Below are 102,202 nucleotides of genomic sequence, written 5' to 3'. Positions count from 1 at the left end.
GGTCGCCCTCGCCCCTCGAGCACGACCCCATCACGCTGGCCAAGACCGTCGCGACCCTCGATCACCTCTCCGGCGGGCGGGTCGTCCTCGGCGCCGGATTCGGCTGGAACGCCGAGGAACTCGCCGACCACGGCGTACCGCCCGGAAAACGGCGCACCGCGCTGCGCGAGTACCTCGAGGCGATGCAGGCCCTGTGGAACGAGGACGAGGCGGCCTACGCCGGGCAGTTCGTCTCGTTCGGCCCGAGCTGGGCCTGGCCCAAACCGATCCAGCAGCCCCGCCCACCGGTGCTGATCGGCGCGGGCGGCACCGACCGCACCTTCGCGTGGATCGCCCGCTCCGCCGACGGCTGGATCACCACCCCGATCGAACGCGACATCGACGACCGCGTCGAACGGCTGCGGACCACCTGGACCGAAGCCGGCCGCGACGGCGCCCCGGAGATCGTGGTCCTCGCCGGCCGCCCGACCCCGCCCGGCTCCAGCGGTGGCGCGACCTCGGCGTGACCGAAGTGATGTTCGGCCTGCCCGACCGCCCCGAGGACGAGATCCTCGCCTACCTCGACAAGCTCGCCGCCACGCTGGACTCGACCTGCTGACGGTCCACGACAGAGAAGGAACACCTCCATGACCACTGCCGCCTTCCGCCCACTGCGCGCCGCCGAGATCACCGCCTGGGACCACGAGGCCGACGTCGTCGTCGCCGGCTACGGCATCGCCGGGGTCCGGCCGCCATCGAGGCCGCGCCGGCGCCGACGTGCTGATCCTCGAACGCACCGGCGGCTGGGCGGTGCCGCGGCCCTGTCCGGCGGCATCGTCTACCTGGGCGGCGGCACACCGCTCCAGCGCGCGCCACGCCCTGCGCGGCCACGTGCCGCAGATGAGCAACCGCGCACCGGCGAGCAGGGCGGCGGGCATGCTGATGAAGCCGCTGGCCGAGACGGCCGAATCCCTCGGGGTGACACCGGTGTTCGACATCCGGGTGCAGCAGTTGATCGTCGACGACGCGGATCGGGTCGTCGGGATCGCCGCGAAGAAGTTCGGCGACGAGGTCTTCGTGCGGGCACGTCGCGGCGTCGTGCTCACCACCGGTAGCTTCGCGTACAACGACGCCATGGTCACCGCGTTCGCCCCGCAGCTCATCGGCCGGCCGGCCGCCGCGATCGAGGAGCACGACGGCTGCTCCATCCGGATGGCTCAGGCCCTCGGCGCCGACCTCGCGCACATGGGCGCCACCGAGGTGGCGTTCTTCGCCGATCCGCAACTGATGGCACGCGGCATTCTCGTCAACGCCCGCGGCCAGCGGTACGTCCCCGAGGACACCTACCCCGGACGCGTCGGACAGCTCACCCTTCTGCGCAACGACAACCAGGCGTACCTCGTCATCGACGAGGCTTCCTACGAAGAAGGCTGTGCCACCACCAGTTCCACTCCGTACTTCCGGTTCCCGCCGAAATGGGCGGCGGAGACGGTCGCCGAACTCGAATCCGACATGGGCCTGCCGGAGGGCACTCTGCAGGCCACCGTCGAGGTGTACAACCGGCACGCCGCGGCCGGCACCGACCCCGTCCTCGGGAAGAAGCCCGAGTGGGTCAGACCGATCGGGACCCCCGTCGCAGCGCTCGACCTGCGCAACTGCACCGCGGGCTTCACCCTCGGCGGCCTGCACACCACCGTGAACTCGGAGGTCCTGCACGTCTCCGGCGAGCCGATCCCGGGCCTGTACGCCGCGGGCCGCTGCACCTCCGGTGTGTGCGCAGGCGGCTACGCGAGCGGCACGTCGCTCGGGGACAGCAGCTTCTTCGGCCGCCGCGCCGGCATCGCCGCCGCCGCGACCTGAACGTTCCCCCACCCCGTCGGTGTGGCCGAATGTCACATCGGTTCGATCGAATCGAACCGATGTGACATTCGGCCGGTACGGGCCGGACGGATGGGGGCGGGGCGTTCAGACGACGGTGAGCGGCAGGGGGATTCCCCGGTCGGCGAACGCGAAGGTCGCGCCGGTGCTGAAGCGGGTGATCGCGACCTCGCCGCACTCGCTCGCGGGTTCGGCCTCGCGGATCACCTCGACGGTGAGCGCGTGGGCGTCCTCGGACACCACGCGCGCGGTGAAGTGCGGGTCGACGCCGCGCACCAGCGCCTGCAACGGCCCGAGGTGGTCCCCGTCGATCAGGGTGGGCCACGATCCGTCCGCGTCGGCACCCCCGGACCGCCCGAGGCGCAGGTGCAGCCTGCCGGGCTCCCAACTGATCTCGCAATCGACGTACTGCCTCGGCGCGAACACAGGGTGGACCGAGAGCACCGTCGCCAGTCCTTCGACGTCGCGCGGCAGGCCGAGGGCGTCGCGTAGCCGCTCGGACGCCAGCCCCGCAATGCCGGTCAGCTGCTTGCGGGCGAGGGACAGCGCGGTGTCCTCGTCGGTGCGTTTGCGCACGCCGAGAAGGAAGCCGTACGAGGGCCGAGTGCGGAAGTCCGCGAACCGCAGGTCGGAGAGCAAGGGGCCGGAGGAGTCGCCGCGTCCTCGTCCGCCGGGTCGATCGGACCGAGTTCCACCGCGACGGCCGCGGTAAGGCCGATCGCCTCGGTGTGCGGGGCGGTCTCCGGCGGCACGTGCGACGGGTCGATCGTCACCGTCCACGCGCAGTGCGGGTGGCGGTCGGCCGGCCGGCGCGGGGGCCGGTGGATCGGCCGCACCTGCGCGTGCGGGTTGGTGGCGAGGGCGGTCGCGTCGAAGGTGGGGTCCTCGATGTCGTGGCACATGGCCGTCACATACGCCTCGCCCAGCGGCTCGACGTCCATGAGCGCACCGTAGTGGTCGAGCCGGAACTCGCCGTGGTCGTGGTCGTCGACGCGGAACCGGAAGTCCATGAACTGTGGCGGCGCACCGATGTCGAGCTGCAGCCCCTTGAAGATCGTCTCGACGCCGTCGCCCTCGTACCGCAGGGCGCGCTGCATGCGCCGGGTGTACCACGGGCTCGACGCCTGCCACTCCTCGACGGCCACCTCGGCCATCCCCTGCCGTCCGAACGCCGAGATCAGGTGGGCCATCCCGGACCGGTCGACGAGCTGGCCGCACAGAAGCAGTTCGGGGACGAGGACGGCGAGGTCCGACCGGGTGAGCGCGGCGAACGAGTCGCGGACGTTCACCGGGCTCACCACAGCGGCACCGGTGCCTGTCCGGCCGGGTACCAGCCGGGCAGGCGTTTCGTCGACGTCGACCGTTCGATCCGCCTGTTCATGCCGTCGGACAGGGTGCCGGCCGTGATCATCTCCAGGAACAGGTGGGAGACGTTGCCGAAGTCGAAGAAGTCGCGCTGCCAGGACCACTGGAAGTCCCCGCCGTAGCGGAACCAGCTGCCGCCGAAGCCGTACACCTCGTAGTGTGATCCGTCGTCGCGGGTCGCGTCGGCGACCTGCTTCCAGAAGCCGATGACGTCGCCGGTCCGCTCGTCCACGACGAACCGCTGGTAGGGGTACTGCCATCCCTCGAGACCGGCCATCTCCTGGCCGAGGGCGAGTTCGCGGATCTCCGCCCTTCCGACGGCCATGAAGTCGTCCTTCGGGCCGTAGTTCCAACCGTAGGTCGCGTCCTCGGTGTACATCTCGGCCAAGGGCTTCCAGTCGCCGGCTGCCTCGGCCTTCATGTTCGCTCCGATCCAGCGTTCGATCATCTCGTCGAGTTCGGCTCGGTCGAACGGTGCCATGACGTGTCTCCTCGGGATCAGTCCTCGACGATGCGGAGGGCTCGGGTGGGGCAGTACCGGACGGCGGATTCGACGTCGCCGCGCAGGTTTTCGGGTATGTCGTCCATCAGGATCCGGACCGTGCCGTGCTTTGGAACGTCGAAGACGTCCGGTGCTTCCAGCGCGCACATCGCATGCCCCTGACACAGGTCGAGGTCTGCTTCCACTTTCACGGGGGTGTCCTCACATCCGACGGCGGTAGCGCACTGCACACGGCTGCGCGAGCTGAACCACCATCTTGGAATGGTCGTTGCGGTAGGTTCCGGACGGCTGGGACATCTCGAATTCGTAGTCCCGCAGCAGGACCGAGAAGATCGCCTTGAGCTGCATGAGGGCGAACGCCGCGCCCACGCACCGGTGCCGGCCCGCCCCGAACGGAATCCAGGTCCAGCGATTGACGATGTCCTCCTGCCGCGGATCGATGTAGCGGCCCGGATCGAAGGAATCGGGCTCCGGGAAGTCCTCCGGGATGCGGTTGGAGATCGCCGGGGTGGCGCCGACGAGATCGCCCTCCCGATCCGGTAACCCTCGACCTCGAACTCGCCGCGCGCGACGCGCAGCAGCAGGATCAGCGGCGGGTGCAGCCGCAGCGTCTCCTTCAGTACCGCCTCGAGCAGCGGGATCTGCCGCAGCGCATGGTAACTCACGCCCTCACCGTCGGCGTAGAGGACGTCGAGCTCGTCGGTGACCCCGCGCAGGTACTCCGGATTGCGCAGCAGCTCGATCAGCGCCCAGGCCGCCGTTCCCGACGTGGTGTGGTGGCCGGCGAACATCATCGAGATGAAGATGCCGGTGATCTCGTCCGCGCTGAACCGCTTGGCGCCGTCCTCGTCCTCGATCGAGACGAGGACGTCGAGCATGTCGCGGTCCTCCCTGCCTCGGGGCGGGTTCGCGATGCGATCGACCATGATCTCCTCGACGAGGGCGACCAGCCCGCGACGAGCCTCGTCGCGGCGACGGAAGCTCTCGATGGGCGCGTAGGGGTCGACGAAGGCGAGCGCGTCGGTGCCCTTTTCCAGGTCGTGGTACAGGCGCGCGAACCGGCTGTCGAGCTGGCCGCGGAACTTCTTGCCGATCAGGCAGGCCGAGGACGTGTAGATCGTCAGCTCCGCGAAGAACTCCAGCAGGTCGATCTCGCCCTCGTCGCCCCAGCCCGCGACGATGTCCCGGACCTCGCGCTCGATCGTGGCCGCGTGACCCTTCATCTGCTCGCCGCGCAACGCCGAGTTGTGCAGCATCTCCTTGCGGCGCTCGGGGCTGGCGTCGAAGACCACACCCTCCCCGAAGACCGGCTTCATGAACGGGTACGCGGCCTGCTGGTCGAGGTCCTCGTCGGCGGAGCGGAAGAAGAACTCGTTGGCCCGCGCGCCGGAGAGCAGCACGACGTTGCGGTCGGCGAGCTGGAAGACCCCACGTCGCCGCACTCGTCGCGGACGCGCTGCATCAGTCCGATGGGGTCGGTGCGCAGCTCCTCGAGGTGGCCGTGTTCGTGCTCGCCCCCCGAGACACGCGTGGGAGTGACGATCGTGGTCATTCAGGGTCCTTTCCCCGAGAGTCCTTCAGCAGCGGCGCTTCCGGTTGCACTTCGGTCAGTACCAGGTGGGTTCCGCGCGGGGCCGACACGACGGCGACGACGGCGTTCGCGATCTCGGAGGCGCGGAGGAAGTAGGAGTGCCGGGCGAAGCCCCATCTGGTCCAGTCGGCGAGCAGCGGCTCGATGACCTCCGCGGGGGCGTCGAGCCCCATCCCGGTCTGTGTCGGGCCGGGACGCACCACCGACGCGCGAACCCCCGTGCCCTCGAGTTCCATCCGCATCTGGCGCACGAGCGCCTCGAGACCGGTCTTGGCGGCGACGTAGGCGCCCATGCGGGGCCGCGCGACGTCGGCGCAGTCCGAACCGATGACGACGAAGTCGCCGCGGCGCCGTTCGATCATCCCGGGGAGCACGCGATGGGCGAGACGCTGCGTGCCGACGAGGTGGACGTTCACCTGGAACTCGAACCGGTCCGGATCCATCTCGTGCACGAGCCGGAAATCCATGTCGCCGGCGCCGGACAGGACGATCTCGGTGGGGCCCAGGGCGTTCTCGGCGGCGGTGACGAACTCGTCGACCGAGTCGGTGGACGACACGTCGAGGAAGTGCGCGACGGCCTCGCCGCCTTCGCCGCGGATCTTCTCCGCGAGGGCCTCGCACTGTTCGACGCGCCGGGCGCCGAGGGCGACCGGGTGACCGAGGGCGGCGAGTGCGAACGCGGTGGCCGTACCGATGCCGGAGGAGGCGCCGCCGACGATCGCGGGCCGGCGCGGCGGATTGGGCTCGAATCTAGGCATGGCGCCGGGTCACCTCTACGGGCAGGGCCGCGAGGCCTCGGACATTGGTCGAGTGCACGCGCTCGCAACGGTCGAAGTCGACGTCGTAGTCGGCGACGCGCGCGGCGAACTGTTCGAGCGCGATGTTCGCCTCGAGGCGCGCGAGGTGGGCACCGAGGCAGAAGTGCACGCCGCCACCGAAGCTGGCGATCCTGGACGCGCTGTCGCGGCCGATGCGGAAGGTGTCGGGATCGGCGAACACCTCGGCGTCGCGGTTTGCCGAACCGATGAGCAGCAGTACCTTGTCGCCCGCGCGGATGGTGCCGTCGTGCCGTTCGATGTCGGTGGCGGCGGTGCGCGCGACGATCTGGCTGGAGGTGTCGTAGCGCAGTGTCTCCTCCACCCAACCGGAGACGGCGTCCGGGTTGCCGAGGACGCCGGCCAGCTCGGTCTTGTTCTTCGCACCCCAGTACAGCGCGTTGCCGAGAAGTTTGGTGGTGGTCTCGTTGCCCGCGACGACCATCAGGAACATGAAGCCGATGATCTCGTCGTCGTCGAGGCGGTCTCCGTCGACCTCGGCGTCGAGCAGGGCCGAGGTGAGGTCCTCGGTCCGGTGTGTGCGGCGCTGCGCCAGCATGTCCGCGTAGTAGCCGACGAGGTTCAGCGACGCCTCCATCGCCGCGACGGGCACGTCGAGCACGCCCTGCTCCCGGTGGACCACGAGATCCGCCAGCCGGCGCAGTTCGGCGCGGTCGGCCTCGGGCACACCCAGCAGTTCGGAGACGACGTCCATCGGGAGCTTGCCCGCGAACTCCGCGATCCAGTCGAATTCGCCCGTGCCCAAGGCGGTGTCGAGGTATCGGAGGGTCAGCTCGAGGATGCGGCCGCGCAGGTCGGCGACCCGGCGCGGGGTGAAGCCCTTCGAGACGAGCCGGCGCATGCGCATGTGGCGGGGGTCGTCCATCGCGAGAAACGACATGACCTTGTGGGCGTGGGGTCCGTAGGCCGACGGGTCGAGGGAGACCCCGTTGGCGCTGGAGAGCCGGGTGTGGTCGCGGAAGCCCGCGACGACGTCGGCGTGCCGGGACAGGGCCCAGAAGCCGAGGTCGTCGTTGCGATAGAGCGGCGCCTCCTCGCGCAGACGCCGGTAGACCGGGTACGGATCCTCGTGGAAGCCGTAGTCGTAGGGATCGAACAGGAGCGGTTCGAGCGAAGCCTGGGTCATGCGCTACTCCAATAGAAGTGCGGCGGAGGTCTCCAGCCGATCGGCGATCTTCTCGTAGGTCTCGTATCCCATGCCCGCGCGGACGAGGGCGCCGGCGTAGAGCATTTCCAGCGCCTCGATCTCGTCGGGATCGGCGTCGGGGCCGAGCGCGGTGGCGAGCCGCGCCCGGATGTCGAGGCCGATGCGGGCGCGCAGGTGTTCGACGTCGGGGTCGCGGCCGAGCAGTGCGCTGGTGACCGCGCCGGCGAGTTCGGGCTCGTCGGCCATCATCAGCGCGACGTTGCGCAACACCGCGACCACCCGGCCGACGCGGTCGGTCGTGGCCGCCTCGGGTTCGGGCGAGGCGGCAAGCCGGCGCCAGAACACTTCGGCGACAAGGTGTTCCTTGGACGAGAAGTAGGTGTAGGCGGTCGCCGGTGCGACACCGGCCCGGGCGGCGACGTTGCGTACGGTCAGTCCTGCGAACCCCTCTTCCCGCAGGACCTCCACGGCAGCGCGCGTCAGGCGATCCACGGTGTCGGCCTGCTTCTCGGTGAGACGGCGGCGGGTGGATTCGAGATTCACATTTCTGGACACGTGTCTGGACATTACTACGGTCGCCTGTCCGGGGCAACGGCCTCCGTACACCGGTCACCCCTTCGGGTACACGCGTACGGGCATGGATTTGATGCCGTTGACGAAGTTCGAGCGCAACCGCCGGACCGGGCCCGCGGGCTCGACGCGCTCGATCCGGCGTGCGAGCGTCTCGAACAGGATCCGCAACTCCAGCCGCGCCAGGTGCGCACCCAGGCAGAAGTGCACCCCGGTGCCGCCGAACGCCACATGCGGATTGTGGGTGCGCCCGATGTCGAAGACGTGCGGATCCTCGAAAACGTCCTCGTCCCGGTTCGCGCTCGGGTAGTAGACCACCACCTTGTCCCCCGCCTCGACGGGCTGGCCCCCTATCGTCGCCGGGCACGTCGGAGTGCGGCGGAACCCGATCACCGGGGTGACCCACCGGAGGATCTCCTCGACCGCACCGGCGGCGAGTTCCGGCTCGGCCTGCAGGCGACGCCACTGCTCCGGATGGTCGACGAAGGCCTGCATGCCGCCGGCGGCGGCGTTGCGCGTCGTCTCGTTCCCGGCCACCACCAGCAGCACGAAGAACATGTCGAACTCCATCTCGGTCAGCGTGTCACCGTTCTCGTCCGGCCGGACGAGCCGGGAGACGATGTCGTCGCGCGGCTCCGCCCTGCGCGCCGCGGCGATCTCGTTGGCGTACAAGAAGATCTCCGCGGCGGCGAGTTCTCCGTCGGCGCGGGTGTTGCCGTATTCCGGGTCGTCGAACCCGATCATCCGGTCGGACCAGTCGCAGAGCCTGTCGACGTCCTCCCCGGGTGCGCCGAGCAGGGCGGCGATCACCTCGAGCGGAAGCGGAGCGGCGGCCACCGGTACGAAGTCGACGACCGCGCCGTCGCGGCCCCGCTCGACGAGATCGTCGACGACGCGGTTGCAGATGCCGCGGATGTGTCCCTCGAGCGTCCGGACCGCCCGGGGCGTGAATCCGCGGCTGACGAGCTGGCGCAACCGGGTGTGCTCGGGCGGATCGAGGTTGACGAGCATCGCCGCCTGTTTGCGGCGGGTCTCCTCGTCGAACTCGTCGATCTGCGTCGTGCCGAGCGCCGACGAGAACGTGGTGCTGTCGCGCGAGACCGCGGTGACGTCCGCATGCCGCGTCACCGCCCAGTAGCCGGGTCCGTCCTCCTCGTCCTGCCGGTAGACCGGGCAATTGCGCCGCAGCTCGGCGAAGACGTCGTGAGGGACGCCCTCGGTGTAGAGGTCGGGGTTCTTCAGGTCGATACGGGATGCCGTCACGGGACCACCTCGCACATGTCTACGAATGACCGTCGTTTACAAGCTACACACATTCGTTTGAAATGGAAGATCCGTAGGATGGCTGCATGGGGACCGGAGAGCACAGGCCGATACGCCGTCGGAATCTCAGCCGCGAGAAGGTGATCGACGCGGCCTCGGCGGTGGTGGACGAGTCCGGCTGGGAGCAGCTGACGATGAGCACCCTCGCCGCCGTCTCGGCATCGTCACCGCCTCGCTCTACAACCACGTCCGCGGACTCGACGACGTCCGCGGTGAGATCCAGGTGCGGACGATGACCGAGCTCGGCGCCCGGCTCCGCGAGGTGGCAATGGGCCGCAGCGGGCCCGAAGGCCTGCGCGCTCTCATCGATGCGCACCGGGCGTGGGCCTCCGAGCATCCGCACCGCTACCAGGCGCTGACGGTGGCGCCGGGCGACCGCAGCGCCCTGCTCGCGGCGGCCCTCGACGCGAATTCGGCCCTCCGCTCGATGCTCGCCTCGTGCGGGGTGCCGGAGGAGGACACGCTCGAGGCCGCGGTGAGCCTGTTCACCGCGATGCACGGGTTCGCCGTGATCGTGCGCAGCGGCTTCCTCGGCGACGAGCTCGACCTCGACCGCATCTACGAGAACGTGGTCGCGGGCGCCCTGGCCGCCGCTCGCGCGGCCTCCGCGCGATCCTGAGTCCGTCCCACGCCGTCGCCGGAGGAAAAACTGCCGGCCGTCCCGAGTGCCCGCCGGCGCGTCCCTGCCGCCGCGCGGACCGGTCCGGCGGCATTGCGCCACCCCCCTAGCCGAACTATAGTCCAGACAGCTGTCCAGAAAATGAGGGGCTCACATCGTGCCGCCCGGCACTCGACGCCCCGCCGGACCCGTTCCGATACCGCCCGCCACGCCGCCCCGACGAACGGAAGCACCGATGTCCCTGATTCCGACCGGCAGCTCGGCACTGCTCATCGACGGCAAACTCGTTCCCGGTTCGGGAGGCACGTTCGAGGTCGTGAACCCGGCGACGGAGGAAGTCCTCGGCACCGCCGCCGACGGCACCGCCGCCGACGCGGACGCCGCGATCGAGGCGGCCCGTCGCGCCTTCGACACCACCGGCTGGTCCCGCAACCATTCCTTCCGGGCCCGCTGCCTGCGTCAGCTCCGCGATGCGCTGCGCGGTCACCTCGAGGAACTGCGGGCGATCACCATCGCCGAGGCCGGCGCCCCCCGATTCCTCACCACCGGAGCCCATCTCGAGGGCCCCGTCGGCGACCTCGGGTACTTCGCCGATCTGGCCGAGAACTACGCGTGGCGCCAGGATCTCGGCAACGCCGCGCCGATGGGCATCCCCACCCACCGCTACGTGCTCCGCGAGGGGGTCGGTGTCGTCGGGGCGATCACCCCGTGGAACTTCCCGCACCAGATCAACTTCGCCAAGCTGGGCCCCGCGCTCGCCGCCGGCAATGCGATGGTGCTCAAGCCCGCGCCCGACACGCCGTGGTGCGCCGCGGTCGTGGGCCGGATCCTCGCCGAGGAGACCGACATCCCGCCGGGCGTGGTGAACATCGTGACCTCGAGCGACCATGCCCTCGGCGCCCTGCTCGCGACCGACCCGCGGGTGGATCTCGTGTCGTTCACCGGATCCACCCCCACCGGCCGGTCGGTGATGCGCGCCGCCTCGGACACCGTGAAGAAGGTGTTCCTCGAACTCGGCGGCAAGTCGGCGTTCATCGTGCTCGACGACGCCGATCTCGGCGCCGCCTGCTCGATGGCCGCCTTCACCGTGTGCACCCACGCCGGGCAGGGGTGCGCCATCACGACCCGCCTGCTCGTCCCCCGCGGCCGCTACGAGGAGGCGGTCCGCGTCACCGCCGACGCGCTGCGCGGCATCCGGCCCGGCGACCCGGACGACCCCGGCACGGTGTGCGGTCCGCTGATCTCCGAGCGCCAGCGCGCCCGGGTCGAGGGCTATCTGCGGCTCGCCGTCGAGGAGGGCGGGACGATCGTCGTCGGCGGTGGCCGCCCCGCCGAGCACGAGCGCGGCTTCTTCGTCGAACCGACACTGATCGCCGGGGTCGGCAACGACGCGCGGGTCGCCCGGGAGGAGATCTTCGGGCCGGTCCTCGTGATCCTCCCCTACGACGGCGACGACGAGGCGATCCGCATTGCGATCGACTCCCCCTACGGCCTGTCCGGAGCCGTCTGGGGTACCGACGAGGACCGGATCCGCCGGGTCGTCGAGGGGGTCCGCACCGGCACCCTGAGCGTCAACGGCGGGATCTGGTACGCCGCCGACGCTCCGTTCGGCGGCTACAAGCAGTCCGGGATCGGCCGCGAGATGGGTGTGGCCGGCTTCGAGGAGTACCTGGAGACCAAACTCGTCGCCGAACCCGCGGCGAAGCAGAGAGGCTGACGAACATGATCCGCAGCACAACGCGTTTCGCCGACCGTACCGCCATCGTCACCGGGTCGGCCCAGGGCATCGGCGAGGCGTACGCCAAGGCCCTTGCCGCCGAGGGCGCCTCGGTCGTCGTGGCGGACATCGACACCGAGCGCGGCGAGCACGTGGCCGAGCAGATCGTCGCCGACGGCGGGACCGCCGTCTTCAAGACCGTCGACGTGTCCGATCCCGGTTCGGCCGGCGAACTCGCGGCATTCACGGTCGAGACGTTCGGCGGCATCGACCACGTGGTCAACAACGCCGCGATCTACGGTGGCATGAAACTCGATCTGCTGCTGACGGTTCCGTGGGACTACTACAGGAAATTCATGAGCGTGAACATGGACGGCGCGCTGAACGTCACCCGCGCGGTGTGGCCGCACATGACGGCGAACGGCGGCTCGCTCGTCAACCAGTCGTCGACCGCCGCATGGGTGTACTCCGGCTTCTACGGCCTGGCCAAGGTCGGCGTCAACGGACTCACCCAGCAGCTGGCCACCGAACTCGGCGGCTCGAACATCCGCATCAACGCGATCGCCCCGGGCCCGATCGACACCGAGGCCACCCGCACCGTCACACCGGGAAACATGGTGGCGGACATGGTTTCCAGACTGCCACTGAAACGGATGGGCACCCCCGGGGATCTGGTGGGCATGTGCCTGTTCCTGCTCTCCGACGAGGCGGACTGGATCACCGGGCAGATCTTCAACGTCGACGGCGGCCAGGTGATCCGCTCGTGACCCGGCTCGGCTGCATCGGCCTCGGCAACATGGGGGCCCCGATGGCGAAGCGACTGCTGGACCGGCCGGGTGGGCTCACCGTGCTCGACACCCGGCCCGAGGCCGTCGCGCCGTTCACCGCGGCCGGCGCGCGAGCCGCCGACGACCCCGCAGACCTCGCGCGCGAATGCGACGTCGTCTGCGTCACCGTCGTCGACGATGCCCAGGTCCGCACAGTCGTCGCGGGACTGCTCGGCGGCGCGCGGCCCGGCACGGTCATCGCGGTCCACTCGACCGTCGCCGACACCACCGCCGTGGAACTCGCCGCCGCATGCGCCGAGCGCGGGCTCGAGCTCGTCGACGCTCCCGTCAGCGGCGGGGCCCCCGGCGCCGAGCAGGGCCGGCTCGCGGTGATGGTCGGCGCCTCCGACGCGGCGTTCGACATGGTGCGCGAACCGTTCTCGTGGTTCTCCGACCTCGTCGTGCACGCCGGTCCGGTCGGCGCGGGCACCCGGATGAAGCTGGCCCGGAATCTGCTGCACTTCGTGTCGTTCACCGCTGCCGCGGAGGCGCAGCGGCTCGCCGAGGCGGCCGGGCTGGACATCACCGCGCTCGGGAAGGTGGTCCGCCACACCGACGCGATCAGCGGGGGCGCCGGGGCGATCATGCTCCGGGACACCACCGCACCGATCCCACCGGACGACTTCTGGTTCCCGATCCTCGACCACGTACGTGCGCTGGGCGAGAAGGACCTGTCGCTGGCCCTCGGTCTCGGCGCTCGGCTCGGCGTCGACCTGCCCCTCGCAGCGCGCGCGCTCGGCGACCTCGGTCCGGGTCTCGGGGTGGGCCGGGGAGAGAACGCACGACAGGAGGAGCCCGCATGACCGACGACCGTCGCCGCCGCGGCCTGGACATGATGTCGCAGGTGTACGGCTGGGAGATGCAGGACGGGCCCGGCGACCATTTCGCCGTCACCGCAGACCACCTCTTCGCCGACATCTGGTCCCGGCCCGGGCTGAGCATCCGCGACCGGCGGCTGCTGCTGCTCGGCGCGCTCACCGCACAGGGGCTGATCGACGTGGCCGAGATCCAGGTCGGGGCCGCACTCCACAACGAGGAACTCGACGAACCGCAACTGAAGGAGATCGCCCTGTTCCTGTGCCACTATGTCGGATGGCCGCTCGGCACCGAACTCGACTCGATGATCGGCGGCGTGCTCGCCCGGCGCCGCAAGGCGTGAGCCCACCGAGGGAGTTCCCCGAGCCCGCTCTAGGCGGCCACGTGGCGCGAGAACCGAAGGAGTGAGCAGTGCAGGACTTCGCGGACCGCCCGGGCGCGGCCCTCGTGGCCGGCGGCACCGGCGGGATCGGCCGGGTGGTGTGCCGGATACTGGCCGAGCGCGGCAGCGACGTCGCCTTCACGTTCCACCGCAACGACGGGGCCGCCGCCGCACTGGCGGCGGACCTGCGCACCCTCGGGGCGAAGGTGCTGCCGCTGCAGGCGGAGCTGAGCGACAGCGCCGCGGCCGCCAGGGTCGTGGACGCAGCCGTCGCGACCTTCGGTGCACTGCACACCCTCGTCCACGCGGCGGGACCGCACGTGCCGATGGTGCACCTGAGCCGGGTGACGCCCGCGCAGTTCCGCAACCAGCTCGTGGGCGACGCGGGGGCGTTCTTCAATCTCGTCCACCCGGTACTGCCCCGGCTGCGGGAGTCGCGGGGCAACATCGTCGCGGTGACGACGGCGGCGACCCGCCGGTTCCCGGTCCGGGACGGCCTGTCGGCCGGACCGAAGGGTGCGATCGAAGCCCTCGTGCGGGCGCTGGCGGCCGAGGAAGGGCGATTCGGGGTGCGGGTCAACGCGGTGGGGCCGGGCATGCTCACCGACGGCACCGCCGCCCGGCTGATCGGGTCCGGCGAACTCGACGAGCGCGCACTGTCCGTCGCGCGCAACAACATTCCCCTGCGACGCTTCGGCGACGCCCACGACGTCGCCGAGGCCGTCGCCTTCCTCGCCTCGGACCGGGCGGACTTCGTGTCCGGGCAGATCCTCGACGTCGACGGCGGCTACGGCGCCTGACCTGCATCCGGCGGCTTGCCGGGTGGCCCGCCGGAACCGGTGGGTACTGTGGTTCCGATACGTACCGCTTCCGAGCACACCGTGGACCGCAACGAACGGAGACCGATCATCATGACCCGCACCACCCTGCCCCGGGAGACGATCGAGCTGGCCGAGGCGACACCGGGTTTCATGCCGATCGACGAGGGCACGGCCCTGCACGACGCCGCGGTCCGGTATCTCGGCGACGGGGTCGGCGTCGAGATCGGCACCTACTGCGGGCGCTCGACCGTCTATCTCGGAGCCGCCGCGAAGGCCACCGGGGGAACCATCGTCACGATCGACCATCATCACGGGTCCGAGGAGCACCAACCCGGATGGGAGTACCACGATCCGGCCCTCGTCGACCCGCACACCGGGCATCTGGACACGGTGGGACGGTTCCGCCACACCCTGGCCGACGCGGATCTCGAATCTCATGTCGTGGCGGTGCTGGGACGATCCGGCCAGGTCGCGGAGTTCTGGCGGACCCCGGTGTCGTTCGTGTTCGTCGACGGTGGTCACAGCAGTGAGGCGGCGCAGGCGGACTACGCGGGCTGGGCGCCGTGGGTGCGTGTCGGCGGCGCCCTGATCATCCACGACGTGTTCCCCGATCCGAAGGACGGCGGCCGTCCCCCGTACGAGGTCTACCTGCGCGCGCTCGGGAGCGGCGAGTTCACCGAGGTGTCGGTGACCGGTTCGCTGCGCGTGCTCGAACGCACTTCCGGCACCGCCGGAATGCTGCCGGGCTGACGGCTCAGACCGTCACCCGGCAGTCCTCGTGACAGCTCTCGGCGGCGACCCATCCGGCGGGTGCGGTGGCGTCGCGGAACACTCCGTTGCCGGCGGTGCTGCGCGAGAGCGCGTCGGCGGCGAGGATGACCGCAGCGCTGGTCCAGGAGCTCTTCTCCACGGGCCAGCGCTTTCCGTCCGTGAACACCATTCCGGTCCAGTAGGACCCGTCCGGGTCGCGAAGATGCTGCATGGCGGCCAGCAGGATCCGGGCCGTCGTGGCCTCACCGATCGCGTCCAGGGCGAGGACGAGCTCGCACGTCTCGGCACCCGTCACCCACGGCCGGTGGTCGACGCAGCGGATGCCGATGTCGCCGACCACGAAATCGTCCCAGCGCTCCCGGATCCGTTGCCGGGCCGGCGCACCGCGCACCGCCCCGCCGAGGATCGGGTAGTACCAGTCCATCGAGTACTCCGGCTTGGGGGTGAATGCCTCCGGATGCCGTCGCAGCACGTGGCCGAGCCGGTACCACGCGACCTCCCAGTCCGGATGGGGGTCGCCGACCACCTCCGACAGGCGCAGCCCGCACTGCAGACTGTGGTGGATGCTCGAACACCCCGTCAGCAGAGCCTCGTCGGCCGTGCCGTGTTCGCCTCGAGCCCAGTAGATCTCGCCTCCGGGTGCCTGCAGCTCGAGCACATGGTCGAGGGCCGCCCGCACCGTCGGCCACAAGCGCACCACATGGTCGGTGTCGCCCGTGACGAGGTAGTGGTGCCACACCCCCACCGCGATGTACGCGGTGAAGTTCGAGTCGGCGTCGTGGTTCTCGACGGCGTCCCCGCGGAACTGCATGGGCCACGAGCCGTCCGGCCGCTGGGTCCGACGGGACCAGTCGAAGGCCGCCTCGGCCTCCTCGAACAACCCCGCGGCGGTGAGCGCCATCGCGGACTCGATGTGGTCCCACGGGTCGGTGTGACCACCGGGGAACCACGGGATCGCTCCGGAGGACTCCTGCATGTCGGCGATCGCGCGGGCGGTTCGCAGGCACTGATCCTCGGACAGCACTCCCGGCACGGCCGGAACCGCGTGCCGTGCCCCGCCGGGGCGGAAGTCAGCGGCCGACAACGGGAACCGTCGGCTTCTCGAGGTAGAACACGACGCTCTTGCCGAGCACCGGATTCAGCAACGATTCCGCCGTGCGCGTCAGCCACGGCCCCTGCATCAGGTCCCATACGAGGAGACGGTGATACGCCTTCGTCAGGGGGTTGTCGTCGTTGTCGACGCCCACGGCGCATTTGAGCCACCAGTACGGCGAATGCAGGGCATGGGCGTGGTCCCGGCCGCGCACCGTCAGGCCTGCGGCCGTCAGCTTCGCTGCCAGTTCGTCGGCCTTGTAGATCCGCACGTGGCCGCCCTCGACCTCGTGATACGCGTCGGACAGCGCCCAGCAGATCTGCTCCGGCAGCCACCGCGGGACGGTGACGGCCGCGACGCCGCCGGGTTTGAGCACCCGCACGAATTCGGCGATGGCGCGGTCGTCTTCGGGCACGTGCTCGAGCACCTCGGAGATCAGCACCACGTCGAAGGTCTCGTCGTCGTAGGGCAGGGCGAGGGCGTCGCCCACCTCGGCCCGGGCCAGTGCTCCCTCGGGTACCTGGCCCTCGAGTTCCATCGCCGCGAACATGTCGCCGACGGCCTTCATGTCCTCCGCGCTGCGGTCGAACGCCACCACGTCGGCGCCCCGGCGGTAGAGCTCGAACGAGTGCCGTCCGGCGCCCGCGCCGATGTCGATGGCACGGTCACCGGGTTCGACCCCCAGCCGGTCGAAATCGACTGTCAGCATCAGACTTCGGTCCTTCCTGCCTGGGCCGCAACGGTATCCCGGTAGGCCTGGGCGGTCCGGGCGGCCACGGCCGCCCAGCTGAATCGCTCGAGCACCCGGGCCCGCGCCACCGACCCCAGCCGGGCCTGTTCGGCGGGATCGTCGAGAACCCGTGCCAGCGCCGCGGCCAGCTGTTCGCTGTCACCCGGGGGCACGAGGATGCCCGCATCGCCGACCACCTCGGGAATCGCACCGGCGCGACTTGCCACCAGCGGCGTGGCGCAGGCCATGGCCTCGACCGCGGGCAGCGAGAACCCCTCGTAGAGTGACGGGACCGCGGCCACCTGCGCCGAACCGAGCAGTCCGGCCAGCTCGCCGTCGTCGATCCCGGAGACGGTGCGTACCGAGTCCCCGATGGCGAGCTGCTCGATCAGCTTCTCGGTGACGCCGCCCGCGGCCAGCTTGGTGACGAGCACCAGCTCGACCTGCCGCTCGGTGCGGAGCTTCGCCACCGCCTCGAGCAGATTGGCGACGCCCTTGAGCGGTGCGTCCGCGCTGGCCACGCACACGATGCGGCCGGACACGCGTTCGGTCGACGGCGGGGCGAAGATCTCGGTGTCCACTCCCAGCGGGATCGTGCGCAAGCGCCCGTCGGGGATGTCGAACGCGGTACGGATGTCGTCCTCGGAGGATTTCGAGACGGTGAGCAGGGTCGGGATGCGCCGCGCCACCCGGGCCTGCATGCGCAGGAATCCGTACCATCGGCGCAACGTGATCCTGCGGCGCAGCGTCGGGGCGCTCGCGAGGTCCAGCTCCCGGTCGCGGGTGATCGGATGGTGGATGGTCGCGACGAGCGGCAGGCCCGCATCCGCGATCCGGAGCAAGCCGTAGCCGAGGCACTGGTTGTCGTGCACGACGTCGAACTCCCCGGCCCGGTCGCGCAGCAGCCGGGCCACGCGCAGACTGAAGGTCAACGGCTCCGGGAACCCCGCCGTCCACATCGTGCCCAGCTCGAGCAGGTCGATCGCGTCGCGGATCTCCCGCGGGTGCGGAAAGCGGAACGGGTCGTCGTCGCGATAGAGGTCGAGGCTCGGGACCTTCACCAGGGTGACCCCGTCGTCGAGCTCGGGATACGGCTGCCCGGAGAACACCTCGACGTCGTGGCCGAGTGCCGCGAGTTCGCGGCTGAGATGTCGAACGTACACGCCCTGACCACCGCAGTGCGGCTTGCTGCGGTACGACAGCAGAGCTACTCGCACAGATCACCTCGTTCGTCGTGTCACCGGAGTGCGTCCGTCCGGAAGATCGAACTCACTCTAGAACATGTTCTCATCCGACGCTCGACCCGGCTCCGCCCTGCGGATCAGCGCCGGAACCGCACCGGGTCCGGTGCAAACTGAACGTACAGGGTGGCGACCCGTTCCGCCGTCGAAGACCCGCCGAGACGACACCGGCCCAGGCTCTGCGGTGCGCATCACGAGCGGGCGGCGCGCCCTCGTCCTCCGCGGGTTGACACCTCGAGATGTGACCTACACCATAAGCGAACGCTTACCGTACGAACGCTCGGTGAGCGGCAACTGCACCTCGACCCCCGAAACAGGAGACGGTATGTCCGACGCCCCGTCCATGCGCGAACTGCTCGGCGACGACGCCCCCAGCAACTGGGGACGCTGGGGCGCCGGCGACGAGATCGGAGCTCTGAACTTCCTCGGCACCAAGGAGGTTCTCGGCGGAATAGCCGAGGTCGAGTCCGGCGACGTGTTCACCCTGCAGATCCACATGGGCCGCAAGGAGGCCCCGGCGATCCCCTGTGGCCCAGCCGCAGCGGCATCGATCGCCGCAACACCCTCGACGAATCGTCGTGGGACGGCGAGGACGCCCCGCAGTTCCCCGGCGGACTGCACTACGCCGACGACACCGCCACCCTCTTCCTGCAGGGCTCCACCCAGTACGACGCCCTCGGCCACGTCTGGTACGACGGCAAACTCTGGAACGGATACGACGCGCGCAGCACCGTCGGCAGCATGGACAAGGCCTCGGTGCTGCCGATCGCCGAGAAGGGCGTCGTGGGCAGGGGGATCCTGATCGATATGGCCCGCCACCGGGGCAAGGAGTGGCTCGACGCCGGCGAGACCTTCGACCACAACGACCTCGAGGCGGCCGCCGCCGCCCAGGGCGTGACCATCGAGCCGCGCGACATCCTCGTGATCCGTACCGGCTGGCTGAAGTACTGGTACAGCCTCGAAGACACCACCGAGTTCTACGCCGATTTCTGCGAACCCGGCCTGACGTACAGCCGCGGACTCGTCGAATGGTTCCGGAACCGGGAGATCCCCAACCTGGTCACGGACACCATCGCCAACGAGGTGACCACCGACCCGGCCAGTGGCGTGGCGCTGCCCCTGCACTGCGCGCTCATGCGCAATCTCGGCGTCGCCCTCACCGAGATCGCCTGGCTCGAGGACCTCGCCGACGCGTGCGCCGCCGACAACCGCTGGACCTTCCTGTACACCGCGGCCCCGCTGAAGGTCGTGGGCGGCACGGGCGCCCCGGTCAATCCGGTCGTCATCCGATGAGCGCAGCCGGACCCCGCGACGCGCACACGGGCGTCTACGACAGCAAGCCGTGGCTCGCGCGCTACGCGCCGGGCCTGCCGACCCACATCGAGCCGGAGTACACCGACGCGCTGGAGATGTTCCGCGCCACCGTCGCTCGCGACCCGGACGCGGACATCATCCGCTACTTCGACGGGCGTCTGACCCGCCGTGAACTCGACGAGCAGTCCGACGCGTTCGCGGCCGCACTGACGGCCCACGGCTTCTGCCCGGGTGAGCGGGCGGCGCTGTTCCTGCAGAACGTCCCGCAGTTCGTCGTGGCGCAGCTCGGTGTCTGGAAGGCCGGCGGTATCCCGGTCTCCGTCAACCCCATGAACAAGGAACGCGAGCTCGGCGAAATCCTCCTGGACTCAGGGGCTACCGTGCTCGTTGCACTCCAGGGGCTGTACCGGGACGTCGCACAGCACGTCGTCGCCGGCACCGCCGTCCGGATCGTGATCACCACGTCCGAACTGGAATACCAGACGCGTGGAGACGAGCGGATCTTCTCCGGCATCGAACGCCTCGATCTGCCCGGCACTCTCGACCTGCAGGCGCTCCTGGCCGAGTTCTGGGGACGGCCCGTCCCGGTGCACGCCCTCGGCCCGGACGACATCGCGTTCCTCACCTACACATCCGGTACGACCGGACCACCGAAGGGTGCGATGACCACTCACCGCAACGTGGTGTTCAATGCCCGCACCTACCGGGAATGGGTGGGACTCGGCGCGGACGACGTCGTGCTGGGCATCGCCCCGCTGTTCCACATCACCGGGCTCGTCGGGCACATCGCTGTCGCCCTGCTGACAGGCGCGCCCCTGGTGTTGATGTACCGGCTCGACCCAGGCGTGACCCTCGAAACGGTGGCGGTGGAACAGGCGACGTTCACGGTCGGCTCGATCACCGTGTTCATCGCGCTGATGAACGTTCCCGGCGCCCGCGGTGAGTCGCTGAAGACGCTGACCAAGATCTTCTCCGGCGGAGCGCCGATACCGCCGAGCACCGTCGCGGCGTTCGAGACGTTCTCGGGGACGTACATCCACAACATCTACGGCCTCACCGAGACCACCTCTCCCTCGCATGCAGTTCCGTTCGGCACCCGGGCTCCGGTGGACGAGGCCTCCGGCGCCCTGTCGGTCGGAGTCCCGACCTTCGACACCGTCGTGCGGGTCGTCGACGAGGACGGCAACGACCTTCCCGTCGGGGAGGTGGGCGAGCTCGTCACGTCGGGGCCGCAGGTGGTCGCCGGCTACTGGAACAAGCCCGAGGAGACCGCGACCGCGCTGCCCGGGGGTGCCCTCCACACCGGGGACGTCGGGTACATGGACGCCGACGGCTGGTTCTACATCGTCGACCGCAAGAAGGACCAGATCAACGCCGGTGGGTACAAGGTCTGGCCGAGAGAGGTCGAGGACGTGCTCTACGAGCACGATGCGGTGCGCGAGGCCGCGGTCGTGGGGGTGGTGGACAGCTACCGCGGCGAGACGGTCAAGGCGTTCGTCAGCCTCCGTCCGGGGCACTCGGTCACCGAGGAGGAACTGATCGCCTTCGCCAGGGAGAGGATGGCGGCGTACAAGTACCCGCGGCTGGTGGAGATCATCGACGAGATCCCGAAGACCGTGTCCGGCAAGCTTCTTCGCAGGGAACTCCGGGCCCGCGGCTGAACCGGGCAGGACGGCGAAGGCCCGGTCCGTGTCGGGACCGGGCCTTCGCCGTGAAGCGACCCTGACGGGACTCGAACCCGCGACCTCCGCCGTGACAGGGCGGCGCGCTAACCAACTGCGCCACAGGGCCGTGTGCATCCCCGAAGGGGATTTCCACAGAAAACCCACCGCCGGGCGGTGGGCCTACCGTATGAAGTTGTGTGGTGGCCAGGGCCGGGATCGAACCGGCGACCTTCCGCTTTTCAGGCGGACGCTCGTACCAACTGAGCTACCTGGCCGGACGGCACCCGAACCGAATGCCAATTGCCAACTCTGCGACCCTGACGGGACTCGAACCCGCGACCTCCGCCGTGACAGGGCGGCGCGCTAACCAACTGCGCCACAGGGCCATGCTCTTCACTTGTGGTCAAACCGTACTGCATGCGGCGATACTGCTTCCGCAAGCGTACCCCTACGGGATTCGAACCCGCGCTACCGCCTTGAAAGGGCGGCGTCCTAGGCCGCTAGACGAAGGGGGCCCGCCGGATTACTCCGACCCGCACCCTCAACGGGTTCGCGTTCCGTTGGGAGCTTGGATAGCTTAGGACACCGGTTTCCGGATTCACAAATCAGCAGGTCACGCCGATTGTTCGCCCTCCATGGGCGACTCCGGCGCCCCGCGCCGCCGCTCGAGCCACTCCGGCGCGGCCGTCGCCTCGAGGCACACGTCCAGGCATTCCGCGAAGCGGGCCCGCACGTCGACGTCGGTCGCGGTGAGATCGTGGAAGTAGCGCTGGCCGGCCAGGCACGCCCCGAGCACACCCAGGAACCGTTCGAGGTCGACGCCGGCACGGAACAGCCCCGCGTCCCGCGCCTCGACGGCCAGCCGGCGGCCGGCGGCTCCCCACACCGAGCTGCCGCGCAGCTTCGCCTCGGCGTCGAACTCGGGTTCGGTCACGAGCTTGAACTCGGCCCGGATGATGACGTCGCCCTGCAGGGCGTCGGCGAGATCTCCGACGAGGCCGTGCAACCGCTCGAAGGGATCCAGCCCCGGCGCGTGCAGCCACCGCTCGGTGATCACCCGATAACGGTCGAGGCCCTCCGCGAGCACCGCCCGGGCGAGCTCCTCCTTCGAATCGAAGTGGAAGTACATCGCGCCCTTGGTCGCCCCGGAGTGCTCGAGAATCGCGTTGACCGAGGCTGCGCCGTATCCGCGCCGGGCGAATTCGATCGCCGCGGATTCGACGATGGACGCGCGGGTGCGCCGCGCCCGCTCTTGCTGACGTGACATGGGGGTTCGTGCCTCCGAACGTGACCTGCGGTCCCCCGATCGCCACTGTAGCCGCCGGGCGACCGGCACGCGCACAGCCAGGCATTTCCCGTCTTCGCACAGAACACACCAAGTGGTATGCTTTTATCCGGCTCGGGTGCGCCGCAGGGGGTGCGCACCCGAGCCTTCGAGCGGCACGGCCGTCCGATACTGTTGACCGGCGCGATGCAGTTAGACTGTGCGCCCACGCCCCTATAGCTCAGTTGGTAGAGCTACGGACTTTTAATCCGCAGGTCCCAGGTTCGAGCCCTGGTGGGGGCACCACGCTTCACCAGCCGGAACACGACGACAGGAGCAGAGCCCCACCCGAACGTGCAGCAGAAATGCAGCAGAACGGTCAGGCCCCGGTCGCCTGCTCCCACGGCGGCGGCGTCACCCCGTGCGCAAGCAGCTCCTGCTCGAGGCGCCGCACCGCGCGCCTCGAGCAGAGCCTCACGCCGCTCCCACGTCTGACGGTTGTCCACCAATCCCCGGATCTCCGCACGCGCCGCATCCAGATCCCGCCGCGCCGTCTCCAGATCCGCAGACAACCGCTGCACGTCCTTCGTCAACTGAGCCACGCTCGTCTCCCAGATCGTCAACGCCTTCGTGTAGGCGTCCGCCTGCACGGTGTGCTGCGCCGCCTTCTCCGACGAACGGGACGAGAACCGCACCCCCAGGTAGGTCAGCAACGCTGCGACGATGACACCGACGCTCCCCCACATCGTCGAGGCCGCGGTCACCGTTCACCACCCGAGGGCGGAGGAGGCGGTGGCGTCGGGATCACCTCGACGTCGATCGGGTTCGGCCACGACGCCACCACCATCACGATCAGCGCATACCCGATGTAGGTCACCGCGCTGATCCACGCCGTCGGCGAGAACCCGGCCACCCACGCGAACCCGAACAGCATCCCCCACAGCAGCGGCACCGAGGTGATCGCGACGAACCCGGCCCGGTCCGAGCGGGGCGGATCGTACGACGCCGCCGACACCACCGCGACCACCGCAGCGATCAGCCACGGCCAGCCCAGCACCTGCAGCGGCAGCGCGTCGAGCAGCCACGCGAAGGCGCCCTTCCTCGTCGAGGTCGCCGGGGCGATCAGGTAGCTGTACCCGATCGCCGCGAACACCACCGCATGCACGAGCAGGAACCGGCCCCGCCGCCCGTTGAGCCGCCGCGCGACGACGCGCACGATCCGATACGGCATCGCCGGGGCTACCCGCGCCCCGAAATGCGGCGCTCCAACTCCGCGCGCAACTGCCCGACACTGGGGGCGAGCTGCTGTGCCCGCTCCGTGGCGACACGGAGCGTCTCGGTGACGACGGCACCAGGCCCCGGGTGTGCCACTGACGCGGTCCGGTAGTCGACCGGCGTGTCGGTGCCGTCACGGATCGTCGGGGGCTGTGCGCCCTTCGGGTTCGGGGTGTAGAGACCGGCGAGGATGTATACCAGGGTGCCGATGCCGGTGAGCACGGTGGCGGTGTGCCCGAGGTAGGTCGTCACGTCGGCGTCGGTGAACACCCCGAGCAGCGTCAGCCCGCCGAAGATCGCGGCGGCGACGGAGTAGATGACCTGCCGGATCGTCGGCCAGGACGTGTGGATCTTCTGCAGCATCACTTGCCTCCGTTCGCCAGGCGCTGCTCGAGCTGGGCGATCCGCTCGGTCAGCTTCTCGACCAGGCCCGCGGCCCGTTCGGCCTGCCGGGCGGCGTGGAACGCCTGGTAGTCCGCGGTGCGCGCGAAGGTGGCGGAGTCGAGTTCGGCCGGCGGCTGGCCGCCGAGGAACTCCGGCTCGACCAGCGACGGCCGCGGCTTACACACAGCCTCGAACAGCTGCCGCTGCTCGGCATCGGACAGTGCCATGAGGAAACCCCCTGTGTCGCCCGCGAACAGTGCGCGGAGTTCGGTGATCGTGCCGCGGAACGCGTTCACGTCGATCAGCTGCCCGGTTACCCGGGCGGTCTCGGAGAACTGCAGGATCTGCACCGGCGGACCGCCGGGATGGAAGCCGGCCCACCCGGCGGTGATGGTGCCGGGCGCGGTCTCGTACAGCGTCGAGGCGTAGCCCTTGCCGCTCACGTAGTGCGAGTTCCACAGCGCCGGGATCCCGGCCAGGTTCGGTGAGCCCATGCGGTCGCGCCAGAACCAGCGCGGCAGGTACACCGAGAACACCCGCATACCGCGGACCTGGATCGCGTGGATCCGCGCCCACATGTCCTCGAGCGAGCCGCCGCCGATCGTGTCCTCGTAGTCCAGCTGGATCGGGATCGACGAATCGCCGAGATGCTGCAGCAGCGTGTCGGCCTCCCGTTCGGGGTGGCTGCCGCGCCGACAGAACACGTACCCGCCGAACAGACCCGCGAAGTGCTCGCGCATCTGCTCGCGGGCACGCGGCCAGAACGGGTCGCGATAGCCGCCACCCTCGGTGACCTTGTGGGTGGCGAACACGAACCCTTCCCGCTTGGCCGCAGCGAAGTCGAACTCACGCTGGTGGTTCGACACGTCGATGCCATACAGCACGCGGGACACAGGAACCTCCGGTGTGGGTGCGGACGCCTCGGCCGGGTAGGCCGCGCCCTGCAGGAACGGCATCGGGTCCATTCGACCGGGGCCGAACGGCTGGCGGACGCGGTTGTGGACCTCGACGTGGCAGTGCGGGTCGACACCTCCGTTCGTGGACCGGTCACCGTTGACGTGGGCGATGCGCTGCCCCGCCGTAACCTGCTGCCCGCGCTGCACCTCGGGAACGATGTGGCCGTATACCCACAGGTTCGCGCCTTGCGAGTCGTCGGAGTCGATGTCGAGGTAGTGGCCGAACCCGCCCGGCGACGGGTCCCATCCGACCGAGACGACGGTGCCGGCCTGCACTGCGTACACCGGCTGGCCGGCCGATCCGCCGGGCCAACCGAAGTCCACACCGCGGTGCCAGGTGCCCCAGCGCGGTCCATAGCCCGACGTGATGATGTGGCCCCGGGCCAGTGGCCAGTACCGTGGCGCCATCGGTGTTCCCTCCCCTGATGTCCCGAGTCATTCGCGACCGTACGAGGCCGGGGTGCCGGAGATGGCCGTACGATCCAGCCGTGATCAGACGCGCGCTGGGAACCGTCGCGCTCGCCGCCATGCTCGCAGCCTGCAGCGGCACCGCGGGGACACCCACTTCGGAACCCGACCCGTCCCTGCACTCGTGGGTGGACGAACTCGCCGACGAGATGTGCTTCGACCGCGACGCCCTTCGTGAACTCAGGAACATGATGATCGACGATCCGGAGTGGTCATCGTTGTCTCCGCAGGAGCAGTGGGCGTTCATCGCGTCGATCGACGAGTACCCCGAGGACTGCTGAATCGGACCGAACTTCGTGTGCACTCAGCTGTCTGTGAACAAGGGTCACGCTGTAACAATCCGGGCAGTCCGTTCGACCCTCTCCCAAACAGATGCGTGAGAACGGACAGGAATGAACCCACCGGCCGGCTGGTACTCGGACCCCCAGAATCCCCACATGGAGAGGTGGTGGGATGGCACCCAGTGGGGACCACAGTCCCGACCGAGAGGCGTCTTGGCGCCTCCGCCTCCACCTCCGCCTTCCCGCCCGTCGAAGAAGTCCTATATCCCACTGTGGATCGTCCTCGGGCTCGCCGGCCTCGGCATCCTCGTCACCCTCATCCAGAACGCCGGCGACGACGAGTCATCCTCGTCATCACGAACGACCACGAGAACGGCAGCCGCCCCCAGGACCACGACCGCGGCCCCCGCCCCGCTCCAGGCGACCCCGCCGGCATCTGCCCCCAGCCCGACTGCCGCTGCAACTGCACGGACTCCGGCAGCACCGGCAGGGATCGGGCGGCCGTACCGCGACGGAAAGTTCGAGTTCGTCGTGAACTCCTGGGACGGAACCACGGCGCACATCACGGTCCGGAACATCGGTGACGAACCGCAGTTCATGAATACTTCGGCGCAGTACCTATACGACACTCAGGGCCGAAAATTCGAGCCGGAGGGCAACCTCGGGTCGGAGCTCTTCCTGGCGACATTGAACCCCGGGCAGTCCGCTTCCGGGACATTCACCTACGTCCTCAGCGGCGCCGTTCCCTCCCACCTGGAACTGCACGACTCGATGTTCTCCGGTGGGGTCGAAGTGCCGCTTCGGTGACCGCTTACGGATGAGCCTTCGGCTAGGGCGGCAGAGTCGCCCACTGCACGCCGGGCCGCGGAGGACCGACGTGCGGTGGGCGTCCGATGGTGACGTCGCACGAGCGGCAGGTGTAGACCCGGTGGCCGCCCGCGCCGGGGGTGCAGTCGCACGGCACCCATCCCACGAGGACGGTGCGAGGGCCGAGCCAGTGCCCGTTCGGGCAGCGCGTCGGGGCACGCTCGATTGACGGTCCCATGCTCAATACTCTCGCACATGTGTTCGATTGGAGGTAGGGTTCGCGGCGGCGCGGGCGGTGGAGCCACGCGGCCCGGGAAGCACCGCCCGCGCGTCCCTCTCAGTTGAGCAGAAATACGCTGGTCCGAAAGGTCCGATTCGGAGGACACTGAGCGCATGTCGCGATGGAAGTGGAGTGAGCACGAGCCGCTGTTCGGGGATACCGGATCGACCCGCAGTGCGGCCGTTCTACTGACGGTGACCACGATCGTGCTCCTGCTCGGCACTCTGTTGCTCTACACCGGCCGCTGACCTCAGACGAGCGTCGCGGTCAGCACGGTACTCGTGATGTCCCGCGTGAAGCTGTTGGCGTGCATCGCCTCCACGCGCACCAGATCCCCACGTTCGACCGGCACGGTGATCGACCCGGACACACCGGTGTGGAACGTCCCGGATATCGACCACGTCTGCAGCACCGAATAGCTGCCGCCGACAGGCTTGCGCAGCAACCGCACCCCGGTCCCGGAGGAAGTGGTGCTGTGGGTGATCGCCACGTCCAGCTGCCACGAGCCGCTGCCATTGGCCTCGAACTCGTCGTCGACGAGCACCGTCTCCGGATGCGTACCGGTGACCGCGGCCAGACCGACGATCTTCTCGTACACGCTCGCGGCGGCGAGGTTCTGTGTGGTGATGCGCTGCGCCTTCATCGCCGACAGTGCGGAGCCGCCGCGGACGAACAGGTGCGGCATCAGGCCAGTCCTTCGAAGTCCGCGACCAGGCCCTTGCCCGGTGTGGTGCCGACACCGGTGACGTGCACGGTCAGGACGTCACCGTCGGCGAAGGACCACGGCCCGGTGACGGTGACGCCGGCGACCTGGCTGGCCGCGGCGATCGTCGCGGCGGGCATGCCGGTGGCGGAGCCGTTCTTGCGGACCTCGACCACGAGGTTGCCGGAAGCATCCGCGGTCTCGCAGCGGAACGTCACCTCCGAGAACACCACCCCGGTCGGCCGTTTGATCTTGAGCCCGAGTGGGACGTCGCCGGCGCCGGTCTTGCGGGTGCCGGACTGCGCCACGAATGTCACGTCGTACGGCTGGCTGCCGGGCTGGATCGCGGTGTCGGCCTTGCCGAGGGAGGTCTGCACCGCCGCCGCCAAGTCAGCAGCCGGGATGCCGCCGGCGGGTTTGGTGTACTTCGCGGCGATCGCCGCCGCGGTCGCCGCCTGGGCGCGCGCATCGGTGAAGTACAGGTTGGCCGAGCCCTCGGGCACCGCATCGGTCGAGCCCGGGGAGGCACTGATCTCGACGTACGCGGAGCCGGACCACCGGTAGATGCGGCCGGTGTCCAACGCGACGTAGATCTTTCCCACACTGCCCGTCGCCGGAAACCCGGCGAGGTTGGCGTGCTCGAGCACATCGTCGACGTACGACGGCAGCAGCACCGCCGGCACCAGGCCGGATCCGTCGAGGCCGGCGTATCCGTTCGGCTGATTGCGTTCGGACGTGGACTGCTTCCCGGTCAGACCGGGGACGGTGGGGGCATCCCACGTGCCGCCGAGGTCCCCGGTCAGGCGGAGACCGCCCTTCGTCGACGCCGAGGCGTTGGGGATCTGGTCGATGACGACGGCTTCGGCTGCCGCCGCCCACGTTTGCGCCTCACCCGCCGCGGTCTGCGCGGTCCCGGCGTGCCCGAGTGCCGCGTCGCGCGCGTCCTCCGCATCGGCGACGGCATCGGCGAGAGCTGTCTGGTCGACGACGACTTGATCCCGAGCCGCTACCGCCTCGTCGCGGGCCTGCTCGGCCGCGACGACGGCAGCCTGCAACTGTGCGACCGTCGGGGCCGGCTCCCCGGATCGACGGGAAGGACTTCGAGGATCTCCAGGTAGCCGGCGTTGACCAGCTCGACAGCCGTGGCGTCCCACACGATGGTGGTCGTGTCGCCACGCTGCAACCATGCCAGCGAGATCAGACCCCGCACCTTCACCGGGGTGCCACCGATAGGTGCACTCACGTCGTCTCCTCCGGGGCGGGGAACGCCAGGAGGGACAGGGTGTTGCCGCGCACCCACACCTCGTTGATGTCGGCTTCGGCGTTGTCTGCAACGTAGTGTCGGAACCATGCTGCGATGCGGAGCCGCAGAGAGATCGACCGATCCTGCGGCACCGTGACAAACGGCAGCAGATGCACCGTCTCCGGGTCGAGCAGCCACGAATACGTCCGCGGCACCGCCGAGCCGGTCGCCGCCGACCCGACGGTGTCACCGCCACCCCACTCCGAGTCGAACACCGCCGTCGGATCCGGATCAGCAGCCTGCACCCGTTGCTCTCGGTCCTGGCCGACGAACCATGTCACACGCTCACGGACCACAAGCAGCACCGATCCTGTGGTGTGCAGCAACCTGGACCGTCGCTTGATGACCGGCAGCACCCGCACCGGGCACGGATAGGTGTTGGCCCAGTGCAGCTCCTGGTCTACCAGGACCCGGCCCTGATCGTCGGGGTACTTCAGCTCACCGTCGCCACCGGAATCGGACTGAACCACCGCCACCTGCCGCGGCAACGCATGCATCGACAGACCCATCACCCCCGCCGCACTGTGAGTGAACTGACGGCTACTGCAGATCATCGCCACGACTGCCTCCCATTCTCACTACAGGGCAGTGGGGTATGCCACGAACTCGATGCTCGTCCCGAGCACCGCGATGCTGTTGACGTCGTTCGCGTCGGTCGACGGATGGAAGGTGCCGGCAGCCCCGGCACCATAGGGCATGTACATCCGGGCCTTGAAGCGAACCGAGATCGACTCGCCCGCCCCGACAGACACCATCTGCAGCAACACGGTTTGCTGCGGCGCGAACCTGTTGACTTCCACCCGTGGTGTCGCATCACCGGTCGCGGCTGCGCCGACGATGTTGCCGCCACCCCACTCCGAGTCGAACACCGCCGTCGGATCCGGGTCCACCGCGGTGATCGGGACTCCGGGCGCGTCGGTCCCGACCAGCGTGGTCGCCCGGTCCCGCACCACGAGAATATTCGAGGCTGTCGCCGACAGTGCCCGCCGCTGCTTCCGGAGGATCGGCTGCACCCGCACGGGGCACGGATAGGTGTTGGCCCAGTGCAGCGACGCGTCGATCAGGGCGCGGCCGCCGGCGCCGGGGTGGGCGGTGATCGTGCCGTCTCCGGTCGACGTCGCGGTCGTCTGCGCGACCGGCGCTGCGAACGCGAACGGTGACAGCCCGAGGATGCCGCCGTCCTCGGTGAACTGTTCTGAGGTACACACATTCACCATGGCTGCGCACCGTACGCACCCCCGGTGCCGCACCGCCTACGAGCAGCAACTCCGTACGTCCCGCTCGACGCCGCGGACATCCGACTCCACATCGTTGATGTCCGACTCGGCCGTCGACATCCTCGATTCGAGGGACGACACGCGTGACGCCAACGACGACAGCGACGACGACAATGCGGCGTACTTCTGTTCGATCAGCGCCTCGATATAGGCGATCCACTCCTGGGTGGCCGCCGGGGGCACCAGGATCTCCCCTTCCCCGGTGGTCACGTTGGTGGCTTTGAGTACGACCTGCGGCTGCGGATCAGATCCTGCGGTGAGCCCGTTGAGCGGAACCGTCTCGTACTCCTGGGTCAGCGCCCACTCGTTGATTCGCACCACGGTGGACCGCTCCAGCTTGCCGAGGCGGTTCGCCATGTCCTCGAGGGTCTTCGCGTCCTGATCGGTCACACCCGAGCCCGCGGCGGGTGCCGGGGCGGTCAGTGCCGCATCGATCGGCGCCGCATCGATCGGTTCGGTCACGATTCCACCTTCCGCAGTTCCCAGTTGATGTAGAAGTCGGGTCTGGTTCCGACCGAGACGTACAGGGTGTACGAATAGCGTTTCGTTGCCGGCAGCGTATCGACCTCCTCCTTGCCGCTTCGGGTGACGGGTTTGCCGTCCTTCGTGCACTTTTCGACCCACTTTCCCCACCCGAGCAGCGCACCGATGAACCCACCGGTCGGCTCCCACACCTGCTGGCACACGATGGGGCCGCCGGAGGTGACGATGGTGTAGGGCGACGACGAGGTCGGCGCGATCTCGGCGATCTCCGTCTCGCTGCGCGGCGGCGGCGCGTCCTCGACGGTGATCATGATCGACTCGGTACCGGACTGGGCGATCGACCGCACCGTCTGCAGCCGCATCACACTCCCCAGGTCGATGCCGGTGGATGTGGTCGCGATCGGGATCCGCACTCCCGGCATCAGGTCACCGAGCTGCACCGGCGCGCTCGACGACAACCTCGCTGCGTCCGACACAGTGACCGACCGCGGGGTGACCTTCGACCGGTTCAACTCGTCCAACGCCGCAACCGTGCACGCCTGCACCGAATCGGCGGTGTCCGCCTTGACGATCCGCTCAATCCGACCGAACCCCGGATCCTCCGAGGGGTCTACCCCCACCGTCGCCGACGACGAGGTGCCGAGCACGGTCACCGACGTCGCCGTCTTGGACCCATCCTTGATCACCGTGACCGGCTCGGAGAAGTGCTCATCCCCCAACGGGGACGCGAGCTCGATCTGCTCGACAGCCGGACCCACGATGAGCACCCCGGCCACGAACTGCCACACCAACCCGAGGTCGGCGAGGTCAGCGAGCTGCTCGGAGACATATCGGGTATTCGGGGTGATGGTCACCGAGCTGAAGACACCGGTCGGGGCGACGATCATACGGTCGACGATGCGGTCCGGGTCGTCGCCTTCGAAAGCGTCCTCGATGATCTGCGCCGCGATGATCGACAGATCGGTATTCGAGAACAGTCGGCCCCGCTTGATCTTGCGGCGCTCGAACCACACCCCCGGGTCGGCTGCCGCCACAGTCAACTTCGTACCGACTGCCGCGGTGCGGATCACCGGACCTGTCCACGCGAGCTGCTCACCGCGCCAGACGTTGAGCCGATGCACCCACGGCTCTACATCCCGCGCCACCTGGTCGGTGGCGACGACCGCAGTCGACGCCACCGACACCGACCGCGATTCGCGAGTCCACTCCACCCGGGCGGTGTCCGATGCCGGGATCTCGGCGAGCAACACCCCCGCGTAGTCGGTCAACGTGACGCGCTGCGACACAGCCCCGAGCAACCCCGACATCGTCTACGACTCCCTCGCGATCGTCCACACATCCACCGTCAACTCGGTCAGCGACGCCGGTGTATCGAGCAACACCCCGTAGCTGCCGATGTCGTCGAGCAGCGGGAAGCGCCACGGCGCGCCACCACTTCCCCGCACCACCGCGGCCGCGTCCATACGGCCATCGGCGGTGTCGCACCATGCGGTGCCGGTCGCACCGTCGAGGGTCAGGGTCGACCCTGCGGGGATGTAGGAGATGCCGATCTCGGTGAGCGCGCCGCATCGCTCCGCCAGTTCCCACGCCTCGATGCCTGTGCCCGGGACGATCTGCAGCCGCAGTCCCCGCGCCACCTGCGCACCAGTCGTCACCGCCACCCGCACCACATCCGGACGCGCCGCGCGGCCCGTGTCCGCCGGCAACGCCTGCGCGATCCGTTTCGATTCGAGCGGGACGCACACCCCCGCCGAACCGACGGTCGTCAGCTCCCGCACCACCCTCGCCGCCGGTGCAGCGTCCGGATCGAACAGCACTGCTGCACCGGTATCCGTGCAGTCGCCGTCGCATTCTCCGTCCACCGCGACCGTCCAGGTCGGAGTCGACGTCAAGATCCCGGTCAACGACGAGCCGGCGATCGCGACGACGGGGTCGTGGAAGACGTACGGGATCAGCGCAGTCATCGTCCACGACACCGCGAACACCGATGCCTGGGTGTCCTGCCCCCGGGTGAATCCGAACCGGCCTGTCACCGTCGGCGGCGCCGTGGTCACCACCTGGTACAGCGTCCGCCACCGCCCGGCCATCGCTGCCCGTGTCGCCACACCTGTCAGATTCGGATCGAGTTCGGGGGCGGCGGACAGAAACCGCAACGACGTCCCGGTCCCGACTTCCGAGGCGTCGGCGAGCCGTTCTGTCAGCCACCGCAACCCGAACTCCGCACCGGCCGCGGACGACGCCACCAGCAGCGCGGTGATCGTGATCTGTTTCGACCCGAAACGGGTCACACCCGTGGTGGCTCCGTCGCCGAGCCCTTCGACGATCTCCCGCGACAAGGTGGAGGTGTCGAGGCCGTCGACGGACATCGGCCACACCCCGGCGAACTCGAGCGAGTCGGGATTGCCAGGGGTGCCATGGTGCTTCGTCGGGCATCACGTACGGCGCGTGCGAAAGCAGCCGCGCCGTGTGGGGCCACGAGTCGTCGTGCCGCACCTCCAACGACAGCGGTCTCACGCCGTTGAGGATGTGCGCGACGGTGCGGCGGGAGTTGATCAGCTCCGTGTCGCCGTAGAACAACAGGCCTCGGTACGCCATCTCCCTCTACCCTCTCAGCCGGGAGGTCAGCGCGGACTGCACCGCCCACCCCGTGGTCGCCGGCTGCGCCGCCGCCTGGATCGTGATCGGCGCGTGCACCTCGGTCCGGTTCGTTCCGACTCCTCCTGCGTTGCCCAGACCGGCCGCCGCCATCGCGTAGGGTGCCAGCGACGGCGCCCCCGCCGCGCGCGCCGCCATCGACGCATACACCTGATCCCACGCCCCGAGCATCTGACCGGTCTGCTCCCAGATGTCGAGCGACCTGGCGCGCTTGGACCGGGCCAGCGGGATGAACGCCTCCCCCTTCGTCGAGGGTTCGGCCCACTGGATCAGCCGACGCCGTGGCCGCATGATCGTCGCCGCCGACGGCAGCTTGCCGTTCGCGTACTTCTCCAGCGCCGTGATTCCCCCGGCCGCGTAGGAGCGGAAGTTGAACCCGCCGTCCTCCATCCGCTTACCACTGCCGGTCTCGACGACCCGGATGGTGTGCGTCGAGCTCGTGTTGCGGCCGTTGAGCGAGGAGATCTGCGCCGCCACCGCCCCCACGTTCGACGACACCGAATGGAACGAGCTGGTGCCGGACTGCATCGACGCGATCTGCCCGATCACCGCGCCGACGTTCGACGTCACCGTGTGCGCGGTGACCTTCGACCCTGGGATGCTGTTGATCTTCCCGGTGACCTCGTCCGCGTTAGTGTGGACCTGGACCTGCACCGGCGGTGGCGAGGGGATCGCCGGCATCGGCGGCACCTGGAACTGCAGCGGAACCGGCACCGTCGGCGGAGTCGGAATCTGCGGCGCGGCGGGCAGCGGACCGTAGGCGATCGGGATCGTCACGGTCTTCATGACCTTGGTCTTCGAATCGATATCCGCGGAGAACCCGGCCGTGTCGGCGAGGACCTTGACCTTCACCGGCGGCGGCTGCGGCGGCGCGAAGTTGAAGAACCCCGAGCCGTCCGGCTCGACCATCACCTTCACCTTCGGCGGCACGTCGAGCTTGAACCCGGCGGTCTGCTCGACGTCGACCATGACCTTCGTCTTCGGCGGGATGTCGAGTTTGAAGGGGGTGGACTCGACGTCGACCATCACCTTGGCCTTGGGCGGGATATCCAGTTTGAACGGCTTGACGTCGACCTCGACCGGGATCTTGTGACTGTCGGTCTCGATGTCCACCTTGACCTTCGGCGGCTTGTTCGTCGTCAGACCATGCCACTGCGGCTCGACGTCCACCTTGATCTTCGGACCCGGCATGGATTCGAGCTTCTCGACGCCGACCTTGTCGATCTCCGGGGTGGCCTTGAACTTCACCGGCCCGAGCTTCTGCAGCGCCCCGTCGATGGCCTTGGAGATGTCGTCCCCGATGAACGGCAGATTCCCGAAAGTGTCCTTGAGCATGCCCAGGATGGCGTGCGCCATCTCACGCATCTCGCCCATGACGTTTTTCGGGGAGATGACGTCCCAGATCCCGTCCAGGGTGTTCTTCACGGCCATGCCCGCGTTGAGGACAGCGTCGAACGCGGTCGCGACCGCGGTGATGCCGTCGGCGACCGACTGCCCGTCGATGCTGGACATGAACTCGCCCCACGTGTTGGCGAGGTTGGCAATCGAATCGATGGTGCCGGACCAGTCCGCCGAGGACAGCTCCGCCCACAGGTCCTTGAACCCTTGGATGAACGGGTCGAGGTTGCCGGCGTCGATCCAGCCCATCAGGTCCGAGAAGCCCTGCGCGACGGCGGGGATGGCGTCGCCGACGCTCTCGAGGATGCCGGGCAGCTTCTGCCAGACCCGGTTCGCAGCCTCGACCACGGCCGGGTCGCCGAACTTCGACATGAAGTTGCCGAACGCCTCGGTCAGCCGCGGCAGGTTGTCGATCAGGTTCTTGATGTGCGGCACACCGGCCTGGAAGGCCTTCTCCAGCGCGGGGCCGAGCTGATCCGCGATCTCCGGGAGCTTGCCGGTCAAGTGGTCGATCAGGCCGGAGACACCGTCGGTGATCCGCTCCAACGAGGGGGCGATTCGGTCGAACACTCCCGGCAGCGAATCGAACATCCTGGTCAGGGCTGGTCCGAGCCGCTCAGCGATCTCGGAGAATCGCTGCTTGACCTTGTCGAGGTTGGCGATCATGTTGTCGTACACGCGGTCGTCGGCGAGTACGCCTTGCCACGCCATGAACCCCGCGATGCCGCCGGTGATCGCTGCAGACATCGCACCGGCGGCGGCAGTGACCGCACCCATGGCTCCGGCCAGGGCGATGGGGATCGCGCCGGCGGCGACCGCCGCCGCCGAGGCCGCGGTCGTGACCATCGCGATCGCCCCGACTGCCGAGGTCGCAGCCGAAGCGATGCCACCGAGCATCGACCCGACCGACGACAGCGCGCCGCCGCCGAGAGACCCGCCGAGGTTGGTCAGCGACTGCAGCATCTGGGTGAGCATCTGCAGCTGAGAGTGGTTGACGTCGATACCGATGTTCACCGACCGCGGCCGAGTCAGGTACGCGAGTTGGGCCTCGACCTGCCCGGCGTTGGTCAGGTTGGCGCGGATGTCGACCGTGCGATTCTGCACCGCGGCCAACGCCCCGAGCTGCGACTGGTCGACGTTCATGCTGACGTCGACCTGCCGTGGCCGGGTGAGGGTGGCCATCTGCGCGTTGAACGCCCCCGCGTTCTGGATGTCGAGCCGCACCCCGATGCTCTGATCGGAGAACCGGTCCCCGACGTCGGTGTCGCCGAGCAACGCGACGCGCACGACGAATTCCTTGTCGGCGCGGTCCATGTCGCGCAGGAACCGGTCGAACGCGGTGCGGTCGACATCGACATCGACGTCGACCTCGCGGGGCCGCAGCACCGTCGCCATCTTCGACTCGAAGCGGGAAACGTCCGCGTCGACCTCGACCTTGAGGGTCTCGTTGATGTTGCGCAGCGCGGCGGCGACCGCGGCCCGCACCTCGGCGGGCAGGGACGAACCGTCAGCAGAGAGTTTGAGTTTCGCTTCGCCGACGGTCGTCATGGCCGCGGACGGTACGAGGTGAGGGTGCCGCGTTCACCCGTCGGTGAACGCGGCCATCTCGTCCTCCCGGCTCCACCCCGGCGGCGGAGTATCGGTGTCCGGATCCGGCATCGGTGGCGGCGGATACATCTGCCGCATGTACTTCTGCCGCTCCTCCGGCGCCATCGTCTCGAGGATGAGTTGTTCGACGACGTCGAGGAGCTGGTGGAAGCCGAGCATGCGCAGCGGGTCGTGGATCCCGGCGAGCACCATGCGGGCACGCAGCGGGGGCCACTGCTCCGTCGTGGCCTGGGCGAGGGCTACGACGGCTGGGTAGGGCGCGAGGTCTCCCCGGTGAACAGCGTGGTGAGCAGCTGGTCGAGCTTGTCGAATCCGAAGTCCGCATCGTCCGGGTCGGCGAGCCGCTCGAGCATCCGGGCCAGGGACTTCTCGGACATGTGCTTGGACAGGAACACCATCGGTGCGTCGTTGCGGACCGAGGCCGGGGCGTGCTTGGACACCTGCATGTTCCACACCAGGGCGGCGTCGGTGGTCGGGTAGCGCACTTCCCAGGTCTCGCCGGCGAACTCGACAGTGTCGTGCGGCCACGGCGGCGCCTCCTCGTCGTCGCCGTCGTCCGCGCTGTCGGTGTCCGGATGGGTGTCGGCCGACGGGGTGTCGCCGCCGGTGCGGGCCGCGAGCTCGGCCTCGCGCTTCTCCAGGGCCTCACGCTCGGCCGAGATCTTCGCGAGCTCACGTTCCAGTTCGATGCCGTTCTCAGGGGTGGTGGTCATGGCGCGCATCATGCGACCCCGAGGTGACGACCCCGCGTCAGGATTCGGTGACCGAGAACCCCTCGGCTCCAGCCGCAACCCGCGCCGCGTTGAGCAGCCACGGCCGCGCCGTCGTGCCGGGGTGCATCACCGAGCGGGCGAACACCCGACCACCGGGGCCCTTCCACGACAGCACCTTCTTGGTGCGCGGCCGGATCGGGTGCGGGCCGGTGCCCTCGTGCACCCACAGCGCGTGCCGCGCCGTCGCCGCCACCGCGGAGTCGATGATCCAGCCCGCGATCCGCACCGGGTCCTGCCGGTGCGAGTTGCGCAGGGTGCCGACGTCGACGGGGGCGTTGGTCTTGGCCTGGTTCATGGTGTTGCGGGTGGCGCGCGCTGGGTCTTGGCCCCGACCTCCCGCACGAACCACTGGCGCAGCGCGGCGTCGTCCTGGTTGTAGTCGCCGTCGTAGTCGAGATGGATCCTCATGCCGGTACCGCCTGTTCGATCGGTGTGCGGGGGACGCGGGAGAGCAGGGTGTCGAGACGGTCGTCGAGGAGCTTCACGGCGTCGGCGACCTCCGTGATCCGATTCTTGCCGGCGCCCCGGGCGAGCATGCGGGCGTGTTCGGTGCGGGCGCGGCGGAGCCGGAGCAGGCAGTCGGTGATCTGCTCCTCGAGCGTCACGACTGATCCTGCAGGTGGGTGCCCCACAGGTCGACGAGGTCGTCGCGGGTCGCGTCGGCCGGGTAGGTGATGTCCCGATGGTCGAGGAATCGCTGCCAGGCGGTCAGGCGGGAGCCGCGGCCCGACCGCGGAGGCACCTCGCCGTCCGCCGCGAGACTCTCGGTGGCGGATGCTTCGACCTCGGGGTCGACCGGGTCCTTGTCGTCGGCCGCCGCCTGCACTGCGGGGGCCAGGGACGCCGGTGGTGGTGTGTGGGTGCCGGCGATGGACCCGACGATGCGGATGTAGCCGAGTTCGGCAAGCTGCTCGATGCGGGCGGTGTGCTCGACCACCGTCTCCTCCCCCACACCGAGCTCGACGGTGGCGATCCTTCCCTTGATCAACACCTGCGCCATGGGTATGCCTCCTATGCGAGTTGGAACCGGGCGGGTTGCCGGCCACCGACCAGTCCGCCGTCCGGCCCCTCCGGTTCGAATGCGTCCACCAGCGCGGCGGAGGAGATGTCCTCGTCGTCGGCGCGGGCGATCACGTTGCACCACACCGCCCGCAGCCGGGCCGCGTCGTCGAGCAGGACCAGTGCTTCGTTCTGGATGTCTGCGGGGTCGCCGACGTTGCCGCGTTCGTCCATGACGGAGGTGCAGCGGACGATGCCGATCTGCAGGATCGCCGCCCACACCGTGCCGCACGGCACGCTGGTGGCGGTTTCGTCGAGCGGTCCGCCGCCGCGGCCGGCGGTCGGGTAGATCCGCACCACGTTCACCACCGGTTGTCCCGCGCAGCCGTCGTAGTCGTAGGTGTCGGCCGCGTAGAACGCACCCGGGGCGAACATCGGCTCGTTCGTCTTTCCGCCGAGCGGGGTCGCGTCGACGAACTGGGCGCGCAGCTCCTCGAGGGTGATCGCGACCAGCCGCAGCAGCCGCTGGTGGGAGTTCATCGCGGCCTCGCATCCGGAGAGATGACCCGCGGCGGGGCGGCGAGCTTGTTCGGGTTCAGGGCGTACACCCACAGGTCGACCTCGGGGATGCCGGTCTGTCCGGCGGAGATCAGGTCGGTGGGGTCGACCTTCTGCACGGTCACGCCTTGCCGGCTGATGGAGGTGACGCGCCGCGGCAGCTGGCACTTACCGCCGGAGCAGGCGTTCCAGAACTCGACCGCGAGCTGCCCGACGGCGTGCGCAGCCCCGGCAGGGGGCAGGGTGCCGCGCAGGTACTCCACCGACCACGTCCCCGCGGCGCCGGGTGGCAGCGACAGATCCTGTCCCGGCCACGACTGACCGCCGGCGCGGTACAACCGGTCACCGTGCAGCTCGTACGAGTCCGGGGCGAGGACGACACCGTCGACGGTGACGGTGGTGATCTCCTGGACGGGGCCGGGGAGGTCGATGACGTTCGGCCCGTACGGGTCGCAGGTGCCGGCGGCGAGGGCGACGTTGCGCCATACCCCGGCGTCGAGGATGGGCATGAACCCGATGCCGGGCGTCCAGCACCCGGTGATCGGATCCGGGCGGCGTGGACAGGGGCGGGCGACGACGGGGCAGGCGCCGAATCGGCGGCCGGTGAGCGCCCACAGCACGGTGACGGCGGAGTCGACCGCGGCCTGCATCCGAAGGTGGTCGGCTTCGAATTGGGCGACCTGCTCCGGGGTCGGCGTGTCGGGTAGTGCCGCGATGGTCGGGAGGCAGGTGCGATCGACGGGCCAGTCACACGTCATGGGCACCCCCAGGCATCCCGACCTCAAGCATCATGCGCGCGACGGTAGGTGCCCGGGGTGACCCCCACTACGCCTCTACGCGGCGCCGCCGAGGTATGCGGCGAGCACGTAGTTCCCGTGTCGGGCGAGGTTGTGTCGGGCCCGGTCATAGCGGCTGGTCATGCGAGGGTCGGAGTGCCGGGCCATGATCTGCACGTCCCGCAACGGATCCCCGCGTCGGGGGGCGGTAAGGCCCTGGCCTGGTATTCCAGCACCGCCCGGTCCCGCACTCGTTTTCGAGGCGCCGACCGCGATGGTACCGACGGCCGAGAACACCGCGCCACCAGCATGGTTCGCAACACACACCGGCCTCTGGAAACGCCCCGGAGCGGACTCCTTCTGACTATCTGCTGGGCTTGCCGCGGCCGTTCGGTATCGGGTGACCCGACCAACTCGCGAGTCCGAACGATGCAGCGAGCGCGCGATCGACCTCGCGCATCTGCTCGGGGGTCAGTTCCCCTCCGTAGTCCTCGAGGCGTTCGCGCGCGAGGGTGGTGATCTGGAATGCGAGCACCGCGCCTTCCTTCTCCATCGGCTGCCCCGTCGGCAGGTACACCGACACCGGGCTGCGCCCTTCCCGTACGGAGTCCTTCACCTTCGACGTCATCGCGGCGGTGACAACTGTGCGCATGTGTTTGTTGAACGCGTCCGAGCTGATCACCAGCACAGGCCGATGGCCCGCCTGTTCAGACCCGCGAGCTGGATCGAGGTCGGCCCAGTAGATCTCGCCCCGGCGCGGCGGGTTCGTGTCGAAGTCCTCCAAGGATGCCAGTCACCAATCCCAGGATCGGTCAGCCGCCGGCAGGAATACCTCCGCGAGGTCGTGGGACTCGTCCACCCACTCGGCAAACGCGTCGTCGATCGACAGGCTCGGAGCCATGTGCTGTTCCGTGAAGAACTCCCGGATCGATTCCCGCGAGATCACGACATGCCTCTTTCCAGGAACGTACGCATCCTTCCAGGGCGCCTCGGCATGGGTCTTTTCCCGAAGCACCCACGCTGCCTTACTGCCTTCCTCCGACCAGACCGTCTCCAACAGACGGCGGGCCTCCCGGTCGATGCGGTCCTGCGAGAAGGACGCCGCCACCGATGCGGGAATGTTCTCGGAGCCGAACTCGCGAAACGCCCGATACACCTCGACGACAACCGGGCCGTGGTACCAGGCCTCGATCTCCGCGTCGAAGACCGGCACCCCCAGGGTCGCCAAGGCGTGCCCCTGGGCGTAGTAGAGGAGCTTCTGCAACTTCAGGTGAGACAGCTCCGCCTTCCGCTTCTCCGCCTCAAGCACGAACCACTTCGCGATATCCAGCGCGCGATGTGTCTCTGTCACTGCACTCACCTCCGTTCCCCACCGGATCTACCCCATTATGCCCACGGCCCACCGGACCGTAGCGGCAATCTACGACACATCCTGAATCGCCGGTCCGACCGGGTCTGTTACTCCGCGCGCGGACCCCGCGGGCAGTAGTCGCCCCCGCACGGAGCGACGGAAACATCGCCCCCACGACAAACGCGCCCCGCCCTCCGAAGAGGACGGGGCGCGCTCCCGATTTTAGGGATTTGCGGCTGGCGCGTACATACAAGCGGACAGGGGTCCGTGGTAGGACCGGCAGATAGTGTTTTCGATTGCCCTCGTCGGGTACGCATTCAATGTCCGGGGGTATCGAGGGTGTCCCCGGACAGTGGCGTTGTGGTTCAGGAAGCGGCTCGCGGCGCTTCGGTAGACGTCGCGGATGAGTGATCCCGATGCGCTGCGGGCCCGCGACCCGCATGCATAGAGTTGACCTCGGCCGCCTCTCCCTTCGTTCGGCGGCTGGGCCTCGCCGCGACGCGCAGTACGGCGAGGCTCTCCCGTGTCGAGGCCTGCCGCCGAGCGTGCGTGGACTCGTCCTCCCTGAAGGGCTGCACCCCCCACATTTCGCGGTTGCGGCATGTCCGGGATCAGCCCGCTCATGCACGCCATGCCGTTCACCATGATCAGCATGAACTCGTACAGCCAGCCCATCGTGAGCCGGTGCTGACGGGAGGTCTGCACGCCGGCTGCCGCCCGCCTAGAGTTGATCTTGGTCGCCGTTCTCCCCCGTCCGGCGGCCAGGCCCCGCCGGACGGCTCCTCACAGAGATCACCGGCGGGGCTTCACCTATTCGAGCGGGGTTCGTGAGCCGATTTCCCACGAGGTCGCCCGGCCTTCGATACCGTTGGTCTTGTCACCGTCACTCCCCCTGCACGGTGACCGAGGCCCCGCCGGAGTTGCCCCCACTCTCTCTCCGGCGGGGTTTTCTGTCCGATACCGTCCCCATCCCGGGTGGGCGTGGAAGGCTGGAGACCGGCCGGTTCGGACTGTGCCTCGCAGGGGGCTGCGCAGTGCGAGCCGGCCGCCAATTGCGAGCCGTTACGGGAGGACCCCGAAGGCGCACGCAGCGCGCGTCGTGTGATCCGAGCGGTCAGCTACCTGTTGGCGTTACGCCCGGTTTGTCGATATCTTCCCCTCGTCGAGGCGTGGTGGACTGCCGGGGAGGGCTGGACATCGCGTTCGGCTCCTCGCGTCTCCACCTTCGGCAGTGCGTAACCCCGACGTTGTGCGCCTGCCCGGCTGTGGAGTTTGGACGGCGGGGATCCGTGTGACGCCGCGGGCGTCACCGGCGGTGCGGTCGGCGCCTCCACCGGCCGCACCGACGGAGGGACACTGTGGGCGGGCTTCAGCCTGGTTCAAAGATGAAGTAAAGTTCCGGGTTGCCGCCCGTACATCCCCCTGTATTCGGGCGGTATCGGCCGCCGCATCCCCCTGCCGGCGGCCGGGAGCCCCGCCGGCGTGGACTCGGTCCCCGGCGGGGCTCTGCTTTCTCCGCGAACTCCACTTCGCGGGACTGCGTGGGATCCTTGGTTCGGCCGGATCGGTCTGTGCGCCGCAGGGGGCCGCACAGTCGGTCCGGCCACCCGATACGGACGGCTACGTCCGGACTCCTACAGCCCACCTCGCTGAACGCGCAAGACCCCCGCCATTCCCGTGCGCGGAGCCCCTGCGAGCCTCCCGTCGGCAGAGGATGAAAGCGCGGGTGAGAACTCTACTCACTGGTAACATTACCCCGGTACGTTCCGTTGTACCGGGCATGACCTGGATCGTTTGGCTGCCGCTCGGGTGGCTCGCGCTGTCCGTCGCCGCGGCCGTGGTGTTCGGACGTGTCATCCGAGCGCGCGACGAACGCGAGAAGTCCCGCCAGCTCGAGCACCGCGACGACGATCCGTCGCGGTCGGCCAGCTGAGCGTTCGCCGAAAGATACCGCCCAACCGGTTGCCTAGGCGAGTAGGTTCGTCTCTATGGGGGAGACACTATGGCCGGTTGAGGCGAAGTCCATGCCCGCGATCGGGTACAGCTGCCCCGCATGTGGGGCCGAAGCTGCCGCCACTCGGGAGGTGATGTCGTTCGCGGACGGCTCCTGCCGCGACATCGGCGTGGTGGGGTTCTGCGCGCGCGGATGCGGCTGGGCTGGAGGGTTCGGATAGCGACGAGGTCCGGATGCGTTGCGAGCGCATGCATAACGGGCTCAGGACAGCGGCTTCGATTCATCCTCAAGGTAGCCCAACAACTCCCGCCCAAACGGTGTCGTCCCCCTGATAGCAACACCTCCACTTACAACTGTCGCGGGATCCACAACTCCGGTCCTAACGAGAGTCGACAGAACTGGCGTGGGTTCCTTATGGCCAGCGTGGAAAGCAGCGTTCTCCGAAGGGTCCGAGAAGCCTCGTTCTCCTGCCGGCACCTCAGTGCCCTCCGCCGCGACTTCCGCTGCACGGATCCGTGCCAATGCGCGGATGTGCGGGCCATCGAGTTCGGTGAGCGCCGCAACTACGAGTTGGGCGGTATCGATCGGTTCGTCACTGGTTGCTGCGTTGGCAACGACCTTGGCGAGGACGCGCCTCTTGTTGTCGAGGCCAGTACGGACTGCCGCGAACATCATGTCCGCGAGTAACGCGTCGAACTCGGAATCGCTCTCAGCCAGCTGCCTCAGCCTTGACTCGCCGACAGCATCGACTGTCCATGCCAGGGTTTCCTGTGCCTTGTAGGCGCGACGATCGGATATGTCCTGGATGATCACTGCGAGCGCTCCGCCAACGGTGGGAATGAGTGACACCCCAGCCTTGAGGAGGGTCTCGGGCACGGACGGTGGTTCGTTGATCATCCGGCAAATCTATCGGTGGCCCGGCTGTCAGCCATGTCCGCACAGGGTCCGCGCGGCGCGGTTCCACGCCGTTGTCTCTGCATCGTGGGGCCGTCCGAAAGGATTCGTTACGAGTGGATCAAGGAACCTCATGTGGGTGGAACTTCCGGCCGCAGTCGCCTGTGCAGTTGTAGCCGATAGGCGTCCGGTCGACAGAGCCGCCCAGCAACGGTTCGACATCAACCTCGAACTCCATCTCGCCTCCACAGTTCGGGCACCGCTTTTCTGTGGCCTCGAATTTTCTCGTTCCCATGTCGCGATGTTCGCACGCAACGAGCTGTTACGGGCGGGGTCAGCCGGCGCGGGCGATCCGGGCACGGGACACACGGTAGGTGCCGGTGCCGCGCATCCGAATCGAGAACTGGAGGTGGGTCGCTCCGGTACTGACTGGGAATGTCGGAGTGCGCAGCACACCGCTCGCGATGCGCGGCTGCGCAAGCGGCTGCGAGGCAGCGCGATACATGTCGGCTACCACCTTGGCGTTGGAAGTCGACCCGCCCGGCCCGCCGATGGTCTGCAGCTGGAGGGCAAGTTCGGTCGCGTCCCACCCTGCTTCATCGGTCTCGAACTCGATCTCCCCGAACACCGGGACCCCTTCGACCAGATCGGTCGTAGACAGTGTGACCTGCTGCATCAACGAGGTCACTGTCTCGGCCGTACACGCGACCTGCTGCCACTCGCCAACCACACCGTCAGTGCGGGCGACCTTCGCGTACGTCGCCGTGGATGATCCTTTCGACCAGTTCGGTGCAAGACCCGAACCCGCATTCCCCGTGAACATCCCGTTGGTCAGGTAGTTCGTCGGATCGGCGTTGTAGGTCAGCAGCCGGTCCGATCGCGGCACCAGCGGGTCGAGCACGCGGACCAACTCCTGTGCCATCTTGTGAGCGCCGGGTGCGTCCTGGTGTAGCAAGTCCTGCCCGAGTGAGGCGGGGATGATGCCGGTTTCGGTGTCACCCATGACGGCGGCGTACTCGGCAAGGTAGAAGTTCGGCCGGCGGGTAGCTTCCTGGCGCAGCCAGTTGTTGACCTCGGCGGCGGCCTTCTTCTTGTCGGTCGTGTTGGTGCCTCCGCTGATCCAATCGGTGCCCCACACGACCCGCACGCCCTTGGCGGCGCACTTGTCGAAGATCTGCTCGAGCTGTCCGATGATCGTCGCCGAGGTGGCGCCCTCGGTGTTGATCGAGTTGATCACCCCCATCCCGATCAGCCAGCCGGGGTCGAGTGCGAGCAGGTCGTCGGTCCGGGCGAGCATCATGCCGACCGTGTCGCCGCCGACACCGCCGTTGGCGAGCCACTGCATCCGCTGGCGCAGCATCACCATCGCCTGCGTGATGTAGCCCCGGTTTTCCTTGGCGATGTAGCCGGAGGAGTTCGACGGACCAGCGGGCTGCCCGTTCAGCAGGGTGCGCGAGTCCCCGAGGGTGACGAACGACGCCAGGTCTCGCGGGGCATATGTGGCATCTCCGACCGCACGCACCCGGGCGTCCACCGCGGTGCGCGTCGCCGACGCGGCCGCCACCGTCGCCGCCAGATCCGCATCCGACACCTCGACGTCGGCGAGCTGCGACTGCACCCACTCACGCGTCGCGTACGGATCCGACACCGGCGGCGGTGCACCCGTGCCGGTGTAGATCTCCGCGTAGCCCAGCGCAACCAGCTGCTCGTTCTGCTTGTTCCACACCACCGTCTTCAACTGCCCACGCTGCAAACCCGCGAGCGAGATCAGACCGCGGAGCGTGACGAACTCCCCGTACACCGGATCCGCCATGATCGTGTCCTCCCCTGGTGGGCGGCCCGCCCCCGGCGTCTGGGGGCGGGCCGCCGTCCGGTGTTGTGGGCTATCCGCCCTGCGTGCTGGTCGTGACAGTGACCGTCGGGCTGGTGCCCGTCAGGGACGCACCGTCCGCGGTCATCGCCGGCACGTTCATGTCCGCCAGCGCCCCGGCGAAGGTGACCGTGTACGGACCACCCGCCGTGCCGGTGACCGTGACGTCGCCGGCCCCGATGTTCGACAGCGCCTCGAGCGCCGACTGCACCGCCGACGCGGCCGCGTTGTACGCGATCCCCGCGGTGGTCTCACCGTCGAACGTCAGCGTGAACGTGCCACCGGTCGCACCGGTCACCGTCACCGTCTGCACCTCGTCCACGGGAGCCGTGAAGTACGGCGACGGCAACGTCAGCGTCACCGCACCATCGGTCACCGCCGGGGGTGCGACAGTGGTGAGCTGCTTGTGCAGGAACTGCTTCGCACCCAACGGCACCAGCAACCTACCCGGCGTGTTCGAGGCGTCGACCGGGACGACGTTGTACGGGCCCTTGCCCCACCGCGGCGCGGACACCGCGATGCCTTCGAGGGTGAAGGTGGCGACGTTCGCGCCGATCTCGATCCCGGACAGGGTGGCTTCCTTCACCGCGCCGAGCAGGAAGTACCCATAGCTGGTGAGGTTGCCGGCGTTGTCGAAGATGTCGTCGGAGGTGGGGACCTCGCAGTCGGATCCGGCGGTGCCGGCCCACAGTTCGAGCGCGACCGCGCCGTCGACCTTCACCTTGTCGGTGATGCGGTAGCCGACGGGCAGGTTCGCCCAGTCGAGAACGAGGGGGTAGTCGGTGAGCATGTTGATCAGCTCGGGATCGACGTTGCAGAACTCGACGGAAGTGTTGAGCCACTTCATCTCCGGCGGGGTGCGGTCGGAAACCACGATCTCCCCGTCGGCGTTCTTCTGGATCAGATCCTCGGCGTCTTCCCATTCGGGTTCGAGGTTGACGGTGACGAAGCCCTTGGTCACGAGCTGGGCTTTGGGGCCGGCGAGTGGGAGCCCGCACGCGTCGACGCGCGTGGCCCGCAGCCGCTTTCCCTTGACGACGTTCCATGCGGTCATCGGTGGGTCTCCTCACTGGTGGTAACGGTCGTGGTGACGGTAGAAGCGGCGGGTGCCGCCTTGCGGGTGCTGCGCTTGCGCGGCTTCTCCGGCTCGTCGGTGTCGAGGCCGGCAGCGCGGACCACCTCCAGTGGGGCGCGGAACCCGATCGCGGCACCGGTGATGGTGGTGACCCCGCCGTTCTCGTCGGAGGCGGCGAGCAGGCGGGCGGCGACGTCGGGCAGATCGGCGGGGTGGTGGACGGTGACGGTGGCCCAGTCCCCCTCCACCACCACGTCGGTGTGGATGCTGGTGTCGGACATGGTTGCTCCTACGGTGTGGGCGCGGTGATGGTGCGGGCGACGGGCGTGAACTCGTAGGCGACGACGACCTCGCGTTCGGCGATGACGAGGCGTTCGTTCGTTTCGAGGTCGCGGGCCTCGGTCTGGGTCACCGGGCCGAGGTGGACGGTGACCGGGCCGGTGCCGACCACGCTGTTGCCGAGCGGGTCGTAGCCGCCGCCGAACGCCCACACGTTGCCGAGCGGGGTGAGCAACCGGCCCATCGGTCCGGCGACGACCAGGCCGAGGTGCGCGGCGAGGGCGGCGTGACGTCGGGATGCGTGGATCACCCCGGCCACTCCGGTCTTGCCGAGCTCGTGCTCGATCTCGCCGAGCACGTCGACGAACGGACCGCCGGTGCCGTCGGTCGGTGCGGGGGCCGCGAGTGCGGCGAGGTCGGTGGCGAGGTGGGTTTCGACGTCGAGGGATTCGGTGATGCGCAGCAGCTGCGCGGCCCGGTCCCATGCCTGCTGCAGCGACGAGCCGACCATGACGGCTTGGTCGCCGGCCCACACCACGATCGACGCGAAGGTGTCTTCGGCGGGGCGGGTGCCGCCCTTGGTGTCGGAGCTGCCGGTGAACACGCCGTGCGGTCCGGAGTTGACCCAGTCGACGGTGACGCCGGTGGTCAGCCGGGCGGGGTCGTTGTGCTCGACGAGGGCGGCGGCGGAGTAGAGGCCGCCGGTGTGCGGGTTCGCCGGTGTGCCGGCGACGTTCAGTTCGGGAAAGCTCACGGGGTTCCTCCCATCTCAGGTGCGGTGGCCCGTCCCTGGGGCGGCAACCAGGTCGGTGGTTGCCGCCCCAGAGGGGCTGGGAGGGATCAGACGCGCGGCAGGACGGTGCGGGCGCCGACCTCACCGGAGACCGGGGTGGCCACCGTGTAGAGGCGGGACTCGACACCGCGCTTGGCGACACCGATACCGTCCTCGGTGAACAGGGCGGTCTGCAGGTTCTTCTCCAGCGACGCCTTGTCGTGGACGGTGCCGAGCTCGATGACGTCCTCGACGGCCCGGACCCAGGTGCCGGCCGGGTAGGCCACGAACTGGATGGTGGACGGGAACGCCAGGATGCCGCCGGCCACGCCGGGCAGTCCGGTGGCGGAGGTCTGCCAGTCCGAGACCCACTGGACGCGGGCCTTGCGGATCGCGAAGCAGCGGTCGATGTACGCGTCGTCGACCTGGTCGTGGTGCACACCGTCCCGGTTGGCGAGGTCCGCGCGGACGAGCGGCTTGCCCCACGTCGGCAGGACGAGCTCGACTGTGGTCGAGGACGGGATGCGGTGCTTGCTGCGCACGTCCTCGATGGCGAGCTCCGCCGAGTTCAGCAGGGCGGGTGCGGCGCCGAGGGTGCCGGTGGTGGCGATGACCCGCGCGGCACCGGATCCGGCGACGACCTTGTTGATCGAGTACTTCGACACGCGGTGGGCGTGTGCCTTGAGGGCGAGCTTGATGTACTTCTCGACCTCCTCGGGGTGGCCCTTGGCCTGGAGGATGCCGGTGCGGATCGCCAGGCCGATCGCGTCGAGTCGCAGCTCGGCGAAGGTGGAGGCGGGGACGGTGTAGAAGGGCTTGGTGGCGTCGGCGATGTTCTGCGCCTCGGTCTGGTCGAAGCCGACGGTGGAGGCGCCGATGGCTTCGGCGTACACCGCGGAGAAGTCCGGTTCGACGGGGAACTTCACGCCGCCGCGGGCGACACCGATCTCCGGCAGGTCGAGCAGGTCGGCGGCGTCGTCGACGTCGAGGTAGTCGTAGATGACCTCGCTGATGGCGGACCAGCCGGCGCCGGCGAGGAGGGAGCCGCCGTCGAGGCGGGTTTCGTCGGCGGCGTGGGAGAGGACGTCCTCGATGTTCTGTTCGGTGGCGCGCAGTTCGTCGGGGATCTCGCGGGAGATGGAGGCGAAGGTCATGCCGATGGCGCCGTCGAGGTGGGCCTTGGCGATGCCGCCGCCGGAGCGGAAGCTGCCGGACATCTGGTCGATGGAGCGGGCGACGGTGGCGATGTCGACGAGGCCGTCCTGGTGGAGCGGGGCGTTGGGGTTCATGCGGAACCCGAGTTCGCGGCTCGGCTGGGGGGCGACGTCGGCGGGGTTGTGGCCGGCGGCGGCTCCGGCTCCGGCGAAGGAGCGACGCTGCGGGGTGTTGGCGGCAGCCACGAGGGCCTCCTCGGCGGGAGCAGGGGTGGTGGATTCGGCGGGGGCCGGGTCTGCGGGTGCGGGCTCGGCGGCCGGCTGGGTCTGCTCGGCGGCGGGCTCGACCGGTGCAGCCTCCGGCTCGGGGGCGGCCTCCGGTTCGGGGGCGGGTGCGAGGCGGGCGGCGAGATCTGCGGCGGCGGCGACACGTTCGGCTTCGTCCTGCTGCACCTGCGCGGCGGCGGTCTCAACCTGCTCGACGGCCTCGGCGAGGGTGGTCAGGTCGGTGAGCTGCTCGGCGGTGGGGTTCGCGCCGTGGGCGTCGTAGAGCGCGGAGAAGGCGCTGCGGGCCTGGGCGGCGAGGTCGGTGAGCTCGGCGTGGCTGGTGGGCAGCGTGTCGGGCAGGGTGAAGTCCATGATCGCGGTCCCCTCTCAGGACTCGACAGGTGTTCGTGTGGTCGTGAGAGATCCCGGCCCGCAGCCAGACGGCGTCTCTATGGGCGCGGACGGTAGGACATGGGGGTGCACATGGTGGAGCCCCGAACCGGATGGGGTTGGTTCGGGGCTCCAGGGGGCGACGCTACTCGGGTCGGGCAGGGCGCGCTGCTGCAGCCGGGAAGGCACGGGCGTGAACCGGCCAAGCGGCCTTTGCGCAGATTCTTGTCGGGTCGCCCGCTGCGCTTTGACCCACCCGGGCGGCGCCGCTGGTCATTCGGTGAGGAGGCGGATGGTGCCGCCACCGAAGCCGGTGCGGGCGGCGCGGGCTTCGGTCTCGGACAGGTAGATCCGCTTCTCTCCGGTGGGGGTGGTGAGTTCGTACTTGACGTTGGCGTTCTTGCGGCAGCCGCATCCCATGACGAGTGCTCCTATCGGGTGAGGTGGGCGATGTGGACGAGGAGGAAGCGGATCCACCAGCGCAGTGCCATGTCGTTCCTCCCTGGGGTGGTTATTCGGCGGCGGCGATCTTGAGCAGGTCGAGGACCAGCTGGGCGGTGTCGATGCCGAACCACACGAGTCCGCGAATCATGCGTCTTCCTTGATGAGGCCGAGCAGCTTCCCGATGAAGACCTTCTCCGACGCCATCTCACGGAAGCAGGACTGGTAGTACTCGGGCGTCAGGCCGTTGCCGACAGGGCCGTCCCACGGGAAGGCACCCGACCTGTTCGCGATCTGTCGGGCGACGGACTCGGTGTCGTACGGGCCGGACAACTGGAGGATGATCGCCACCTCCGCTGTGAGCGCAAGGTCGAGTTGTGTCGCGCTGATCTGTGGGTGCATCGACTGGTATGCGCTGTGTGCCACCGTCAGATCGATGCCGCGCGCGGTGATGACCTGCCGAGCTTCGGCGATGGCGGTCAGCACCGGGGAGGTCACGACACGACTCCTTCGGCGGCGAGGTACGCGAGGGCGTTGCACCGCTCGTCCTTGTACCCGGACCAGTGATCGAGCCCGTCCGGCAGCTGCACCGTCACCACAGGTGTCGCCGAATACCCCATGCCGCGCAGCGTCTGTGCGGCAGCGGGGTCGGTGGTGACGTCGACCTCGGTGTAGGGGACGCCGAGGCGGTCGAGGTGGCGTTTGGTTGCGCGGCACGGCATGCATGCCGGCGACGAGTAGACGGTGACCGCAGACTCGGGCATCAGGCGCCGGCCTGGGTCTGGCGGGCGACGGCGGCGTTGGCCCACATCATCGTCTGCTCGAGATTGGTCAGCGCCAGCGACTTCTCCCGCCCGCCCGGCAGCAGCTCGTCGAGGAAGTGGGCCAGGGCCTTGCAGCCCTCGCGGACCTTCTCGTGCTCGGCGGCACGGTCGGGGGTGCTGGCGGGGTGGAAGCTGAAGCGGTGGTCGATGTCCGCGGTGCTGCGCTGGTCGGCGTGGCTCACGGCTACTCCTTCGTCGGGGTGAGGCGAGCGGCCAATGCTGCTGCGCGCGAGGCACGATCGGCTCCAAGGCGCTGGGCCAATCCTGCTGCCGTGCTGCTGCGTTGCTCGCTGGCGCGATACTCACGCACCGCGGTGACAGCGGCCTGCTCGGCGATCTGCTCGACCGACAACTCCCCCACCCGCGCCTCCGGTTCGGGGACGGGGAGGGCGCCGGCGGCGACGAGCGCCACCTCCCGGCCGGCCTCGTCCCGCACCCCACGCACGATCGGGAACCCCGGTGTATTCACCGACAGGGCGGCGACGAGCTCGAGGTTGCCGCCGACCTTGCGCCAATCCCCCGACAGCGGAGACGAGGCGCCTTCGCGGATCTGCGCTTCGGTGGCGTCGGGGTGCACGACCCCGGCGACCCAGATGCCGAACTCGTCCTCGCCGGCGCGGACGTACGCCCAGGCGGCGCCGCAGTTGTCGTAGTGCGCGAGCGCGGCCTGCACGCCGGCGCGGGTGTGGGCGTGGCCGCCGCCGACGGTGAGCTTGCCGACCGGCAACGCTCCGGCGGTGGTGTCGACCTCGGAGACGTGGAAGAACGCGTACTCGGTCCGGGAGCGGGGCGGGAGGATGCAGGCGTCGCGGACGGCGAGGTGGCAGGTGTTGAACCCGGCGAGGTGCCCGAACACCCGTCCGTCCGGGGTGACGGTGAGCGGGGTCAGCTCGGTCAGTGCCGGGTCGTCGAAGGCGGCGGCGTCGGGCAGCCACTGCGGGCCGGCGGCGGAGGCGAGCAGTTCCGCCGGTCCACCGTCGACGATCAGGTCCCCATCGGTGAGGTCGGTGAGCCAGATCTTCGATTCGGCAAATGCAGGTTTTCCGACGAGGGTGGCGCCGTGGAAGGTGGTGGCGCGGATGGTGAACAAGGTGGGGATCTCGAGTCCTTGTTCGGCGGCGGAGCGCAGCACCTGGTCGGGAATGGGCTGGCCGTCGCGGTCGGTGATGGACCATTCCATCTCGGCCATGTCCAGGCTGGGGGCGATGACCCCGTCGGCCACGAGCTGCATGGCGGTGCGCACGGCGTCCTGGTTCTCGTCGGTGTCGGCGTTGAAGAACTCGCCGTGTCCGACGATCACCCCGTCGGCGACCGAGGCGGAGAGGATGCGGCCGACGATGACGGCGGTCATGTGGCCGTTGTCGAGGGCGTGCTGGAACCACAGCGGCCGCGGGAAGGGCCGCCAGGTGTAGTCGCCGTCGGGGGCGAAGATCCGGTCGTCGGCGGTGGGTGTGCCGATGGGGGCGAGGATCGCGGACCACTGCTGTCGCATGCTGTTTCCCTCCCGTGCTGCGGATGCCGACAACCCGTTGTCGCGGTCGCGGTCTCGGACGATGCCTTCTTGTTCGCGGCGCCGGCGGATGACTTCGTGGGGGTCGCGGCGGGTGCCGTCGGAGCGTTCGCGTTCGGTCTGCCGATCGGATTCGTCCGGCAGGGGGTCGGTGGCGGGGACGATCATCATCGAGCAGCGGCAGTTGACGCGGTTGCGGGCGGAGCCGCGGCCCGGGTGTGCCAGGTCTTCGCCGCCGACGCGGAAGTCTTGGTGCAGGGGGCGGCGTTGGCCGTCGGCGGCGAGGTGCCAGGGGCGGGTGCGGTCGTCGGCGGTGGCCAGCCACACCTTCTCGAGCGGTTCGCCGAAGATCTGTTCTTCGTCGTAGGCGGCGTCGAGGGCGGCGGCGTTGTACGCGTCCGTCGATTCGGTGCGGGCGATGCGCAGGGCGCGGCGGTTCCACCGTTCGAAGCCGCCCTCGGATTCGATGTCGAGGAACGCGCCGATGCGGTCGCGCATGTCGGCGGGGGATTCTCCGTTGGCGATGCCGCGGTCGATTTCGAGGGTGATGGCGCGGAACACGTCGTCGGGCAGATTGGAGGTGCGGTTGGCGACGGTGTCGAGGTGTGCGCGTTGTCGGGCGCGGTTGTCCGGGTCGAACAGGATGATCGGCTCGTCCCCGCCGTGGTCGCCGTCGTCGCCGGGGTCGGTGGTGGGCGGGTCCTGGTCGATGCTGCCGGGCGCTGTCGGCGGGGTGCGGTCGACGCGGACGGTGCCGCCACCGCGCGGGGTGGACGGTGCTGGTCTGGTTTCGGCGGGGCGCGGCTGTGCCGGTTCGGGGACGCGGATGGGTCCGCCGGTGCGGGAACCACCGGTGGGCGCAGGCTGCGGCGCGGGTCCGGCCGGCACGAGGGCCGGCGCGGCGGCGGGGGCGGGGATGTTCGGGGGGAGTTCGACGCGGCGACCGCCGGGCAGCAGCACCACCGTGCGGGTGCGGGGCCGGGTCGAGTGGGTGCGGCGGAAGCGGCGGCCGCGGCGACGCCAGATCCGCGGCAGCCGCGCGTTCCACAGTTCGGCGATCTGCACGAGCAGATAGGCGGCGAGGATGTTGCCCCAGATCGGTTCGGTCTCGACGACCGCGGCCGGGTCCGGTGGCGGGACCTGCCCCACCGGCTGCTCAGCCGGGGGTGGGGGCTGGGTGGGGTCCTGCTCCCCCGCCGCCACCAGTCCGGTGGGTTCGTGCAGGACGGCGGCGCGGACGACGGGCAGCCACAGGCGCAGCGCCTCGAGCACCGCGGCGTGCAGCTGCTCCTCCCACGCTCTGATCTCCGCCTCCATCGCCTGCTGTTCAGACACCGGTGGCCTCCCGGTACTCGCCGGTGGACAGGGCGTGGATGGCGGCGGACTCGACCGCGGCCCGGAACCGGGCGGGCTCGACTCGGGCGGTGGCGTAGTCCGAGGGGTAGACGGCGGCATCCCAGCCGTCGATCAGGGTCGCGGCCCGCGCCCGATCTACGGGGTCGACGTGCCGGAAGGTCTCGGCGATGGGGATGTCGGCGAGCTGGGTGTGCAGGGCCCGGGTTCGCAGGCGTTTGCCGGCGAGTTCGAGGGCGCGGCGCACGCACAGGTCCGCCATGAGCCGCGCCGCGGCACCGGTGTCCGATGCGGTCGGCGTGGTGTCGCGTTCGGTGCCGCGGCTGCCGGGGATGGCGCGCACCGGCGGTGCCGCTTCGACCCCGGGCGTCGGGCCGCCGCCCGCGGGCGCCCCCGGGGCGGGGGGTGGGGTGAGGCCGACGAGGTGGCCGATCTTGTCGATCAGCTCCGGGTGGCGGCCGAGCAGATCCCACGCCCACCGCTGCCGACCCTCGTCGGTGGTCATGTCGTAGGCGTCGTCCTCGTCGAACCCGATCTCGCGCCGGTAGGCCTCGCTGCTGATCGCGCCGGCACCGTGGGCGTCCTTGGCGTCGCCACTGCGATCCGGCCGGGCGGTCAGCGCGCTGGTGTCGAACCACAGCGTCACCCGCTCCGGATCCGGATGCCCGGAGGCTTTGAGCAGCGGCCGGAAGATGCCGTCGGTGAGGGCGTCGCAGATGACGGTGAGCAGCGGCGCGATGTGGTTGCGCACCGACGACTCCTCCGAGGCCCAGGCGGACCAGTGGTTGGAGTCGGCGTAGCCGAGCAGCACCTCTTGGGGGATGTCGAGTTCGAGGGACAGGCGGCGGATGCCGGCCTCCTCGACCTTGAGTTGGGTTTCGGCGAGGTCGTGACCGAACTCGAGGTGCTTGATGTCCTTGATGTGTTCGCCCTTGGCCTGCATCACCAGCGGGACGAGGGCGGCGGCGGAGCCGGGGTCGGAGATCGCGGTGCCGGCGACCTCGACGAGCTGCTCGACGACGTCGTTCGCGTCGACGGTCTGGGTGACCGGCGTGGGTGGGGTGGGGAGGTTGGGGGCGTCGGGGTCGGGGGTGCCGGTCGGGGGTTGCGCGACCGGCATGGAGATCTCCTGCGGCAGCACGAGGATGCCGCTGCCGGCGAGGCGGGACTTGGCGGTGGCGGAGATCGACTGGGAGATCAGCACGATGCGCCGCAGGATCGGCAACGCACCGCGGACGAGGGAGTCGGCTTCGTGGGCCTTGCGGGGGTGCGGGACGTGGATCCGGGTGAGGGTGTCCATATCCGGGTTCATGAGGTACTTGGTGTTGTCCTCGAGGATGAGCTCGACGACCTTGCCCTTGGTGGTGATCTCGTCGGCGGACAGCACGTGCCATTCCTCGAGGACGGTGCCGTCGGGGTGGGTGCGGTGGATGATCGCGATCCACCCTTCGCCGGGGACGGTGAGGAAGGTGGCGAGGCGGCCGAGGAGGGCGGCTTGTCCGGCGGGGCCGCCGGCGATGTCGCGGGCGAGTTCGATCGCGGCCTGGTCTTCGGTCTGTCCGATGGGTTTGCCGGTGACGGGATCGACGTCGGACGCGACGATCGAGCAGCGGGAGAGGCTGTTGCCGAGCCAGCGGGTGACGAACTTCAGTTCGCCGACCTGGTCGAACATGTCCCAGGCTTCGGATTGCCAGCCGCCGCTGCTCTTGGTCCCGAACTTAGGTTTCTTCGAGAGGTTGACGGGGGTGGCGGCAGCGACCAGCGACGCCGGCACCGGTGTGGTGTCGGCGGTCTGGGTGGTGGGGGTGATGCGGCGTCGGGTGATGCGGGCCACCGGCTACTCCGAATCTGCTCGTGCGAGAACACCGATGAGGTACGAGACGGTGAGAGTGAGGGCGGGGATGGCCCACCCCCCGTTGAGGGGGAGGTGGTGGCGTAGGCCGGCGGCCCACCAGGTGAGTGGTGTGGCGAGGGCGGCGATCCACATGCCGGTGCACCAGGCGCAGTGCGCGAAGTATGCGGCGAGGGATTCCGGGCCGAAGCGTCGGACGATGAAGGCTCGGTAGGGTTCGCCGATCTTGTCGGTGGTCAGGACGCGGGTGAGGCGTGCTGCGGCGAGGGTGAGGAGCGCGACGATCCAGACGGCGGCCATGGCGGGCACCATAGGAATCGGGGGTGCCCGAGCGGGTCAGTCTTCGGGTGGGAGGCTGACGGCGTAGAGGCAGATGCCGAGCAGGATCAGGACCGTCACGCCGAGGATGAGGGTGCCCATGAGTTCCGGGACGGTAGGGGCGGGGTGTGCCGGTCAGGCGCGTCCGCTGGTCGGTAGGGTCCGGCCGAGGAGTGCGGCTGCTCCCCCACGCCGCGCCCGACCCGCTCCGCTGGTGGCCGCGGCGCGTTGCGCCACCGATGTCGGGGAGGCGATCACGGTTTCGGCGCCGATCAGCTCGCACAGTCGGTTGTAGGCGTTGACCGCGGCGTCCATGCGGTCCGGGGAGTGTTGGCCTTGCTGCCAGTGCACGGCCTGCTTCTCGAGGACGGGCAGGGTGCCGGCGATGCGGAGTCGTCCGGTGGAGGCGGCTTGGCGGGCGCCGGTGGCGCGGGCGATCTTGTCGCCTTTCCAGCGTCCGGGGTGGATGCGCAGCGGCAGGTCGGTCTGGTCGGGGACGGTGATGCCGTCCAGCTCGTGCAGGAGCTGCGCGGCGTCGGTGGGGGTGGCGGGTCCGTCCTCCGCGGACGCCAGCACCGCGGCCGCACTCTCGGCGCCGTGGTTGCGGAGCAGGCGGGCCTGGTCGCGGATGTCGCGCCATGCCTGCTTGAGGACCCGCTCGTAGGTTTGCTCGGTGGTGTACGCCTCGAACAGCAGCTCCGTCGCCCCCGTCGACAGGGCGAGGAGGATGGCGCGGCGGGCCCACTGGTCGGACTGCATGCGGCCGGACCAGTCGTCGGTCCACACGACCCGCCCGTCGGCGGTTGCGGCCGCGGCGATCAGGCCGGCTTCGTCGCGGCGGCCGGTTTCGGCCGGGTCGATCGACACGATCCGCACCACCGCGGCGTCGACGGTGGGGATGCGGTAGCGGTCGAACCACTCCTGCGAGAACAAACCACCCCCGGATGGAGTGGGGGCGCCTTGGTACAGCGCGGACCAGACGCGGGGGCCGACGGCGTCCTTGGTGCGTTCGAAGTCGGCCTGGGTGCGGCCGCGGGCGGACACCATCGCCACCCCCGGCGGCCGGCCCAACGCGTCCGGCACCCCGGCCTCGGAGATGGCGGGGATGTTCACCAGCCGCCACCTGCGCTCCCCCTCCGGGAGCGGTTCGTCCTGGGCGAGGACGTGACCGGCGAGGTCCTCCTCGTGCCAGCGGGTCTGCACAATGATCACCGGGGCGCCAGGGGCGAGGCGCGTTTGGACGACAGCTTCCCACCAGTCGATGACCTTCTGCCGCTCCAGCGCCGAGTCGGCGGCCTGCATGTCTTTGAGGGGGTCGTCGATGATGACCATGTCGGCGGGTTGGCCGGTCATGGAGCCGCCGACGCCGCAGGAGTAGAGGCCGCCGCGGTGGCCGCGGAGTTTCCAGTTGCCGGCCGCACTCTTGTCTTCGGCGAGAGCGATGCCGAGTTTGTCGGGGAGGGGTAGGCCGGTGAGGGGGTCGTGGGCGTCGGAGCCGTGGTCACGGACCATGTTCCGGGCCGTGCGGGCGTGGGTGCGCGCGAGCGCATCCGAGTAGGAGGCGAGGACGATGCGCCGGTCCGGGTCCTGGACGAGGGCGCGGATGGTGCCCCACACCGAGACCCGGGTGGATTTGCCTTCCTGCGGTGGCACGGAGATCACCACGCGCGCATTCGGGGTCGACAGGGCCTGCTCGAGGGCAGCGTCGATGACGTCGAGCGCGGGGGTCTGGACGGTTTGGGGGTCGCAGTGGCGGGCGAGGGCGCCGGCGGTGTGGTGGGTGCGGGCGATGTCGCGGCGGGTGGCTTCTTGGCGGAGGCGGGTGAGGAGGGCGGCGCGTTGTTCATCGTTCCAGCCGTGGGTGTGCGCGTCGATCAGGGCGCGGGCGCGGGCTGGGTCGACAGGCACTTCGGTCTCCTCGGCGTGTGGTTGCACGCGACGATGACGGACCGCGGTGCATTCAAGTTCGCGTTGCAATCTGTGCGTGCTTCGGATTGTCTAGCCCCGTGAAACGGATCAGAGAACTGGCCGGTAAGGGCAGCGCAAAGCAATGGGCCTGGATTGCCTCAGCTTGTTTCGCGGTAGCCGCGGCTCTATTCCTCACCTATTTCTCTCTCAATGGCACCGCGGTAGGGGACTGGATCACTCGCGCAATCGCCGGAGCATCGGTCGTGGTGGCGCTGTTGTCTCGTCGACAATCAAAGAGGTCCGCCGATGCGGCAGAAAGGAACGCCGCTCTTGCGCATAACGAGGACATCCGCCGGCGCCACAAGTGGGCGTTGGAACCACATCCCGTCCCGTACCGCCACGTCCTACGAAACGTCGGAACCGTGACCGCTACCCACGTACGAATCCTGGACAACAATGGCGACTTCGCCCGTGCTGGGTTCACTCAGGCACAGGATCCGGTCACCATCGAGCCGGGACAATCTCGCGCAATCGACCTGCTTACCAAGTGGAGTACAGCCGGCACTCAGGTCACCATCGAGTGGATCCCAGAAGGTGAATCCGAGAAGCGAACGTGGACTGAAGTAATCCAACCTTCGGCGTCTGAGGCTGCTGATCGAGGGAAGGACCAGAAAGACAAGGACGCTCGCCGAAACCGCCAGGATGACATAGACCGAGAGCACCGTCGAGAGATGCGCTCATTGCTCCTCCAGCTTGGTGATGCCTACGCGTCCTATCGCGCGGATCCAAATGCCCCAGGTAACCGTCTACGCGTCCAGTTGCTGACTGCGGCCCTGCCCCCATATTTCGCTCGCGAAATCGGTATGGAGGTGGACGTGGCACGAAACGTGTGGGGTCCGGATGAATACCCGTTTGACGGTCACCTTCATCCTGACGATCGACACCTTATCCAGGAGGTCATGCCCGAGTTGGAGCTGATCTGGAACATGCGCCAACTGGAGGGCACTCCCGTGTACGGTCCGACCGAGGCGCCGGGACCGAACGAGGAACCTCGGATCTGGTGGGCAATTCAGGGGTATGTGGATCGGGTGAAGGATCGAAAGTCTGGAACTCGTCACTTGCGGAGATCTCCGTATGACCAGAAGGCGCATGACGAGGCCATGGCGCACATCAAGAACGCTCAGGCGGCGTTCAAGCAAAGCGACGGGGCGTCGGTGGTTGATGAATCCACTTCGAACGACGGGCCTGGCGTGTAGCCCGCGGTCTTATCACAGCAGTCCGCGGCAGTCTCGGCACCAGTACGCCCCGGGCGCTGCCGGTTCTCCGCAGATCTTGCAGACGCGTGCCGGCGGTGTGGGTGGCTGCTCGACGCGGGCGGCCGGGACGAGGTCGGTGACGTGGTAGTTCGGGTTCACCACAGCGCCAGCTCCTCCGGTTGGGCCGGTGCCGGCGCGAGGAGCAGTTCGACGACGCGCTGCTTCTCGTCGCCGTCGGCGATGCGGGCGCGGCGGGCGTCGGCGCGGAGATCGTCGGGAAGCTGGCTGACCCAGTCGAGGATCTGTCGCCAGGTGAGGGTGACGGCGTGCTCCGGGTCGCGGAGGCTGCGCTGTTTCGTGTAGTCGCCGTGGGTGGTCATGGCGATGCCCCACCGGTAGGTGGAGCGCCACAATCCGGCGGCCCGCCACTGCTCGTCGATGGGTGTTCCGCCGCCGTGCATGTCGCGGATGTGCCCGCACCAGTAGCCGGGGTTGTCGGCGAGTCCGAGGATCTGCCAGTCTGCGAGTTCGGCGAGCAGTCGGAGCTGGTCGGCGTTCATGATGCGTCCTCCCATGATCCACTCGGCCCGTAGTCGCTCTCGTCGAGGCACCACCCCTGCTCTGTCTGTGGATTCCACACGCGGTCGTGACCACATCGGGTGCAGCGGCGCAGGACCAACCGGTACGGCCAGTTCGGGATGGCGACGCGACCTTCGGCGGTGACGCGTTCGGTGCGGACGCCGCAGTGCCAGCACATGTCCAAGGGAAGAGGCTCCGAGGTGCCGTCCATGTTGACTTGGCACATGAACGGGTCTGCCGTGAACTCGCCCCACTCGACGGGGTGACCGTCCCACGCAACAGGGAGACGGCGGGCGGTGGCGTTCACTGGTCACCATCCAGGGCGGCGCGCAGCTGGTCCGTGCCGACGGACGCGGGGAATGGGGTGCCGCCGAACTGGACACCACGCGATGGCGACTGTTCAGCATCGTCGATGAGCTTCTGGACGCGGGTGAGGGTCGCCTGTGCTCGCTCGAGGTCTTCGAGGTAGAGCAGGGCGCCGTAGTTGGCGAGTGATCGACCGAAGGACATACCGGCTCGTTGGCAGGCTTCGATGTTCTCGCGTGCGGCCTTCTCTGCCTGTTGGCATCGTCGGTTGAGTCGAGCGTTTGTCGCGCGCGCTTGGGCGAGCGCAGCCTCGACAGCCTTACGCTGCCGATTTTCGATGATCCAATCACCGCGGAAACGCTCGGATTCACATTCGGCATCGTCGAGGGCGGCGAGCAGTGCGGGCAGGTTGTTCCGCGCCCACACGATCAGCTCAGCGTCGGGACGTACCCGCCCAACCTGGGCGACAACCTCACTCATCCCGACCATGCGGCGATGAGACACCTCGTCACGCCCGTGCCGATCCGTGTCGAGGTTCCACGGTCCGGGTGTGGCGGACTCAAGCAGGCGCCGTCCTTCCGCGATCTGCTCGGGTGTCATCGGGACTCCTCCCCTGGTGCGACAGTCAGTGCGCGGCGCAGGCTCGCGCCGCGGTCGTCGGTCCACTGCTCGGCCAGCGCCAGGCCCTGCTCGACGAGAGCGGTCAGGCGGAGCACCTGGGTGCGCGCGGCAGCGAGGTCGGCGCGGACGTCGAGCAATGTGGCTTCGTCGGTGAGGGCGCGGGATTGCCAGCCGTGGCAGCGGAATTCTTCGGCGGCGAGTTTGCCGGCGAGGCGTTCGATGGTGGCCTCGGTGTGTTCGAGTTGCGCGGCGAGGCGGGTGGCGGTGGCGTGCGGGTCGGTGTGGAGGTTGCTCATCGGGTGACCGCCCATTGGAAGCCGCACACGCAGCGGTGTGCGGTGTGGTCGATCTGGTGGCCGGCGGGGCGTTGGCAGAGGCAGCGGTGGCCGGGGGTGGTGGGGTGTTGGCGGCTGCCTGGGCAATACGTGTAGGTGGTCATGGGTGGGTTCCTTCGATCGGGCAGCGGAGTTGGTGCTGGGCGAGGTCGTGCTGTGCGCGGAGGGCGGCGCAGCGCCAGTGCTGGAGGTCGCGTTCGAGGACTTCGACTCGGTCGGTGAGGCGGTGGTTGTCGGCGAGGACGCCGTCGAGTTGGTGGACGGTGGCGGCGATGCCGGTTTCGAGGCGCTCGACGAGTGGGGGTTCAGGGGCTGGCGACACGGAGGGCCTCCTCGACGCGGGTGGGATGGGCCACCCACCGGGCGAGGGTGCGAAGTGTCCGGTGGGTGGCTCGTGCGAGGGACCGTAATGGGTTGGGGTGCACTAGTGTCCGCAGCGTTCTGCGTGGCGTTCGAGGTCTTCGATGGCGTCGGTGCACCAGCTTGCGAGGAGGAGGATGGCGGTGGTGATGCCGGCGATGCTGGTGAGGGTGGCGGCGGTGTAGGTGGCGAGATGCTTCACGGCACTGAGGCCTTTCAGTTGGTGGGGATCTCAGGGAACAGCGGGTCCATCACGGCCTCGGCCTGCCGCGGACCCAACGACTTCTTGCGGTAGAACCGCACGATCAGCGGCCGCTGCGCCTGCGCATCCCGCAGGTGTGCCCGCAGCCGGCCGACCGTGGTGACGAGCTGGTCGACCTGCTTACGCAGCCGAGCGTTCTCGGCGGCGAGTTCGGAGTCACGCACCGCAGTCAGGTGCCCGACCCGGGCGCGGGTGGACTCCAGTGCGCGCACCCGGGTCTCGGCCTTCTCGGCGCGCACGATCATCACCGTCAGCGCCTCCGCCCGGATCCGCTTCACCAACCGACTCGAGCAGTGGAGGCGGTCGGCGATGACGTCGGCGGTCTCCCCCAGCATCGTCAGTCGCGCGACGACGAAGCAGCGGTCCTCGTGGCTCATCGTTTTCGCGTCGAGGCGGCCGCACCGGGCGGCGTCGATCATCTGCTCGTCCGGCTCCCACTCGAGCTCGGCGGCGTCGAGGAGGCTCACGCGCCCTCCCCGGTACCGTCGTCGGCATCCGCGCCGGCGTCGGCCTGCAGCGCGGACATGATCGCCGCGACCGTGCCGTCCAGATCGATGCTCGTCGAGCCGACGTCGACCTTCGTCGGCGCATCCAAACCGAGCAGCTTCGACCGCCGCTCGGAGATCCGCACGATCGCACCCACCGCCGACGCCACCGCGGACAGTCCGACGCCGGACTGCGACGGACGGAACTGCGCCAGATGCTGCAGTTGGATGCGGTGCGCTTCGTCCAGGCGATCGGACTCGACTGCTCGGTACTCCTCGACCGACTCGAACTCCGTCCGATCCAGCAGCCGCTTCGCCGCCCGGTACGCCCCCGACGCATCCGCATACCCGAGCTCCGCCGCGATCTCCGACCAGTACTTCCCGTCGCGCCGCAACGCCAACGCCCGACGCGCCTTCTCCGACGCGTCGAGGTTTTCCGGGTCCATCGGGCTGGTGCTACCCATGGTGGCCTCCTTGATTGACGAGCGGTGGATTGACAGCGGCGGCGAGACGTTTGGCCCTCGCGATGTCGTCGGCGAGCCCGTTGAACTTCGGGCGTAGCGCGTGCTCGATGTTCTCGATCTCCCGGCGTTGGGTCTGCGCTGCCTCACGGGTGGCGAGCACATCGACGACGGCGTCGGCGACCAGGCCCGGCTCGTGCCGGAACCAGATGCTCTCGTCGTTGCACCGCTGCGTGACCTCGTCGACGATCTCCTGCGCTCGGCGCAAGGCAGGCGACAGGCCACCGGCACCAGACGCCCGGAGCTCGCGGACGTTCTGCTTGAGGCTTTCGATCTTCCGCTGGTCGTACTGCGCTTCGGATTGCAGCTTGGTGACCCGCTCCTCGGCACGGAAGGCGGTCCAGCGGGCGAGCTTCGCCCACGCCGCCTCGGTACTGTGCGGGTTCAGCTCGGGCGCTGGCTTCAGGATCGTCATCGAGCGTGTGCGTCGGCCGGACGGTGGTGCCATGACGCCCCAGTGCGCGGGGATGTCGAGGCCGTCGATCAGTGCGGGGTCCGCGATGACGAGCCACCATTGCGTGCAGTACTTGGCCCAGTCGTCGTGCTTGATCGGCGTCGCCAGTTCGGCGAGGACGTCGGCGCGGGAGACCTTGATCTCGTGGCCGATGATCTTCTCCCCTGCTGTGCTCGACAGTGGGGCGACGATCAGGTCTGCCCGCCGGTCGGAGTGCGGTGCCTGGATCTCGGGAGCGAACAGCCAGCTCTTCGGTCGGTTGGGTGCGTTGTAGTGCTTGTCGAGCATGGCCAGCACGCTGCGGGCGTTGAGGGCAGTGGGCTGGCTCATGCTTGTGCTCCTTCGGTGGTGGTGATTTCGAGCCAGAGTTCGCCGGCGGCACCGCGGACGGCGGGATGGATGACGGGCATGGCTTTGGTCATCAGGTCGGGGGTGTCGTCGGTGACGAGGCCGTGATCGATGAGTCCGTCGAAGCAGGCCTTGGCGGTGGCGAGGAGGTTGTCGGCGTCGCGGCGGCGGTTGTCGCGGGGCCGGTAGTGCAGGGTGACGGTGGCGTGCGCGGCGCCGGTGGGCACGCGGGAGTGTTTGGCGAGGACCGCGGTGGTGTGGCGGATGTCGGCGGTGATGCGTGCCTTGGCGCGCCAGTGGTGCCGGTCGTTGAGGCTCAGCGGCGGCTTGGTCCAGGGGGTGGTGACGATGTGGCTGGTCACAGGGCGTATCCCATCTGTCGGGCGCGGTGCTCGTAGAACTCGTCGCCGTTCATCCACGGCAGGTGTGTGTCGGCGGAGCCGTGGTGGAGGTAGCGGGGGAACATGCGTTCTTCGCGGCCGCCGCGCCACGTCGTCAGGTCCACCTGGGAGGGGTGCTGTTCCTGTTCGGTGCCGGTGGAGGGGCGGAGGCCGAGGCCGAATTCGGGCCAGCGTAGGAACAGGGAGGATCCGGTGGGTCGGAGCAGGCGTTGGGTGCCGGCTTGGCCGTGGGCGACGTGGGCTTCGCAGACGATGGCGAAGCCGTACTTCACGCGGAGCCGGTCGATGGTGTCGGTCAGTTCCTTCGCTGCCTGTTCGTCGCGGGTGTCGAGTTTGTGGAGGCGGTAGAGCGGGCCCATGGCGACGAACACGGGTTGGGTTGCGGCGATGGCGCGTTCGATGCGTTTGACGATGCGGGGGTCGTTGAGGGCGATGCCTTCGGGTCGGATGACGAAGCGGACCATGGTGGACCAGTCGGGGACGTCGACGTGGTGTTTGCGGCACAGGTTGGTGATGCGGTCGCGGATCATGCGGTAGCGGCGGCCGGTTTGGCGTTCGCTGTTCTCGGCGTCGATGACGAGGACCTGGTTGTGGTCGGTCATCGGTGAGCCGAGGAACGGGTGCAGGCCGGCGGCGATGGTCATGACCATCTGCGCGACGAGGATGGATTTTCCGGTGCCTTCGAAGCCGGTGAGGATGAGCCGGTCGGTGCGTTCGAACAGGTCGGGGATGAGCCAGTTGTGTTCGAACTTCTTGCCGAGCAGCTCGTCAAGGCTCATGGGGAGGTCGGCGGTGGTGGCGTCGGTGGTGGTATGGACGGCGGCGAGGTCGTCGTGGGCGCGGCCGATGGAGGCTTCGAGAAGTTCGGTGTCTTCGAGGTGGGCGGCTTCGGTGGCGGCTTCGATGAGGCGTTGGCCGGCGTCGGCGACCTGCCGGGCGGTGTGCAGGTTGCGGATGCGGTCGAGGTAGAAGCCGACGGCGTAGTCCTGGCCGCGGCCCATCATGTCGACGATCGCCTTGGAGACGGCGCGGGCCTGGAGGTCGTTGACAGCTTCCTGTGCGGCGCGGCGGGCGACGGTGGCGTGGTCGCGGGGCTCGCCGGCCTGGTGGCAGGCCAGGAGGGCGCTGTGGATCATCTGGTGCATCGGGATGGAGAACACCCCGGGGTCGAGGGCGGTGATGTGGCCGATGAGGTCGGGTTGGGCGAGGGCGGCGGCGAGGACGGTGGCCTCGGCGGAGGTGTCGGTCAGGGTCATGCGGTTCTCCACTTCGCGCGCAGGCGCCAGACGCGGCGCATGATCGAGAAGTTCGCTTCGATGCGGGCATCGAGGTAGGTCTGGCATTGGACGAGGCCGGTGTTCGGGTCGACCCACCACTGCTGCCCGCACGCGGTGCACACCATGTGCTCGTCGGGGCGGTGGGTGGCGTGCACCCAGTCGACGACGTCGGCGACGTCCTGCTCGTGCTCGGTGAGGGTGTGGGTCATCGCTCCACCAGCAGCCCGGTCTTGACGTCGCGGGGCGCGTCGGGGCGGGTGGTGAGCGCGGCCGGGCCGTGGCGGCGGAGGTAGCCGTCGAGGTACTGGCCGACGGTCTGCTTGGTGATGGGCTTGCCCATCTCGTACAGCGCGACGACGGTGTCCTCGACGGAGTCCGGATCGGCGACACGTTCGTTAATGGCCCACTTGACGATCTGCCTGACCGCGATGAAGTTGAACGCCTTGCCGCAGCGGACGTAGGCGGCGTCGGTGGTGACCTGCTCGAGCGCCTGCGGCTTGCTCGGGGCGGGCGGTTCGATCGCGGTATCGGGTTCGAACAGTGCGGCCGCGTCCGGCGAAGCCGGCGCACGGCTTTTCTCTGTTCCCCTGTTCCCCTGTTCCCCTGTTCCAGGCGCTGGGGTCTCGCGAGACTGTCGCGAGGGTTTCGCGACAGTCTCGCCAATCTCAGCGTTGTCGCTGGTCGGGAGGGGGTAGCGGGCCTTGTTGGGTTTGTCGATGCGCTGGTGCTTCTCCCAGTTGGTGATGTGGAGGTAGGCCTTGCCGTCGACGGTGTAGCGGGTGATTCGGCCGGCTTCGGAAAGGGTCTGCAACCCTCGCGAGACTCTCGCGAATGTCTCCTGAGGGTCTCGCTCGAGGTCTCCGGCGAACAGGTCGGCGGCGATGCTGGCGAGCTTGTCGAGTCCGACGCCGTTGTCGTCGACGTACGACCACAGGGCGATGAACAGGAACCGGGATTCCCAGTCGAGGGCGTCGATGTCGTCGGAGCGGTAGAACTCCGGCTTGATGCTGCGGATTCTCACTTGCACCCCTTCGACCGGTTGCACGACCTGCAGGCGAGGACGAGATTGCTGGCGGTGGACGTGCCGCCCTTGTACTCGGCTGTGACGTGGTCGAATTCAAGTCCGTCGACCACGGGCCACGACGGGCTGTTCAGGTGCCAGGCGATGGCGCCCGAGGCGCTGCAGTACGCGCACTGTGCGGGGACTGTGGTTCCCGGTGCTGCGCCGTAGCGGCGGCACACCTCGCGGCGCACTGCGCTGGGGATCCGGCCCTTCTTGTACTTCGTTGTGGTCATGATTACGCGTCACCGCCGGCGCGCTTGAGCATGGCGCGGACCGCGGCTTCGGACACGCCGAGGGCATCGCCGATCTGCTGGTTGGTGCAGCCGTACTGCCGGGCGAGCTGCATGTAGTGCACGCGGTGCAGCCGGTTCGTTTCCTGGCGCTGGCGCAGGACGTCGAGGATCTCCAGGGCCCGGTCCCGAAGCTCGCTGTTCGTGGTGGTGGTGTCGAGGTCGGTCACGCCGCACCTGCCGCAGTGCGGGTGGCGTCGGCCTGCTCGGCCTTCGCGAGGGCCATGCGCACACCGGATTCGGACAGGCCCAGGGCGGCGCCGACTTCGGTGCGGGTGGCTCCGGCTTCGAGGGCGGCGCGCATGACGTGGATGCGGTTGCGGCGGATGGTCTGCTCTTGGCGGCGCTGTGCGGCGACGGCGTCGAGGGCGCGGGTCTTGTGGTCGATCATCGGGACCCCCTTCATCGGTGAAGTGTGTTGCGGCGCGCAGTCTCTGCTGCGCAATGTCTTGCGGAAGTTGTACGCGAGTGGGGTGCATGCATGCACGCGCCCGACCTGCATGCCACAGGTCGGGCGCGCAGCAGTGCGGGATCAGGTCGTGCTGGTCGATCGCATCGATCGATATCGCCTGGTCATGCGGCCGTGCTCCGATCGGTCTTGTCGCGTTCGCGGCGGGCCTTGTTGTCGTCGGACTTCCACTTCGAGCACGACGTACAGCGGCACCCGAACTTGCCGTAGGTGTGGCCGGTGCCGTGGGTCAGGTCCGGGTCCGGGTGGAAGGCGCGGCCGTCGACGAGGATCCGCTGCAGCAGGTACCGGGCCCTGGTCGCCGACGACGACTTCTTCCGGCGCGTCTCCTGATCCCACCGGCGGTACTCGGCGAGGTACTTCTGCAGCCGTGGCCGGTCGTAGCAGACTTCGCACAGTCCGTCGGCGCCGGACAGCACCCATCCGGAGTAGCCGAAGATGCGGGGTCCGATCATGCCGCCGCATCCGCGGCACGGCACCGGGTCCGGCGGGATGAGCGAGGCGGGGTTCGCTTTGCGCTGGGCGCGTTTGCGGTCCCGCAGGCATGCCCGGCACTCGCGGGCTGTGCCACCGTTGGATCGGCGGGTGATGCGGATGTTGTCGCCTTCGAGCTTGTGCAGGCCGGCGCGGCAGTAGTCCCGCGGCCGCGATGCCGCGCGCGGGCGGGGCCTGCTTCGCTGCGGCCGGGTCGCGCCGTCAGCGGGCGTGGGGGCGTCGAGCCGGGCGAGGATCGCTCGGGTGGATTCGGACAACTCCACAGGTCGCTGCACAGGCTGGGGAGTGAATCCCATGGCGCGCAGGCATGCCCGGCAGTCCCCGCAGTCACAGCTGCTCACTGGTCACCGTCCAACTCGATCCGGGCAGGGAAGCCATGCAGCGTGAGCGGCCGACCGTCGGCAAGTTCCTGCCGCCACTGGTAAACCCACTCGCCGAAGGAGTCGCCGGCGTCGCAGTCGCGCACGAGGTTCCCGGCGGCGCGGTCGGCGGCGGCCGGGTCGATGCGCTGCAGCACCGCGAGCAGGTAGATCGCGCTGTAGCCGTCGACGTTCATCCCGCAGTCGCGCCACAGCAGTTCGGTGTCGAGTCTCCTGCCGAGGTCCTTGTCGAGCTTGCTGACCTCGTCGACGAGAGATTTGCTGCTGTCGCGGATCTCGCTGTGACTGAGGGCGGCGTCGAGCCGCTGAGCGAGGGTGGAGGTCGCGGGGGTGGATTCGTCGCCGGCCCACTTCGGCCACGGCCAGCCGGTATCCGAAGTGTCGGTGAGGAGGCGCATGTAGGTTTCCCGGACCAGCTTGGCCTGTTCCGGTGTGGGCTTGGTGAGGGCGGCCCAGTCGATGGGCAGTTCCTCGAGCTCGGCGGCAGCCTTGCGCATGTCGATCCAGCTGTCGTTGCAGACGGTCAGGCCGGTGTGGATGTGAGTGAGATTGAGTCCGCCGCGCAGAGCCGGAGTTCCGTCGTCGTGGACCGAGGCGATGGGTGTGAGCGCGAAGTTCGGCGTGACCTGTTCACCAGTGACAGTGAACTTGCCGTGCCGGATAGTGCGGATCGTGACGGGGATGAGCGTCATCGGGTCTCCCTCAGGTATGCCTCGGCGAGGTGCGTGGAGCAGTAGCCACGACCGGCGTGGACCAACGTGCCGGGATGCTCGGCGATCGTGGTGCCTTTCGGACGGAACGGTGTGTGGCACCGCCGGCACCGGCCCGGTGCCTTTTGGTAGCGGCGCGGCCCGCCGGTGATTCGGCGTCGCTCGCGCAGGATCTCCGCGTCGAGCAGATCGGAGAAGTCAGCCACGGTTGGCCTCCTCCATCTGCCGGTGCTCCTCGCAGGCCGCCGCCCACCGGCTGCCCTCCGCGTCGTCCTCCTCGATGTGCCAACCCTCAGCCGACGCCCGGTGCCGATCGCGCTTCTTCGGGAAGAACTCCTCGAATGCCTGCGCAGCCGACCCGCAGAACCGTTTCGTCATCACGCCGTCGATCTCCCCGTTCGGACCGACCAACAGCCAGTGATCCTTACGTCGACGCGCCTTCTGCTCACGCGCGTACTGCTCCTGGTGCTTTCGGACGGCCGCGTACTTGGCGTCGACCCGGGCCTTGTACTCGGCGAGAGTCATCTCGTGGGTCATCGGGTTCTCCAGATGTGGTCGATGGTCGGATCGGTTCGGTAGTCCTCGGGCTCGTCACCCGGCCCCGGCGGGAACACGTGGCCGGCGTCCCACAGCTGCACGCACACCGACTGGAATCTCGGCGCGCAGCTCGTCGGGGCAGTCCGGCCGGTTGATACGGGGGAACAGTTCGCGGTGCCGAGCCAGCAACGCTCCGATGCCGGCCATCACCACACCCCCATAGCCCGGTCGATCGCGGCCTCGTGCAGACGATCGGCCAGCGCTCCCCCGTCGAACTCCCGGTCCAGGTCGTCGTCCAGGTCGTCGAGCTCGTCGTCGACATCGAGGTCGGTGTACGTTGTGTCGGTCATGCTGCACTCCCCTCTCTGAGGCGGCGCTGGTTCTTCCGTCGGGTCTGCTGGTAGCAGGACATGCACTTGCCGGCGGCGCCGCGCTGCACGGTGTGCGGGTAGTCCGCGAGCCTCGTGTGGTGCGGACGCATCTCCTTGCCGCACACCGCACACCCGTCGTCGACGATCGCTACGTCCTTCCGGTGCGGCCGCCCCAGCGCGACACTGTGATGCGGGGCCTCGGCCCGGTCCCGAGCCAACAGCTGCCACAGCCTCGGGTCACGCTGAAGCGGCGGCTTCGCCGGGATCGACGCAGCGAACTGGTCCAGCGCCTCCGACCACGACATGTCCGACACAGGCGCGGTCATCGTCCGCTCCGGATCCGCCGCGCCACGTAGTACGTGGTGGTCTCCTCACCGCCGGAGCCGTGGGTGATCAGCAGCCACTCGGTGTCGTCACGCCACGCCCGGTGGAATGCCCGCTCGTCGACGGGCTCCCACGGACCGAACCCCGGGGCCGGGGCCGGCACCACCGCCGGGGTGGGTCGTGTCCGGCTGACCGGATCCCACGCCTCGCACGGGTCACGCATCGGATCGATCGGTTCCGGGGCGCTCATGACGTGCTCACCACCAGGGCCCACAGGATCAGGCCGAGCACGAGCGAGAACGGCAGCCCGATCAGCAGCAGGGCGTACCAGTCGCCGTCGTCGGTGCACTGCGGTTCGTCTGCGGACTCCTCCGCGAGACGCACCAACTCGGCGGTGGTCGGCAGGTGGTCGAGCTCGACCGTCGTCTCCAGGTGTTCGGCCTGGTCGGCCGGGGTGAGGGTGTCGTCGAAGATCAGCGCGGCCGGTACGCGGCGGCGGGTCTCCTCGAAAATGGGCAGCTTCATGGAAGGGTCCTTGTCTGGACGGAGGAATGAAGGTGGGGATTCGGTGGCGGCGCGGCAACCCCACACACGCCGCCACCGAAGTCAGAGAGCGATCCGGATCTCGTGTCCGAACGCGACCTGGGTGTAGCCGTTGGCGAGTTGAATGAGCCACATGTGCCCGCAGGTCGGGTGGGTGGCGATCGGTTCCATACCGACGATCACGCAGCACGCGAACGTCGGCTCACTGTCGTTCACGACGCTGCCTGCGCAGGCCCGGCCGCGGCCGCCGAGCCGAGGGTCCTGATGAGGTCGCCCAGCACCGTGGGCCGGCCGTCGGCGTCGGTCGTCGGAGCGCCGAGCATCTTGTGCCCGTCGACCTCCTTGAACAGGACGAGCAGACCGTCACGGTCACCCGAAAGCCCCAGCGCGCGGGCGCGGTACTCGGTAGCGGTCGGAACCTGCACACCGTCCGACAACCACTCGTCGATCTGCCGAGCGAGATCCTCGCCCGGGAGGGGAATCACCGCGTTGGTCAGCGTGTGGATGCGGGACTTGGTGATGTGCAGGGTGTTCTGCACGTCCAGCTCACCGATCACGTCGAACTCGTACTCCACGCCGTCACGCTGATCGGGCTTCAATCCGATCTTCCGGGGCTCCTTCTTGCCCTTCTCGTTCTCGACGACCACGTACTCGGTCTTCGACCGCATGGTGACGATCACGTGCCCGGGGTACGCCAGCAGCGCGTCGATCATCTTGCGCTCGTCCGGGCGGGCTTCCTTCCATCCGGAGAACGAGTTGCCGCCGCGGGCGCGTCGGTCGACCTGTTCGAGCATGCCTTCGGCGCCCATCCAGTAGTGCGACAGCGAGTCCACCACCACGACGCCGTAGCCTCCGCCGGCCGCGAGGCCGAGCAGTTCGACGAGCGAGAGCGGGCTGAACCGGTCGGGCTTGACGGTGTCGAACGCCCAGCCGTTGAGCCCCACGTACTTCGAGGCCGAGCCGCGTTCGGTGTCGATCACCGCCACCCGATCCGATAGTGCGGTCGCCAGGGCCAGCGCGGTGTACGTCTTGCCGGACCCGGACGGACCACACAGCGCGATGCGGGCCTTGGATGCTTCCTTCGTCGCCGGAGCGAACTGCAGCGCGCTCATCGCGGCTCACCCGCTTCGAGCTCGAGCAGCTGCGACGAGGCCAGCACACGGCGGGCCACGATCGTCGCATCGGCGTTCGGCCGCACCGACAGCACCGGGAGCTTCGCGCGCAACTCCACACCGGGCGGAACCTCACCGTCGGTGACGGCGTCGCGCACGGCCTGGGACCGCGCCCACTCCGGGATCCCCGTCTCCGTCGCGGGCAGCAGCAGGTACGGCGCGTACCGGGAGAGGATCTCGACCACCTCGGCGATGCGGCTCGGGTCCACCAGCGGCAGCCCATCCCCGGCGGGGCCCAGGTCGGGGCGGCGCTGTTCGATCCACTCGTCGAGCTCTCGGATGTTCACGATGACCGGTTCGGGGTCCGGGTCGGAGAGGGAGACGGTGCCAATCTTGGCGCCTCCGAGTCGTGGTGCCTTCTTGTCGCCGGGCTCGAGTTCGTCGGCGGCGGCGGCGCGGGTCTCGTCGACGGCCGCGCGGAGTTCCTTCATCACCGCGGCCTGGACGAGCAGCCGCGTCATGACGTCGTACTCGGTCATGGTGTTGTCACCGGCCTTTCGATCGGAGTTGTCGCCCACAGCACCCATGGACGCTTCAAGCTCGTCGAGATCGATACGCACGACCCGCGGCCCCAGTCGGTATTCCGTGAGGGTTCCGTCGGAAACTCGGCGGTGGATGGTGCACGGATGGACAGCAAGAAGGTCGGCTGCCTCCTGAATCGTCGCCAGGCGACGCCCGTTCATTGCGGTGTTCACATCACTCACCCCACTTCGTCTTTCGTCGTCCGTTGGTGTTGTTGCCGGCCTTGACCACCGCGGGCGGGCCGAGCTTCTTGCGCTGATCGCGGCCCTTCGCCTTCCGCGCGTGGGTCGGCCAGTGCCCGTTGTTCTTGCTCACCTCTGCATCTCCTGCGGGTTGTCGAGGGCTGCCCACGCGGCGAGGAACCGGTCGGCGGCGATCCGCACCCGACCGGCGCGGTCGGTGGTGTCGAGCTCCTCGAACGACTCGAGCTTGACCAGCACGGTGTAGAACTCGAATCCCTTGCCTGTGACGGTGTTCTCGGCGTTCGGGTGGTGGCCGTCGACGTGGGCGGAGATGCGGACGGTGCCGTCTGCGTGGACGGTGACGTCGAACCGCACCATGCCCTCCGTCGCGTCGAGAACCGGCGCGGCGGCGGTGTCGAGTCCGATCGGCGCGCTCATGCTGCGGCCTCGGTGGCGGCCGGGACGGTGACGCCGGCGGCGACCAGTTGGGCGAGCAGGGTTTCCGCGTCGGCGGGTGTGAGGTGCACGCTCGCGTACGCACCGAGATGGACGGCGTAGACGCCGAGCTCGGCGACGCAGTCGGTGACCGCGATACGCCCGACATCGACACTGCTGTTGACGTACGAGCTGCTGGGGCGTGTGGTCATCGGGTGCTCCTGAGGTTGCGGGTGTGGGGGCGGCGTCGGCGCGGCGGCGGGGTGCGGATGAACTCGTCGACGTCGCTGCGGTGGATTCGCCACACCCCGTCCTTGCCGCTGGGCTGGTAGCCGCGCAGCTGCTTGGTGTCCTTGAGGTGGTGCAGCACGGTGTTCGGGTGCATGCCCAGGTAGGCGGCAGCCTGCTTGACGGTCATCCACGGTGAGGTCATCTCGGTGGTGGTCATCGCGGGTACTCGCATGTCCACGTGCGGACCAGGCCGAGGTCGATCGTGTCGACGAGGGTGTACGGCGACGACGTCGGCAGCCGGCGGACGGTGCGCACGACGGTCTCGCCGCGGCGCGTGACGCGGATGACGTACAGGTGTCCGCGGTCGTGGGTGTAGGCGAGGATGCAGCGGCCGCGGTCGGCGCTGCCGGCGTAGTGGTCGACGACGGGCCGGGCCTCGGCGGTGGAGGGGAGCATCGCGGCGGCGACGACGGCGAGCAGTGCGGCCCGGGCGATGCGACGGGTGCGGCGGAAACGCGGGACGTGCATGGTCAGGACTCGCTTTCCGGGTAGGTGACGTCGGTGATACCGATGTCGGTGACGGGGAAGGCGTCGGCGACGACGCCGTCGATGATGTCGTCGAGATCGCTGCCGGCTTCGAGGAATTCGCAGGCGGCGGCGGGGGTGTCGTCGTCACCGTCGAGCCAGGTGCGGTACTCGGTGTCGTCGATGTCGACCGGGGCGATGCGCTCGCGGGTCTCGGTGACCGTGACGAGTACGCGGCGGGTGCGCCGGTCGGTAGGGTCTGTGGTGGTCACTGCTTCTCCAGATCGGTGGTGGCTTGCCCGTCGCGAGGTCCAGTCGCGGCGGGCACTTGTCGTTTCCGGTGCCGGATGGGGTCAGGCAGCCGGGTGGGGGTGGTCGTCGGGGGCGACTTCGAAGAGGTCTTGGAAGGCGTCAGTGCCGAATTCGGCGAGCAGGCCGGCGATGAACTTGGGGCCGGGCGCGGACTTGCCGGTGAGGACGCGGTGGACGGTGGCGGGGTCGACACCGATGCGGGCGGCGAGCTCGCTGTCGGTGGCGATGCCGGACCAGCGCCGGATTTTCGCGAGGCCCTCGGCCTTCAGGGTGAGGGTCGCGTTCATCGCTCCCTCCCTTCGTCTGTGTGGTCTTACCTGCGTGATTGCGGGCATGTCCGGAACTGTACGCACGCAATGGCGTGCATGCAATCAGGGAAGGTCACGATTTCATAACGCACATAGCAGGGTGCCTGTTTGTCCGGTTCGACCTGCGAAAACACACCGGCAGGATTCGTAGCTGCGTTCGATTGCGCGCACGCAACCCGACTGTCGACCGTCTAGCCATTGCGTAGACGCCTATAGAGTGCTGCCCATGTCCGAGAGCTGGTGGGAGTACGTCAACCGGGTGAGCAAACGCGCCTCCCAGGTGGAGATCGCCAAGGCCGCGCGCGTCGACCCGGCCACCGTCTCCCGCTGGAAGCTCGGCAAGACCATCCCCTCCGCCGACAGCGTCATCGCCGTCGCGCGCCACTTCCGCCGCAACCCCGTCGAAGCCCTCATCGCCGCCGGCTACCTCGACAAGACGGAGGCCGGCACCCCCATCGAGCTCCGCCAGAGCGCCGCCGAGATCAGCAACGACCAGCTGATCGAGCTGGTCACCACCCGACTACGCGCCGCCCCCGACCCCAAGAATGTCGACAAGGTCCGGGCCTTGAAACCTGCGAATCAAGGTAATGATCTTGATCATCCGCCCATCACCGGTCTGCCTGCCGCGGCACGCACGCTCCCCACCGAGCACCAGAACCCGCGCCCCGCCGACGGAGACCACAACCAGGATGCGTAGCTCCGCGCTGCCTGCCGTCTGCGGCACCGTCCTCGCCCTGGCGCTCGCCACCGGATGCGGCTCCGAGATCACCGGCCGCGCCTACCCCGTCGGCACCGCCCCCGACGCCCCGGCAACCTCGCCCGCCCGCGGCGGCATGACCGCGCGCGGCAACCACCAGGCCATCGTCGGCCAACGCTATGAGACGCTGTGCACCGGATCGCGCTGCGCCCTCGCCTTCACCGTCACCGACATCGAGACGAACCCCGGCTGCGAGATCCTGCCGTTCGGCTCCGGCGACGGCGACTCGGTACTCGTGCACCTCGAAATCGAAACCACCGCCGACTTCGACCGGTCCTCGCTGACGCTGCCGTTCACCGGTGACGAGTGGCAGGCCGTCACCCGCGACGGCGTCACCGACACCGACGTGCAGGGCATCAGCCTCGACTGCGGCGACGACCCGCCGAACGAGCTGTCCCCGTCCTCGCGCTACCGGTCCGTCGTCGGGCTCGTCGTCCAGGACGCCGGCGGTGTCCTCATCTTCCGGCCCGACACCGTCAACGCCGACCTCGCCGCCGACGGTGGCTGGGAGTTCTCCTACTGACCTCGAGGGGGTGATGCGTGTGGACGCATTGGGATGGGATCGACGACAGGGCCCGCGCAGCTGACGCTGCCCTGCACTTCGGCGGCCGCCACTACACACACCTGCGGCCGCACATCGAACACCTGATTCGAACGCACCGACTCGGCGAGGCACTCGACCTCCTCGAGACGGTGATCGCCGGACTCGTCTCCTCGTCCGGGCTGTCGGGCGCCTCGATGCCGACGTGGCACATGTCCACCGCGACCTGGCTGTGCCGCCGCCGCCGCGAATGGGCGCGTGAGGTCGCGCTCTACGAGGCGTGGGAGGCGGCCGAGCACGGGCCGCGCCGGTTCATGTGGGCGCCGCGGCACGCCGAAGCGCGGCGACACGCCGAAGGACAGTGTGATGGATAATCTTTCCCTCTGTTCGAATATGTGTTCGAATGCCCGCTATGACCAAATACCACCCCTGGCGACGCCTGCGATCCTTGCCACACATCAAGGTCACCTGCCGCCACGAACTCCCACCCGGCACAGCAGGACTCACCCGCGGGAACCACATCTGGCTCCACCGCGGACTCGACCAAAAAGGCCGGCGCTCCACCCTCGCCCACGAACTCGAACACCTCGACCGTGGCATCCACCCCGGCCAGGAAGAACACCCCTGGTTCGGCCCCCGCGAAGAACGCACCGTCGAACAACTCGCGGCCCGCCGCCTGATCACCCTCGACGCCCTCATCGCCGCCATGCGCTGGACCACCGACCTGTGGGAGCTGTCCGAAGAACTCTGGGTCGACATGCCCATGGTCCAAGCCCGCCTGCGCGGCCTCACCCCCGACGAACGCACACGACTGAACAAGGCACTCGAGAACTAGGACCCCACCCGATGGCATGGACCAGGCAACTGCCCTCCGGCCGCTACCAAGGCATGTACCGCGACGCCGCCGGCCGCATCCGCTCCGCCGGCACGTTCGATCGCAAGAAGGACGCGATGAACGCCGCGGCCACCAAGGAGCAGTCCGAACAACTGTCCCCCACCTCCGCCGAAGCCGCCCGACTCACCTGGGGCGACTGGGAACCACGCTGGCTCACCGCCCGCCGCGTCGCCCCCGGCACCCTCGCCCGCGACCAACTCCGCCTCGCCAAGCACGTCCGACCCCGATGGGAGAACACCCGACTCCGCGACATCACCGCCCACCAGATCCAGACCTGGCTCCGCGAACTCGAGGACACCGGCCTGTCCCCCTCGACCGTGACCAAGTGCTTCCACCTGCTGTCCTCGTCACTGCGCGCCGCCGTGCACGCCCGACTGCTCACCACCTCCCCCGCCACCGGAGTGAAGCTGCCGAAACAGGGCCAACACCTCGACCGGTTCCTCACCGACGCCGAGCTCGCCGAGCTGCTCTACGAGCTCGACCCGCCCGACGTCCTCGTCGTCGAACTGCTCGTCGGCACGGGCCTACGCCTCGGCGAAGCCCTCGGACTGCACTGGGAATCGGTCGACCTGCTCGCCCGCACCGTCCGCGTCGCCCGCTCCTGGGACTCGGTCGGCCGGACCATGAAGCCACCCAAGTCGTGGCAGCAACGCACCGTCCCCATCTCCCAGCGGCTGGCGAAGATGCTGCAGGACGAGCTCACCGCGCGCGGGCCCGGCACCCCCGCCGACGTGCCCTACGACCCGAAGGTCACCGCCCGCACCGGGCTCGTGCTCCGCGGCCGCCGCGGCAACAACCCCCTCGACGGCGCCAAGCTCCGCGCCCGGTGGGAACGAGCCTTCACCCACGCCAACGCCCGGCTCGCCGCCGACGGCCGGGAAGAGATCACCGCCGCCCGACTGCATGATCTTCGCCACACCTACGCGTCGCGGCTCGTCCAGGCCGGCGTCCCGATCCTCGCAGTCAAAGACCTGCTCGGCCACCAGTCGGTGCTCACCACCCAGCGGTACTCGCACCTGGCGAACTCACAGTGGGATGCCGTACGTGCGGTGCTCGGCGACGGCCCGGCGCGTGCAGCACGACGTGCAGCACAGTGACTGTCACAGGCTGTGACAGCCGCTCACAGCGCCCCTCCCACACCCGGGGTCGGTCGGCTGGTCAGGTGCCCGATCGGGGCAGCCGCTCACACACTGTGACAGCGGCCGATCGCCCTTTTAATCCGCAGGTCCCAGGTTCGAGCCCTGGTGGGGGCACTGTGACTTCGAACCCTGGTGGGGGCACTGGACACTGCCGGCCGGAGTGCGCCCGCAGTGTTCGACACACCTCGTCGTCGCCTGCTAGTCCGGCGCGCCGGCCACCCTGCCCGGACGGTCGCTTCGCAGCTCCGACTCCTGCTGGGCCCGCTCCCGCTCGAGGTCGCGACCGCGTTTGCGGTACATGAAGCTCAGAGCGGCGAACACGAGGAACATGACCGCTCCGAGGACGGCGCCGACGAGCGTCGCGCCCCGGAATCCTGGGGCGTCGACGTCGAGGATCCGCTCCCCCGCGTGCGCCGCGTTCCCGCTGCCCAGCACGATGCTCGAGGTCATCAGGTTGGGAATCGCCACGATGACGGCGGCGACGACGAACACCACCTGCAGGACGCGATGCCGCCGCCACGTCCTGATCCGCCACACCGCAGCGAAGAGGGCCAACGGCACGAAGGTGCACACGAATCCGAACAGCAGTCCCCAGGCCGTTCCACGAGCGAAACCGGCGTCGGCCAGCCCGGCGACACGCTGCGCCCACCATCGGGGGACGAACGCCGCCAGCGCGAAGTACGCGGCCACCAGCGTGAGCACGGCAGCGACGCTCCACAGGGCCTTCTTCGCCCACGGGGGAAGCCCCGACCGCTGCGCCGTCTCGTTGCCCGCCATCACGTAGTTCCCCTTCCGGGTCCGGGTGTGCCGTCTCTTCAGACTACGGATCCGCACACCCGACACGGCGTCCGAATCGCCGGTTCTGCGCTGCTGCCGCACCCGAAGTGTGGTTAGGGTGGCATCGCTCACGAAACCGATCCGGCGATCGATGGGAGTGGCGTGCGCAGCTTCGTGGACCTCGGCCTGTTCCTGTCTGCCGTCGCCCTGGGAATCGGCTCGTTCCTGCCGGTGGTGGCCGGGGCCCGGCCGACCGAGATCCCGTTGACCGACCTGCGCGACGGGATTGCGGCCGGCGACGTCTCCGCCCTCGGCGCAGCCGACCTTCCGGTCCATCAGGCACTCGCGGCACCGCTCGTCCTCGCCGCCGTCCTGCTGCTCCTGGCCGCCCTGTTCGATTCGGCGGTCGCAGGCTGGGCCGGGGTGGTCGTCGGTCTCGTCGCGACCGGCGCCTTCGCGGTGCGGGTCCACCAGCGGTTCGACGACTACGTGCGCGCGAACCACGCGACGGCGCTGACGAACCAGACGGGGTTCGTGCTGATTCTCAGCGGGTTGGGGGTCGCGTTGCTGTGCGCGGTGATCGCGGGACGGCGGACGTCCGCGTAGCCGCAACGCCGACGCGGAACGCCGACCGGGGTGGCGACGGCGGCTACCCTCGGTGCCCATGCCCTCACTCGACGAACTCCTCTCGCAGATCCCGGTCGACCAGATCGCTCGTCGACTGGGCGTGGACGAGCAGACGGCGGCCACCGCGGTGCGGGCCGCCCTGCCCACGCTCGTCGGCGGCCTCGAGGCGAATACCCGGAATCCGGACGGCGCCACGTCCCTGCTGTCCGCGCTCGACCAGCACCGCGGCTCACCCCTGCTCGACGGCGGAGTGAACGTGAGCGACGTGGACACCGAGGACGGCGACCGGATCGTGTCGAACGTGTTCGGCGACAACAAGGACCAGGTCGTGCAGACGCTGGGCCACGCCGACGGCGCGGGCGGCAGCGACCTCGTCGCGCGACTGCTGCCCATTCTCGCTCCGATCGTGCTGACGTACCTGGCCCGCCAGGCCGGCGGGAAATCCGGCGAGCCGGGTGGCCTGAGCGATCTGCTCGGCGGGCTCCTGCGCAGTGCGTCGGGCGGCGCGGGCAGCGGGGGCGCCTCCGGCGGCCTCGGCGGAGTTCTCGGCAGCGTTCTGGGGGGCAACGGCGGCGGCCTGGGCGATCTGCTCGGCGGACTCCTCGGTGGCGGCAAGCGCTGAGGTTTCGGAGAGGACACGGGCTCACTCCCGCGCGTCGCGCCGAGGCACCCGTGTCCACCCGGTAGGATGGCCGGATCACCGCATGTGAAGGATCCCATCGGCGGTCGGGCCGGGGTCGGCCGAATTTGGAGCACGTCACAGACATGGCGGCGCCCAACCTACGGTGCCGTAGCCTGTAATTCGTTCGTGATACGCACAGTTATGGAGAGGTAAACGGAATGACGCGAGTTCTGACTCAGCTGGAGCTTCTGCGCGAGCTGGAGCCCGTCGCCGAGGCGAACGTCAACCGCCACCTTTCGATGGCCAAGGACTGGCACCCCCACGACTACGTGCCCTGGGACGAGGGACGCAACTTCGCCGCGATGGGCGGCGTGGACTGGGAGCCCGAGCAGTCGAAGCTCGACGAGGTCGCCAAGGCCGCGATGATCACCAATCTGCTCACCGAGGACAACCTGCCGTCCTACCACCGCGAGATCGCCGAGAGCTTCTCCCGCGACGGCGCGTGGGGAACGTGGGTGGGCCGCTGGACCGCCGAGGAGAACCGCCACGGCATCGTGATGCGCGACTACCTCGTCGTCACCCGCGGCGTCGACCCCGTCGCTCTCGAGAATGCCCGCATGGAGCACATGACCAACGGGTTCGCCTCGCCCAACGAGGTGGGGATGCTGCACTCGGTGTCGTACGTCACCTTCCAGGAGCTGGCCACCCGCGTCTCGCACCGCAACACCGGCCGGGCGTGTCACGACTCGATCGCCGACAAGATGCTCCAGCGCATCGCCGCCGACGAGAACCTGCACATGATCTTCTACCGCAACATCTGTGAAGCGGCTCTCGACGTGGCCCCGGATCAGACTCTCGCGGCGATCACCGATGTGCTGACGAACTTCCAGATGCCCGGCGCCGGCATGCCCAACTTCCGCCGCAACGGCGTGCTGATGGCCAAGCACGGCATCTACGACCTGCGTCAGCACCTCGACGAGGTGGTCATGCCGGTGCTCCGCAAGTGGCGCATCTTCGAGCGTGAAGACTTCGGTGCCGAGGGCGCCCGCGTCCTCGACGAACTCGGCACCTTCCTCGAGGATCTCGAGAAGCAGGCGGTGAAGTTCGAGGAGATGCGCGATCGGTCCCTCGCCCGCGACGCCGCCCGCCGCGAACGCAACGAAGCCGCATCCTGATCCTCGCCGGTGCGTGATTCGGGGGCGGCGTCCCCGAACAGCTATCCTGTGCCCGGTGCCGGATTCGGTGCCGGGCACAGTTGTACGCACTTCTTCTTCACGCCGTCTTCGAGGTTCTTCATGTCACCCCTTCGCATCGGCTCGCTCGAGTTGAACAGCCCGGTCGTGCTCGCGCCGATGGCGGGAATCACCAACGTCGCCTTCCGCACCCTGTGCCGCGAGCTCGAACTCGAGCGTTCGGGAAGCACGTCGGGGCTGTACGTGTGCGAAATGGTCACCGCCCGGGCACTCGTCGAACGTCACCCCGTCACGATGCACATGACGACATTCGGCCCCACCGAGACGCCCCGGTCGCTGCAGCTGTACACCGTCGACCCGGACGTCACCTACCAGGCCGCGAAGATGATCGTCGACGAGAACCTCGCCGACCACATCGACATGAACTTCGGCTGCCCCGTGCCGAAGGTCACCCGCAAGGGGGGCGGCTCGGCCCTGCCGTACAAGCGACGCCTGTTCGGCAACATCGTCGCGGCCGCCGTCCGCGCCACCGAGGGCACCGACATCCCGGTGACCGTGAAGTTCCGCATCGGTATCGACGCCGATCACCACACCCACCTCGACGCGGGCCGGATCGCAGCGGCCGAGGGCGCCGCCGCCGTCGCGCTCCATGCCCGCACCGCCGCCCAGCGGTACTCGGGTGAGGCGGACTGGAACGAGATCGCCCGGCTCAAGGAGCACGTCACCGACGTACCGGTCCTGGGCAACGGCGACATCTTCGCCGCCGAGGACGCGCAGAAGATGATGGAGCAGACCGGTTGCGACGGCGTCGTCGTCGGACGCGGATGCCTCGGCCGGCCCTGGCTGTTCGCCGAACTCAGCGCCGCCCTGAACGGCACGCCCATGCCCACCCCGCCGAATCTGGGCGAAGTGGCGGGCATCATGCGCCGGCACGCCGAACTGCTCGCCGACCACCACGGCGAGGACCGCGGCATGCGCGAGATCCGCAAGCACATCGCCTGGTATCTGCGCGGCTTCCCGGCCGGATCCGACGTGCGCAACGCCCTGGCGCGCGTGTCCGGCCTCGCCGAACTCGACGAGTTGCTCGGCCGCCTCGACCCGACGGTGCCCTTCCCCAAGGACGCGGAGGGCCCTCGGGGCCGCCAGGGCTCCCCCGGTACCGTCGCCCTGCCGGACGGCTGGCTCGACGACCCCGAGGACTGCATGGTGCCGGCAGGCGCCGACGTCATGCACTCGGGCGGCTGACGTCGGCTCAGCCGTTCGGACCGGACGAACCGGACCGCACCGGCCTGTCGCTCGGCGGACACCTCGATCCGGATCGAGGCCGCCAGTATCATGACGGGATCGCCGTGGTGGCGGGTGCGTACGAAAGCGGAACATCCGCGGAGAGGCGAGGGAATCGGTGGGTGAGGAGCACGATTCGGGCCTGCCCGACAGTCGCGCTCCGTGGGAACGTCCTATCGCCGACTCCGGGTATCGCAGCTCACACACCGGCCGGACACGCCGACGCCCGACGGATCTGCCCGGTGACGCCGGACCGCCGCCGCCGGTGCGCGGTGCCGAAACCGGCCGTCCCCGCCGCTCGGCCACTCCGGGCGAGAACCCCGACCAGGTCACCGTCGCGGCGCTGATGAACAAGGTGGGGCGCGACAGCACCCCCGTCCGCCGTCCCGAACCCGAACCGGCCGCGCCGAACCCGCAGCCCGTCCGGCCGCCGCGGACACCGCCCGCCGACGACGACCCCACCGAGAAGATCCCGCCCGTGGGCGCCGCGCCGCCGGACAGCCCGCCGCCCACACCCCCGCGCGACGACCGCGCCGACGAGCAGAACGACGAGCCCGAGCAACCGGTCGCGCTGCCCCGAGCGGTCGGGGACAACGGTCCGAGCAGGCTGGCTCTGAGCAAACGGCGCAAACGCCGGCGCCTCGCGACGGCGGGCCGCACCGTCCTGGCCCTGCTGTCCGTACTGACCCTCGTCGGCAGCGGCCTGGTGTGGGGCTACGTGCGTTCCACCGAGGCAGGATTCGCCCAGATCGCGGCGCTGGACACCGAATCCACCGACATCGTCGACCCCGGCGGCCAGACCGGCGACGAGACCTATCTGATCATCGGCACCGACACCCGTGCCGGGGCGAGCGGTGCGGTCGGCGCCGGGACCGAGGCCGAGGCCGAGGGCGCGCGCGCAGACACCGTCATCCTGGTCAACATCCCCGCCGACCGCAGTCGCGTCGTCGCCGTCTCCTTTCCGCGCGACCTCGACGTGACGCGGCCCGTGTGCCGGGGCTGGGACAGCACCACCGGCGAGTACACGTCGGAGACGTTCCCCGCCGCCGAAGGCGACAAGCTCAATGCCACCTACGCGCTGGGCGGACCGAAGTGCCTGGTGAAGGTGATCCAGAAGCTGTCCGGCCTGAAGATCGGGCACTTCGTCGGAATGGATTTCGCCGGCTTCGAGAGCATGGTGAACGAGGTCGGTGGCGTCGAGGTGTGCACCCCTACCCCCCTGGTCGACGGGGAACTCGGCACCGTCATCGAGACCGCGGGCACCCACACCCTCAGCGGCCGGCAGGCGCTGGACTACGTGCGGGCGCGGAAGGTCGAGTCGGAAGGAAACGGCGACTACGGACGCATCACCCGGCAGCAGAAGTTCCTGTCGTCGCTGTTGCGCTCGGCGATGTCGAACAGGGTCCTGTTCGACCCCGGCAAACTGAACGGGTTCATCAACGCGTTCACCCGAGCGACGTTCGTCGAGAACGTCGACACCGAGTCGCTCGTCCGGCTCGGGCGCTCGCTGCAACGGGTCGAAGCCGGAGCCGTCACCTTCCTCACCGTGCCCACGGCGGGAACCAACGAGTGGGGCAACGAGATTCCGCGTCTCGACGACATCAAGGCGATCTTCCACGCGATCATCGACGACGAACCGCTGCCCGGGGAGAAGCGGGAGGCCCCGGAACCCGATTCGTCCGCGCCGCCGCCGGTGTCCGTTCTGCCCGACCGGACCGCGGTGGATCCGTCGACGGTGTCGGTGCAGGTGTCCAACGCTTCCGGCGCGTCCGGCCTCGCGGCCCGGACCGCGGAAGAACTCGGCGCCTACGGTTTCCCGATCTACAGCGTCGGCAACTACTCCGGCACGAGCAAGGAGACCGTCGTCCGCTTCTCGCCCGGGCAGGAAGCCGAGGCGCTGACACTGGCGTCCGCGGTGCCGGGGGCGGTGCTGCAGGAATCCGCGGACCTCGGCGGCATCGTGGAACTCGTCCTCGGCACCGGATTCGCCGGCAGCATCACCGCGCCGACCGAGGCGGGGTCGGTCCTGCCGACGGTGCCCATCCAGGCTGCCGAGGAGAACGAACTGCCGGTCGACCTGTCGATCACCAACGCGGGCGACGATTCCTGCGCTTGAGCGGGTCGTCGCGCCCGGCCATTCACCCTGCGTTCACCCGCTGCTCGTGACCCGGCTGTGTGTGCGCCGTAGTCTGTGTCATTATGCGCGTCGTATACCACGAACAGATGACCGAGCTCGCCGATCTCCTCGGAGAGATGGCGGGCCTTGCGGGCCTTGCGATGGAGCGGGCCACCCAGGCACTGCTCCAGGCGGATCTCGCGCTCGCCGAGACCGTGATCGGTGAGCACGACAAGATCACGGACCTGAGCACGCAGTGCGAGGAGAAGGCATTCTCGCTGCTCGCCCTTCAGGCGCCGGTCGCCGGCGACCTGCGTTCCGTGGTCAGCGGCATCCAGATCGTCGCCGACATCGACCGGATGGGTGCGCTGGCCCTGCACGTCGCCAAGGCGACGCGGCGCCGGCACCCCAATCACGTTCTGCCCGAAGAGGTCAACGGCTACTTCGCCGAGATGGGCCGGATCGCGGTCTCCCTCGGCGCAGCGACCAGGGAGATCCTCGAGACGCGCGATCCCGAGCGGGCGGCCCGGCTGCACCAGGAGGACGAGGCGATGGACGATCTCCATCGTCACCTGTTCACGGTGCTGATGGACCGCGAATGGAAGCACGGCGTGGCCGCGGCGGTGGACGTGACGCTGCTGGGACGGTTCTACGAGCGGTTCGCCGACCACGCCGTCGAGGTGGGTCGTCGCGTGATCTTCCTGGTCACCGGCAAGCTGCCCACCGACGAGGACTTCCGGGCGATGCGTGAACGCGTCGACAAGCTGACGGTGTATCCGCAGGACCAGTAACCCGACGCGGAAAGGCCCCGCCCGGATTTTCCGGGCGGGGCCTTTCCGCGTCCGCGGTGCCGAAGTCGCAGCCGGCTCAGCCGAAGCGACCGGAGATGTAGTCCTCGGTGGCCTTCTGGGTGGGGTTGGAGAAGATCTTCTCGGTGTCGTCGATCTCGACGAGCCGGCCCGGCCTGCCGGTGGCCTCGAGGTTGAAGAACGCGGTCTGATCACTCACGCGCGCCGCCTGCTGCATGTTGTGCGTGACGATCACGATGGTGTAGTCCTGCTTCAGCTCGGCGATCAGATCCTCGATGGCGAGCGTCGAGATCGGGTCGAGAGCGGAGCACGGCTCGTCCATCAGCAACACCTCCGGCTGCACCGCAATGGCGCGGGCGATGCACAGGCGCTGCTGCTGACCACCGGACAGGCCGCCACCGGGCTTGTCGAGACGGTCCTTGACCTCGTTCCACAGGTTCGCGCCGCGCAGCGACCGCTCGGCGATCTCGTCGAGCTTGTTCTTGTCGCGCACGCCCTGCAGCTTGAGGCCGGCGACGACGTTGTCGCGGATCGACATGGTGGGGAACGGGTTGGGGCGCTGGAACACCATGCCGATCGTCTTTCGGACGCCGACCGGATCGACGGACGAGTCGTAGATGTCCTCGCCGTCGAGCAGCACGGAGCCCTCGACGCGGGCACCGGGGGTCACCTCGTGCATTCGGTTGAGCGAGCGCAGCACGGTGGACTTGCCGCAGCCCGACGGTCCGATGAACGCGGTGACGTTCCGCGGCGGCACGGCCAGCGTCACGTCGGCGACGGCGTGGAACTTGCCGTAGAAGATGTTGACGTCCTTGAGGTCCAGACGCTTGGCCATTACCGGCTCCCTACTGGTGTATCGAAATCGGGGGATGTGTGCACGAGGAGGCCTACTTGGTCCGCACCTGGGAGTAGTGGCCGATCACCTTGGCGACGATGTTGAGGACCGCGATGACGAGGATGAGCGTGAGGGCAGCGCCCCAGATCCGCATCGTGCCCGCGTCGGTCGGGTTGTTCATCTCCGCCACCATGACGCCCGGCAGGCTGCCCATCTCGCCGCCGAACAGGTTGAAGTTGATGAACGGCGCGTAGCCCACGAGGATCAGCAGCGGCGCGGTCTCGCCCATGACGCGCGCCAGGGCCAGCATGACGCCGGTGATGATGCCCGGCAGCGCGGTCGGGATCACGATGCGCGCGATGGTCTTCCACTTGGGCACGCCGAGGGCGTAGGAGGCCTCGCGCAGGTCCTGCGGCACGATCCGCAGCATTTCCTCGGTGCTGCGCACGACCACGGGAACCATGAGCAGGACCAGCGCCAGGGACACCGCGAAGGCGGACTTCGGGAATCCGAACGTGGCGATCCACAGGGCGTAGATGAACAGTGCGGCAACGATGGAGGGGACGCCGCTGAGGATGTCCACCATGAACGTGGTGATCCTGCCCAGTCGCGTGCCGGCGCCGTACTCCACGAGGTAGATCGCCACGAAGATGCCGATCGGGATGGAGATCACCGCGCACACCAGGCCCTGCAGCAGGGTTCCGACGAGGGCGTGGTAGATGCCACCGCCCATCGCGGACGCGGACAGCCCGCTCAGGGAGTTCGTGAACCAGGTGGCGCTGGTCAGGGCGGGAATGCCCTTGGCGATCACGGTGATCAGGACCCATGCCAGCGGCACGAGAGCGACCAGCACCGACACCGTGACCAGCACGGTGGCGGCGAGATTCGTTGCGCGCCGACGGGTGCCGACGCCCCGGAAGGTGGGGCCCTTGACCGGCGTCTCGAGGAGTGTGGTCGTCATGGCTTCAGTCCTTCTTTCCTGCGACGACCGCACGCGCCGCGGCGTTGACCACGAAGGTCAGCACGAAGAGCACCAGGCCCGCGGCGATGTAGGCACCGGCCTGGATGTCGTTGTTGAACTCGGCGTATCCCAGCGCGATCTTCGAGGCGATGGTGGCGCCGCCGTCGAACAGCGACCACGAGAACGGCTGCGACGTGGTCCGCAGGATCAGGTACAGCGCCATGGTCTCGCCGAGGGCGCGGCCGAGGCCGAGCATCGACCCGCTGATGTAACCCGACTTGCCGAACGGGATGACCGTGGTCCTGACGACCTCCCAGCGGGTGGCGCCGAGGGCGAGCGCTGCCTCGATGTGGGGAGTCGGCGTCTGCACGAACACCTCCCGGCTCACCGCGGCGATGGTGGGCAGGATCATCACGGCGAGCACGATGCCCGCAGTGAAGATCGTGCCGCCGCCGAGGATCGAACCCGAACCGGAGGCGAACAGCGGGAACCAGCCGAGGCTTTCGTTGAGCCACGTCGCCAGCGGGCGGATCGCCGGGGCCAGGACGAGCAGGCCCCACAGGCCGTAGACGATGGACGGCACGGCGGCGAGCAGATCGATGACGTACGCCAGGGGCTTCTTCAGGCGCGCGGGGCAGTACGAGGTGAGGAAGATCGCGATGCCGAGGGCGACCGGCATCGCGAGGACCAGCGCGAAGAACGACACCAGGACGGTCACCTGGAACAGGTCGAGCACACCGAACGACATCTCGGCGATGTCCTGGGTGACCCACTCGCGGCTGGTGAGGAAGTTGACGGTGTTGCGCTGGAGCGCCGGCACCGCGCGCCAGACGAGGAACACGCCGATGGCCGCGATGATCACCGAGATGAGGACGGCGGACCCGGAGGCCAGCGAACTGAAGATCCGGTCGCCCGGTCTGGTCAGCGGTTTGCTGTCGCCGCGCGCTGGGGTGGTAATCGTGGCCTCCGGGATGTTGCCGTGCGGACCGCCCGCCCCGGACCCGGCGTCGTCGCCGGACCCGGAAGTGCGAGGTGCGGATTTGGTGGGCGCGTCACTCATCTGCGCTCGCAATCTCTCTCTGCTCGTGATCGACGGTACGGTCCGCGGCGCTCATCGGCTAGGCGATGGCGTTGATCGACTCGGTGAGCTTCGCCTTGAAGGACTCGGGCAGCGGCACGTAACCCTGCTCGGCGAGACCCTCCTGGCCCTCGTTGGCGGCGCTGACGAGGAACGACTTCACGGCCGCGGAGGTGTCGGCGTCGTAGCCGGCCGAGCACACGATCTCGTAGGTGGCGAGCATGATCGGGTAGGCCCCCTCCTGCGTCGTCCCGAAGATCGAGCTCAGGTCGAGCGTCAGGTCGCCCTCCCCGGTGGGCGCGAAGGTCGCGGCCTCGATGGCCTTGCCGGCGGACTCGTCGGTCAGCTCCACCGCGCCGGACCCGTTGTCGATCTGCGCGATGCTCAGGCTGTTCTGGTCGGCGAAGGACTTCTCGACGTAGGTGATCGAGCCGGGCGCGCTGGCGACGGCCTGGGCGACACCGGCGGACCCCTTGGCGCCTTCACCGATGCCGCCGGTGAAGTCGGAGCCGGCGCCGGAGGTCCAGGCACCGTTCGAGGCGGCCTCGAGGTACTTCTGGAAGTTGTCGGTGGTGCCCGACGAGTCGGAGCGCACGATCGCGGTGATGGCCGAATCCGGAAGGCTCACACCCTCGTTGAGAGCCGCGATGGCCGGATCGTTCCACTGCTTGATGGTGCCGTTGAAGATCTTGGCGACGGTCTCGCCGTTCAGCACGAGGTTGTCGACGCCGTCGACGTTGTACGCGATGGCGACCGGACCGAAGACCAGCGGCAGGTTCCACGCGGGGTTGCCGGCGCACCGCTCGGCGGCCTGGGCGGCCTGCTCGTCCTTGATGGCGGAGTCGGAGCCGGCGAAGTCGATCTGGTTCGCGATGAACTGGGTGCGTCCGTCACCGGAACCCGACGGGTTGTAGGCGACGTTGACGTTCTTGCCCTTCTCCTGGCAGACCGCGATGTAGGTGGACACGAACTGGTCCATCGCGTTCTTCTGCGCGGACGACCCGGCGGCGGACAGCGTCTCCTTGCCCTCACACGTCGCAGCCGAGGCGGACGCGTCCACGTCCGTCGAGGCGGCATTGTTGTCACTGCCGCATGCGGCCAGGGTGAGGGCACCTGCAGCCACCACACCGAGCAGGGCGCCATTGCGCTTGAGGTTCACTCGTTCTCCTCCGGAATTCGCGACCGGCACGCCCGCGATACGGGCGGCGGCATCAGGCGCGGGGCGATCCCGGCGCCGGACCGGCATGCTGCGGCCCGTAATGGAAAGTTAATGAGGACGGGTTGACGGTTGGACGCCCGAAGGTGAACGCGGCGTGAACGCGAAAAGTACACCTGCAGTCCGTATGGTCGATGTCACACGACGAAGACGGGACGGACGCGTGCGGTACGTGCGCCGTTCACGCGCCGACGTAGGCGAGATCGACGTGGAATCGCTCGAACCCGAGCCGGCCGTAGGTGTGCAGGGCGGCGGTGTTGTCACCCTCGACGTACAGCAGCACCGCGCCGAGGCCGCACTCCTGCAGGTACCGCAGCCCGGCGAGGGTGAGCAGCCGGCCGAGACCGCGTCCCTGCGCTTCGGGGTCGATGCCGACCACGTACACCTCGCCGATCGCCGGTCGGTCCGCCGTGGCGGCGTGCACCTTCGTCCAGTGGAAGCCGAGGAGCCGGTCCGGATCCTGTTCGTCGAAGGCGAGGAACACCCCCTCCGGGTCGAACCAGGACTCGCTGCGGCGCTGCGCGAGATCACGCTCCGTCCACCGGCCCTGCTCGGGGTGCCAGGCGAAGGCGGCCGCGTTGACCCGCAGCAGTTCGGCATCGTCCTCGGGTCCCCGGTACGTCCGCAGGAGCAGACCGTCGGGGACCTGCAGGGCCGGCAGTTCGGGCTCGCCGAGCGGGCGCCGCAACTGCAGGAGCTCGCGGACCGGCGTCAGGCCGAGCCGCGCCGCGAGCGCCCGGGCGGGCTCGAGGTTGCCGTGCGCCCACACCCGGGTGCCGGCACCTCCGGCCTCGAGCGCCGCGGCGACGAGCCGCGACCCCACACCGTGCCGGCGGTGCGGCGGATCGACGACCACCTCCGCCATGGCCGGGTGCTCCCCGTGGCCGGGGACGAGGGTGGCGTAGCCGACGATCGTGGCGTCCGCCACGGCCACCAGATGCTGCTCGTCACCGTCGCCGGTGAGGGAGTGCAGCACCTGCTCGGACACCGGGGCCGTTCCGTCGGCAGCGTGCGCGCGCGCGACGAGTGCCCGCACCTCGGCGGCTTGCTCGGCGGACAGTCGACTGACGAATTCCACGAGGCGAGCCTAGTCGGCGAACTCGGCGTCCTCGAACTCGACGCTGGTGGAGCCGCCCTTCCCGGTCTTGGTGGTGGGACGCACCGCCTTGTAACCGACGTTGCGGACCGTGCCGATCAGGGACTCGTACTCGGGGCCGAGCTTGGCGCGCAGGCGCCGCACGTGCACGTCGACGGTGCGGGTACCACCGAAGAAGTCGTAACCCCACACTTCCTGCAGCAGTTGCGCGCGGGTGAACACCCGGCCGGCGTGCTGTGCGAGGTACTTGAGGAGCTCGAACTCCTTGTACGTCAGGTCGAGGGGACGGCCGCGCAGCCGAGCGGTGTAGGTGCCCTCGTCGATCGAGAGCTCCCCGAGCGTGATCTTGCCGCTGTTCTCGGGGCCGGCTGCAGCGCCGGACCGGCCGACCAGCAGTCGCAGTCGCGCGTCCAGCTCGGCCGGTCCGGTGGTGGTGAGCAGGATGTCGTCCAGCCCCCACTCCGGGTTCACCGCCACCAGGCCCCCCTCGGTGAGCACGGCGACGACCGGGATCGCCGAACCGGTGCTGCCCAGCAACCGGCACAGGCCGCGGGCGGCAGCCAGGTCGGTGCGGGCATCGACGACCGCGATGTCCGCGGACCCCGCCTCGAGGAGCGACGACACCTCGGTCGGCGCCGGGCGCACCGAGTGCGCGAGCAGCGACAGCGAAGGCAGGACCGCCTCCGGGTCGGGATCGGAGGTCAGCAGCAACAGCTCCACCGTGCCTCCATTCTTCGCGGGCTGCGCGAAACTCGTGTGAACGACGCGCTACAGATTAGCGCCACGAGGGCGTTCACCGGGCAACCGCGCTCGGGAAGCGGTGCGAGCCGTCCGTCACAATGGTGCGGTGCGCAAACTCATCCTCGCTCTCGTGACGCTCGTCGGAGTCGCGCTCCTGATCGATTTCGGCGCCGCGGCGTGGTCCGAGTACCGGGTCTCACGGGCGCTGCGGGAGGGTGGTGCGCTGACGGCGGATCCGGCGGTGACCATCCACGGGTTCCCGTTCCTGACCCAGGCCCGGTCCGGCCACTACGAGAACGTCGAGATCCGGGCGCAGGGTGTGCCCAGTGGGACGCTCGGTGACATCACGATCGAGGCCAACCTGATCGGTGCTCACGCGGACGCGGGCGAACTGCTCGACGGCTCGATCCGCACGGTGCCGGTGGATCTGCTGTACGGGCGCGTGATGATCGACGCGACCGAGCTCGGTCAGCTCTACGGCATTCCCGACCTGCAGGTGTCCGCTCCCCCGGCCGACAAGTCCGACGGCACGGGCGGGTCCGGTGGCTCCGGTCGCACCACCGCGGGCGGGGTCGTCCTCACCGGCACGGTTCCGGTCGGCCCGGTCTCCGCGGAGGTCAGTGTGCAGGCGAACCTGCTGCTCGAGGGCGACACGGTGCGCATCGTGGCGTCGGACCTGTACTTCGGCCCGGAGGGACAGGCGGACTTCACCGTCCCGGATCTGCTGAAGCCGACGGTGCTGGGTCTGTTCACCACCACGATCGAACCCCAGAACCTGCCGTTCGGAGTGCGCCCGACCGCGGTCGAGGCCCGCGGCTCGACGATTGTGATCGAGGGTGAGGCGCACCAGACCACGATCGATCTCGAGGAGGTGCAGCGCCTGTGACCGCTGTCGTCGTCCTGCTGGTGGTGGTGGCTGCCGCCCTGATCATCGGGACCGTCCTGCGGGCCCGCGAAGGCAAGGTCCGCGTCGTCGATCCGGCCCCGGCCCCGGCGTCGGGGCCGGATCCCCTCCTGGCCGCGGTGGGGGTGGGCACCGGCGATGCGCCGGTGGTGCTGCACTTCTCCGCGGACTGGTGTGGACCGTGCGCCGCGGTGCGCCGGGTCGTCGCTCAGGTGGTCGCCGACCTCGCAGCCACCGGCGACGGGTTGCCCGCACCCCGCGACCTCGAACTGGACATCGACGAGAACCCGCAGCTGGCAAGGGAACTCGGTGTGCTGTCGTTGCCGACGACGTTCCTGTTCGACGCCGCCGGCACCGAGAGGTACCGGGTGTCGGGGGTGCCGGCCGCGGCCGACCTGCGGGCCGCGCTGGTGCCGCTGCGCACCCCCGCGGACCCGATCCGCCGAGACGTCGACTAAGCTGCCTGCCGTGTCGACCCGCCGAGAGCTCATGCTCACCCGACGCCGCACAGTCGATCTGTGCCGCCTCGGCGGCTTCTGCTGTACCTGCTGCTGATCACCCCGGCCGAGACGTCCGACCGTCTCCGCGGCATCCGCCGCCCTCGCCGGTGTGGTCCCCGCGGTTGTCACCGCGCCGGTCCGCCCTCACGCGTCCCCTCCCAGCAGGAGTACCACCCATGTCCACCACCACCGCCACCACCCGCCGGAGCCCGCAGGTAGACGTCCGCGGCCCCCGGTTCGCGGCGTGGATCACCACCGCCGTTCTCGTCGTCGTCCTGGTCGTCGCGTCGGTCTCGACCACGGTGGCCGGCGTACTGCTCGCCGCCCAGACCGTGGTGTTCGCGGCCGGCGCAGCCCTCGGGCCGCGCCGCAGCCCCTACGGCCTGCTCTTCGCGCGGTTCGTGGCGCCCCGGTCGAGCGCGCCCACCGAGACGGAACCGGTCGCCCCGCTGCGGTTCGCGCAGCTCGTGGGGTTCGTGTTCGCCGCCGTGGGGACCTTCGCCTTCCTCCTCGGCGCCGACCTGACCGGGCTGGTCGCCACCGGATTCGCACTGTTCGCCGCCCTGCTCAACGCCGCGTTCGGGGTGTGCCTCGGGTGCAGGATCTATCCGCTCGTGGCCCGGTTCCGGGCCGTCGCCGCCTGACCACCGTTCCCTCCGCACCGTTCCACTCGACCCGAGAGTGTCAGCACCGAAAGGAAACTCCATGGCTCGCTCCGACGTCCTGGTCTCAGCAGACTGGGCAGAGCAGAACCTCCACGCACCGAATACCGTGTTCATCGAGGTCGACGAGGACACCGCCGCCTACGACGGCGGGCACATCGAAGGTGCGATCAAGCTCGACTGGCGCAAGGACCTGCAGGACGGCGTCCGTCGCGACTTCCTGAACCGGGAGCAGTTCTCCGCCCTGCTGTCCGCGAAGGGCGTCGCCGACGACGACACCGTCGTGCTCTACGGCGGCAACAACAACTGGTTCGCCGCCTACGCGTACTGGTACTTCAAGTTCTACGGGCACCGGGACGTCAAGCTCCTCGACGGCGGCCGCAAGAAGTGGGAGCTCGACGGGCGCCCGCTGTCCAAGGACGAGGTCACCCGCCCGGCCACCGAGTACAAGGCGCAGGAGCCGGACTACTCGATCCGCGCCTTCCGCGACGAGGTGATCGACGCGATCGGCACCAAGAACATCATCGACGTCCGCTCCCCCGACGAGTTCTCCGGCAGGATCCTCGCCCCGGCCCACCTGCCGCAGGAGCAGGCCCAGCAGCGCGGCCACGTCCCGGGTGCGATCAACATCCCGTGGAGCACCACCGCCAACGAGGACGGCACCTTCAAGTCGGACGACGACCTCGAGGCCCTCTACCGGGCCAAGGGTTTCGACGACAGCCGCGAGACCATCGCCTACTGCCGGATCGGTGAGCGCTCGAGCCACACCTGGTTCGTGCTGCAGGAGATCCTCGGCAAGAACAACGTCAAGAACTACGACGGCAGCTGGGTCGAATACGGCTCGCTCGTCGGAGCCCCTATCGAGTTGGAGGTTCGCTGACCATGTGTGGTGCACCCGTTCAGTCCCAGACCCTGCCCGCCGGCGTCGACGTCGAGAAGGAGACGGTTCTGACCGGCCGTGTCGTCGACACCGACGGCCAGCCGGTCGGCGGCGCCTTCGTGCGCCTGCTCGACGGCACCGGTGAGTTCACCGCCGAGGTCGTCGCCTCCGGCACCGGTGACTTCCGTTTCTTCGCCGCGCCCGGCGACTGGAAGGTCCGCGCGCTGTCCGGCCGCGGCAACGGTGACGTCGCCGTGAGCCCGACGGCCCCCGGCGTCCACCACGTCGAGGTCACGGTCGCGAAGTAGGACCGATCCGGCGGGGCCCGTTCCTTTCGGGGAACGGGCCCCGCCGTCGTTCGTCAGTTCTGCGGCTGTCCGCTCACCCGCTCGGCTTCGGCGAGCGCGACGATCCAGTCGACGATCCGCTCGCTGTCCCAGTACCAGGGATCGTGCGGGTTGGTGTTCCAGTAGCCGATGTGCTGGACGAAGCCCAGCAGGATGTACGGCTCGACGAACAGATCGACGATGCCGCTGTTGTCGTCGACGAAGCCGACTCCCTCGGCGCGCAACTTCTCCAGCACGATGGGCCGGCCCGGGCCGACGGCCCAGTCGCGGATCTCCCGCATCCGTTCGGGGCTCACGTCGGCGCTCGGATCCACGGGGTAGGTCTTGTCGACGACCTTGCGCAGCACGTCGAGGAGGGATTCGTCGGACTCCCACCAGTCGTCCCGGGTGACGATGTGCGCGGCGGCGCGGGCCGCCGTCACCGCCACCGTGCGTCCCAGGTCGTCGACGGTCTGCATCGGGTCGATCAGGGTGAACCGCATCTGCCCGAGCATGCCGAGGGCCAGCTCGAGGACCGCGATGTCCTCGGGGGCGTCGCACGCCACGTCGTAGCGCCGGCACGAGTACACCACCCGGTCGGCCAGCGCTCCGTAGTCGGCGGGCTCGGAGGACATGAATCCGCCGCCGCGCGGACCGGCCCCGCCGAGCGAGTCGACCCCCGCGGGGCGGTACGGGTCACCGACGAGGACGACTCCGGCGATGTCGTCCGGGGCGACATGGGCGTCGTCGGGCCGGTGCCCGAGTTCGCGGCTCACCCGTTCGATCACCTCGGCGCCGACGCTGTACCCGACGAGGGCGAACCGGGTGCGCTCCCCGCAGGCGCGCTTGCGTTCGTCGAGGATGCGGTTGGTGGACGCGACACCCGCCGCCACCGAGTCCTGATAGGTGGGCACGTCCTCGAACAGGCCGAGACCGTAGGTGGCCGGGTACGGAACGTACATCCAGCCGATCGTGCCCGGCCGGTCCGCGGTGGCCTCACCGGCCGGGACCGTCACGTTGCCCACCCAGTTCGACCACAGCTGACGCGACTCCTCGACCACGGGGTCGCGGTCGGCCTCGGAGTCGGTGGCGCCGGAAACCGCCACGATCAGCAGATCGGGGCACTCGAGTGCGTAGTTGTCGGGATGGACGCCGGGCCCGGACGAACCGCTGTTCGACCCCGCCCCGGGGACGGCGACCGCGTCGGGCGGGATCAGCGACAGGGCCGCGAGGACCGCGGCAACCGGCAGCAGCAGACGGATGGAGCGCACACGACCTCCGAATCGGGCTTTCCGGGCGAAAGGCCCGCCCGGCCCCGTGCACGGTACTATCCCGCGCGCCGCGTCGCGCGCCCGGTGGGGACGTCGGTTTTCGCGCTTTCCGGACGCCGTCTAGGATATGGCCGTGGTCATCTTCTTCGAAGCGCTCCTTGTCCTGGCGGCCGTGCTCATCACATGGTTCGCGGTGTACGTCCTCTACCGTCTGGTGACCGATCAGCCGTGAGTGCCGAGTCCGGTGAGGAACGGGAAGTCGTCCGCGGCAGCGGCGACAAGGCCGTCGCCGACGCCCTCGAACGGGCCAAGGCGACTGCCGACAAGAACGTCCCGATCCTGAGCGGTCTGCCCGTCCCCGACGACACCGCGAATCTGCGCCTCGGTCCGGACATGCATCCGGAGCTGCTGGCGCTGCTGCCCATGGTGGGTGTGTGGCGGGGCGAGGGCGAGGGCAACGACCCCCGCACCGGCGACTACCGCTTCGGCCAGCAGATCGTGGTCACCCACGACGGCGGCAACTACCTCGTGTGGGAGGCCCGTTCGTGGCGCCTCGACGAGGAGGGCGCCTACAGCGGTCCGGATCGCCGGGAGAGCGGCTTCTGGCGGGTCGCCGGCACCGGCGCGCCCGGCAGCGAGGATCCGGAAACCCTCGAGTTGCTCCTGAATCACAGCTCCGGCGTCGTCGAGCTGTACTACGGCACCGCTCTGACCCAGTCGTCCTGGGAACTGGCGACCGACGTGGTGATCCGCAGCCAGTCCGGCGAGGTGGTCGGCGGCGCCAAGCGCCTGTACGGCATCGTCGAGGGCGGCGACCTCGCCTACGTCGAGGAACGGGTCACCGCGGACGGGGACCTGCGGCCGCACATGTCCGCGCGGCTCGCTCGCTACATCGGTTGATCCTCACGGGTTGATCCTCGCGCCGGGGAATCCGTTCCGTCACCGGGCTCGGCGTCCGGATCCGGCACGGCGCGGGTGACGACGACGGGCTCCGGAGCGGGCCGCTGCTCGGCGGCCTCGAGTTCCTCGGCGGTGCGCACCCGGCTCCACTGCCGGGTCACCGGCTCGGCCCGCTCCCCCAGGTCGTCGCGGATCCCCTTGACGAGGCTGTACATCATCACGAAGCCGATCACGAAGAACGGCAATCCGATCACCGTGATGACCTGCTGCAGCGCGTCGAGACCGTCCTTCCCGGTGGCCACGAGCATGGTCGCGGCGACGAGACCCATCAGGACCGCCCAGAACAGGCGCTGGTGCAGCGGCACCCGTCCCTCGTTGCCGGCGGCCATCATGTCCAGGACCATCGCGGCGGAGTCGACCGAGGTGATGAAGAAGACCACCACGATCACCACGGCGAAGAACGACATGACGCCGGCCCACGGGAAGTTGCCGAGGAACTCGAACAGGGCGCCGGGAATGTCGCCGTCGCCGACGACCCGGTCGGCGAGACCACCCGAGCCGTTCAGCTCGATGTCGAACGAGGCCATTCCGAACACGCTGAACCAGATCACCGAGAACAGCACCGGCAGCCCGAGGACGCCGGCGACGAACTCGCGGATGGTGCGGCCGCGGGAGATGCGGGCGATGAAGATCCCGACGAACGGCGCCCACGTGATGGTCCACGCCCAGTAGAAGACGGTCCAGGTGTTCTGCCAGCCGGTGTCGCCGAACGTGTCGTTCCAGAACGCGAGCCGCGGCAGCATGCTGCCGTAGATGCCGACGGACTCGATCATGCCCTTGAGCAGGAACAGGCTGGGGCCGGTGACGAGGACGAAGGCCAGCAGCGCGACGGCCATGCCGATGTTGAGGTTCGACAGCCGCTTGATGCCGCGATCGAGACCGAGCGCCACCGACGTCCCCGCCGCCACGGTGACCACCGCGATCAGGACGATCTGGACGAGCCCGTTCTCGGGGAGGCCGAACAGCTCGGCGAGGCCGGCGTTGACCTGCAGAGTCCCCAGTCCCACCGACGTGGCCACGCCGAACACGGTGCCCACGATCGCGATCACGTCGATGGTCTTGCCGATGGGTCCGTAGATTCGGCCACCCAGGATCGGGGCGAAGATGGAACTGACGCGCGGCGGCAGCTTGCGCTTGTAGATGAAGTAGCCGAAGCACAGGCCGGGCAGCGCGAAGATCGTCCAGGTGTGCAGCCCGAAGTGGTAGAGCGTGAAGCCGATGGCCTCGGTGGCGGCGGCCGCGGACCCCGGTTCGACGTCCTGCATCGGCGGGTTCGCGAAATGGGAGATCGGTTCGGCCACGCCCCAGAACATCAGGATCGTGCCGATGCCGGCGGCGAACAGCATTCCGAACCACGCCGGAGTGGAGTGTTCGGGCCGGTCGTCGTCGCCGCCGAGCCGCACCCGGCCGTAGTGCGTGAACGCGAGGCCGACCAGGAAGACCAGGAAGGTGGACACCCCCAGGATGTAGAACCAGCCCAGGTTCGTCATGATCCAGCCCGACACGGAACTGAACAGGTTGTCGACAGCCGTGGTGAACGCGATCGTCACGACGACGAACACGAGGGCGATCAGCGCGGAGGCGAAGAACACCCCGGGCGACGTACGAAGGCGTAACAGGCCGTGCGCTCGCTCGAGCATGAGGACACCTTTCGTTCGGGACGCGAGGCGCACGCGCCGCCTACCGCGAACGGGGGTACCCCGAACTGCGCGTTCGCACACCTGCCGGACACGCAAACGGCCCCCGAGCCGTTCTCCGCGGACGCCTGGTCGGCGGATTCCGGTCGGACGGACCGGATGGCTCGGGGGCCGGGTGACTGCGTGGTATTCGCCGGCCGCTGGGCGGTCGACAATCCCGTCGTCGATGACAGCGGCTAGCGCGCAGCCACCTCACGTGTCCGATACTTCAATTCAGACCACCTCCTTTCTCGTGTACGCCCGAAAGTACGCGCCGCTCAGACCGCGGGCAACGAGTTTTTCCCCAGGCGAACGACGAGGTCGGCTGCGGTGTCGCCGGGCAGCTGGTGGGTGACGACGACGACGGTGCGCTCAGGTGCGACGAATCCGGCGTCCCGGTCCAGCAGCAGTCGTTGCAGCTGCGCACCGTCCGCGGCGTCGAGGTGCTCGGTGGGCTCGTCGAGCAGCAGCACCCGCGCGGGGGACACCAGGGCCCGAGCGAGCAGCAACCGGCGCCGCTGGCCCCCGGAGACGGCGCGCGCCCCGCCGACGAGCGTGCTGTGCAGTCCTTCGGGCAGCCCGGCCACCCACTCCCCCAGCCCGACGTCGCCGAGCACGGCCAGCGCCTCGGCCTCGGTGAGGTCGCCGCGGGCCACCCGCAGGTTCTCGAGCACGGACGTCTCGAACAGGTGGGCGTCCTCGGCGAAGAATCCCACCGTCCGCCGCAGGGCGGCCGGGTCGAGTTCGGCGAGCGGCACACCGCCGAGGGTGACCGTCCCGGCGGCGGGTTCGAGCAGCCCCGCGAGGGTCATCAGCGTGCTGGTCTTGCCGCTGCCGCTGCTCCCGACGACGGCGATGCGCGTGCCGGGTGGCAGGTCGAGCGTGAGGGGCCCGGCGGCGGGGCCGCCGGGCCAGCCGCTGCGCAGAGCGACGGCACGCAGGTGGCACGGTTCGACGACGGGCCGGGTGCCGTGCGGCACCGGCCGGTCGGCACGGTCGAGCAGGTCGACGATGCGGCGTGCCGCGATCCGGGCGCGGGTGAGGGTGACGGCAGCACCGGGCAGCGCCGCGGTGGCTTCGAACGCGGACAGGGGCAGCAGCACGAGGATCCCGAGGGACATCGGACTCGCACCCCCGTCGGCGTAGAGCGCGATGCCGACGAGCAACGCCCCGAGAACACTTGCTCCGACCGAGAGGGGGACGGCGGCCTCCGCGTAGGCCGCGGGGACGGCCGCCCGGTCGGTGGCGCGCACCGCGTCGGCACCGGCGCGGCGGGCCCGGCCGACGGCCTGCGGGAGCAGGCCCGCGACCCGCAGTTCTGCGGCGTGGTCGAGCGCGGTGACCGCGTCGCGGGAGAACCGGAGGCGGGCGGCGGCGCTGTCGGCTTCGGCGCGGGCCGCGGCGCGGGCGGACACCCAGGGGGCTACGACGCCGGTGACGAGCAACGCGACGGCGAGGATCGCCGCGGCGGGCGGGGAGATCAGCGCGAGCCAGCCGACGGCGGCGAGGGCGAGGACCGCGGCGACGGCGATGGGCACCAGTGCCCGCACCACCACGTCGCCGAGGGCGTCGACGTCGGCGCCGGTGCGGGCGAGCAGGTCCCCGCGGCGCAGACCGGCGGAGGCCACCGGGTCGCCGTCGGCGAGGCGCCGGTAGACCCGGGTGCGGGCGGCGGTGGTCCCCCGGAGGGCGGTGTCGTGGCTCGCGATTCGCTCGAGGTAGCGGAACAGCCCGCGGGAGATGCCCAGGGCCCGGACGGCGACGACGGCGACCGTCAGGTCCAGCACCGGGGGCATCTGCCACGCCCGGATGATCAGCCAGGCCGACAGGCCGGCGAGCGCGAGGGCGCTGCCCAGGGTGGCGACGCCGGCGGCGACGGCGGCGGCGACCCGTCCGGGGCGCAGTTCGAGCAGCGCCAGGGCCCGGCGCAGATCGTTCATCACCGCTCCCCCGTACCGGGCGCCGCGTCGCCGTGGGAGACGACCCGCACGCCGGAGTCGGAGACGACCCGAACGCCGGAGTCGGAGACGACCCGAACGCCGGAGTCGGAGACGACCCGAACGACGGAGTCGGCGATCGCGAGGATGCTGGGGCGGTGCGCCACGATCACCACGGTGCGTCCGCGACGCGCCAGTTCCCGCACCGTCTCGAGGACCGTGGTCTCGGTCGCGTCGTCGAGGTGGGCGGTGGGCTCGTCCAGCAGCAGGACGGGACGGTCCGCGGCGAGGGTGCGGACGAGGGCGAGCCGTTGCCGCTGCCCGAGCGACAGTCCGCTGCCCTCGGCGCCGACGACGGTGTCCCAGCCGCCGGGCAACTCGTCGAGCACTTCATCGAATCGCGTTGCCGCACAAATCTCTTCGAGTCCGTCGGTGGTGAGATCCACGCCCGTGAGGCGCAGGTTGTCCGCCAGCGTACCGGGGAGCAGCACGGGCCGCTGGGGCAGCCAGGCCACCTGCTCCCACCATGCGTCGTCGGCCGTCACGGGACGACCACCGACCTCGACGCTCCCCTCCGCCGGCTCCGCGAGTCCGAGGACGGCGAGCAGGGCCGTCGACTTGCCGGCACCGTTCGCCCCGGCCAGCACGGTCACGGCGCCCGGCCGGCACACCGCATCGAGCCGGTGCGGGGCGTATCCGTCGCGGCTCGCGACACTGAGATTCGTCAACGTCAGCTCGGCCGAGGTCGCATCGAATCCGGCACCGGCGGTGGCCGAAGGGGTGGCGGCCGCGCGGTCGAGGATCGTGAATGCGCGCTCGGCAGCCGCCTTGCCGTCCTCGGCGGCGTGGAACTTCGCGCCCACCGTGCGCAGCGGCAGGTACGCCTCGGGGGCGAGGATCAGCGCGACGACGCCGGCCTCGAGGGCCATGTCGCCGTAGACGAGGCGCAGACCGATGCTCACCGCGATCAGCGCGACGGAGAGGGTGGCGAGCCATTCGAGCACGGTCCCGGACAGGAACGCCACGCGCAGCGCGGACATGGTGGTGCGACGGTGGTCGTCGCCGAGCTCGCGCACCTTCTCTGCCGGGCCCTGTTCCCGGCCGAGTGCGCGCAACGTGGGCAGACCGGCGATCAGGTCGAGCAGCTGGGCCGAGAGCGTCGTCATGGTCTGCAGCGTGCGGTCGGCCTTGCCCTTGGTCAGCAGCCCGATGAGGATCATGAACGCCGGGATGAGTGGCAGCGTCACGACGACGATGATCGCCGAGGTGAGGTCCTGGAATGCGATGACCACCACGGTGATCGGGGTGAGCGTGACGGCGAGCAGCAGGGCCGGCACGTATCCGGTGAGGTACTCCGACAGCCCGCCGAGCCCGCGGGTGAGCACCGTGGCGATCTCGTCGCGGCGTGGTTCGAGTTCCCGCGGCGGCAGCCGGGTCGCCGCCGCGAGCACCTCGTGCTCGAGTTCGGCGACGACCCGGCTCGCCGAACGGTGCGCGAACCGGGACTGCACCCACGTGACCAGGGTGCGCACGGTGACGGCCCCGGCCAGGACCAGCAACTCGGTCCGCCATTCCCCGAGTTCCGCGGTGCCGGTGGTGAGCACCCCCGCGAGGACCGCACCGATCGCGAGCGCGGACACGACGATCATCGCGACGTTGATCGTGGCCGTGACGAGGGTGAGCACCAGGTAGCCGCGGGCGGTGGCGGAGTAGCGCCACAGCCGCGGGTCGATCGGCCCGCGACGCCGTGGCGCATCCGCCGCTCCGGGAGCGGAGCCGAACGGACGCACCGCGGCGTCGGCGGGCGCGGTCATTTCGCCCCGAGCGACAGACCGATGGACTTCGGGATGTGCTTGGTGGAGATGCGCTGACGGAACACCCAGTACGTCCAGCCCTGGTAGATCAGGACCACCGGCGTGACGATCACCGCCGCCCACGTCATGACCTTCAGTGTGTACGGACTCGACGACGCGTTCTCGATCGTCAGCGACAGGGTGTCGCCCAGCGTGGACGGCATGACGTTCGGGAACAGCGATCCGAACAGCAGGACGACGGTGCCGACGATGGCGACCGTGGTGAACACGAACGCCCAGCCCTCACGCTCCGCGCGGGTGAGCGCGACGACGGCGAGCAGCGCAGCCGCCGCGGCGCCGACGAGCAGCCACGTCCAGGTCTTGCCGTAGGCGAGTTGCGTCCACAGCACGAAGGATCCGGCAACGACGACCGCCGGAACGGCGAGACGTGCGGCGAGGGCCACGGCGTCCTCGCGCACCTCGTCGGCGGACTTCAGGGCGATGAAAACCGCGCCGTGCAGCGCGAACACCAGCGCGGTGGTGGCACCACCGAGCAGCGCGTACGGGTTCAGCAGGTCGAAGAAGCCGCCGATGTACTGCTTGTTCTCGTCGATGGCGACGCCGCGGACGATGTTCGCGAACGCCACGCCCCACAGCACGGCCGGTACCCAGGAGCCGAAGACGATGCCCCAGTCGCAGCGCCGCCGCCAGGTGGGGTCGTCGATCTTGCCGCGGTACTCGATCGCCACGACCCGGACGATGAGACCGAGCAGGATCAGCAGCAGGGGCAGGTAGAACCCCGAGAACAGGGTGGCGTACCACTCGGGGAACGCGGCGAACATCGCGCCGCCCGCGGTCAGCAGCCACACCTCGTTGCCGTCCCACA

120 protein-coding genes, 5 tRNA genes and 8 pseudogenes (1 of these 133 running past the window's edge) are annotated in these 102,202 nt (G+C 69.3%); 35 read left to right on the top strand and 98 right to left on the bottom strand.

The annotated features are described in order from the left end of the window. Positions 1-11: 11 nt before the first annotated feature. A pseudogene (locus LZP97_RS26085) lies at positions 12-598 on the top strand (TIGR03619 family F420-dependent LLM class oxidoreductase); the annotation flags it as partial. Between the two features lie 28 nt (positions 599-626). Continuing rightward, positions 627-1,839: pseudogene (locus tag LZP97_RS26080) on the top strand (FAD-dependent oxidoreductase). Between the two features lie 105 nt (positions 1,840-1,944). Here the strand turns inward: LZP97_RS26080 and LZP97_RS26075 are convergent. The 8 genes and pseudogenes from LZP97_RS26075 to LZP97_RS26040 form a co-directional block, all read right to left on the bottom strand. Next, positions 1,945-3,158, bottom strand: a pseudogene (locus tag LZP97_RS26075) (hypothetical protein). After that, on the bottom strand, positions 3,152-3,703 hold the full coding sequence (locus LZP97_RS26070; protein WP_017680889.1) for a hypothetical protein: 552 nt from the start codon (positions 3,701-3,703) through the stop codon (positions 3,152-3,154). Before LZP97_RS26070 ends, LZP97_RS26075 begins: the two are co-directional and overlap by 7 nt. Before the next feature lie 17 nt (positions 3,704-3,720). After that, positions 3,721-3,915, bottom strand: coding sequence for a ferredoxin (locus tag LZP97_RS26065; RefSeq protein ID WP_010593905.1), 195 nt, complete (start codon positions 3,913-3,915; stop codon positions 3,721-3,723). Positions 3,916-3,925: 10 nt separating this feature from the next. Continuing rightward, positions 3,926-5,276 (bottom strand): annotated as a pseudogene (locus LZP97_RS26060) (cytochrome P450). After that, positions 5,273-6,073 (bottom strand): SDR family oxidoreductase, encoded by an 801-nt coding sequence (locus LZP97_RS26055; protein WP_010593902.1) that lies wholly within the window; start codon positions 6,071-6,073, stop codon positions 5,273-5,275. Before LZP97_RS26055 ends, LZP97_RS26060 begins: the two are co-directional and overlap by 4 nt. Continuing rightward, positions 6,066-7,277, bottom strand: a complete 1,212-nt coding sequence (locus LZP97_RS26050) for a cytochrome P450 (protein WP_040274097.1) — start codon at positions 7,275-7,277, stop codon at positions 6,066-6,068. Before LZP97_RS26050 ends, LZP97_RS26055 begins: the two co-directional genes overlap by 8 nt. 3 nt (positions 7,278-7,280) lie before the next feature. After that, positions 7,281-7,841: a TetR/AcrR family transcriptional regulator gene (locus LZP97_RS26045; protein ID WP_017680893.1), complete on the bottom strand. Its 561-nt coding sequence runs from the start codon at positions 7,839-7,841 to the stop codon at positions 7,281-7,283. Positions 7,842-7,907: 66 nt separating this feature from the next. Next, positions 7,908-9,131 carry a cytochrome P450 gene (locus LZP97_RS26040; RefSeq protein WP_040274096.1) on the bottom strand — a complete coding sequence of 408 codons (1,224 nt, stop codon included), beginning with the start codon at positions 9,129-9,131 and terminating at the stop codon, positions 7,908-7,910. An 86-nt stretch (positions 9,132-9,217) separates the two neighbouring features. Here LZP97_RS26040 and LZP97_RS26035 point away from each other — a divergent pair. The 7 genes and pseudogenes from LZP97_RS26035 (at position 9,218) to LZP97_RS26005 (ending at position 15,123) form a co-directional block, all read left to right on the top strand. Continuing rightward, positions 9,218-9,810, top strand: a pseudogene (locus LZP97_RS26035) (TetR/AcrR family transcriptional regulator). Between the two features lie 235 nt (positions 9,811-10,045). Then, the gene (locus LZP97_RS26030; RefSeq protein WP_040274093.1) at positions 10,046-11,527 is read left to right on the top strand and encodes an aldehyde dehydrogenase; all 1,482 of its coding nucleotides are present in this window, start codon (positions 10,046-10,048) and stop codon (positions 11,525-11,527) included. A gap of 5 nt (positions 11,528-11,532) precedes the next feature. After that, positions 11,533-12,294 (top strand): SDR family oxidoreductase, encoded by a 762-nt coding sequence (locus LZP97_RS26025; RefSeq protein ID WP_040274090.1) that lies wholly within the window; start codon positions 11,533-11,535, stop codon positions 12,292-12,294. Beyond that, positions 12,291-13,157 carry an NAD(P)-dependent oxidoreductase gene (locus tag LZP97_RS26020; RefSeq protein ID WP_040274088.1) on the top strand — a complete coding sequence of 289 codons (867 nt, stop codon included), beginning with the start codon at positions 12,291-12,293 and terminating at the stop codon, positions 13,155-13,157. The genes LZP97_RS26025 and LZP97_RS26020 overlap by 4 nt, the downstream gene beginning before the upstream one ends. Beyond that, the gene (locus LZP97_RS26015; protein WP_040274086.1) at positions 13,154-13,513 is read left to right on the top strand and encodes a carboxymuconolactone decarboxylase family protein; all 360 of its coding nucleotides are present in this window, start codon (positions 13,154-13,156) and stop codon (positions 13,511-13,513) included. Before LZP97_RS26020 ends, LZP97_RS26015 begins: the two co-directional genes overlap by 4 nt. Before the next feature lie 68 nt (positions 13,514-13,581). Continuing rightward, positions 13,582-14,352 carry an SDR family NAD(P)-dependent oxidoreductase gene (locus LZP97_RS26010; RefSeq protein ID WP_082061336.1) on the top strand — a complete coding sequence of 257 codons (771 nt, stop codon included), beginning with the start codon at positions 13,582-13,584 and terminating at the stop codon, positions 14,350-14,352. Positions 14,353-14,463: 111 nt separating this feature from the next. Further along, positions 14,464-15,123 (top strand): class I SAM-dependent methyltransferase, encoded by a 660-nt coding sequence (locus tag LZP97_RS26005; protein ID WP_026137805.1) that lies wholly within the window; start codon positions 14,464-14,466, stop codon positions 15,121-15,123. A 4-nt stretch (positions 15,124-15,127) separates the two neighbouring features. Here LZP97_RS26005 and LZP97_RS26000 read toward each other — a convergent pair whose 3' ends face one another. Genes LZP97_RS26000 through LZP97_RS25990 form a run of 3 tightly spaced genes read right to left on the bottom strand, consistent with a single transcriptional unit; the run spans position 15,128 to position 18,184 of the window. Beyond that, positions 15,128-16,228 (bottom strand): hypothetical protein, encoded by a 1,101-nt coding sequence (locus LZP97_RS26000; protein WP_017680901.1) that lies wholly within the window; start codon positions 16,226-16,228, stop codon positions 15,128-15,130. Beyond that, positions 16,215-16,946, bottom strand: a complete 732-nt coding sequence (locus tag LZP97_RS25995) for a class I SAM-dependent methyltransferase (RefSeq protein WP_017680902.1) — start codon at positions 16,944-16,946, stop codon at positions 16,215-16,217. Before LZP97_RS25995 ends, LZP97_RS26000 begins: the two co-directional genes overlap by 14 nt. Beyond that, positions 16,946-18,184, bottom strand: coding sequence for a glycosyltransferase family 4 protein (locus tag LZP97_RS25990; RefSeq protein ID WP_026137807.1), 1,239 nt, complete (start codon positions 18,182-18,184; stop codon positions 16,946-16,948). The genes LZP97_RS25995 and LZP97_RS25990 overlap by 1 nt, the downstream gene beginning before the upstream one ends. 349 nt (positions 18,185-18,533) lie before the next feature. Here LZP97_RS25990 and LZP97_RS25985 point away from each other — a divergent pair. Continuing rightward, positions 18,534-19,501, top strand: a pseudogene (locus LZP97_RS25985) (cyclase family protein). Next, a complete protein-coding gene (locus LZP97_RS25980) occupies positions 19,498-21,183 on the top strand; it encodes a class I adenylate-forming enzyme family protein (protein WP_048772394.1) in 1,686 nt (561 codons plus the stop codon). Before LZP97_RS25985 ends, LZP97_RS25980 begins: the two are co-directional and overlap by 4 nt. A gap of 56 nt (positions 21,184-21,239) precedes the next feature. On the opposite strand, the gene LZP97_RS25975 is transcribed toward LZP97_RS25980, so the two are convergent. The 5 genes from LZP97_RS25975 to LZP97_RS25955 all read right to left on the bottom strand — a co-directional run bounded on the left by LZP97_RS25975 (position 21,240) and on the right by LZP97_RS25955 (position 22,453). After that, a tRNA-Asp gene (locus LZP97_RS25975) sits at positions 21,240-21,313 on the bottom strand. 71 nt (positions 21,314-21,384) lie between these two features. Next, positions 21,385-21,461 (bottom strand) — tRNA-Phe (locus LZP97_RS25970). Between the two features lie 37 nt (positions 21,462-21,498). Next, positions 21,499-21,572, bottom strand: a tRNA-Asp gene (locus tag LZP97_RS25965). Between the two features lie 55 nt (positions 21,573-21,627). Next, positions 21,628-21,702, bottom strand: a tRNA-Glu gene (locus tag LZP97_RS25960). Positions 21,703-21,799: 97 nt separating this feature from the next. Next, entirely contained in the window at positions 21,800-22,453 is a 654-nt protein-coding gene (locus LZP97_RS25955) for a TetR/AcrR family transcriptional regulator (protein ID WP_017680903.1), read from the bottom strand. Positions 22,454-22,680: 227 nt separating this feature from the next. On the opposite strand from LZP97_RS25955, the gene LZP97_RS25950 reads away from it, so the two are divergent. Beyond that, positions 22,681-22,756: transfer RNA gene (locus tag LZP97_RS25950), tRNA-Lys, on the top strand. Between the two features lie 454 nt (positions 22,757-23,210). On the opposite strand, the gene LZP97_RS25945 is transcribed toward LZP97_RS25950, so the two are convergent. The 3 genes from LZP97_RS25945 to LZP97_RS25935 are packed head-to-tail and all read right to left on the bottom strand — an operon-like array spanning position 23,211 to position 25,473. Continuing rightward, complete coding sequence (locus LZP97_RS25945) at positions 23,211-23,681, bottom strand: hypothetical protein (RefSeq protein ID WP_048772400.1); 471 nt, start codon at positions 23,679-23,681, stop codon at positions 23,211-23,213. Positions 23,682-23,689: 8 nt separating this feature from the next. Continuing rightward, positions 23,690-24,088 (bottom strand): hypothetical protein, encoded by a 399-nt coding sequence (locus LZP97_RS25940; protein WP_048772402.1) that lies wholly within the window; start codon positions 24,086-24,088, stop codon positions 23,690-23,692. Beyond that, positions 24,088-25,473 carry a peptidoglycan DD-metalloendopeptidase family protein gene (locus LZP97_RS25935; protein ID WP_082170367.1) on the bottom strand — a complete coding sequence of 462 codons (1,386 nt, stop codon included), beginning with the start codon at positions 25,471-25,473 and terminating at the stop codon, positions 24,088-24,090. Before LZP97_RS25935 ends, LZP97_RS25940 begins: the two co-directional genes overlap by 1 nt. 80 nt (positions 25,474-25,553) lie before the next feature. On the opposite strand from LZP97_RS25935, the gene LZP97_RS25930 reads away from it, so the two are divergent. The 4 genes and pseudogenes from LZP97_RS25930 to LZP97_RS27320 all read left to right on the top strand — a co-directional run bounded on the left by LZP97_RS25930 (position 25,554) and on the right by LZP97_RS27320 (position 27,149). Next, entirely contained in the window at positions 25,554-25,814 is a 261-nt protein-coding gene (locus tag LZP97_RS25930; RefSeq protein WP_048772405.1) for a hypothetical protein, read from the top strand. A gap of 111 nt (positions 25,815-25,925) precedes the next feature. Continuing rightward, positions 25,926-26,024, top strand: a pseudogene (locus LZP97_RS27550) (DUF2510 domain-containing protein); the annotation flags it as partial. A gap of 321 nt (positions 26,025-26,345) precedes the next feature. Then, on the top strand, positions 26,346-26,621 hold the full coding sequence (locus LZP97_RS25925; protein ID WP_234574934.1) for a DUF4352 domain-containing protein: 276 nt from the start codon (positions 26,346-26,348) through the stop codon (positions 26,619-26,621). A gap of 393 nt (positions 26,622-27,014) precedes the next feature. Beyond that, the gene (locus LZP97_RS27320) at positions 27,015-27,149 is read left to right on the top strand and encodes a hypothetical protein (RefSeq protein ID WP_267966277.1); all 135 of its coding nucleotides are present in this window, start codon (positions 27,015-27,017) and stop codon (positions 27,147-27,149) included. A gap of 2 nt (positions 27,150-27,151) precedes the next feature. Here LZP97_RS27320 and LZP97_RS25920 read toward each other — a convergent pair whose 3' ends face one another. The 18 genes from LZP97_RS25920 to LZP97_RS25835 form a co-directional block, all read right to left on the bottom strand. Then, entirely contained in the window at positions 27,152-27,586 is a 435-nt protein-coding gene (locus LZP97_RS25920) for a hypothetical protein (protein WP_048772407.1), read from the bottom strand. Then, positions 27,586-28,659, bottom strand: a complete 1,074-nt coding sequence (locus tag LZP97_RS25915; protein WP_234574933.1) for a hypothetical protein — start codon at positions 28,657-28,659, stop codon at positions 27,586-27,588. Before LZP97_RS25915 ends, LZP97_RS25920 begins: the two co-directional genes overlap by 1 nt. Continuing rightward, entirely contained in the window at positions 28,611-28,847 is a 237-nt protein-coding gene (locus LZP97_RS25910; protein WP_234574932.1) for a hypothetical protein, read from the bottom strand. Before LZP97_RS25910 ends, LZP97_RS25915 begins: the two co-directional genes overlap by 49 nt. Then, positions 28,844-29,461 carry a DUF7172 family protein gene (locus tag LZP97_RS25905; protein ID WP_152693005.1) on the bottom strand — a complete coding sequence of 206 codons (618 nt, stop codon included), beginning with the start codon at positions 29,459-29,461 and terminating at the stop codon, positions 28,844-28,846. The genes LZP97_RS25910 and LZP97_RS25905 overlap by 4 nt, the downstream gene beginning before the upstream one ends. A gap of 24 nt (positions 29,462-29,485) precedes the next feature. Further along, positions 29,486-30,124: a DUF7172 family protein gene (locus LZP97_RS25900; protein ID WP_048772412.1), complete on the bottom strand. Its 639-nt coding sequence runs from the start codon at positions 30,122-30,124 to the stop codon at positions 29,486-29,488. 36 nt (positions 30,125-30,160) lie between these two features. Further along, a complete protein-coding gene (locus LZP97_RS25895; RefSeq protein ID WP_048772415.1) occupies positions 30,161-30,646 on the bottom strand; it encodes a hypothetical protein in 486 nt (161 codons plus the stop codon). After that, positions 30,643-31,974 carry a hypothetical protein gene (locus LZP97_RS25890; RefSeq protein WP_152693006.1) on the bottom strand — a complete coding sequence of 444 codons (1,332 nt, stop codon included), beginning with the start codon at positions 31,972-31,974 and terminating at the stop codon, positions 30,643-30,645. The genes LZP97_RS25895 and LZP97_RS25890 overlap by 4 nt, the downstream gene beginning before the upstream one ends. Before the next feature lie 3 nt (positions 31,975-31,977). Continuing rightward, positions 31,978-33,033: a hypothetical protein gene (locus tag LZP97_RS25885; protein ID WP_234574931.1), complete on the bottom strand. Its 1,056-nt coding sequence runs from the start codon at positions 33,031-33,033 to the stop codon at positions 31,978-31,980. Between the two features lie 235 nt (positions 33,034-33,268). After that, positions 33,269-36,268 (bottom strand): hypothetical protein, encoded by a 3,000-nt coding sequence (locus LZP97_RS25880; RefSeq protein WP_048772424.1) that lies wholly within the window; start codon positions 36,266-36,268, stop codon positions 33,269-33,271. A gap of 33 nt (positions 36,269-36,301) precedes the next feature. Beyond that, a complete protein-coding gene (locus LZP97_RS27545) occupies positions 36,302-36,640 on the bottom strand; it encodes a DUF7240 domain-containing protein (RefSeq protein ID WP_442792846.1) in 339 nt (112 codons plus the stop codon). Beyond that, on the bottom strand, positions 36,568-37,041 hold the full coding sequence (locus LZP97_RS25870) for a hypothetical protein (protein ID WP_152693007.1): 474 nt from the start codon (positions 37,039-37,041) through the stop codon (positions 36,568-36,570). The genes LZP97_RS27545 and LZP97_RS25870 overlap by 73 nt, the downstream gene beginning before the upstream one ends. A gap of 37 nt (positions 37,042-37,078) precedes the next feature. Continuing rightward, positions 37,079-37,396, bottom strand: a complete 318-nt coding sequence (locus LZP97_RS25865; RefSeq protein ID WP_053085918.1) for a hypothetical protein — start codon at positions 37,394-37,396, stop codon at positions 37,079-37,081. Positions 37,397-37,505: 109 nt separating this feature from the next. Continuing rightward, the gene (locus tag LZP97_RS25860; RefSeq protein WP_048772431.1) at positions 37,506-37,706 is read right to left on the bottom strand and encodes a hypothetical protein; all 201 of its coding nucleotides are present in this window, start codon (positions 37,704-37,706) and stop codon (positions 37,506-37,508) included. Continuing rightward, complete coding sequence (locus LZP97_RS25855) at positions 37,703-38,101, bottom strand: hypothetical protein (protein WP_048772434.1); 399 nt, start codon at positions 38,099-38,101, stop codon at positions 37,703-37,705. The genes LZP97_RS25860 and LZP97_RS25855 overlap by 4 nt, the downstream gene beginning before the upstream one ends. An 11-nt stretch (positions 38,102-38,112) precedes the next feature. Beyond that, positions 38,113-38,640, bottom strand: coding sequence for a hypothetical protein (locus LZP97_RS25850; RefSeq protein WP_048772437.1), 528 nt, complete (start codon positions 38,638-38,640; stop codon positions 38,113-38,115). Next, positions 38,637-39,416, bottom strand: coding sequence for a hypothetical protein (locus LZP97_RS25845; protein ID WP_048772439.1), 780 nt, complete (start codon positions 39,414-39,416; stop codon positions 38,637-38,639). Before LZP97_RS25845 ends, LZP97_RS25850 begins: the two co-directional genes overlap by 4 nt. 382 nt (positions 39,417-39,798) lie before the next feature. Then, a complete protein-coding gene (locus LZP97_RS25840; RefSeq protein ID WP_048772442.1) occupies positions 39,799-40,218 on the bottom strand; it encodes a type II toxin-antitoxin system PemK/MazF family toxin in 420 nt (139 codons plus the stop codon). 9 nt (positions 40,219-40,227) lie between these two features. Then, a complete protein-coding gene (locus LZP97_RS25835) occupies positions 40,228-40,785 on the bottom strand; it encodes a Panacea domain-containing protein (protein ID WP_161800539.1) in 558 nt (185 codons plus the stop codon). A gap of 1,780 nt (positions 40,786-42,565) precedes the next feature. Here LZP97_RS25835 and LZP97_RS25830 point away from each other — a divergent pair. Beyond that, positions 42,566-42,718: a hypothetical protein gene (locus LZP97_RS25830; protein ID WP_200903450.1), complete on the top strand. Its 153-nt coding sequence runs from the start codon at positions 42,566-42,568 to the stop codon at positions 42,716-42,718. Between the two features lie 282 nt (positions 42,719-43,000). Here LZP97_RS25830 and LZP97_RS25825 read toward each other — a convergent pair whose 3' ends face one another. The 14 genes from LZP97_RS25825 to LZP97_RS25760 all read right to left on the bottom strand — a co-directional run bounded on the left by LZP97_RS25825 (position 43,001) and on the right by LZP97_RS25760 (position 57,646). After that, on the bottom strand, positions 43,001-43,636 hold the full coding sequence (locus LZP97_RS25825; RefSeq protein ID WP_152693009.1) for a hypothetical protein: 636 nt from the start codon (positions 43,634-43,636) through the stop codon (positions 43,001-43,003). A 331-nt stretch (positions 43,637-43,967) separates the two neighbouring features. Then, positions 43,968-45,446, bottom strand: a complete 1,479-nt coding sequence (locus tag LZP97_RS25820) for an SGNH/GDSL hydrolase family protein (protein ID WP_048772449.1) — start codon at positions 45,444-45,446, stop codon at positions 43,968-43,970. A gap of 70 nt (positions 45,447-45,516) precedes the next feature. Further along, complete coding sequence (locus LZP97_RS25815) at positions 45,517-46,557, bottom strand: hypothetical protein (RefSeq protein ID WP_053085913.1); 1,041 nt, start codon at positions 46,555-46,557, stop codon at positions 45,517-45,519. Next, positions 46,554-46,859: a hypothetical protein gene (locus tag LZP97_RS25810; protein WP_048772451.1), complete on the bottom strand. Its 306-nt coding sequence runs from the start codon at positions 46,857-46,859 to the stop codon at positions 46,554-46,556. The genes LZP97_RS25815 and LZP97_RS25810 overlap by 4 nt, the downstream gene beginning before the upstream one ends. A gap of 8 nt (positions 46,860-46,867) precedes the next feature. Beyond that, a complete protein-coding gene (locus LZP97_RS25805) occupies positions 46,868-47,611 on the bottom strand; it encodes a hypothetical protein (protein ID WP_048772454.1) in 744 nt (247 codons plus the stop codon). An 86-nt stretch (positions 47,612-47,697) separates the two neighbouring features. Continuing rightward, entirely contained in the window at positions 47,698-49,422 is a 1,725-nt protein-coding gene (locus tag LZP97_RS25800) for a major capsid protein (protein ID WP_048772457.1), read from the bottom strand. Positions 49,423-49,713: 291 nt separating this feature from the next. Continuing rightward, positions 49,714-49,860: a hypothetical protein gene (locus LZP97_RS25795; RefSeq protein ID WP_161800540.1), complete on the bottom strand. Its 147-nt coding sequence runs from the start codon at positions 49,858-49,860 to the stop codon at positions 49,714-49,716. Between the two features lie 168 nt (positions 49,861-50,028). Further along, a complete protein-coding gene (locus LZP97_RS25790; protein ID WP_048772461.1) occupies positions 50,029-50,379 on the bottom strand; it encodes a hypothetical protein in 351 nt (116 codons plus the stop codon). Continuing rightward, positions 50,376-50,645, bottom strand: a complete 270-nt coding sequence (locus tag LZP97_RS25785) for a glutaredoxin domain-containing protein (RefSeq protein ID WP_048772463.1) — start codon at positions 50,643-50,645, stop codon at positions 50,376-50,378. Before LZP97_RS25785 ends, LZP97_RS25790 begins: the two co-directional genes overlap by 4 nt. Further along, a complete protein-coding gene (locus LZP97_RS25780; RefSeq protein WP_152693010.1) occupies positions 50,645-50,887 on the bottom strand; it encodes an Acb2/Tad1 domain-containing protein in 243 nt (80 codons plus the stop codon). The genes LZP97_RS25785 and LZP97_RS25780 overlap by 1 nt, the downstream gene beginning before the upstream one ends. Before the next feature lie 2 nt (positions 50,888-50,889). Next, positions 50,890-53,550: a phage minor head protein gene (locus LZP97_RS25775; RefSeq protein WP_161800541.1), complete on the bottom strand. Its 2,661-nt coding sequence runs from the start codon at positions 53,548-53,550 to the stop codon at positions 50,890-50,892. Then, complete coding sequence (locus LZP97_RS25770) at positions 53,543-55,402, bottom strand: hypothetical protein (RefSeq protein WP_048772470.1); 1,860 nt, start codon at positions 55,400-55,402, stop codon at positions 53,543-53,545. Before LZP97_RS25770 ends, LZP97_RS25775 begins: the two co-directional genes overlap by 8 nt. A gap of 3 nt (positions 55,403-55,405) precedes the next feature. Then, positions 55,406-55,720: a hypothetical protein gene (locus LZP97_RS25765; protein ID WP_152693011.1), complete on the bottom strand. Its 315-nt coding sequence runs from the start codon at positions 55,718-55,720 to the stop codon at positions 55,406-55,408. Between the two features lie 153 nt (positions 55,721-55,873). Further along, positions 55,874-57,646, bottom strand: coding sequence for a terminase large subunit domain-containing protein (locus LZP97_RS25760; protein ID WP_048772476.1), 1,773 nt, complete (start codon positions 57,644-57,646; stop codon positions 55,874-55,876). Between the two features lie 98 nt (positions 57,647-57,744). Here LZP97_RS25760 and LZP97_RS25755 point away from each other — a divergent pair, with 98 nt between their 5' ends. Beyond that, positions 57,745-58,902 carry a hypothetical protein gene (locus tag LZP97_RS25755; protein WP_152693012.1) on the top strand — a complete coding sequence of 386 codons (1,158 nt, stop codon included), beginning with the start codon at positions 57,745-57,747 and terminating at the stop codon, positions 58,900-58,902. Positions 58,903-58,914: 12 nt separating this feature from the next. Here LZP97_RS25755 and LZP97_RS25750 read toward each other — a convergent pair whose 3' ends face one another. The 35 genes and pseudogenes from LZP97_RS25750 to LZP97_RS25580 all read right to left on the bottom strand — a co-directional run bounded on the left by LZP97_RS25750 (position 58,915) and on the right by LZP97_RS25580 (position 73,699). After that, positions 58,915-59,064 carry a hypothetical protein gene (locus LZP97_RS25750; protein WP_161800542.1) on the bottom strand — a complete coding sequence of 50 codons (150 nt, stop codon included), beginning with the start codon at positions 59,062-59,064 and terminating at the stop codon, positions 58,915-58,917. Beyond that, a complete protein-coding gene (locus LZP97_RS25745) occupies positions 59,058-59,462 on the bottom strand; it encodes a hypothetical protein (protein ID WP_048772483.1) in 405 nt (134 codons plus the stop codon). The genes LZP97_RS25750 and LZP97_RS25745 overlap by 7 nt, the downstream gene beginning before the upstream one ends. Before the next feature lie 322 nt (positions 59,463-59,784). Then, on the bottom strand, positions 59,785-60,387 hold the full coding sequence (locus LZP97_RS25740; protein ID WP_048772488.1) for a hypothetical protein: 603 nt from the start codon (positions 60,385-60,387) through the stop codon (positions 59,785-59,787). Continuing rightward, on the bottom strand, positions 60,384-60,704 hold the full coding sequence (locus LZP97_RS25735; RefSeq protein ID WP_152693013.1) for a hypothetical protein: 321 nt from the start codon (positions 60,702-60,704) through the stop codon (positions 60,384-60,386). The genes LZP97_RS25740 and LZP97_RS25735 overlap by 4 nt, the downstream gene beginning before the upstream one ends. A gap of 139 nt (positions 60,705-60,843) precedes the next feature. Then, on the bottom strand, positions 60,844-61,065 hold the full coding sequence (locus LZP97_RS25730) for a hypothetical protein (RefSeq protein ID WP_048772490.1): 222 nt from the start codon (positions 61,063-61,065) through the stop codon (positions 60,844-60,846). Positions 61,066-61,167: 102 nt separating this feature from the next. Continuing rightward, the gene (locus LZP97_RS25725; RefSeq protein WP_161800543.1) at positions 61,168-61,305 is read right to left on the bottom strand and encodes a hypothetical protein; all 138 of its coding nucleotides are present in this window, start codon (positions 61,303-61,305) and stop codon (positions 61,168-61,170) included. Positions 61,306-61,319: 14 nt separating this feature from the next. After that, positions 61,320-61,832 carry a hypothetical protein gene (locus tag LZP97_RS25720; RefSeq protein WP_048772493.1) on the bottom strand — a complete coding sequence of 171 codons (513 nt, stop codon included), beginning with the start codon at positions 61,830-61,832 and terminating at the stop codon, positions 61,320-61,322. Next, positions 61,829-62,314 (bottom strand): hypothetical protein, encoded by a 486-nt coding sequence (locus LZP97_RS25715; protein WP_048772496.1) that lies wholly within the window; start codon positions 62,312-62,314, stop codon positions 61,829-61,831. Before LZP97_RS25715 ends, LZP97_RS25720 begins: the two co-directional genes overlap by 4 nt. Beyond that, positions 62,307-63,155 carry a hypothetical protein gene (locus tag LZP97_RS25710; protein ID WP_048772499.1) on the bottom strand — a complete coding sequence of 283 codons (849 nt, stop codon included), beginning with the start codon at positions 63,153-63,155 and terminating at the stop codon, positions 62,307-62,309. Before LZP97_RS25710 ends, LZP97_RS25715 begins: the two co-directional genes overlap by 8 nt. Continuing rightward, on the bottom strand, positions 63,152-63,535 hold the full coding sequence (locus tag LZP97_RS25705; protein WP_234574930.1) for a hypothetical protein: 384 nt from the start codon (positions 63,533-63,535) through the stop codon (positions 63,152-63,154). The genes LZP97_RS25710 and LZP97_RS25705 overlap by 4 nt, the downstream gene beginning before the upstream one ends. Then, a complete protein-coding gene (locus tag LZP97_RS25700) occupies positions 63,532-64,830 on the bottom strand; it encodes an AAA family ATPase (RefSeq protein ID WP_161800544.1) in 1,299 nt (432 codons plus the stop codon). The genes LZP97_RS25705 and LZP97_RS25700 overlap by 4 nt, the downstream gene beginning before the upstream one ends. Continuing rightward, the gene (locus LZP97_RS25695; RefSeq protein ID WP_048772509.1) at positions 64,827-65,060 is read right to left on the bottom strand and encodes a hypothetical protein; all 234 of its coding nucleotides are present in this window, start codon (positions 65,058-65,060) and stop codon (positions 64,827-64,829) included. Before LZP97_RS25695 ends, LZP97_RS25700 begins: the two co-directional genes overlap by 4 nt. Beyond that, positions 65,057-65,896, bottom strand: a complete 840-nt coding sequence (locus LZP97_RS25690; protein ID WP_200903451.1) for a hypothetical protein — start codon at positions 65,894-65,896, stop codon at positions 65,057-65,059. The genes LZP97_RS25695 and LZP97_RS25690 overlap by 4 nt, the downstream gene beginning before the upstream one ends. Then, positions 65,869-66,147 (bottom strand): HNH endonuclease, encoded by a 279-nt coding sequence (locus LZP97_RS25685; protein ID WP_048772511.1) that lies wholly within the window; start codon positions 66,145-66,147, stop codon positions 65,869-65,871. Before LZP97_RS25685 ends, LZP97_RS25690 begins: the two co-directional genes overlap by 28 nt. A gap of 2 nt (positions 66,148-66,149) precedes the next feature. Further along, positions 66,150-66,374 (bottom strand): sigma-70 family RNA polymerase sigma factor, encoded by a 225-nt coding sequence (locus tag LZP97_RS25680; RefSeq protein WP_048772514.1) that lies wholly within the window; start codon positions 66,372-66,374, stop codon positions 66,150-66,152. Further along, positions 66,371-66,610, bottom strand: a complete 240-nt coding sequence (locus LZP97_RS25675) for a hypothetical protein (RefSeq protein WP_152693014.1) — start codon at positions 66,608-66,610, stop codon at positions 66,371-66,373. The genes LZP97_RS25680 and LZP97_RS25675 overlap by 4 nt, the downstream gene beginning before the upstream one ends. Before the next feature lie 167 nt (positions 66,611-66,777). Continuing rightward, entirely contained in the window at positions 66,778-67,431 is a 654-nt protein-coding gene (locus LZP97_RS25670) for a hypothetical protein (protein WP_048772521.1), read from the bottom strand. Between the two features lie 74 nt (positions 67,432-67,505). Then, the gene (locus LZP97_RS25665; RefSeq protein WP_048772524.1) at positions 67,506-68,240 is read right to left on the bottom strand and encodes a hypothetical protein; all 735 of its coding nucleotides are present in this window, start codon (positions 68,238-68,240) and stop codon (positions 67,506-67,508) included. After that, positions 68,237-68,464: a hypothetical protein gene (locus tag LZP97_RS25660; RefSeq protein ID WP_048772526.1), complete on the bottom strand. Its 228-nt coding sequence runs from the start codon at positions 68,462-68,464 to the stop codon at positions 68,237-68,239. The genes LZP97_RS25665 and LZP97_RS25660 overlap by 4 nt, the downstream gene beginning before the upstream one ends. Continuing rightward, positions 68,457-68,795, bottom strand: a complete 339-nt coding sequence (locus LZP97_RS25655) for a hypothetical protein (protein WP_048772529.1) — start codon at positions 68,793-68,795, stop codon at positions 68,457-68,459. The genes LZP97_RS25660 and LZP97_RS25655 overlap by 8 nt, the downstream gene beginning before the upstream one ends. Positions 68,796-69,001: 206 nt before the next feature. Then, complete coding sequence (locus LZP97_RS25650) at positions 69,002-69,145, bottom strand: hypothetical protein (RefSeq protein WP_161800546.1); 144 nt, start codon at positions 69,143-69,145, stop codon at positions 69,002-69,004. Beyond that, the gene (locus tag LZP97_RS25645) at positions 69,142-69,492 is read right to left on the bottom strand and encodes a hypothetical protein (protein ID WP_152693015.1); all 351 of its coding nucleotides are present in this window, start codon (positions 69,490-69,492) and stop codon (positions 69,142-69,144) included. The genes LZP97_RS25650 and LZP97_RS25645 overlap by 4 nt, the downstream gene beginning before the upstream one ends. Further along, positions 69,489-69,740, bottom strand: a complete 252-nt coding sequence (locus tag LZP97_RS25640) for a hypothetical protein (RefSeq protein WP_048772535.1) — start codon at positions 69,738-69,740, stop codon at positions 69,489-69,491. Before LZP97_RS25640 ends, LZP97_RS25645 begins: the two co-directional genes overlap by 4 nt. Next, positions 69,737-70,015 (bottom strand): hypothetical protein, encoded by a 279-nt coding sequence (locus LZP97_RS25635; RefSeq protein ID WP_048772538.1) that lies wholly within the window; start codon positions 70,013-70,015, stop codon positions 69,737-69,739. Before LZP97_RS25635 ends, LZP97_RS25640 begins: the two co-directional genes overlap by 4 nt. An 81-nt stretch (positions 70,016-70,096) precedes the next feature. Further along, positions 70,097-70,249 carry a hypothetical protein gene (locus LZP97_RS25630; protein WP_161800547.1) on the bottom strand — a complete coding sequence of 51 codons (153 nt, stop codon included), beginning with the start codon at positions 70,247-70,249 and terminating at the stop codon, positions 70,097-70,099. Further along, positions 70,246-71,145, bottom strand: a complete 900-nt coding sequence (locus LZP97_RS25625; RefSeq protein ID WP_048772540.1) for an ATP-binding protein — start codon at positions 71,143-71,145, stop codon at positions 70,246-70,248. Before LZP97_RS25625 ends, LZP97_RS25630 begins: the two co-directional genes overlap by 4 nt. Then, positions 71,142-71,684: a hypothetical protein gene (locus LZP97_RS25620; protein ID WP_234575105.1), complete on the bottom strand. Its 543-nt coding sequence runs from the start codon at positions 71,682-71,684 to the stop codon at positions 71,142-71,144. Before LZP97_RS25620 ends, LZP97_RS25625 begins: the two co-directional genes overlap by 4 nt. Positions 71,685-71,747: 63 nt before the next feature. After that, positions 71,748-71,888, bottom strand: a pseudogene (locus tag LZP97_RS25615) (excisionase family DNA-binding protein); the annotation flags it as partial. A 13-nt stretch (positions 71,889-71,901) separates the two neighbouring features. Continuing rightward, positions 71,902-72,042, bottom strand: a complete 141-nt coding sequence (locus LZP97_RS25610; protein WP_161800548.1) for a hypothetical protein — start codon at positions 72,040-72,042, stop codon at positions 71,902-71,904. Continuing rightward, positions 72,039-72,347, bottom strand: a complete 309-nt coding sequence (locus tag LZP97_RS25605; RefSeq protein ID WP_048772544.1) for a hypothetical protein — start codon at positions 72,345-72,347, stop codon at positions 72,039-72,041. Before LZP97_RS25605 ends, LZP97_RS25610 begins: the two co-directional genes overlap by 4 nt. Further along, the gene (locus LZP97_RS25600) at positions 72,344-72,556 is read right to left on the bottom strand and encodes a hypothetical protein (RefSeq protein WP_048772546.1); all 213 of its coding nucleotides are present in this window, start codon (positions 72,554-72,556) and stop codon (positions 72,344-72,346) included. The genes LZP97_RS25605 and LZP97_RS25600 overlap by 4 nt, the downstream gene beginning before the upstream one ends. Next, on the bottom strand, positions 72,553-72,792 hold the full coding sequence (locus LZP97_RS25595; protein WP_234574929.1) for a helix-turn-helix domain-containing protein: 240 nt from the start codon (positions 72,790-72,792) through the stop codon (positions 72,553-72,555). Before LZP97_RS25595 ends, LZP97_RS25600 begins: the two co-directional genes overlap by 4 nt. Continuing rightward, complete coding sequence (locus LZP97_RS25590) at positions 72,789-73,103, bottom strand: hypothetical protein (protein WP_048772549.1); 315 nt, start codon at positions 73,101-73,103, stop codon at positions 72,789-72,791. The genes LZP97_RS25595 and LZP97_RS25590 overlap by 4 nt, the downstream gene beginning before the upstream one ends. A 2-nt stretch (positions 73,104-73,105) precedes the next feature. Then, positions 73,106-73,372 (bottom strand): hypothetical protein, encoded by a 267-nt coding sequence (locus LZP97_RS25585; RefSeq protein WP_048772552.1) that lies wholly within the window; start codon positions 73,370-73,372, stop codon positions 73,106-73,108. A gap of 81 nt (positions 73,373-73,453) precedes the next feature. Beyond that, entirely contained in the window at positions 73,454-73,699 is a 246-nt protein-coding gene (locus LZP97_RS25580) for a helix-turn-helix domain-containing protein (RefSeq protein ID WP_048772554.1), read from the bottom strand. Between the two features lie 247 nt (positions 73,700-73,946). On the opposite strand from LZP97_RS25580, the gene LZP97_RS25575 reads away from it, so the two are divergent. Genes LZP97_RS25575 through LZP97_RS25555 form a run of 5 tightly spaced genes read left to right on the top strand, consistent with a single transcriptional unit; the run spans position 73,947 to position 77,010 of the window. Next, entirely contained in the window at positions 73,947-74,417 is a 471-nt protein-coding gene (locus tag LZP97_RS25575) for a helix-turn-helix domain-containing protein (protein ID WP_152693016.1), read from the top strand. Beyond that, positions 74,410-75,000 (top strand): hypothetical protein, encoded by a 591-nt coding sequence (locus LZP97_RS25570; RefSeq protein WP_048772560.1) that lies wholly within the window; start codon positions 74,410-74,412, stop codon positions 74,998-75,000. The genes LZP97_RS25575 and LZP97_RS25570 overlap by 8 nt, the downstream gene beginning before the upstream one ends. 17 nt (positions 75,001-75,017) lie before the next feature. After that, positions 75,018-75,392: a hypothetical protein gene (locus tag LZP97_RS25565; RefSeq protein WP_048772563.1), complete on the top strand. Its 375-nt coding sequence runs from the start codon at positions 75,018-75,020 to the stop codon at positions 75,390-75,392. Positions 75,393-75,430: 38 nt separating this feature from the next. After that, a complete protein-coding gene (locus LZP97_RS25560; RefSeq protein ID WP_048772566.1) occupies positions 75,431-75,853 on the top strand; it encodes an ImmA/IrrE family metallo-endopeptidase in 423 nt (140 codons plus the stop codon). Between the two features lie 11 nt (positions 75,854-75,864). Next, positions 75,865-77,010, top strand: a complete 1,146-nt coding sequence (locus tag LZP97_RS25555; RefSeq protein ID WP_082170374.1) for a tyrosine-type recombinase/integrase — start codon at positions 75,865-75,867, stop codon at positions 77,008-77,010. Positions 77,011-77,250: 240 nt separating this feature from the next. On the opposite strand, the gene LZP97_RS25550 is transcribed toward LZP97_RS25555, so the two are convergent. After that, the gene (locus LZP97_RS25550; RefSeq protein ID WP_010593884.1) at positions 77,251-77,829 is read right to left on the bottom strand and encodes a hypothetical protein; all 579 of its coding nucleotides are present in this window, start codon (positions 77,827-77,829) and stop codon (positions 77,251-77,253) included. A gap of 162 nt (positions 77,830-77,991) precedes the next feature. Here LZP97_RS25550 and LZP97_RS25545 point away from each other — a divergent pair, with 162 nt between their 5' ends. The 6 genes from LZP97_RS25545 to phoU all read left to right on the top strand — a co-directional run bounded on the left by LZP97_RS25545 (position 77,992) and on the right by phoU (position 84,462). Continuing rightward, positions 77,992-78,435, top strand: a complete 444-nt coding sequence (locus LZP97_RS25545) for a hypothetical protein (RefSeq protein WP_017680905.1) — start codon at positions 77,992-77,994, stop codon at positions 78,433-78,435. A gap of 58 nt (positions 78,436-78,493) precedes the next feature. After that, positions 78,494-79,078: a DUF937 domain-containing protein gene (locus tag LZP97_RS25540; protein WP_017680906.1), complete on the top strand. Its 585-nt coding sequence runs from the start codon at positions 78,494-78,496 to the stop codon at positions 79,076-79,078. Between the two features lie 218 nt (positions 79,079-79,296). Further along, the gene (locus tag LZP97_RS25535) at positions 79,297-80,253 is read left to right on the top strand and encodes an acyl-ACP desaturase (RefSeq protein WP_010593881.1); all 957 of its coding nucleotides are present in this window, start codon (positions 79,297-79,299) and stop codon (positions 80,251-80,253) included. A gap of 120 nt (positions 80,254-80,373) precedes the next feature. Then, the gene (gene dusB, locus LZP97_RS25530) at positions 80,374-81,516 is read left to right on the top strand and encodes a tRNA dihydrouridine synthase DusB (protein ID WP_010593880.1); all 1,143 of its coding nucleotides are present in this window, start codon (positions 80,374-80,376) and stop codon (positions 81,514-81,516) included. 304 nt (positions 81,517-81,820) lie between these two features. Further along, on the top strand, positions 81,821-83,671 hold the full coding sequence (locus LZP97_RS25525) for an LCP family protein (protein ID WP_017680907.1): 1,851 nt from the start codon (positions 81,821-81,823) through the stop codon (positions 83,669-83,671). Between the two features lie 83 nt (positions 83,672-83,754). After that, entirely contained in the window at positions 83,755-84,462 is a 708-nt protein-coding gene (gene phoU / locus LZP97_RS25520) for a phosphate signaling complex protein PhoU (RefSeq protein ID WP_010593878.1), read from the top strand. A gap of 76 nt (positions 84,463-84,538) precedes the next feature. Here phoU and pstB read toward each other — a convergent pair whose 3' ends face one another. The 6 genes from pstB to LZP97_RS25490 form a co-directional block, all read right to left on the bottom strand. Next, positions 84,539-85,315, bottom strand: coding sequence for a phosphate ABC transporter ATP-binding protein PstB (gene pstB, locus LZP97_RS25515; RefSeq protein WP_003936505.1), 777 nt, complete (start codon positions 85,313-85,315; stop codon positions 84,539-84,541). 52 nt (positions 85,316-85,367) lie between these two features. Beyond that, positions 85,368-86,276, bottom strand: a complete 909-nt coding sequence (pstA, locus tag LZP97_RS25510) for a phosphate ABC transporter permease PstA (RefSeq protein WP_010593877.1) — start codon at positions 86,274-86,276, stop codon at positions 85,368-85,370. 4 nt (positions 86,277-86,280) lie between these two features. Continuing rightward, entirely contained in the window at positions 86,281-87,336 is a 1,056-nt protein-coding gene (gene pstC / locus LZP97_RS25505) for a phosphate ABC transporter permease subunit PstC (protein ID WP_010593876.1), read from the bottom strand. A gap of 58 nt (positions 87,337-87,394) precedes the next feature. After that, positions 87,395-88,513 carry a phosphate ABC transporter substrate-binding protein PstS gene (pstS, locus tag LZP97_RS25500; RefSeq protein ID WP_010593875.1) on the bottom strand — a complete coding sequence of 373 codons (1,119 nt, stop codon included), beginning with the start codon at positions 88,511-88,513 and terminating at the stop codon, positions 87,395-87,397. Positions 88,514-88,751: 238 nt separating this feature from the next. After that, complete coding sequence (mshD, locus tag LZP97_RS25495; RefSeq protein WP_048772574.1) at positions 88,752-89,648, bottom strand: mycothiol synthase; 897 nt, start codon at positions 89,646-89,648, stop codon at positions 88,752-88,754. Positions 89,649-89,657: 9 nt separating this feature from the next. Next, the gene (locus tag LZP97_RS25490) at positions 89,658-90,386 is read right to left on the bottom strand and encodes a winged helix-turn-helix transcriptional regulator (protein ID WP_010593873.1); all 729 of its coding nucleotides are present in this window, start codon (positions 90,384-90,386) and stop codon (positions 89,658-89,660) included. A 127-nt stretch (positions 90,387-90,513) separates the two neighbouring features. Between LZP97_RS25490 and LZP97_RS25485 the strand changes: the two genes are divergently transcribed. The 5 genes from LZP97_RS25485 (at position 90,514) to LZP97_RS25465 (ending at position 93,661) form a co-directional block, all read left to right on the top strand. Next, positions 90,514-91,293 (top strand): LmeA family phospholipid-binding protein, encoded by a 780-nt coding sequence (locus LZP97_RS25485; RefSeq protein ID WP_003936511.1) that lies wholly within the window; start codon positions 90,514-90,516, stop codon positions 91,291-91,293. Continuing rightward, entirely contained in the window at positions 91,290-91,769 is a 480-nt protein-coding gene (locus tag LZP97_RS25480) for a thioredoxin family protein (RefSeq protein WP_048772577.1), read from the top strand. The genes LZP97_RS25485 and LZP97_RS25480 overlap by 4 nt, the downstream gene beginning before the upstream one ends. Before the next feature lie 218 nt (positions 91,770-91,987). Then, positions 91,988-92,455 (top strand): DUF4395 domain-containing protein, encoded by a 468-nt coding sequence (locus LZP97_RS25475; RefSeq protein WP_048772579.1) that lies wholly within the window; start codon positions 91,988-91,990, stop codon positions 92,453-92,455. Positions 92,456-92,516: 61 nt separating this feature from the next. Then, positions 92,517-93,353, top strand: a complete 837-nt coding sequence (locus LZP97_RS25470; protein ID WP_010593869.1) for a sulfurtransferase — start codon at positions 92,517-92,519, stop codon at positions 93,351-93,353. A 2-nt stretch (positions 93,354-93,355) separates the two neighbouring features. Further along, positions 93,356-93,661 carry a DUF1416 domain-containing protein gene (locus tag LZP97_RS25465; protein ID WP_010593868.1) on the top strand — a complete coding sequence of 102 codons (306 nt, stop codon included), beginning with the start codon at positions 93,356-93,358 and terminating at the stop codon, positions 93,659-93,661. A 53-nt stretch (positions 93,662-93,714) separates the two neighbouring features. Here LZP97_RS25465 and LZP97_RS25460 read toward each other — a convergent pair whose 3' ends face one another. Beyond that, a complete protein-coding gene (locus tag LZP97_RS25460; protein WP_017680913.1) occupies positions 93,715-94,950 on the bottom strand; it encodes a cutinase family protein in 1,236 nt (411 codons plus the stop codon). A gap of 228 nt (positions 94,951-95,178) precedes the next feature. Here LZP97_RS25460 and LZP97_RS25455 point away from each other — a divergent pair, with 228 nt between their 5' ends. Continuing rightward, positions 95,179-95,850 carry an FABP family protein gene (locus tag LZP97_RS25455; protein WP_017680914.1) on the top strand — a complete coding sequence of 224 codons (672 nt, stop codon included), beginning with the start codon at positions 95,179-95,181 and terminating at the stop codon, positions 95,848-95,850. On the opposite strand, the gene LZP97_RS25450 is transcribed toward LZP97_RS25455, so the two are convergent. The 4 genes from LZP97_RS25450 to cydB form a co-directional block, all read right to left on the bottom strand. Beyond that, on the bottom strand, positions 95,838-97,550 hold the full coding sequence (locus tag LZP97_RS25450) for a BCCT family transporter (protein WP_029539989.1): 1,713 nt from the start codon (positions 97,548-97,550) through the stop codon (positions 95,838-95,840). The two genes, LZP97_RS25455 and LZP97_RS25450, sit on opposite strands and share 13 nt — an antisense overlap. A 314-nt stretch (positions 97,551-97,864) precedes the next feature. Continuing rightward, a complete protein-coding gene (gene cydC, locus LZP97_RS25445) occupies positions 97,865-99,526 on the bottom strand; it encodes a thiol reductant ABC exporter subunit CydC (protein ID WP_048772582.1) in 1,662 nt (553 codons plus the stop codon). Next, positions 99,526-101,337: a thiol reductant ABC exporter subunit CydD gene (gene cydD, locus LZP97_RS25440; protein ID WP_017680649.1), complete on the bottom strand. Its 1,812-nt coding sequence runs from the start codon at positions 101,335-101,337 to the stop codon at positions 99,526-99,528. Before cydD ends, cydC begins: the two co-directional genes overlap by 1 nt. Beyond that, positions 101,334-102,202, bottom strand: the 3' portion of a protein-coding gene (cydB, locus tag LZP97_RS25435) for a cytochrome d ubiquinol oxidase subunit II (RefSeq protein ID WP_040274077.1). Its footprint extends 169 nt past the window's final position; only the last 869 of its 1,038 coding nucleotides appear in the window; the start codon falls outside the window, past its right edge; the stop codon is at positions 101,334-101,336. Before cydB ends, cydD begins: the two co-directional genes overlap by 4 nt.

The organism is Rhodococcus sp. DMF-1 (assembly GCF_021441945.1).
In the GTDB taxonomy this organism is placed as follows: domain Bacteria; phylum Actinomycetota; class Actinomycetes; order Mycobacteriales; family Mycobacteriaceae; genus Rhodococcus; species Rhodococcus ruber.
The sequence above is the reverse complement of the archived record's forward strand: the minus strand, read 5'-3'. Positions and strand labels throughout refer to the sequence as shown.

What these genes read in the sequence shown, in the direction of transcription:
- LZP97_RS25855 (WP_048772434.1), bottom strand. Translation starts at nt 38,101, where the DNA reads ATGGCGCAGGTGTTGATCAAGGGAAGGATCGCCACCGTCGAGCTCGGT.
- LZP97_RS25820 (WP_048772449.1), bottom strand. Translation starts at nt 45,446, where the DNA reads ATGGCGGATCCGGTGTACGGGGAGTTCGTCACGCTCCGCGGTCTGATC.
- LZP97_RS26050 (WP_040274097.1), bottom strand. Translation starts at nt 7,277, where the DNA reads ATGACCCAGGCTTCGCTCGAACCGCTCCTGTTCGATCCCTACGACTAC.
- LZP97_RS25665 (WP_048772524.1), bottom strand. Translation starts at nt 68,240, where the DNA reads ATGACGCTCATCCCCGTCACGATCCGCACTATCCGGCACGGCAAGTTC.
- LZP97_RS25625 (WP_048772540.1), bottom strand. Translation starts at nt 71,145, where the DNA reads ATGAGCGCGCTGCAGTTCGCTCCGGCGACGAAGGAAGCATCCAAGGCC.
- LZP97_RS25800 (WP_048772457.1), bottom strand. Translation starts at nt 49,422, where the DNA reads ATGGACTTCACCCTGCCCGACACGCTGCCCACCAGCCACGCCGAGCTC.
- LZP97_RS25850 (WP_048772437.1), bottom strand. Translation starts at nt 38,640, where the DNA reads ATGAACTCCCACCAGCGGCTGCTGCGGCTGGTCGCGATCACCCTCGAG.
- LZP97_RS25765 (WP_152693011.1), bottom strand. Translation starts at nt 55,720, where the DNA reads ATGGCCGCCGTCTGGATCGTCGCGCTCCTCACCCTCGCCGCAGCACGC.
- LZP97_RS25555 (WP_082170374.1), top strand. Translation starts at nt 75,865, where the DNA reads ATGGCATGGACCAGGCAACTGCCCTCCGGCCGCTACCAAGGCATGTAC.
- LZP97_RS25640 (WP_048772535.1), bottom strand. Translation starts at nt 69,740, where the DNA reads ATGAGCGCCCCGGAACCGATCGATCCGATGCGTGACCCGTGCGAGGCG.
- LZP97_RS25595 (WP_234574929.1), bottom strand. Translation starts at nt 72,792, where the DNA reads ATGACCACCACCGAGATGACCTCACCGTGGATGACCGTCAAGCAGGCT.
- LZP97_RS25575 (WP_152693016.1), top strand. Translation starts at nt 73,947, where the DNA reads ATGTCCGAGAGCTGGTGGGAGTACGTCAACCGGGTGAGCAAACGCGCC.
- LZP97_RS25865 (WP_053085918.1), bottom strand. Translation starts at nt 37,396, where the DNA reads ATGAACCAGGCCAAGACCAACGCCCCCGTCGACGTCGGCACCCTGCGC.
- LZP97_RS27320 (WP_267966277.1), top strand. Translation starts at nt 27,015, where the DNA reads ATGTCGCGATGGAAGTGGAGTGAGCACGAGCCGCTGTTCGGGGATACC.
- LZP97_RS25740 (WP_048772488.1), bottom strand. Translation starts at nt 60,387, where the DNA reads ATGACACCCGAGCAGATCGCGGAAGGACGGCGCCTGCTTGAGTCCGCC.
- pstA (WP_010593877.1), bottom strand. Translation starts at nt 86,276, where the DNA reads ATGACGACCACACTCCTCGAGACGCCGGTCAAGGGCCCCACCTTCCGG.
- LZP97_RS25470 (WP_010593869.1), top strand. Translation starts at nt 92,517, where the DNA reads ATGGCTCGCTCCGACGTCCTGGTCTCAGCAGACTGGGCAGAGCAGAAC.
- pstC (WP_010593876.1), bottom strand. Translation starts at nt 87,336, where the DNA reads ATGAGTGACGCGCCCACCAAATCCGCACCTCGCACTTCCGGGTCCGGC.
- LZP97_RS25550 (WP_010593884.1), bottom strand. Translation starts at nt 77,829, where the DNA reads ATGGCGGGCAACGAGACGGCGCAGCGGTCGGGGCTTCCCCCGTGGGCG.
- LZP97_RS25710 (WP_048772499.1), bottom strand. Translation starts at nt 63,155, where the DNA reads ATGAGCCAGCCCACTGCCCTCAACGCCCGCAGCGTGCTGGCCATGCTC.
- LZP97_RS25785 (WP_048772463.1), bottom strand. Translation starts at nt 50,645, where the DNA reads ATGCCCGAGTCTGCGGTCACCGTCTACTCGTCGCCGGCATGCATGCCG.
- LZP97_RS25830 (WP_200903450.1), top strand. Translation starts at nt 42,566, where the DNA reads ATGACCTGGATCGTTTGGCTGCCGCTCGGGTGGCTCGCGCTGTCCGTC.
- LZP97_RS25605 (WP_048772544.1), bottom strand. Translation starts at nt 72,347, where the DNA reads ATGAGCGCGCCGATCGGACTCGACACCGCCGCCGCGCCGGTTCTCGAC.
- LZP97_RS25645 (WP_152693015.1), bottom strand. Translation starts at nt 69,492, where the DNA reads ATGACCGCGCCTGTGTCGGACATGTCGTGGTCGGAGGCGCTGGACCAG.
- LZP97_RS25465 (WP_010593868.1), top strand. Translation starts at nt 93,356, where the DNA reads ATGTGTGGTGCACCCGTTCAGTCCCAGACCCTGCCCGCCGGCGTCGAC.
- LZP97_RS25540 (WP_017680906.1), top strand. Translation starts at nt 78,494, where the DNA reads ATGCCCTCACTCGACGAACTCCTCTCGCAGATCCCGGTCGACCAGATC.
- LZP97_RS25815 (WP_053085913.1), bottom strand. Translation starts at nt 46,557, where the DNA reads ATGACCGCATGGAACGTCGTCAAGGGAAAGCGGCTGCGGGCCACGCGC.
- LZP97_RS25900 (WP_048772412.1), bottom strand. Translation starts at nt 30,124, where the DNA reads ATGGTGAATGTGTGTACCTCAGAACAGTTCACCGAGGACGGCGGCATC.
- LZP97_RS25795 (WP_161800540.1), bottom strand. Translation starts at nt 49,860, where the DNA reads ATGGGATGCGGCTGCCGCAAGAACGCCAACGTCAAGTACGAACTCACC.
- LZP97_RS26070 (WP_017680889.1), bottom strand. Translation starts at nt 3,703, where the DNA reads ATGGCACCGTTCGACCGAGCCGAACTCGACGAGATGATCGAACGCTGG.
- LZP97_RS26030 (WP_040274093.1), top strand. Translation starts at nt 10,046, where the DNA reads ATGTCCCTGATTCCGACCGGCAGCTCGGCACTGCTCATCGACGGCAAA.
- LZP97_RS25905 (WP_152693005.1), bottom strand. Translation starts at nt 29,461, where the DNA reads ATGATCTGCAGTAGCCGTCAGTTCACTCACAGTGCGGCGGGGGTGATG.
- LZP97_RS25845 (WP_048772439.1), bottom strand. Translation starts at nt 39,416, where the DNA reads ATGACGTGTGACTGGCCCGTCGATCGCACCTGCCTCCCGACCATCGCG.
- LZP97_RS25735 (WP_152693013.1), bottom strand. Translation starts at nt 60,704, where the DNA reads ATGAGCAACCTCCACACCGACCCGCACGCCACCGCCACCCGCCTCGCC.
- LZP97_RS25870 (WP_152693007.1), bottom strand. Translation starts at nt 37,041, where the DNA reads ATGACCACCACCCCTGAGAACGGCATCGAACTGGAACGTGAGCTCGCG.
- LZP97_RS25620 (WP_234575105.1), bottom strand. Translation starts at nt 71,684, where the DNA reads ATGACCGAGTACGACGTCATGACGCGGCTGCTCGTCCAGGCCGCGGTG.
- pstB (WP_003936505.1), bottom strand. Translation starts at nt 85,315, where the DNA reads ATGGCCAAGCGTCTGGACCTCAAGGACGTCAACATCTTCTACGGCAAG.
- LZP97_RS26055 (WP_010593902.1), bottom strand. Translation starts at nt 6,073, where the DNA reads ATGCCTAGATTCGAGCCCAATCCGCCGCGCCGGCCCGCGATCGTCGGC.
- LZP97_RS25635 (WP_048772538.1), bottom strand. Translation starts at nt 70,015, where the DNA reads ATGAAGCTGCCCATTTTCGAGGAGACCCGCCGCCGCGTACCGGCCGCG.
- LZP97_RS25655 (WP_048772529.1), bottom strand. Translation starts at nt 68,795, where the DNA reads ATGACCCACGAGATGACTCTCGCCGAGTACAAGGCCCGGGTCGACGCC.
- LZP97_RS26005 (WP_026137805.1), top strand. Translation starts at nt 14,464, where the DNA reads ATGACCCGCACCACCCTGCCCCGGGAGACGATCGAGCTGGCCGAGGCG.
- phoU (WP_010593878.1), top strand. Translation starts at nt 83,755, where the DNA reads ATGCGCGTCGTATACCACGAACAGATGACCGAGCTCGCCGATCTCCTC.
- dusB (WP_010593880.1), top strand. Translation starts at nt 80,374, where the DNA reads ATGTCACCCCTTCGCATCGGCTCGCTCGAGTTGAACAGCCCGGTCGTG.
- LZP97_RS25675 (WP_152693014.1), bottom strand. Translation starts at nt 66,610, where the DNA reads ATGAAGGGGGTCCCGATGATCGACCACAAGACCCGCGCCCTCGACGCC.
- LZP97_RS25685 (WP_048772511.1), bottom strand. Translation starts at nt 66,147, where the DNA reads ATGACCACAACGAAGTACAAGAAGGGCCGGATCCCCAGCGCAGTGCGC.
- LZP97_RS25940 (WP_048772402.1), bottom strand. Translation starts at nt 24,088, where the DNA reads ATGCTGCAGAAGATCCACACGTCCTGGCCGACGATCCGGCAGGTCATC.
- LZP97_RS26025 (WP_040274090.1), top strand. Translation starts at nt 11,533, where the DNA reads ATGATCCGCAGCACAACGCGTTTCGCCGACCGTACCGCCATCGTCACC.
- LZP97_RS25890 (WP_152693006.1), bottom strand. Translation starts at nt 31,974, where the DNA reads ATGTCGGGGTTGCTCGGGGCTGTGTCGCAGCGCGTCACGTTGACCGAC.
- LZP97_RS25715 (WP_048772496.1), bottom strand. Translation starts at nt 62,314, where the DNA reads ATGGGTAGCACCAGCCCGATGGACCCGGAAAACCTCGACGCGTCGGAG.
- LZP97_RS25955 (WP_017680903.1), bottom strand. Translation starts at nt 22,453, where the DNA reads ATGTCACGTCAGCAAGAGCGGGCGCGGCGCACCCGCGCGTCCATCGTC.
- LZP97_RS25825 (WP_152693009.1), bottom strand. Translation starts at nt 43,636, where the DNA reads ATGATCAACGAACCACCGTCCGTGCCCGAGACCCTCCTCAAGGCTGGG.
- LZP97_RS25580 (WP_048772554.1), bottom strand. Translation starts at nt 73,699, where the DNA reads ATGAACGCGACCCTCACCCTGAAGGCCGAGGGCCTCGCGAAAATCCGG.
- LZP97_RS26015 (WP_040274086.1), top strand. Translation starts at nt 13,154, where the DNA reads ATGACCGACGACCGTCGCCGCCGCGGCCTGGACATGATGTCGCAGGTG.
- LZP97_RS25810 (WP_048772451.1), bottom strand. Translation starts at nt 46,859, where the DNA reads ATGTCCGACACCAGCATCCACACCGACGTGGTGGTGGAGGGGGACTGG.
- LZP97_RS25695 (WP_048772509.1), bottom strand. Translation starts at nt 65,060, where the DNA reads ATGACCCACACCCTCACCGAGCACGAGCAGGACGTCGCCGACGTCGTC.
- LZP97_RS25745 (WP_048772483.1), bottom strand. Translation starts at nt 59,462, where the DNA reads ATGAACGCCGACCAGCTCCGACTGCTCGCCGAACTCGCAGACTGGCAG.
- LZP97_RS25590 (WP_048772549.1), bottom strand. Translation starts at nt 73,103, where the DNA reads ATGCACGTCCCGCGTTTCCGCCGCACCCGTCGCATCGCCCGGGCCGCA.
- LZP97_RS25650 (WP_161800546.1), bottom strand. Translation starts at nt 69,145, where the DNA reads ATGACCGACACAACGTACACCGACCTCGATGTCGACGACGAGCTCGAC.
- LZP97_RS25570 (WP_048772560.1), top strand. Translation starts at nt 74,410, where the DNA reads ATGCGTAGCTCCGCGCTGCCTGCCGTCTGCGGCACCGTCCTCGCCCTG.
- LZP97_RS25475 (WP_048772579.1), top strand. Translation starts at nt 91,988, where the DNA reads ATGTCCACCACCACCGCCACCACCCGCCGGAGCCCGCAGGTAGACGTC.
- LZP97_RS25600 (WP_048772546.1), bottom strand. Translation starts at nt 72,556, where the DNA reads ATGACCACACGCCCCAGCAGCTCGTACGTCAACAGCAGTGTCGATGTC.
- cydD (WP_017680649.1), bottom strand. Translation starts at nt 101,337, where the DNA reads ATGACCGCGCCCGCCGACGCCGCGGTGCGTCCGTTCGGCTCCGCTCCC.
- LZP97_RS25920 (WP_048772407.1), bottom strand. Translation starts at nt 27,586, where the DNA reads ATGCCGCACCTGTTCGTCCGCGGCGGCTCCGCACTGTCGGCGATGAAG.
- LZP97_RS25450 (WP_029539989.1), bottom strand. Translation starts at nt 97,550, where the DNA reads ATGCTCGAGCGAGCGCACGGCCTGTTACGCCTTCGTACGTCGCCCGGG.
- LZP97_RS25700 (WP_161800544.1), bottom strand. Translation starts at nt 64,830, where the DNA reads ATGACCCTGACCGACACCTCCGCCGAGGCCACCGTCCTCGCCGCCGCC.
- LZP97_RS25535 (WP_010593881.1), top strand. Translation starts at nt 79,297, where the DNA reads ATGACGCGAGTTCTGACTCAGCTGGAGCTTCTGCGCGAGCTGGAGCCC.
- LZP97_RS25885 (WP_234574931.1), bottom strand. Translation starts at nt 33,033, where the DNA reads ATGTCCGTCGACGGCCTCGACACCTCCACCTTGTCGCGGGAGATCGTC.
- cydC (WP_048772582.1), bottom strand. Translation starts at nt 99,526, where the DNA reads ATGAACGATCTGCGCCGGGCCCTGGCGCTGCTCGAACTGCGCCCCGGA.
- LZP97_RS25995 (WP_017680902.1), bottom strand. Translation starts at nt 16,946, where the DNA reads ATGCTGACAGTCGATTTCGACCGGCTGGGGGTCGAACCCGGTGACCGT.
- LZP97_RS25560 (WP_048772566.1), top strand. Translation starts at nt 75,431, where the DNA reads ATGACCAAATACCACCCCTGGCGACGCCTGCGATCCTTGCCACACATC.
- LZP97_RS25880 (WP_048772424.1), bottom strand. Translation starts at nt 36,268, where the DNA reads ATGACGACCGTCGGCGAAGCGAAACTCAAACTCTCTGCTGACGGTTCG.
- LZP97_RS25945 (WP_048772400.1), bottom strand. Translation starts at nt 23,681, where the DNA reads ATGCCGTATCGGATCGTGCGCGTCGTCGCGCGGCGGCTCAACGGGCGG.
- LZP97_RS25935 (WP_082170367.1), bottom strand. Translation starts at nt 25,473, where the DNA reads ATGGCGCCACGGTACTGGCCACTGGCCCGGGGCCACATCATCACGTCG.
- LZP97_RS25980 (WP_048772394.1), top strand. Translation starts at nt 19,498, where the DNA reads ATGAGCGCAGCCGGACCCCGCGACGCGCACACGGGCGTCTACGACAGC.